Consider the following 113,285-nt stretch of genomic DNA (forward strand, 5'->3'; position numbering starts at 1 on the left):
TCTCGCTCACCTACCGCGGCGCAGCCGTCCTCAGAGCCATCACACTCTGGCTCCAAGCATTAGGAGACACGCCCTAGCCCATCAAAGGCCCACTTCTTCTTTGCTGAGAATACTCGACGTGAGACATATTGCTGGGACGCTACGCGGCCGCCCACTCCCCCGCCACTACTGGGAATCATCAACCCACGACCGAACCTTGCATGTTGTCCAGTCAAGGGATCCCTCAGCGGGAAGTCGGGGTTGAAGCTTGCACGGTGATAGCTATGGCGCTGGCGATGATTTGGGTGAGGAGCAGCCAGGGATAGGCCGCTCCGAGGTAGAGGGCGAGGAGGATCGGGACGATCGATAGGACGGTCATGTCGATACCGCGTAGGAGAGATGACATCTGATCGCGGGGGACGGAGCCAAAGGGTGTCTCTACGGGAGGTCTCGTCCAATCGGTGTGGGGGCGGGTTGCTGCGCGGACGGCTCCCGCTCCCATCCCGGCGCCGGCGATGGCCCCGAGCAGGATGAGAAGTGCAGGACCTGAGGAAACGGCGACGAGTGCTGCGGTCAAGGCACTCATCCATAGGGCCAGGGCCAGCGCGGGCATGAGCATCCGGCTGAAGCGTGAGAGCACCGGGCTGATCGGTAGGAGAGCATCGAGTTCTGGGACGACGGCGGTACGGCGGGCAACCGTCCCGGTCCCGGCAGCGGTGGCGCAGGCGGCGATGAGGACCAGGGTCAGATGGAGCAGAACGGGAAGGGCCGGGGTGATGAGAGCGGCGGCTACGCTGATTCCCAGCCATAGCAACGGGCCGATAGGGGCGGGCTGGAGGCGCAGGAATGCTACGACGTCGGCACGTATGACCGCGGTACCAGCCCACCGTGTGGGTCTCGCGTAGAAACGCGCGCCGCGCCTGCCGGTACGTGTACGCCGTTCTGCCGATAGTGCCCGGCGTAACTCGTTGACGTCGATGAGGAAGACCGACGCGGTGGCGTGCCCGGAGACCGCGCCGCCGCGCTGCAACTCGGTACCTGGAACATCACCGGCCCGGGGAAGCAGGTACGCCACGAGGATCCCGGCCACGGCCAATACCGCTACCAGTGACCAGACTGACGGTGTCAGGAACGGTAGGACGGCCACGGGTAGGAGCCCGACGAGCACTGCCGCGCGGACGACGCCTGCGGAGTCTGTGTTCAGTTGCACCATCATGGCACCGCTAACAGCCAGAAGCGCCCCGATGCCGAAGGTCACCGCTGACCCAGCATGTGCCCATGGGGATCGGTCGAGTGCGGTCAGGACGCTGAACGGGACGTAGGCCGCCGACGCTGCGACACCGGCCAGGACGAGACGACGCCGGAGCGGGGGTAAGACCATCGGGCGACGATCGACGGGCAACGGTAACCACCATGCAGCCTGGGCCCGGCTCACCATGACAGGGCCCACCCGGCGGGCAATCAGTGCGATACCGACCAACACCAGATACGTCAGGAACACCCACAGGACCTCCGCCGGCACCACCTGCCAGCGTGCCGCGGCCAGGCCTACATCGCCGAGGTACCGGTCCGTAAGCTCGGCCCGGAGTGAGACGATCAAGGACCCTGCGATCATCAGCACGCAGGCCCCGGCCAGCGCGTTTGAATACACGTCGATGAAGAGGTCCCGGACCGAGGAGCGTGCCCTGTTGTACTGCCTGGTCCTCGACTGTGTGAAGTCGACGACCTCCCGGCCCTGACGCAAAGCACTCTTGTCGGGCGAACCCCGATGGGGTGTACTCGATCCCAGGACCACCCGTGTCGCCCCGGTTGCTTCTGTCGTCTTCGTTCTGCGTGGCGTCGTGGTCGGATCAGGCCCCTGCAATGATCTGCGCTCCCCGCTGCGTATCGACCGGCTCGAGGACTTCGTCGACGAGCACGCACGTCGATGCCGTCTTCAGCAGCAGCCGTGGATCGTGGGTGACAAGGACGACCGCGGTGCCCGCCTTGGCGCGCTGCTGGATACGATCGGCGAGGGCATCGCGCATCACCGGGTCTAGGCGCTGCTCGGGTTCGTCGAGGATCAGCAGGGACGCCGGGCGAATGAACGCAGCCGCTAGCAGCAGCCGTCGTCGCTGCCCCGAGGACAAGGCCTCCGGGATGGCATGTGATCTCTGCGTGAGACCGAAAAAGTGCAGTTCCGCGTCAACCAGGGTGTCGGGAGAGTCCAAGGCGTGGCCTCGGGCGACCAGTAAGAGGTGTTCGCGGGCCGTCAGCCCGGGGAAGAACACGTCCTCGTCGAACACGGCCGCGACCTCACGGCGGAACCCTATGGCGTCGGCCATCACCGGCAGGCCGTGTACCCGCACATCACCGGACAGAGGCTCCTGCCGGCCAGCCAGAGTCCGGACGACCGTGGACTTACCGGCGCCGTTGAACCCCACCACCGCAAGGACCTCCCCGGCAGCAACCCGAAGCGACACCTCCCCACACACCGGGGTGCCCGCATACCCCACGACCAACCGCTCAACCTCAAGCACATCCCCCACCACCATTCGCCCAGCCTAAACCGACCACTCGAGCTACTCCTGACCCCCACCAGCGCCTTTACGAGCACCATTCACTGGCTGGCCGACGCGACCTGCAACATTCGAGAGCAGCGGTGTCGATCAGCTGTGCCACCATCAAGGATGTGTTGCCGCCCGGAAGGGACAAGGGTAGAAGACAGTCTTGTGATCCTTCCTGCTGCCCGCGATCCTCGCCTCGTGTCCATTCGACGCGGTGGGCACCTAACCGAGGCCGATCACCGGCTCCTGGCTTTATGGGCAGCTACTTGCGCCGAACATGTTCTAGGGCTGTTCGAGGAAACAAACCGACAGGATGGCCGCCCTCGCGCGGCGATCGAGGCCGCACGAGCCTGGACCCGGGGTGAAACGAAGATGATGGCGACCCGCGCGATCGGAGGACACGCGATGGGCGCTGCGCGTCCCCTGCGTGGCGCTCCACGATTCGCGGCCTACGCAGCCGGCCAAGCGGCCTGCGTCGCCCACGTTCCCGAACACGACCTGGGCGCGGCCGCGTACGCCATCAAGGCAGCAGCAGCTGCAGCATCCCGCGATCAAGAACGCGAAGCCGCACGTGCTGAACGCGACTGGCAACGTCACCAGATCCCCGCCCATCTCCGCCAGCTTGTACTCGAGGACCAAAGCCGCAGAAACAGGATCTGCTGGTCCGTCTTCGAGGACTGAACCCCGCAGAAGAGCCGCCCTTACCCTGTTCTTCATCCCTGACCGTAAACCGGTCAGCGAACAGGACAGCTACCGGCATGGGTGGCGCGGACTGTGGATGCTGAAGTCATGAGGTATACCTGCCTTGCCTCATGGTAGGGCGTCAATAAGCAGGGTGCGCCTACCTGATGTCTGAATTGAGCGACGGCAGCGAGGGACAATTTGCTCGCTCGCTCCCACTCTGATTCATGGACGGACAGAGCTCTTGACGCCGCGATCCGTGTAAAGCTAGCTTTGCTATGTAAAGCAACGTGTACATATTAGGGGCGTCATGACCGATCAGAGCGTACGAACAACGTGGGGTCGCACAACCTTCAGCGGAGGCCGTTTCCCGGCCATGGCGATCGCCCTGCCATGTGGAACGGTGATCGCCGCTCTCCTGGGTCTTCTAGCCGCCACGCTCCGCATCGGAGAATCGAATCCCTTCATCATCGGAGTAGTCTTCGCGGTCTGTTTCATCCCACCAGCGACGATGCTTGTCTACATCCTCATCGTCGACCGGTCGACGATGAAGGGAGCTGCCGCACGGCCGGAGGAATCCGTGGAATCCGGTTGGTACGACAAGGCAGCAGCCGGCGCCCTGACGGACATCGTGATCGTCGCCGGTATCACCGCAACGGTCCTTTCCTTCATCCCAGACAAGCTCGCTCTCGATCCGGGACTTCTGCTCGCCGGCGTTATCTGTCTAGCCTTCGTCTCTGTCGGGGTTCGCTACCTGATCCAGCAACACCGAAGCTGACATGCAGAACCTCGTCTGCGAATCACGACAGGCCCTGGCCTGGTCCCAGCAACGACTCGCCGACGAGCTCGGCGTCTCCCGTCAGACCATCATCTCCATCGAGCGCGGACGCTTCGACCCATCCCTACCCTTGGCCTTCCGCTTAGCGGCGACCTTCGGGACCACCCTTGAGAAGCTCTTCTTTCCCGAGCAGGACGCTCGGGGCGAAGAAACCCAGACTGTAGGTCAGCAGGATTAGCGCCATGATCACCCCTGATCCGACTGCCGCTCCGAGAGCACTGGCTTGGGTGCCGATGAGAAGACCCAAACCACCGAACAAAACGAGAACCCCGCCTAGCGTGTAAAACATGTGCTCTTTGAACGCCCAGGCGAAGGGAAGGAAGTGCAGACCTACGACCAAGGCGATCAATGCCGGTCGCAGCTCGAGCCGGCCCATCGTTTCGAGCCACCTGCTGCCGCCTGCTATCAGCGCGAACTCCCCAAGGACGCACAGAACGTACACCCCGACGTGCCATCCGCGAGGAGGGATAAAAGGACCCAGGAAGCGGGGGGTAACGAAAAGGAACCAGAGGGTCGCGCTGACAGCAGCGATGACGACGATGCGCGCCACAACCGACAGTGGGTCGGAGAAACCGGGTGTGTACGAGAAGACGAAAACACAGGCACCGACCAACCCGATAAGAGTCCCGGTCCGCCGCGGGTCCGCGAACCGTGGAGGTGCTCCGGTCGAAGATTGCTCACGCGTGCTGGTATCGCTCACTGATGGAGCCTCCCAGACCCCGACACCGCTGGCTAGACCCTGCCCTGAAATCCGCGCAGTAGAATGTCGCCGCAGATGAGCTGGCCACCCAGTACGCTTCGAGGTCATAGCTCTGATCAACCGACTTCGACCCGAGCAATCGTTCTACGCGACGCCGCGGTTCAGGTCCGGGCGTCGTCGCCGAGGTGGCGGTAGATCGTGCCCCGGGAGACCCCGAACGTCTCGGCGATCTGCTGCACCGTGTACATCTTCTCGTCATACATCGCCCGCGCCTGCCGGGCCCTATTCGGTGTCAGCTTCACCCGGCCCCCGCCCGTACGGCCCCGCGCCCTGGCTGCAGCCAAACCGTCCTTCGTACGTTCCACGATGAGGTCGTGCTCGAACTCCGCGATCGCGGCCAACATGTGGAAGAACAACCGCCCACCCGGAGTCGTCGTATCAATGCCCTGAGACAGGGCCTTCAACCCGACACCACGCCGCTCGAGGTCGTCGACAATCTCCTTCAGGTTCCGCACCGACCGGCCCAACCGGTCCAGCTTCGTCACCACCAGGGTGTCCCCAGACCGCAGGTACTCCAGCGCATCCTCCAGTGCCGGCCGCTTCGCCAGCACCCCCGAGGCGTGTTCGATGAACACCTTCTCGCACCCGGCAGCCTCGAGCGCGTCGGTCTGACCATCCAGATTCTGCTCCCGCGTCGACACGCGTGCATAACCCACAGCTGCCATGATCCAAACTGTACCGCCAACGTGCCTGACAGCACGTAGTTCTCGGACACGAGCCATGGAACACGACACGCCGTTCTCAGCGCTCTCCGCTGAGAGTGTCTCGTGGACGGTGCCAATCAACACCCGGTCGGACTCGGAGAGCTCGCGGGCGAGGAGGGTGCACAGGTGCCGGCCGCGGTCTAAACCTCGGGGCCAGCTCGAGATCCGCGACACGAGCGCAGCTAACGGACCCGGAAGACCGTGTCCTGCCATTCCTTATGAGCCGCGGAATCGCGGCTGATCGACACGTGCTTGATGTTCGTGTACTCCTCCAGCGAGTAGATCGACATGTCGTTGCCGAAACCTGAGGCCTTGTATCCGCCGTGCGGGAGTTCGGAGACCACGGGGATGTGGTCGTTGATCCAGACGCAACCTGCCTGGATCTCCGCGCTGGCGCGCATGGAACGGCTCACGTCCCGGGTCCAGGCCGATGCCGCCAGCCCGTACACCGTGTCGTTGGCCAGGACGATGCCCTCGTCGTCGGTGTCGAAGGGCAGCGCCACGAGCACCGGTCCGAAGATCTCGTCCTGCACCACCTCCGAGTCCTGCTGCACGCCGGTGATGAGCGTGGGTCGGTAGAAGGCGCCCTCCGCGAGGTCGCCGTCGGGCGCGTACCCTCCTGCCAGCACCGAGGCTCCGGCCGCACGCGCCCGGTCGACGAAACCCGCCACCCTGTCACGGTGGTCGCGCGTGATCAGGGACCCCAGATCGGTGTCGGGGTCGGTGGGATCGCCCACGACGACGGCGTCCATCAGTTCCGCCACCCGCGTGGTGAACGCTTGGAAGAGGGGACGCTGCACGTACGCCCGTGTGGCCGCCGTACAGTCCTGGCCGCCGTTGATGATCGCCCCAGCCACGGCACCGTGCGCGGCAGCCTCCACGTCCGCGTCGTCGAAGACCACCAGTGGTGCCTTGCCTCCCAGTTCGAGGTGGACCCGTTTTCCCGACTGCGCAGCACGTGCCATGATGTGCCGGCCGACGGCGGTGGAACCGGTGAAGGAGACCATGGCGACGTCCTGGTGGCTCACCAGGTGCTCGCCGATCTCCTCGCCGCGGCCTGTGACGATGTTGATGACTCCGGGCGGAATGCCGGCCGCGCCGGCTGCTTCGGCGAAGAGCAGGGAGGTGCCCGGAGTGTTCTCTGCCGGCTTGAGGACGATCGTGTTCCCCGCAGCGATCGCGGGCAGGATCTTCCAGGCCGCCATCTGCAGCGGATAGTTCCACGGCGCGATCGACCCGATGACCCCGACGGCCTCGCGGCGCACCATCGAGGTGCCGCCGGTGCCGTACTCGCCTGCTGCCAGCCCCGCAAGCTGACGGGCAGCGCCGGCGAAGAAGTAGATGTTGTCGATCGTCCCCGGTACATCGAACCCGCTTGCCAGGCGGATGCTCTTGCCCGTCTGCTCGGACTCAAGCGCTGCAAACTCGACAGCCCGGCGCTCGACCTCGGCCGCGAAGGCCAGCATCGCCGTCGAGCGTTCGCCAGGGGTGCGGGAGGACCACCCTGGCAGGGCCGCCCTGGCAGCGGCGACGGCGTCGTCGACATCCTCGGTGGTTGCGTAGAACTGGGTTCCGGTGACCTTGCCGGTCGCAGGATCGATGCACTTCGCCTCGGCGCCGCGGGCGCGCCGGTAGGCGCCGTCGATGAACAGGTGCTTCTCCATGATTTTCTCCTCCAGCCTGAACTGTTCCGTCACGAATCGAAGCCGATCCCGACGGCGTCGAGCAGCTTCAGCAGCGGTCCCCTCTTACCTTCGTTCTGGTCGGACTTGATCATGGCGCGGGTGGTCAGCTTGATGCCAGCCCAGGCGAGGGGTTCGGGCGGGAAGGGCAGCGGTGTCTTCTTGACCATCTGCAGCTCGGTGCGTCCGGTGGAAGCGCCGGAGAGCAGGTCGAGCATGACGTTGCCGGCGAAGCGTGTTGCCCCGACGCCCAGTCCCGTGAAGCCCGCTGTGTAGACGACCCGGCCGGAGTAGGCCGTGGTGAAGAAGGGGAAGAAGCGCGAGCAGGTGTCAACGGCACCTCCCCACTTGTGCGTGAACCGCACCGTCCCCAGCTGCGGGAAGGTCTCATGGAACTGCCGGGCCAGCGTCTCGAAGGTTTCAGGGCGCTGGTCGTACTCGCGCTTGAGGGTCCTGCCGTAGTAATACACAGCATCCCAGCCGCCCCAGAGGATCCGGTTGTCCGCCGTCAGCCGGTAGTAGTGGAAGCGGTTCGCCAGATCAGCCATACCGAATCTTTCCGACCAGCCGATCGACTCGAGCTGTGCATCGCTCAACGGCTCGGTCATCAGTGCGTAGTCGTAGACCGGGACGGTGTGCCAGCGCATGCGCCGCAGCAATGACGGGAAAGCGTTGGTGGCCAGTGCCACCTGGCCGGCGGTGACGTCTCCCCCGTCCGTGCGCAGCACCATGTGCCCGTTCCGCTGCGACAGCGAGCGGACCGGGGTGTGTTCGTGGATCTCGACGCCGAGTTCGCGGGCCACGCGTGCGAGTTCCCAGACGAGCTTCGCCGGATGGAGCATCGCGGTGGAGCGCTTGGTCCACAGCCCGGCCTTGAACGTCGGCGAAACGATGTGCTCGGCCAGTTCCGCGGCATCCATGAAGTACGCGTCGGCGTCGGGATCGTGTCCGGCCGCCAGCTCGGGGATCTGGTAGTCCTCCGTCGCCACATTCATCTCACCGGTGCGTTCGAACTCGCAGTCGAGTCCGTACCGTTCTACCGCCTCCTGGATCTCGTCCAGATTCTGCAGGCCCATGCGGGTCAGAAGCTCGTTCTCCTCGGGAAGGTGCTTCTCCCCGTTGCCCTCGCCATGGGTCAGGCTGAAGTCGCAGAAGCCACCGTTGCGTCCGGAGGCCGACCATCCGAGGCGCTGGCCCTCCAACAGCATCACGCGTCGGTCAGGTTCACGTTCCTTGGCCAGCAGGGCGGTCCAGAGCCCCGTGTACCCGCCGCCGACGATGACCAGGTCGGTTGTCGAGGATCCCGACAGGGGAGGCAGTGCTTCTGGTCGGTTCGGATCATCGAGCCAGAACGGTGTGGTGGATGCACTGGCGAGGGAGGACGTCGGATCTGTGGAGTCTTGCATGGTGTGTGTCCTTTGCAGTCGGCTCTAGGAGCCGGCCATCGTTTTGACGATCTGGGAGGAGGAATTACCCGAGCGCTTGAGCACCAGTCCCACCAGCGCCAGGGCCAGGAGGGTCAGGACCAGCATCGCCGTGGAAATGGCTGCCACTTCGGGCCGGAGTGCCACGCGGACGGCGGAGAAGATGTACACCGGCCAGGGCGTGTAGCCCGGCTGCTGGACGAAGCTGGAGAGGATGGTGTTGTCGAGGCTGAGGGTGAAGGCCATCAGGGCGCCGGCGAAGATCCCTGGCCCGGCCAGCGGCAGGGTGACATCGCGGAAACTTCGCCACTTGGTTGCGCCGAGGTCCTCAGCGGCCTCCTCGAGCGAACTGTCGATACCGGCCATGCGGGCCCTGATGATGAAGGTGACGATGGCCGTGGAGAACGCGGTATGCGCGATGACCAGGCGGAACAGTCCGTTGTTGAAGGGAGTCAGACCGGCGTCGACACCGAGCGTCACGAACCAGGGCAGCATCGCGATGCCGTCCACCACTTCCGGGGTCACCAGGGTCAGTGCCAGGAGCGCCGTGAGGAGCACGGGCCACTTCGCCCCCTTGGTGGCGCGAGCCAGGGCGATGCCTCCGAAGGTGCCGAGCACGGTGGCCAACAGCGCCGTGCCGGTGGCCGCCTTCAGCGACGTCATGACCGAGGCGATGATGACGTCGTTCTGCAGTCCGGATACGTAGGCCTGCACGCCGAGTTCATCGAAGGATGCCAGCAGCCGTCCATTGTTGAACGAGTAGAGGACGATCACCGCGATGGGCAGGAAGAGGAAGAGGAAGACCACTGCTCCCCACACCCATAGTGCGGTGTCGGTCAGCGAACGACGGCGGATGCGCTCAGGCATGTGGACCTCCTGTTGTGGTTCCGGAGACAGCAGCTTCGGCCTGCCGGACGCCGCTGCCCGCGGGCAGATCCGCGGCGGTTCCGGCGTCGGGCCCGGCGTGCTGCCCGGTTGGCAGTTCGACCCGGCCCACGTGCTTGATGATCGCTTTCACGACCAGTGCCAGCAGGGCGGTGACGACCACGACCGCGAGGGTGAAGAGCATCAGGACCACCGCCATCGCCGAACCGAGCGCCCAGTTCTGCGCATTCTGGAACTGGTTCGCCACCAGCTGGCCGATCATGGTCCCGTTGGCACCGCCGAGTACGGAGGCGGTGATGTAGTCACCGGTCAGGGGGATGAACACCAGGAGGCATCCGCTGACCACTCCGGGGGTCGCCAGCGGGAGGGTCACCTGGAAGAACGTGCGCCACTTGCCGGCACCCAGGTCGGCGCTGGCCTCGCGCAGTTGGACGCCTGCGGAGTCCATGGCCACGAACAAGGGCAGGATCATCAGCGGCAGGTAGTTGTAGATGACGCCGATCTGGACTGCGGCACGCGAATAGAGGATGTCCAGCGGTGAGCCGAGCAGTCCGATGCCCTGTAACGCCTCGGAGACGAAGCCGTCGGGAGAGAGGATGATCTGCCAGCCCAGCGTACGGACCAGGAAGTTGGTCCAGAACGGTACCAGGACCAGCGCCAGCAGCAGCCCCCTGCGACCCGGTGGCACCTTCACGGCGAGCCAGTAGGCGAACGGCACCGCGATGACGAGGCACGCGAGGGTGCCGACGATCGAGATGCGTAGTGTGGCCGTGAAGACCGACAGGAACGTCGGGCTCACAACCTCGCGGTAGCGGCCCAGGGAGAGCTGCTCCATCGAGTGCGTGGTGAACTGGTCGGGCTTGAACCCGAAGCTGTACCACATGACCAGTGCCACGGGCAGGGCGAAGAAGAACAGCATGTAGGCCCATGTGGGGAAGGAGAGCGCACTGTCCCCAAGGAATTTCCGGAACCTCGTTGTCATGCTCCGCTCCTTGCCTGAGCACTGGAGAAGATCTCCACACGCCGCTGCTGGGCCTCATTCATCTCCGAGGGAGTGAGCCGGTCGAGGACCTCCTGCGCGGGGAAGATCAGCTCCGGCAGCTCCACGCCCTCCTCCTCCGCCCGCTCTTCGAGGCCCTTGGTCCCCACCGGGTACCCGATGTAGTCCATCTGTTCGAAGGCGACCTCGGGAGAGATCATGTGGTTGATCAGTGCGTGAGCGGCGTCGGGGTGTGGCGCACCGGTCGCGATCGCCCAGTTGTCCATCCACAGATTCGCCGACGGCGTCGGGTAGACGAACTTCCATTGCTCCGGATCATCCATCTCGAGCATGCCCTGCCGCGCGTCCCCGTTGTAGGACTGCAGGAGTGCGAGACCGCCCTGGACCATCCCCGTCGACGCCGCACCGAAGTAGGCGCGCACGTGCGGAGCAAGATTGTCCAGCAGCACTCGCTCGCAGGCGTCGAGCTTCTGCTCGTCCGTGGTGTTCAAGTCCTCACCGGCAGCTCCGAGCGCGATCGAGCAGACCTCCCACGGATCCTCCAGCAACGCGGTCCGACCCGAGGCCTCGCCCATGGCTGCGTCCAGGAAGTCCTGCCAGGACGCCATGGGCCGGGTGATCGTGTACGTGTCGTACACATACCCGGTGGTCCCCCAGGCCTTGCAGATCGTGTATTTGTTTCCCGGGTCCCAGACCTGGTCGGTGAAGTTCGGGTCCATGTTGCTGAAATTAGGAATGAGATCCTTCTGCAGGGGCTGCAGTAGGCCGTGTTCGGCCATCTGCGGGATCATCAACCCGGTCGGGACGACGACGTCGTAGCCGGAGGTTCCGCGTGTGGCGGCGAGCTTGGAGATCAGCTCCTCGTTCGAGCCGAAGGAGTCGACCTGCACGGTTGCTCCCGTGGCCGCCGTGAACGAGGAGATGCTCTCCGGCGGATCGTAATCACCCCACGAGTACAGGTTGACGTTGTTCTCGATCTTCCCGTTCGGAGCCGGCGAACTGGCCATGGCACGATCGCCACCGCACCCCGCGAGTCCCAGCAGGCCGACGACGGCGGTGCCGGCGAACAGACTGCGGCGGGAGAGCTCGCGGCTCAGGGTGGTGGGGGCGAGCAGCCGGATGTCCGGTGTGCCCGTTGCCTTCCTAGGCTTCATCGCAGTACACCGCCACATCCGCGCCGTCCCACTCGATGAGCACATCCTCGTCCGTCGGCAGGGGCACGGCGTCCGAGCGGGGGACCCGGGAGAGGATCTCCGTGTCCTCACCGACCAGCAGTACGTACTGCACCACGTCTCCGAGGAAGGAGACCCCGGCGATCCGACCGAGCACTGCATTCGGTGCCGATGGCACGCCGTCGGCGAGGCGGAGCCGCAGTGTCTCCGGCCGTATGGCAACCCGCACGGTGTCACCGACCGACGGCACCGGCCGGCCCGCTGCCCCGGGATCACCAGCCGCCTTCGGCTCGGGCAGGATCGTGGTGTTGTTCACCGAGCGCAACCGCAGCGCGCCGCCGTCGTCGGACACCACGACCGCTTCCACGAAGTTCTGCTTGCCGATGAATCCGGCCACGAAGCTGTTGGACGGACGCGTGTACACCTCCTCCGCGCTACCGATCTGCTGGATACAGCCGTCATACATGACCACGATCCGGTCGCTCATGGCGAGCGCCTCCTCCTGATCGTGCGTGACGAAGATGAACGTGATACCCAGCCGCTTCTGCAGCAGCTTGAGCTCCACCTGCATCTCCTCGCGCAGCTTGCGATCCAGCGCGGACATCGGTTCGTCCAGCAGGAGGACCTTGGGTCGATTGACCAGCGCACGGGCCAGGGCAACACGCTGCTGCTGGCCTCCGGAGAGCTGTCCGGGGCTGCGGTCCGCGAACTCCCGCATCCGCACCATGGTCAAGGCCTCGTCCACCCGCTGACCGATCTCCTTCTTCGGAGTGCGCGACTGCTTGAGGCCGTAGGCCACGTTGTCGGCGACCGTCATGTGCGGGAAGAGTGCATACGCCTGGAACACGGTGTTCACCGGTCTCCTGTGCGCGGGCATCCTGGTCAGGTCCGTCGATCCGAGCTCGATGACACCGGCCGTGGGCTCCTCGAACCCGGCGATCATCCGCAGCAGCGTGGTCTTTCCGCAGCCCGAGGGGCCGAGCAGGCACAGGAACTCGCCCGCACGGATGTCCAGGTCGAGGTCCTTGATGGCCGCTACACCGCCGAACTCCTTGTGCAGACTGCGGATCGAGAGTTCCCCGGCTATGGCTGGCGAGAGAGTGGCGCTCATGCTTCTCCTTCGGTTCGGTTGCGGGCATCGTGAACGATTGCTCCGGCCACCACGGTCAGGCGGTTGGAGAGACGGTGAAGATCGGACTCAGGGACGGCGAACGGATCGCGGTCGGCCAGCGCGAGATCGGCGGGTCCGCCGATCTCGATCCGACCGCCTGCTGCGGACCGGTTCAAACGGGCGGAACCGGAGGTGTAGGCGCGCAGCGCGTCCAGCAGCCCTATGGCCTCGCCCGGGTTCAAGGGCTCCCGCAGTTCCTCCGCGCCTCCCTCCGTACGGTTGACCGCGGTGTGGATCGCCTGCCACGGATCCGGGGTGGAGACGGACCAGTCCGATCCCATCGCCAACCGTGCTCCGGCGTCGAGCAGGGACCGGAACGGGTACTGCCAGCCGGCGCGCTCCTCCCCGAGGACAGGCACCGTCAGGTCCCGCATGGAGTCGTCGTTGCAGGCCCACAGAGCCTGCAGATTCGCCGTCACATCGAGTTCTGCAAAACGCGGGACGTCCCTGGGATCCACGACCTGCAGGTGCGCGATGTGGTGACGCCCGTCGCGTCCCGGGTTGGCGCCGCGCATCGCCGCGAAGGCATCCAGTCCCTGGCTGACCGCCCGGTCCCCGATCGCGTGCAGGTGGATGTCGAATCCCGCCGCATCGATCGCCGTGAACGCTGCCGCCAGGAAGTCTGCCTCGAAATAGCTCAATCCGGACCCGGCACCGGGGCAGCCGCACGAGTGGTACGGCTCGGCCATCGCGGCCGTCCGACTCTCGACGACGCCGTCGAGCATGAACTTCACCGCCGTGGCCCGGAACCTGGTGCCGGACGAGGCGTGCCGGCGTCGTTCCCGGAAGATCCGTACCTGTTCCGGGATGTCCTGCACCTCGCGCGGCCACCAGAGGGCCCCGACGACGTCGGAGTGCAGTTCCCCGGCGGCGTCGGCCGCGCAGTAGGCGGCGTACGGGTCGGCGTGGCCGGAGTACTGACCGATGATGGCGTCCTGCCAGCCGGTGATTCCGAAGGTGTTGAGGTAGCGCTGGCCCTCGAGCAGTCCGTGGCGCAATTGCTCCTGGGTCTCCTCGGGGATGAGTCGGCTGATCAGGTCCATGGCGCCCTCGTGGAGCGTGCCTGTGGGATTGCCGGAGGCGTCGCGTTCGATACGGCCACCGGGTGGGTCAGGGGTGTCGGCCGTGATGCCCGCCAGTTCGAGGGCGTGCGTATTCACCCACGCGCTGTGGTGGTCACGGTTCACCAGGAAGGCGCCGCGGTCCGGGATGAGCTCGTCCAGCTCCACGGCTGTGGGAGTTCCGCCCGGGAAGTCGGACATGGTCCAGCCTCCGCCGGAGATCCAGCCGTCGACAGCTTCGGAGCGAGCGGCGTACGAGCTGATGGCGTCCCGGCATTCTGTCGCATTTCCTGCGTCGCTCAGGTCACAGCCGAGCCGCTCCACACCCCCGGCGACTGCATGGACGTGCGCGTCGATGAAACCGGGCGTGAGCAGACCGCCCTCGGCATCGATGATCTCGGTGTGGGGGCCGGCCGCTTGAAGCAGGTCCGAGCCCGTACCGAGCTCGACGACGCTGCCGCCGGCGATCGCCACGGCGTCAGCAGCGATGAGCTGATGCCCATCGAAGATCCGGGCATTGTGGATCAGCAGGTCGGGCATAGTTCCCCGCAGATGTGTCCGAAAGTGTGGTAGAGCTCACATAGCATGCGGCTCACACTAGGCTGCAGATCATGCTTAGTCAACGATGTTGACTATCTGCGTGCTACCTCTTGGCCTCGGCGTCCGGAGCGGCTCGTCGGGCTACCGACTCGAGCAGCAGGTCCACTGCCAGCTCGTAGGTGGGGTCTTCCTGGATGGTGGCCAACATCGGTGCCGCCTTCGCGATGAAAGGAAATTGTTCGGTGTCGAGCGCCGCGTACTCATTGCTCCACGCCGCGGTGTCCTTGGCCTGTTCCTCGCTGGGAAGGATCCGGAAGGCGGCGTCGAGCCCTGCGAAGGCCAGGTTCAGGTCGTCGATCACGCGGTAGAGCCGCGCTGCCTCCTCCGGATCGAAGCCTCCTCGGGACAGCGCTGCGAGGATTTCCTCCACGATGCGGATCTCGCCGGGACGGCGGGTGACGCGTGTGACGCCGAGGACCGCTGCCTGCGGGTGGGAGAGATAGGCGCGGCGGCCCCGGTGCATAAGGTCGCGGATGGTCCCGAGCCAGTCATCGTCGGGTTCGAAGCCGTCCAGCGCCGAAACCATGAGGCTGTCGGTGACGGCGAGGATGAGCTCATCCTTATTGCGGAAGTGCCGATACAGGGCAGTCGGGTCGACGTTGAGGGCAGCTCCCAGCTTGCGGAAGCTCAACCCTTTGACTCCGTCGCGTTCGAGGGCTTCCAGCGAAGCAGACACGATCAATTCAGGCGATAGCGAGTTGCGGGGGGCCCTCATATAGCCACCCTATGTGAGGGCCTGCTATCGGGCGGGGCTGATCCGGGCCGGGAACGGCGGGCACTCCGCGAATGTCTGGGTCTGTCCTGCGTGGCTCGTTTCCCGTCACTCAGCCGCACCTCGCACGGATTAGCGAGACAACCGAGCTCTACTGCGCCGAGCATCTTCCCTACGGCGGTCGCCGGTCCACCGTCGGCACATGAACCACCAGCCGGGCGACGTCGTCAGCGAACGCCTCGCTCGAGGTGTCGATGGGTAAGTTCTGTGCGTATGGCATCGAGTCTCGTGGCCCGGTACGGGTGATTTCGTACCAGGAGACGCCAGCGTCGGCCCGCGCTGGACAGCTCATCCTCGGGCTTGTCGTCGTCCCATGCTGCAAAGAGGCTCTCCGCGCCCTCTGGGTGCCCGTGGTGGCGGGCGGCGAAGAGATCGGCGCGTATCTCCTCGGCTCGGCTGTCCGCGAAGTAGCCGAAGAATCCTCTTACCGTGATGATTGCGCCGAAACCCGAGGTGATGTAACCGGCGGCTGGGCTGGTGTTGAAGCTCTCTGCGGTCGCGCCCATGATGATCCCACCGAGCAGCAGGATCACTCCGAGACCGATCCCCAGAACGTACAGCCAGACTCGTCGCTTCCACCAGCTGTTGTTCGCACTGTGCCAGAACTCGTGCGCGAGCAAGAACTCGAGCGCGCTGGACGGCAAATCACGCACAGCAGCCTCGGTGATCTTGATCGTGGGAACTCCGCGGAGAGTCGTGAATTTGGCGTTCGCCGCCGGCGAGCCGGATCCCAGGGTCGGGACAAGAAGCACGGCCGGCTCCGGCAGACCCGCTGCAGTACTCACCCTTGCCATATGGGCGCGGGCGACCCGATGCAGGCCCTCTTCTCCCCTGCTGCTCTGCTCATTGTCCGTCGTCGTCATCGTGCCGCCATCCTACTCAGTGCCCTGTAGAGAATGCTGCTGTCGTTGAGGGCCCGTCGAGCGACGACGGCCTTGTGGGGAAGTTGAACCTATTCTGCAGTGTCTCGGCACCTGCGGCCGACTGACGTCAACCACCAGACAGGAGGATCGTCATCAATCTCCCCTCCGACCACGTCATGTCCGATGAGTCCAAGGTTCTCCAGTTTCAGCAGAATCGAGGTCAGACCATCTCGTATGGTGGGGCCAAAGCCGGATAAAACGTGCAGATCTTCTCCGACCAGCATGATTTCGAGTTGCTCCGTCGATTCCGGAAACATCGCCAGCAGGTCCAACAGCTCGCGCTCCACCGAAGACAGTTATTGAAATACAACATGGGACTTTTGTCGTGGGTCGAAGCCCTCGCTGGCGGGACCCATCCGATGTCCTTCCGTTGCGAACTATGGACCAAGGATGCTCAACGACGGTCGCCCGATGATCGAGGTCATCAAGGAGCAGCAGGTCACGGAGGCGACGTGGTACCGGTGGGTGAACCAGTACGGGTCAGCGCTGCGCAAGGGCCGCCCGGAGACTAGCTTCGAGGAAGCCCAGCTGCGGCCCGACCTTCGCGCGGTGGAGGTGAAGCATCCGGCGTGGGGGTGGCGAAAGGCGCGCTGGCATCTGCTGGCCCAGGCTCGCTGGGACGGGGTGGCGTTGAACACGAAGCGGATCCGCCGGCTCTGGCGCCTCGAGGGGCTCACCTGTAAGCCCAAGGCGAGGAAGAAGCGCACGACCTGGCCCGGCGCCGGGGAGCAGAAGCGGTTGCGGGCCCAGTACCCGATGCACGTGGTCAGCTTCGACTTCCAATCCGCTGTGACGTCCTGCGGCCGGGCATATCCGGTTCTTCTTTCGTCTCGACGAATACACGCGTACCGCTTTGGCGATCAGCCCGCGCAGGTCATTCACCGCAGCGGATGTGGTCGCCGTATTGGAGGACGTCATCGCCGAAACCGGGATTACCCCGACCTACGTGCGCTCGGACAACGGACCCGAATTCACAGCCGCTGCCCTGACCGACTGGTGCAACACCGCCGGGGTGGGGACCGCGTTCATCGACCCCGGCTCACCGTGGCAGAACGGGTTCGCGGAGTCCTTCAACGCCCAATTCAGAAGAGAACAACTCACCGGGGAAATCCTGGACACCATGGCCGAAGCCAGCTACCTCGCCAGGAATGGAAAGACGTCTACAATCATGAACGGCCCCGCGGATCCCTCGACGGCATGACACCCTCGACATACTGGAAACGCTGGACCGCAGACAACCAACTAGCTATCGCATAGCCACTGGACTGCCAACGGGGACCCAACGAGGGCCCACACCTGTCCGTCTATGTCTCCTAGTCATGTGCTCACCAGTTGCGCGCAGCCTACCGCCACCCCAACGCCGTCGAGGGACACACGATCGCCGGAAAAATCCTCGACTCTCTTCCGACCTGTACGGTTCCTGAAATCGCCCGGCTCGGCCGCACGCTCAAACGCTGGTCGAACGCGCTCCTGGCTTACTTCGACACCAACCGGTCCAACAACGGCGGCACCGAAGCCGTGAAGCGGCTCATCGAGCTCCACCGCCGGGTCCCCTCGAGGATTCAGGAACAGCGACACGTCCCGCCTACGCATGCTCCTCATCGGCGGCGGACCCACCCACCCCCACCTCACGTAAGAAGAGCCAGTAAATCTTCGTCCACAGGCAGGTACTCGATAGAAGAAGCAGGTAGTCCTCTCGCTACTTCGATCCAAGAGCCGGGTTTAAACGGGTACCTGTTACTCGTGATCGTCGGATGAACATCGCCTGAACTGGAATCAGTTGTTCAAGTCCAGTAAGAGGGTCCTGATGGTGAAATTCACAACGTCGTACGGTTGTGTGGCCGGAAAGGTGTCACGGCGAACCGCGAGGGCGTTCTCATGAAGATCGGTCTCATTACCGAGGGGACGTACCCGGCGGTGACCGGCGGCGTCAGCACCTGGTGCGATCAGCTCGTGAGCGGTCTGTCGGAGCATCAATTTGACATCGTAGCGCTGACCGGCAGCGGAGCCGACCAGTCCGTGTGGGAAATGCCTGACAATGTGCGTTCGGTTTGCTTGATCCCGGTGTGGGGTCCTCCTGTCGCCGCCTTGCGTCCCGGGTCACGGCGTCGGAGCTTGGTCGAGTCGACGCAGCAGGCGCTCGTTCAGCTCTGGGATGCCGCCCTGGGATCCGATGATTCGGACCCTGTGGCACGCATGTCGGAAGCCCTGCAGCATCTGGTGGGCATCAGCGATGCGGTAGGTCTGGCTCGCATCCTGGCGAGCAGGGGATCCGTGGCGCCCATCCTGAATGCCTGGGAGCGTCAGACCAATGGTTCGGGTGCGCCTCGCATGTCCGTTGCTGATGCGGTGCTGGCCGCCAGCATCGTCGATCGTGCCTTGGCCGTCGTCGACCATTGCATGGCGGAGGTGGATGTCCTCCATGCCACCAGCAACGGCTCCGCGGCCCTGTTAGCACTGGCTCAGTCGTGGCGGTACGGCACCCCGATTCTCCTGACGGAGCACGGTGTCTATCTGCGCGAGCGATACCTGGCGCTCCATGGGGCCAATGTGTCGTGGCCGGTGCGTCGCGCGGTGACTGCATTCCTCCGACGCCTGTGTCAGGTGGTCCATACGCAAGCGCACATGGTTCTCCCCGTGAATCAGTTCAATGCCCGCTGGGAGCGACAACTCGGTGCTGACCCGGACCGAATCTTCACCATTCCCAATGGCGTTGACCCGGCGAAATTCACTCCCGTCACATCTGAACCGGATGTGCCAACCGTCAGTTTCGTGGGCCGTATCGATCCACTCAAGGATCTGGAAACTCTCATTACTGCCTTTGCAAGTGTTCGTGCCCGAATTCCGAACGCACAATTGCGCCTTTTCGGTCCCACGCCTACCACCAACGCGTCGTACAAAAAGCGCCTCGTCGAATTGGCGAGCACTACCGGTGTGTCCGGTGCTGTTCATTGGGAAGGGCCCAGTAAGGGCAGCCGGCCCGCGATCGAAGCGGGGCATGTGGTTGCACTGTCCAGTGTGTCCGAAGGGCTCCCCTTCACCCTGATCGAGGCGATGATGTGCGGGAGGGCCACGGTGAACACTGATGTCGGGGGTGTGGCGGAATGCCTGGACGAGCAGCAGACAACCGGCCGACTGGTTCCGGCGAAGGATCCTGAGGCCTTTGCCGATGCGTGTGTCGAGCTGCTGACCGATCACGAGTCGAGGGCCCTCATGGGTGCCGCGGCTCGACGGCGGGCTCTCTCCGAGTTCACGCTCGATCGGTGCCTCGACCGTTACCGCGCGGCCTACACGGCAACTCACGACAGACGGTTGCTCTCGCAGGCACGCAGCGCCGACGCCGAAGTTATTCCTATCGGGGCGAGACACGCCGATGAACCTGTCATGGAGCTCTCAGCATGAGCACTGACAGCGTCTCCCTGCCGGCTTCAGGAGGCTCGTCGGCGGCTTCCAGTAACGATCATCTGACCCTCGATGCCGTTGACACCTTCGAGGTCAGTGCCCGTCTCGAAGCTTCCGGCGTCAGCGACCGTACCGTGCGTCGGCAATACGGAGCCTACGACGTCTTCGATTACGCGCAGTCCCTCCCCTGGGTTCGCCAGTTATCCGAGACTCCGGAGGTGCCGGGAAGTTGGGTGGGCCGCGAAGCCCTGCTCGGGGCCGCGCGTCGCGGCATCGTCCTGATCCTGGGCGCCATTCTCGGAGGCCTGACAGCCACCGGTCTGGCCGTGGAGACCAGCAGCATTCTCATCGCCGGTGTTGGTGCGTGGGTCATAGGCCAGGCTGTGTCGGGCATGGTCTGGACACACGCAGGTGCCGGAAATCTCCAGCGCGGCATTGCACGGGGCACGGGTGCCACCGTTTTCGTCGTGTCGATCCTCGCCTGTTACACGGCGGTTTCCCTCGCGCTCCCCGGTCACGACACGACCACGGCCGCCCTCACGACCGTATGGTGCCTGTACTCCTGCGTGGTGTCGATGCTCGTGATCCTCGGACGGTCCTGGTACCTGTTGATCGTCCTCGCAAGCGCAGCCGTGGCAATGACGCTGGCACTGGTGTTGGGCCGTGATGATGCGGTGACACACGTGACTCTCGTGGCCGGCACGGTGGTCGTGGCTTTCACCCTTGCCCTTATCGCTGTACTGCGCACCATCGACGAACGGCGTGTTCCTGATCGCAAGGACTGGAAGACGGCAGTGGCGCCGGCGGCGCAGGCAGGTTTCCTGGCTGCTGCCCTGGCAACCGCATTGACCCAACTGCCCGACTGGGAGGGAACCGCGCTCATCGTGGCCACCGTTGTAGCCGCTGCTGCCACCGATCCGGCCTTGGTTCTCATGCGTCAGCGGCTGGTGTGGTCCTCCACCCACACGCCGCTCCTCAGGCGCGCGGCAGCAAACGCCTGGTTCCTCACGCTGGGGATGTCGGGGGCCATCGTGATCGTGTCCGCAGCAGTGTCCATGCTGGTTGTCCTGCTTCTGGTAGAGGATACGCGGACCACCACCGTGCTTGTTGCCGCCGCCTTCAGTTCCCTGGCGACGACGTCGACAACGCTGAATGCCTTCGGTATGCCGCGCGGCGCGGTGCTCTTCGCCGGTGCGGCGTGCTTTGCTGCTCTGGTGTGGATCATCCTGGGGAATGCGCTCGGCGCACTGCTGACCGTCGTCTTCCTGGTCGCGGGCATCGTGATGTTGCTGGCGAGGGTCTCCGATCCGCGGGCGTACGCGTGAGATCCGCCCAACTTGCGCCTCCCTGGTACGTGCATCCCGCAGCCGAGCCTCAGGAATGGGCGTGGCTCGCAAACCAGCGCCGTGAGGTCTCGTTCGCCGTCATGAACGTTCACGACGGGCCAGGTCAGGACGGTGACGCATACTATCCAGCTGCGTTGGCCGAACTGCAGAACATCCAGCTTCTGGGATATGTTCCGGTCTCCTACGGCGAGCGGTCCGTGGCGGAGGTAGCTCGCGACATCGCAGCTTGGCGAACGTTCTACGGGATGACGGGAATCATGCTCGATGAGCTGCCTACCTCGCCGCAGAGCCTGGCGCGCTGCGGCGAGTACGCTGCTGCGGCACGGGAGGCGGGAGTCTCCTTCCTTGTAGCCAACCCCGGCGTCTTCCCCACGTCGGAACATCTGGACCTCCTCGACGTGACCTGCGTCTTCGAGGGCACCGCCGCAACCTATACGGACTTCGAACACCCGGACTGGGCGCGAGATGTTCCGCCGTCCCGGCTGTGGCATCTCGTCTACGGCTGCGAACCCGAGCAGATCGACGCCGTCACTTCCGGTGCGATCGAACGAGGTGCCGGACACGTCTTCGCAACTGATCGCTCGCTGCCCAACCCCTGGCTCGGGCTTCCAAGGGTTCTCTCGGCCGAACTCCGGTTCGAGCTGCAACCAGCACAACAGTGACGACGCGGCGATGGCGGACCGAGCTCGCATCAACGCTCCTGATAGCACTGGTCGCCTGCGCTCCGGCGGGCAACGGTGCTCCTCCGTCAGCAACTCCCCCTGCCTCGCTCTGGTCGCCCTCCCCGTCCGCGACCTGGCAGTGGCAACTCAGCGGTGGCCTGGATTTGAAGGTGGACGCGGACCTCTTCGATCTGGATTATGAAACCACGACTAGCGCCGAAACGGACGAGCTGAAGCGCGATGGCCGGCACCTCATCTGTTACCTCTCCGCGGGTTCCGTGGAGGAGTATCGCGATGACGCCGACGCGTTCCCGCCCTCGGTGGTGGGGGAGGTCATGTCCGGTTGGGCGGACGAACGATGGCTCGACATCCGCCGAACGGAAGTTCTGCTGCCGATCATGGCAGCCCGTATGGACATCTGCGCCGACAAAGGCTTCGACGCCGTCGAGCCCGACAACGTTGACGGCTATGTGAACGACACCGGCTTTCCGCTGACCGCCGCTGACCAGCTCACCTACAACCGGGCGGTTGCTGATTTGGCGCATGCCCGGGGGTTGTCCGTGGCGTTGAAGAACGACGTCGACCAAATTCCCGAACTCGTTGACACCTTCGACTTCGCCGTCAACGAGGAATGCATCCGCTACGCCGAATGCGACCAGTACGAGCCCTTCGTCGACGCGGGCAAGGCCGTGTTGCATGTCGAGTACGAGGGGCCCCTCGACTTCTGCGCCGAATCAAGACGCTACGGATTGTCCTCAATGCTCAAACCGGCGGAACTCACGGCCTCCAGGCAGCCCTGCTGAGTAATTCTGCCGTCGCTCGGTCTTTTACAAGTTCCTTATGTCCGATAGATGATGCATGAGGTCCGCCGATTTCGTTAGTTGATGAGAGTGCAATTCAGTACCGCGGTTGCGGTGTCTTCGAGGCTGGTCCTATGTGCTCGGGCGTGTCGCTCAGTACCCCCGCCGCAGTCAAGGAGAGCCGGTTTGTGGGTGTGATCGGGGCTTGATGGCTGCCTGATGATGTCGATTCTGGCATGTGGAAACGACTTCGTAGCCCCTGCTACACGAAGGCGGACAGCTGGTACGAGCCCGCTGGGCCTCAGGTTCAGCCGAGGCCCAGCGCATAGGCGTTCCAGGCGCGGATGGTCGCGTGGTGCTCGGCCCATGCCTCCCACACCTGGCGGGCCCACTCCCGGACCAGCCGCTGGTGCTGGGCTGCGTCCTGCGCGGTGAGCACGTCCGCCACCGTCAACAGGTCGTACCGGTGCGGAGGCGCCAGCCAGCTGAAATCGGGGCGGGTTGCCATCATCCGCTGGTGCAGGGCCGGGCCCTCGGCCGGGTCGACACCGTCCTCGACGAACAGGCACAGGGTCATCAGGCACAGGCCGACCAGCTGCACGTCTCGACGACCGGTCAGCCCCGCGTGCTGGGCCGTATAGGCATCGACGACGAGCTGGTGCACCCTGCGGTAGTCGGCGTCGGCATAGGACCGCGCCAGCAGTTCTCCGTACAGGGACCAGCAGGCGTCGGACGCAGTGTGGCGCTCCGGCGCGGGAGCCGGCGGAGGACCTGCAGGTCGTAAGGCGGTCAGACCGCAGCCCGGGCACGTGCTGCCGAGCATGTTGTCACCGCCCTCGCCGGTCAGGGGTGGACCTCCTGCAGGACCCGGACCCACGTGCGCACCACCGCGTGATGCTCGGCCCAGGCGGCCCAGGCCGACTCGAACCAGGCTGCAGCCACCGACTCCTGCTCCGCCGTCGTCCGTACACCGTCGAGATCAGCGATGGTCACCGGGCCCTGACGGCGCGGCGGCTCCAGGTAGGGCCAGTCGCTCAGACCGACTCGCGGCAGGACGACGTCGCTGGTGCGCCCGCGGCGCGCCGCAGCCGCCTCGGGACGCTGCCCGAACTCGAGCAGTGAGCAGAGCGTGATGAGGTGGACGGCGACGGACTGGCGCTGGCGTCGGTCGTGCTGGGCGCCTCCGGCGTGCTGGACGGCGTAGGCGTCGACATGGTGCCACGGGGCCGGGCCCGCAAGAGGATCCGCGTACCAGCGTGCCACGACACCTCCGTATATCTGCCAGCAGCCGGGCGAAGCCTGCATGTAGGGATGGGCGGGCCCGGAAACGTCCGGGACGAGGCCGCCGCATCCGGCGCACGGCAGGACCGGGGAGCCCTGGCTCGGCACCGCACCCTGCTGCTCCATGGCGTCACCGTCCATCTGCATCGACACCGGCCAACTCCCTAGTTCTCCGGATCGGCGAGGAATGCTGCGGGAACCAGGTCTGCACCCACCACATCTTCCAGCATGCCCCGCTCGATAGGCATGCCGCGCCGTAGAACGCTGATCTCTCCGGTCGATTCCAGGATCACACAGGCCACTTCCGACCAACTGCGGATGCCGGCCAGGCGCAATCGCGCGGTGATCTCGTGCTCGGCGACATGGGTGCGCCGCAGGTTCGCCATCACGATGCGCTCTCCTGCCATGAGCACATACGCCCTGTTGCTGACCGCATTCAGTCCCCTCGGGAAGCGGCGCACCTGCCCTGTGACTGCCTGCAGCACCAGCAGGGTGACCACCCCCAGAGTGCCCGCCACCAGCGTCGGGGTGTAGCCGAGGATCGCGCGACCGATCACGGCTCCGAGTGCCACCGCTGCGGCGAGATCGAAACTGGACAGGCGCGCCATCGTCCGTTGCCCCATGGCCCTGATGAGGGTCAGCATGAGCAGATACAGACCGACGGTGGAGACCACGACCCGGAGGGCGTCGGCCCATGTCAGTCCCATCTCGTGCCACATGAACGCCCCTTCCTCAGGCGGTTCAGCCTAATCGACCCGTCCCGAATCGCAGCCGAGGATCGACGACGCCGCCGTACAGGGGCGTCGTCGACTGCGCCGGGTGCACGCATCCTTGGCAGGAGGACGAATGACGCGGAGCATATGCCGGCCCGCCGGCATCCGGCATACTGCGGACCTACGGTGCACGCAGGTGGGCCAGCGTCAGTCCGATGGGGATGCTCGTGAGGATCACGACGAGCAGGATCCGGTAGGTCCACAGCGCCCACGCGGGCCCCTGCCCTTCCCCCGCACGGTCCTGATCAGCAACGCGAGGGCGACCACAAGCAACGCTCCACCGGCGTCGACGATCACGCGGAACGCACTCGAGCCTGTCCATCGGAGGCGCTCAGAATCAATGCCGGTCATGCTGCGGATCTACAGCTTTTCTACGAAACGTAGAATGAGTGCGTGGCTACCATTCGAGCTGACCTGCAGGACCGCGACGACGTCGAGACCCTCCTCACCGCGTTCTACCGGCGCGCCTTCGCCGACGAGCTGCTGGGGCCGATCTTCGTGGACGTGGCCCGGATGGATCTCCAGGCGCACCTGCCGATCATCTGCGACTTCTGGGAGACCGTGCTGTTCAAGGCCGGGCTCTACCGTCGTAATGCCCTCGAACCGCATCTGAACCTTCACCGGCAGATCCCGCTGACAGCCGCGCACTTCGAGCGCTGGCTGACACTGTGGTCGGCGACGCTCGACGAGTACTACGCCGGGCCGAAGGCCGAGCTGGCCAAGGTGCAGGCCTCCCGTATCGCCCTGTCCATGCGTCGGCGGTTGCAGGGCCGCTCCGGCAGCGCGATGGAGACGATCAGTATCGGGGAGCCTCCGGCACCGGAGGGGTGACCCGAGCCGATCGGGGCCAGCGGCGAAGCACCGGCCCTAGCATGGAGGGACGCCACGGAAAGGAACACTCATCATGTCCTCAGCAATCGTCGTCCAGCAGTCCGGCGGACCCGAGGTTCTCACCCTCGCCTCCGCCGACCGGCCGGAACCGGGTCCCGGCCAGCTCCTCGTGAAGGTCGCCGCCGCCGGAGTCAACTTCATCGAGACCTACCAGCGCAGCGGCGTGTACCCCGTGGAGCACCCGTTCACCCCGGGAGCCGAGGCCGCCGGGACCGTCGAAGCCGTCGGTGAGGGCGTCACCGACTACAGCGCGGGAGACCGCGTGGCCTTCGCCGAGGGCAAGGGAACCTACGCCGAGTATGCACTCATCGACGCCGACCGCGCCCTGCCCGTGCCCGACGGCGTCGACCTCGAGACCGCGGCGGCACTGCCCCTCCAGGGCATGACCGCGCACTACCTCATCAACTCGACCTTCGAGGTGCAGCCGGACCATACGGTGCTCGTCCACGCCGGCGCCGGCGGCGTGGGGCTGCTCATCATCCAGCTCCTCAAGGCCAAGGGCGCCCGCGTGTTCACCACCGTGTCCACCCCCGAGAAGGAGGACCTGGCCCGCGGAGCCGGCGCCGACGAGGTGCTCGGCTACGAGGGCTTCGCGGATGCCGTCACGTCGCTGACCGACGGCGTGGGCGTGGACGTGGTGTACGACGGCGTGGGCAGGGCGACCTTCGACGAGTCGCTGCGCTCGCTGCGGATCCGGGGCACCATGGTGCTCTTCGGTGGGGCCTCCGGTCCCGTGCCGCCGGTCGATCCGCAGCTGCTGAACAGCAGCGGCGGGCTCTACCTCACGCGCCCGTCGATCGTGCACTACGTGCGCACCCCCGAGGAGCGCCGCTGGCGGTCCTCCGAACTCTTCGACGCCGTCCTGGCCGGGAAGCTCGACGTGCGGATCGGAGCCCGCTACGCGCTGGGCGACGCAGCCCAGGCGCACGAGGATCTCGAGGGCCGGAAGACCACGGGCAAGGTTCTGCTGGTCCCCTAGAACGCGAACATTGCCCGGACCCGGGGGCAACCCCGGGTCCGGGCGGTGATTTAACGGTGCTGCGTCAGCGCTGGACGGCCCCGAACCGCTCACCCGCGAGCGCCACCGCGGCATCGCGTGCAGCGCTGGCCTCCTCGGCCGTCAGCGTCCGGTCGGGCGCCCGGAAGCGCAGGGCGAAGGCGAGCGAGGTGCTGCCCTCGGCGATACCGGGGCCGGTGTAGACGTCGAACAGGCTGACGTCCTCGAGCAGATCGCCCGCACCCTCCCGCAGGGTCTCCAGCACGTCGCCGGCGACGACGGCGGAGTCCACCACGAGCGCCACGTCCTGCGTCGCCGTCGGATACGTGGACAGCGAGCGCGCCACGATGATGTCGGCAGCAGCGTCGAACAGGCGGTCGACGTCGATCTCGAACGCCACCGTCCGGGCCGGCAGATCGTGGGATGCGCTGACCTTCGGGTGCAGTTCCCCGGCGTGACCGAGCACCTCACCGCTGCGCAGCACGAACTCCGCGGTCCGTCCGGGGTGGAACGCCTGGTGAGTCCCCTGCCGCACCACCACGTCCACGCCGGTCACGCTTCCCATGAGCTGCACGACGTCGACGGCGTCGGCCCAGTCCCAGGCCCGCGCCTCCACTCCGGCGGACGGCGGCACCTCGAGGCCCGTGAACAGCCCGGCGATGACCTGCGGCTGGTGCGGGATCCCCTCGTACAGGGCGTCGAGGACGTCGTCGTCGGGCTTGATGCCCAGCGGCGGGATGGTCGGCGTGCCCATCTGCTCACCCGGCAGGAAGACGGACCCGGACTCGAACAGGGCGAGATCGCGGAAGCCCCGCGAGTGGTTCCGCTTGGCCACCTCGATGAGGCCGGGCAGGACGGACCGGCGCAGGTACGCGCGCTCCGCACTGAGCGGATTGGCGAGCCGGACCGCCGGTGCGGCTGCGCCCTCCTCGGACGTGCCGAAGAGCGTGTTGGCCTGCTCGCTGACGAACGGGTAGGACAGCACCTCGGTGAGCCCCGCCGCCGCGAGGGCGTTCAGGAGGCGCCGGCGCTGCTGCTGCACACGCGTCAGACCACGGCCGGGAGGCGCCACGGGAAGCGTGGACGGGATGGTGCTGTACCCCACGAGGCGGATGATCTCCTCGGTGAGGTCCTCGCGCGTCTCCAGGTCCGAGCGCCAGCTCGGCGCCGTGACGCGCCAGCCGCCGTCGACGGGCTCCACCACGGCACCGAGATCGGTGAGCGTGCCGGTGATCTGGTCCCCGGTGAACTCGCGGCCGATCAGGCGCGCCGGGAAGTCGGCGGCCAGCTCGATGACGCGCGGCTCCGGCGCCTGCCCGACGTCGGTCACGGCGTCGTCGGCCGTGCCGCCGGCGAGCTCGAGGAGGAGATCGACGGCGCGCTGGGCTGCGACGTCGGCGATCTGCCAGTCGACATCGCGCTCGAAGCGCCTCGAGGCTTCCGACGGCAGTTTGTGACGGCGCCGGGAGCGGCCGATGCTCACGGGGTCGAAGTGGGCGGACTCGATGACGATGTCGGCGGTCCTGTCCGAGACCTCGGTGGACGCACCGCCCATGACACCGGCGATGCCGATGGGCCCGGAGGCGTCGGTGATGAGCAGGTCCCCGACGTCGAGCGCGCGCTCCCTGTCGTCGAGGGTCCGCAGCGTCTCACCCTCGGCGGCGCGGCGCACCTCGATCTCACCGGAGAGCGTGTCGCGGTCGTAGAAGTGCAGGGGCTGACCGAGCTCGAGCATCACGTAGTTGGAGATGTCCACCACGAGCGAGATGGACCGGATGCCGGCCAGGCGCAGGCGCGCGGACATCCACGGCGGGGTGGGGCGGGTAGGGTCGACGCCGCGCACGGTGCGGGCCACGAACCGGTCGCAGCCGTCCACGCCGTAGATGGGAGCCTCGTCGGCGAGGCGCACCGGGTACCCCTCACCCGCGGCGGCGGGCACGACGACGGCGTCGGCCGGGTCGGTAAAGGCCGTCCCGGTGGCGTGGGCGTACTCGCGCGCCACCCCGCGGATGGAGAAGCAGTAGCCGCGATCCGGTGTCACATTGATCTCGGCGGCCTCGTCGTACAGGCCGAGGAGCTCCATGGCGTCCTCACCCACCTCGGGGTCCAGCCCGAGCGTGGAGAGCACGAGGATGCCGTCGTGGTCCTCCCCGATGCCGAGCTCCTTCACCGATGCGATCATGCCGGCCGAGACGTGGCCGTAGGTCTTGCGGGGGCTGATGCGGAAGTCACCGGGCAGGACGGCGCCGGGCAGCGTCACCACCACCTTGTCGCCCTCCTCGAAGTTGTGCGCGCCGCAGACGACGCCCTGCACGCCCGAGGGGTCGATGCCCTCGCCCGTGAGGGTCTGCTCCTCACCCTCGGGCACCACGCGGACCTGGCACCAGTTGATGGTCTTGCCGTTGGTCTGGGGCTCCGCGATCCTGCTGAGCACCTGGCCGACGACGACGGGTCCGCTGAGCTCGTCGGTGGGCCGGTGGACGTCCTCCTCCTCGAGGCCCACCTTCACGAGCTCGGCCATCACGTCTTCCGCGGTAGCGTCCGCGGGCACGGCTGCGTACTCGCGCAGCCAGGACAGTGGGATTCTCATCTAGATCTCCATCCCGAAGTGGTCGCTGAAACGGACGTCGCCCTCGATCATGTCGTGCATGTCGACGACGTCGTTGCGGAACATGAGCGCCCGCTCGATCCCCATCCCGAAGGCGAAACCGGAGTAGACCTCCGGGTCGATGCCGGTGGCCCGCAGCACGTTCGGGTTGACCATGCCGCAGCCGCCCCACTCGATCCAGCGCGCGCCGCCCTTGGCGCCCGGGTGCCAGATGTCGAGCTCGGCGCTCGGCTCGGTGAAGGGGAAGAAGTTGGGGCGCAGCCGTACCTTGGCCTCGTCGCCGAAGAGTTGCTGCGTGAAGTACTCAAGCGTTCCCACGAGATCGGCCATGGTGAGGCCCTTGTCGATCGCGAGGCCCTCGAACTGGTGGAAGACCGGGGTGTGCGTGGCGTCGAGCTCGTCGGTGCGGAACACCTTGCCCGGACACAGCACGTAGATGGGCAGCTCACGCTCGAGCATCGACCGGATCTGCACGGGCGAGGTGTGCGTGCGCAGCACGAGGTGCGCGTCGAGGGGCTCCACGAAGAAGGTGTCCTGCATCTCGCGTGCCGGGTGGTCCGGCTTGAAGTTCAGGGCGTCGAAGTTCAGCCACTCCGATTCGAGCTCGGGCCCCTCGGCGATCTCCCAGCCCATGCTGACGAAGACGTCGCTGACCCGCTCCTGCAGCGTGGAGAGTGGATGGCGCGCCCCGTGCCGCCGACGGCGGGGGGCTGCCGTCACGTCGACGGCCTCCTCGACGAGGATCCGCGCGTCGCGCTCGGCCTCGAGCTCCGCGGTCCGGGTGGTGAGCGCCTGGTTGATCCGGCCACGTGCCGGGCCGATGTTCTTGCCCGCCGCCGACTTCTGCTCCTTCGGCAGCGCCCCGATCCCCCGGTTCGCCAGACTCAGGGGCGACTTCTCGCCGGTGTGCGCGATCCGGACCGCCTTGAGCCCGTCCAGGTCTGCCGCGGCGGCGATGGCGGCCAGCGCGGTGTCGACGGCGCCCGTGACGGACGCCGGATCCAGCGGATCGGGAACCGACGCCTCGGGGCCGGTGTGCCCGGGGTTCTCTGGGGTTTCGGTCATGGAGGTGGGATACCTTGCACTCTCGGGAAGGCCGCGATGGCTCCACTGCGGGAGCCACTGCCGACGGGAACAGGAAAACGGGAAGGAACCGGTCCACGGCGGGGCCGCTCCGGCGTGTCAAGTCTAGGCGACCGGGTCGACGGCGCCGCAACCGTGGGGCGGGTCCCTCCAGGGCGCGCCCGGAGCGTCACTAGGATGAGCGCATGCAGCGACGGTTCGTTCCCCTCCTCAACTGGGTCAATCTGTCCACGCCCGTCGGCCTGGCGGTGGCCCGGCTGTCCGGCTGCCGGATCTCCTCCGGCCCGCACGGCCTGCTGCTGGCCGAGGGGTATCGCCGGAGATTGCCCAAAGCCCGGGCGTTCACGATCGGCAGCGTGGTGCTGCTCCGCGGCAGCGTTCCGCGGCGGGCACACGCCGGCTTCACCCGGCTGCTCGAGCACGAGGCGCGCCACACACACCAGTACGCCGCCTGCCTGGGCCTGCCGTTCCTTCCCGCCTATCTGCTGGCGGCCGGCTACTCAGTGCTGCGCACGGGCGACCCGGCGTCGCGCAATGCGTTCGAGCGCCGCGCGGGACTGGCCGACGGCGGCTACATGGAGCGTCCGGCGCGGCCCCTCAGCGCGGCGCTACCTGTCCTGCGCGGACGGAGGTCCCCCGTCAGTGCTCCGCGCCGGCGGTGACGCGGAGGTCACGCGTGGTGCTCGCCGTCGTCGTCGCGATGGCCACGAGCCCGGCCGCCATGGCGTCGATCGACAGGCCCGGCTGACCGTTCGCCCGCCCCTGCTCGAGGGAGTACGGCACGTGGATGAACCCGCCCCTCACCTCGGGGCGGTCCGCGAGGCGGTGCATGAGCCCGTAGAAGAGATGGTTGCAGACGTAGGTTCCCGCTGTCTGGGACACCTCGGCCGGGATGTCGAGGGCGTGCAGCGCCTGCGCACAGGCCTTGATGGGCAGCGTGGAGAAGTACGCGGCCGGCCCGCCGTCCACCACGGGATCGTCGATGGGCTGCCGGCCGGCGTTGTCCGGGATCCGCGCATCGTCCACGTTGATCGCCACGCGCTCCAGCGAGATGCGGTCCCGGCCGCCCGCCTGCCCCACGCAGAGGACCGTGTCGGGACGGTGTTCGGCGAGGGCGGCGTCCAGCACGTCGAGACCGGCTCCGAAGACGCACGGGATCTCGGTCGCGACGGCCTCGTGCCCCTGCGCCCGCAGGAGCTCGGAGGCCTGGCGCGCTGCGAGCCAGGACGGATTGGTGGCCTCTCCGCCGAAGGGTTCGAAGCCGGTCAGCAGGATCATCCGCCCAGCCTAGGACAGGCGGACAGATCCTGACAGCACACTAGAACACGTGTTCTAATAGTTTCATGCGGTGGCAGGAGCAGCAGATTTCGGACGACGGCGACGCAGCCGCCTCGCCCGCGCTGCTGCCCCTGGCCGGTCTCGTCCGCTCCGTGCGGACCCCGGAGTTCGGCGGGATCACCTTCCACGAGGTCGCCGCGAAGTCGGTGCTGAACCGGGTACCGCCCACGTCGTCCATGCCCTTCTCCTGGACCATCAACCCCTTCCGGGGGTGCTCCCACGCCTGCGTGTACTGCTTCGCCCGCAAGACGCACACCTATCTCGATCTCGACACCGGGCTCGACTTCGACGCCCAGCTCGTGGTGAAGATCAACGCCGCGGAGGTGCTCAGGCGCGAACTGGCCCGCCCGTCCTGGAAGCACGAGCACGTGGCCCTCGGCACGAACACCGACCCCTACCAGCGCGCCGAGGGCCGGTACCGGCTCATGCCGGGCATCATCACGGCACTCGCCGAGTCGGGTACCCCGTTCTCCATCCTGACGAAGGGCACCCTGCTGGCCCGCGACATCCCCCTGCTCAGCGAGGCGTCGCGATCTGTGAGCGTCGGCATGGGCATCTCCCTGGCCCTCGTGGACCCGGCCCTCGCCGAGGCGATCGAGCCCGGGACGCCCTCCCCGAAAGCGCGGCTCGGCCTGATCTCCCGACTGCGCGAGGCAGGTCTGCCGTGCAACGTCATGGCCATGCCGATTCTCCCCTGGCTGACCGACGGCGACGAGAGCCTCGACCGGTTGTTCGGTGCGCTCGTCGCGGCGGGCGCCACCGGCGTGAGCGCAGGTCCCCTCCACCTGCGCCCCGGCTCACGGGAGTGGTTCATGCAGTGGCTCGCGCGTCACTACCCGCTCCTCGTGCCCAAGTACGAGCAGCTGTACAGCGGGGGCAGCTACGCGTCCCAGGAGTACCGGGACTGGCTCACCGGGAGGATCAGGATCTTCCGGGCGAGGCACGGCCTGTCCGCCGGTGCCGGCTTCTTCCGCAACCTGTCGCCCGTCCCGGGCGGGGCGAAGGCAGCCGGGACCTCCGTGCTCCCCGCGGGCGTGCCGGTCGCACCGGCTCAGGCTTCTCTCTTCTGATCAGGCAGCGCTGCGTCCGGGCCGGGAAGCAGCGCACGGAGCGCGGTGAGGATGGGCCTGTCGGCGGGGATCCAGGGGAGATCCTCCACCGCGGTGCCCTCGGTCAGGCCCACCCACCGCAGCTCGTCGTGGTCCTGCAGCGCCGCGGGCCGGCCGTCGGTCACCTCGGCGAACCACACGCGCATCGCGGCCCTCCCGTTCAGCGGCCACCCCTGCTCGCCCGGCCCCTCGATCTCCCTGCCGAGCCGGACGGCGATGCCCAGTTCCTCGTCGAGCTCGCGGTGCAGAGCCTCCTCGCAGCTCTCGCCCGCCTCGACCTTCCCGCCCGGGAACTCCCAGAGACCGGCGAGCTGGGGCGGGGACGAGCGCCGGGCCACGAGGAGACGCGTGGGCAGCTCAAGGGAGTCGACGACGGCCGCTCCGACGATCTGGAGGAGCGGTCCTGGGACTGGGGTGGTCACCGATCGAGTCTAGCGAGGGCGGGCCGATGATCACCCGAGGGTGCTGACGGCTAGTGTTGCTCAGGACGACGACGTCCGCGTCGCCCCCTCTCCTCCGCCCACCCGGGCGTGCTCGGCGGCCGACCCACCTCCTCGACGATCCCTGCCGCTAGGACACCATGACCACTTCTGCTCCCCCGCTCCCCAGTCAGCGCCTGGCCGGTCGGCGGCTCGCCCTCGCGATCGCGGCGCTGGCCGCGGGTGGCTTCGCGATCGGGACCACCGAGTTCACCATCATGGGACTGCTCGAGGAGATGCGCGCGGATCTCGGCATCGACTACGCGCAGGGCGGCCATGTGGTCTCCTCCTATGCGCTCGGCGTGGTGATCGGCGCTCCCGTCCTGGCGACCATCGGGGCGAAGAAGCCCCAGCGGGCCGTGGCGATCGCCCTCATGCTGGTCATCGCGCTGGCGAACCTGTCGTCCTTCTTCGCCGCAGGGTTCGGCTGGATGCTCGCCTCGCGCTTCCTGTCCGGGCTCCCCCACGGCGCGTACTTCGGTGTCGCGGCCGTCATCGCCGCGACCCTGGCGGATCCTGCCCGGCGCGGACGCGCCATCGCGATGGTGATGCTCGGCCTGAGCATCGCGAACGTGGTGGGCGTGCCGTTCGCCACCTGGCTGGGCCAGCAGTTCGGCTGGCGCTCCATGTTCCTGCTGGTGGGCCTGATCGGTGGTGTGACCGTGGTGCTCATCCGGGTCTTCGTGCCGAACGTGCCCGTACGGCCGGGCGCGAGCATCCGGGCGGAGCTGAGCGTGCTCCGCCGGCCGCAGCTCTGGCTGACACTGCTCATCGGGATCGTGGGTTTCGGCGGCTTCTTCGCCGTCTACTCCTTCATCTCACCGATCATGACCGAGGTGGCCGGACTCGAGGTGTCCCTGCTGCCGCTCGTCGTGGCCCTCTACGGCGTGGGGATGGTGGTGGGGAACATCCTGGGCGGCAGGCTCGCCGACCGCTCGGTCATGGGGAGCATCTATGGGATCATGGGGACCATCACGGTGGTGCTCCTGGTCTTCCCGCTCGCGGCGACCGCCCCGTGGTCGGCGTGCCTCTTCGTCTTCCTCGTCGGGGCCAGTGGGTCCACGCTCATCCCGCCGCTGCAGGCGCGGCTCCTGGACGTCAGCCCGGGGGCGCCGTCGCTGGCCTCGTCGATGAACCACTCGGCGCTCAATGTCGCCAACGCCCTGGGAGCGGCGGTGGGCGGCGCCGTGATCACCGCCGGCTGGGGATTCACCTCCCCCGCGCTCGTGGGCGCGGGACTGGCCGTCCTCGGACTCGGCGTCGCCCTCGTCAGTGGGCGCCTGGACCGCAGGCCGGTTCAGGGTTCGCGCTGGGCGCGTGCCGAGGCATAGAGGCAGACCGTCGCGGCCGTGCCCACGTTGAGTGATTCGGCGCTGCCGTAGATGGGCACGGCGACGCGGGCGTCGGCCTCCTCGCCGAGCGTGTCGTCGAGCCCCTGCGCCTCGTTGCCGAACAGCCAGGCCGCCGGATCCTCCAGCCGCACGGTGTGCCCCGTCGGCGGGGCAAATTCCGAGTCGGGCCGCAGGGCAGTGCCCTCCGGCGTCACCCCGGTGCGGCGCGACGCACTGGCGTCCTGCAGCGCATCCAGATCGGTGGTCCCGTAGCCGTCGGCGGCGAGGACCGTCAGGCCCGCACCATGCAGCCGGTCGGTGAGGCCCTCGAGCTGGGCACCGTTGACGAGGGGCAGGTGGAACAGCGAGCCCACCGTGGAGCGGACGGTCTTCGGGTTGTAGGGATCCACGCTGGACCCCGTGAGGACCACGGCGTCGGCACCTGCGGCGTCGGCGGCGCGGATGATCGTCCCCGCGTTCCCGGGGTCCCGCACGCCGACCAGGACGGCGACGAGCCGCGGTCGCGAGGCGAGGACCTCGTCAAGGGGCGTGTCCACGAACCGGCACACGGCGATGAAGCCCTGCGGTGTCACGGTGGACGACATCGCGGCCAGGACGTCCTGGGTGACCATCCGGAGCCGGGGGGCCTCCGGCTCCGCGAGCAGGGCCGCGAGGTCGTCGTGGCGAGCCAGGGCCTCGCCCGTGGCGAAGACGTCCACGACGACGCCGTCGGCGCCGGCGTCGCGTCTGTCGAGATGGAGCCTGACGGCCTCGCGGGCGGCCTGCGGGCCCTCGGCCAGGAACTCACGGCGCCTCAACCGCGAAGGACGCCCGGCCAGGCGTGCCACCTCCTTCACCCGGTCGGCCTGGGTGTTGGTCATCAGTGGCGCCTGGGGGCGTCCGTTCACGGTCATCGTGGACAGCGGGTCGGCCGCTGGGCCGACCTTCGCTGCTGTGCCTAGGCCGAGGCCTTGACGGGTGCCGACGTGTCGGCCGGCAGGGCGGTCCGGGCGAGCTCCACCAGGGCCGCGAACGCGGGACCGTCGGTGACGGCGAGATCGGCGAGCATGCGGCGGTCCACCTGGATCTCCGCGGCCTTCAGCCCCTGGATGAGGCGGTTGTAGGTGAGGCCGTTCGCGCGGGATGCCGCGTTGATGCGCTGGATCCAGAGGCGACGGAAGTCACCCTTGCGCTTGCGGCGGTCACCGTAGCTGTAGACGAACGAGTGGAGCAGCTGCTCCTTGGCCTTGCGGTAGAGGCGCGAACGCTGCCCGCGGTAACCCTTGGCGCGCTCGAGGACGACCCGGCGCTTCTTGTGGGCATTGACTGCCCGCTTCACACGTGCCACGTGTGTACTCCTTCAATTCTTGTCGGTCACGGCCTCAGCCGCAGCGCTGCGCAGTGCGCGCAGGCGCTTTCCCGAGGGGTGGGTAGGTGGGTGGTCAGACGCCGAGCATCTTCTTGATGACCTTGGTGTCGGCCTTCGAGACGATCTGGTCGCTCGCGAGCCGGCGCGTCACCTTCGAGGACTTGTGCTCGAGGTAGTGGCGGCGGTTGGCCTGCTGGCGCTTGAGCTTGCCGCTACCGGTCAGCTTGAAGCGCTTCTTGGCGCCGCTGTGGGTCTTCATCTTCGGCATGGGAACCGATCTCCTTCTGCTAGCCGGGCGGATGCACCCGGACGTCGGCACCCCGGGGTGCCTGGTTGGTATGTGGACTGGTCCCTCGGACCAGGGCTGCTGCCCTAGTCCGTGCTGTCGGGCTTCGATCCGCCGGACGGGCTCCTTGGCGGCGTGGCGCGTCCTGCCGGCTTCGGGGTGGCCGACGGCTTCGGTGCACCCGGCTTCGGCATGGGCGTGGGCTTGCCGGTCCCTGCGGGCTTGGAAGGTGCGACGGCGTCGCCCGCGGCAGGTGCCTCGGACTTCGGCGCTGCCGAACGGCTCGCGGCGGGGCGTTCCGCCGCCGGACGCGGTGCTGCAGCCCGAGGTGCCGATGACCGGGGTTCAGACGTCCGGGGTGCGGATGTCCTGGATTCAGACGCCCTGGGTGCCGATGTCCTGGATTCAGATGTCCTGGGAGCCGAGGCCGCACGGGTCGGCGCTGCCTGCGGTGCCGCCGGAGCTGCGTTCGAGGTGGTCCCGGCGTCCTTCGCCGGCGCTGCAGGTGCCGTGGCTGAGGTCGCGGCCTCCGGCGTCGTCTCCGTGGAGGTGTTCTCCGTGGAGCCGGCTGCCGCTGCCCCCTCCGCGGGAGCGTCCTTCGCGGGCGCCTCCGGCTCGGAGGTGATCGAGTAGCCCTCGGGCAGCAGGTCCGCCAGGGACTGCGTCATGGGAGCGTTGCCCGACCCCGACGTCTGCACGCGGGGCGGCTCACCGCCGCTCTTGGCAGCCTCGTTGGCGGCCTTCGCGTCGGCCCGCTGTGTTGCACGCCGCGCCTCGGCCTTCGCCTCGGCCTTGTTCTTGGTGGGCCCGATGACCATGACCATGTTGCGGCCGTCGATGCGCGGGGTGGACTCGATGACCCCTACCTCGGAGACGTCCTCGGCGAACTTCTGCAGGAGGCGGATGCCCATCTCCGGTCGCTGCTGCTCACGTCCGCGGAACTGGATCATGGCCTTGACCTTGTCGCCGGCCCCGAGGAAGCGCAGAGCATGCCCGCGCTTCGTCTCGTAGTCGTGCGTGTCGATCTTGAGCCGGAAGCGGATCTCCTTCAGCACCGTGTTGGTCTGGTTCTTCCGCGCCTCGCGGGCCTTCACGGCCGCCTCGTACTTGTACTTGCCAAAATCCATGAGCTTCGCCACCGGAGGCTTCGCCTGCGGTGCTACCTCGACCAGATCCAGATCGGATTCGGCGGCAAGGCGGAGAGCGTCCTCGATGCGGACGATACCCACCTGTTCGCCGGCAGGTCCGACCAGCCGCACCTCGGGGACGCGGATACGATCGTTGATTCTTGGCTCGCTAATGTGTGACTCCTGTGGATTTCCGAGCGGACACCGCCTGCGGACGAAAGAAGGCCTCCCATCGCATGCGCAATCGGAGGCCTCGGGATCCGGTCCTGGGTGGCCAGCGGGAGTTCCCACTCCCGACCGCTCAACAGGTCCGACCAGGTGACCCGGCTGCCTGCAATGCGGCCGTGGGGCTGCACCAGGCAAACGCGGGTGGGAGAGGACTCCGCTTGCAGACCGGCACCTCGCGGCTCCCTCGCAGGAGCACGACGAGTAATCGTGACCGGTTGGTCTATGCCAAGCTTACCAGTATGAACATGCCACACGACAATCCGCAGCACTCCCCCGATGACGATGCGCCGGAAGCATCACGGCGCAGCTTCGCCGAGGAGCAGGAGCGGGCGGCAGGAACCCCGGACACCGCGGACGACGTGGAGCAGGGCGTCCGCCGGCAGATGCGGGACATCTCCGAGGTGGCAGCCGTCGAGGTGATCGTCACCTCCGCCGTCCATCTGATGAGCGCGGCGGCGGTGAAGTGCGGCCTGGCCCAGGAGGACGACGCCGAGCAGCTCAAGGACCTCGACGAGGCGCGGAAGCTGATCACCGCACTCGCCGGTTTCGTGACGGCCGCCGCCCCGGAGATCGGCTCCCAGCATGCCGGTCCGCTGCGCGACGGCCTGAGGTCGCTGCAGCTGGCGTTCCGCGAGGCGTCCATCATCCCCGATCCCCCCGGGAAGGGCCCCGGCGAGAAGTACACCGGCCCCGTCAACTGAGCCTCACTCCCCAGCGGCCTGCTCCCCAACGGTCTGCTCCCCAACGGTCTGCTCCCCAGCTCCGGCCGGGGCGCGACCTCAGCTCCGGCCGGGGCGCGACCTCAGGCCGACGCGCGGGTGGGCACCCGCCGCGGTTGCCGGTCACGGACGACGAGACCGACCAGGGCGATCACGGCAGCCACCGCGGCCACGGCGGTGAAACCGGCCCAGGGCCCGACGGCGTCGATGAGCACTCCCGCCACCGGAGCGCCGAGCGCCACCCCGGACGTCAGTGCGGAGCCGTACCAGCCCATCGCCTCGCCCCTGCGGTCCTCGGCCACGAGATCGGCCACCTTCTCCGATGCGGCCGAGAGCACGGGGGCAACGAGCAGGCCCGCGGGGATGGAGAGCAGCGCCAGCGACAGGGTGCTGCCGGCGAAGCCCAGGGGAAGACTCAGCAGTGCCATGCCCAGCAGGAGCAGTGCGGGCGGGACGGGGCGGTGCAGCGCGCCGTAGATCAGCCCGCCCGCCACGGAGGCTGCGCACCACGCGGCGAAGACGATGCCGAGCCGGCCCTCGGCGCCCGAGAGCTCGAGCGCGGCGACCATGCCCACCTCGGACCCCGAGAGGACGAGGCCGGCTCCCACCGCGATCACCATGACCATCACCAGCGGTACGGTCAGCCACGGCAGCGCCCTCCTGACCCCGCGGCGCAGCAGCGAACTGCGCGCCCGGAGCGGAGGGACGTCGGTCGGCAGGCCGATGAGATCGGCGGCTGCCTCCGAGACGTCGGCGGGCGCTGCCGCGGACAGCAGGGCGGCGTCGGGCAGCTGGTCCGAGCGGGTGGGCGGATTGAACCACAGGAGGAAGAGCCCCGCCGAGGCCGTCGCCAGTCCCACCAGCGTCAGGCCGAGGACAGTGGAGACCTGGGTCGCCAGCACGATGCCCACCGCCGGTCCCGCCATGAAGATGACCTCGGTGGAGATGGCGTCGAGGGTGAAGGCCGTGCGCCGTCGGTCGCCGTCCACGAGCACGCCCAGCGCCTGCCGGATCACGGAGAAGGCCGGCAGCGTGAACAGTCCGCCCACGAGCGCGGCGACCAGGAGCCACCGGTACGGCAGGTGCGGGGCGATCGACCAGATGAGCGCTTCCGCGACGATGGAGGGGACGAGCGCCCGGCGCAGGCCCACGGTGTCGATCCGCCGCCCGCGCCACGGCGCTCCGACCGCGATGCCGATGGTGACGATCGCCGCGACGGCACCGGCCTCGGCGTACCCGCGGTCGAGGGTCTGGACCACGTGCAGCGTGAGGAGCACGCCTGCGGCGGAGTGCGGGAAGCGGGCGATCATGCCGACCAGCAGGAGGGTCCTGACGGCGCGGATGCGGAGCAGGTCCCGGTATACGGCGAAGTTCACGGCCAGTCTTTCTGTGCCGACGGATGCGTCAGCGGAGGAGTTTGATGTCGAGCGAGTCCACGCGCTCCACGACGTCCGGGAGGGCGAGGAACTTCGCGCGGAGGGACGAGACGGTGTGGCGCACGGCGTCGGGTGTCAGACCGGCCCTGAGTCGGAGGTCCAGGCGGAGTTCGGGGCCGGGCCCGCCGCCGCCGGCGATGCTGCCGTCGGCGGTCCTGGTCACGACGCCGGCGGCGGGCCGGAGTCCCACCGACACGACGTCCGGCAGGGTCCGCGCGGTGGCCCCGATGAGCTCGGCCAGCCCGGCGTCCTCGTAGGAGGGCGTCCACACGCGCTGCTGCGCCAGCGCCCAGACCGCCGGACGCCGCAGGACGAACGTCAGGGCTGCCCCCGGATCGAGCACGAGCAGCTCGGCACTCTCCGACGCCGCAGCGAGGGCAGCCCGCGCCGCATAGACGGCCACGGGCCGGGCCTCCGGATGCCACCGCTGCAGCGCCGGGGTGGAGGAGAAGACCGGGAGGGCCTTGCGCCCGTCGGGTGCCGACAGGGTCACGAGGGACATGTCGGCCTCCTTGTCGGACTGCAGTCCGGTGTCGGTCCGTGCGTGACGGCTCACCTCGGCCACGATCGGGATGAACACCCGGGCGGTGGTGAGTGCTCCGAACACGGCGCGTTCACCGGGGCCGGGCTGATCGGTCGGCGCGCGGAGGCCCTCCAGGGCGTGGGTCAGTCCCGCGTCGGCCGCGCCGTCGTCGTCGTCGAAGGCGTGGAGTGGGTTGTCCGGGCCGGAGAGGTCCCTGCCGGCCCACGCCCTCCCGGCGGAGTCCGTCCTGTTCCCCCCGAGTGCTGCGGCGATGTGGGCGGGCAGCTCGCGCGTCACGCGTCGGCGCCGGGCAGCCCTGCCACGTCCAGGGCCTGCGGGAGGGTGAAGGCGCCGGCGTAGAGCGCCTTGCCGACGATCGCTCCCTCGAGACCCTGGGGCACGAGCTCGCGGAGCGCCGCGATGTCGTCCAGACTCGAGATGCCGCCCGAGGCCACCACCGGGCGCGCGGTGCGGGCGAGGACCTCCTGCAGCAGCTCCAGGTTCGGCCCCTTCAAGGTGCCGTCCTTCGTCACGTCCGTGACGACGTACCGGGCGCAGCCGGCGTCCTCCAGCCGCTGCAGGACCTCCCACAGGTCACCGCCCTCCTGCGTCCAGCCGCGCGCGGCCAGCGTGGTCCCGCGGACATCGAGCCCGACGGCGATCGCGTCGCCGTAGCGGGCGATCGCCCGTTCGGTCCACTCCGGGTTCTCCAGCGCCACCGTCCCGAGATTGACGCGCGTGGCGCCGAGCTCCAGGGCCGCTTCGAGCGACTCGTCGTCGCGGATGCCCCCGGAGAGTTCCACCTTGATGTCGAGGTGCCTCACCACCCGCTCGAGCAGATCCTTGTTGGAGCCGCGGCCGAAGGCGGCGTCGAGGTCCACGAGATGCACCCACTGCGCCCCGTCCCGCTGCCAGGCCTCGGCGGCGTCGAGCGGGTCGCCGTAGCTGGTCTCGCTACCGGCCTCGCCCTGGACGAGGCGCACGGCCTGGCCGTCGGCCACGTCGACGGCGGGGAGGAGTTCGAGGACGGGTGAATCGGTGAGGGGGCTCATGGTCTGCTTTCGTGCGGTCGGTCGGCGGGGAACCGGGCTAGTCGCCCGGGAGGGTGAACAGGTAGGCGGCGACGAGGGCGAGGCCGGCCAGGACGAGGAAGGCGATCCACACCCAGCGCGGGAACTCCTGGCCCCGCAGGGAGAACGCTCCCCCGACGAGCAGGCCCGCGACGCCCATCAGGATCAGGCTCAGCACGCGGTCACAGCGCCCCGATCCAGTTCCGCAGCAGCTCCGCCCCGGCGTCGCCGGACTTCTCCGGGTGGAACTGGGTGGCGCTGAGGGGTCCGTTCTCGACGGCGGCGACGAACGGGCCGCCGTGATCGGCCCAGGTGACCTGGGGCGGCTTCATGTCCGGCTGGGTGACGTCGAAGGACCAGTCCTGCACGCCGTAGGAGTGGACGAAGTAGAAGCGCTCGTCGGCGATCCCGTCGAACAGGACGCTCCGGGCGGGCGGCTGCACCGTGTTCCAGCCCATGTGCGGGACGACGTCTGCCTTGAGCCGCTCCACCGTACCGGGCCACTCCCCCATGCCCGGCGTCCGGACGCCGTGCTCCACGCCCTCGTCGAACAGGATCTGCAGACCCACGCAGATGCCGAGCACGGGCCGGCCTCCGGCGACCCTGCGCCCGATCATGCGCAGCGCATCGACGCTCCTGAGTCCGTCCATGACCGCCGCGAAGGCGCCCACGCCGGGGACCAGCAGCCCGTCGGCGTTCAGGACGTCGTCGGGCTTCGCGCTCAGGACCACCTCCGCACCGACGTGTTCCAGGGCCCGCACCACGGACCGGACGTTGCCGGAGCCGTAGTCGAGCACGGTGACGGTCCGCGCGCTCACAGCGCGCCCTTCGTCGAGGGGATGCCCTCCACGCGCGGATCCGGTTCGACGGCCGTCCGCAGGGCGCGGGCGAGGGCCTTGAACTGGGCTTCGGCGATGTGGTGGGGGTCCCGCCCGGCGATCAGCGTGACGTGCAGGCAGATGTGGGCGTGCAGCGCAATCGCCTCCAGGACGTGCCGCGTGAGCGATCCGGTGAAGTGCCCGCCGATCAGGTGGTATTCCTGTCCCGCGGGCTCTCCCCCGTGCACCAGGAACGGACGTCCGGAGATGTCCACCACCGCCATGGCCAGTGCCTCGTCGAGCGGGACCGTCGCCTCGCCGAAACGGCGGATACCCGCTTTGGTTCCCAGCGCCGTCCGGAGTGCCTCGCCGATGGCGATGGCGGTGTCCTCGACCGTGTGGTGGACGTCGATGTGCGTGTCTCCCGAGGACTCGATCCGCAGGTCGATTAGGGAGTGCTTGGACAGGGCGGTCAGCATGTGGTCGAAGAACGGCACGGTGGTGCTGATCGAGGACTCTCCGGTGCCGTCGAGATCGAGCTCCACGACCACGCTGGACTCGCTCGTGGTCCGCTCGATGCGTGCCGTGCGTCCGCGGGCGTCATCAACTGTCATGGCATTCCTTCTGTGCGCCGGGAACCGTCCGGGCGCGCATCGATGGGTCGTGGATCGACGGGTGGTGGTCGACTGGTGGGTCGACCGGCTAGGGATCGAGAGGTCCGTACGGGCGGGAGCCTGCGGGCCCGAGGAGGCGCTTCAGCGCCGTGAGGAACGCCGTCGTCTCCTGTTCGGTCCCTGCGGTGACCCGCAGTGAGCCCGGGATGCCCACGTCGCGGATCAGGACGCCGGCCTCGAGCAGTCCCTCCCAGACCCGGCGGGGATCCTCGAGCCCGGAGAAGAACACGAAGTTGGCGTCCGAGGGTGCCGGGGTCAGGCCGAGCGCTCCGAGCTCCCGGACGATCCTGTCCCGCTGCACCTTGATTGCCTCGACATTGGACAACAGGGTGGCCGCGTGGGTCAGGGCCGCGTTCGCCGTGGCCTGGGTGATCGCCGACAGATGGTAGGGCAGGCGCACCAGCCGGAGGGCGTCGGCCACCTCGGGAGCGGCGGCCAGATAGCCGATCCGCGCCCCGGCCAGTGCGAACGCCTTGCTCATGGTGCGGGACACCAGCAGGCGGGGTCTGCCGGGCAGCAGGGACAGGGCACTCTCGGTTCCCTCCTGGGTGAACTCGCCGTACGCCTCGTCGACGATGATGATCGCGCGGGCGTCCTCGCCCGCCGCGTAGGCGGCCTCGATGACCTCGAGGTCGAGTGCCGTACCGGTCGGGTTGTTCGGCGAGCACAGGAAAACGATGTTCGCCCCTGAATCGCGGACGGCCCGCGCCGTCCCCTCCGGCGTCATCGCGTAGGCGCCCTCCCGCTCGGCGGTGATGTAGCGCGTGCCGGTCCCGCTCGAGAGGAGCGGGTACATGGAGTACGTGGGAGGGAAGCCGAGCGCCGTCCGGCCCGGACCGCCGAAGGCCTGCAGGATCTGCTGCAGCACCTCGTTGGACCCGTTGCCCGCCCACAGCTGATCCGCGGTGAGCCCATGGCCGAGATAGGCGGCGAGATTCGTCCGCAGCTCCGTGAACTCCCGGTCGGGATAGCGGTGCAGGCCCCGGGTCGCGTCCTCGACCGCCCGCACGATGGCGGCGTGCACGTCCGGCGGGACGCCGTGGGTGTTCTCGTTCACGTTCAGCAGGATCGGGACGTCCAGCTGCGGGGCCCCGTACGGGTGGAGCCCGACGAGGTCCTCACGCAGGGGGAGATTCGCTAGGGACTCGACAGAGGACGGCACCTTCCGAGTTTAAGCGATGCGACCGCCGGCCCCTAACCGGGCCTCGCGCTGACCGCGGGGCGTCGGCCCGTGTGGCGCCGGCCCGTATGCCCCCGGCCCGTGTAGTTCCGGCGCAAGGGCAGCAGCTCAGGCTCCTGCGGGAAGGAGCTATCCGACGGGAATGGCGATGGGCTGTCCCGCCTGGACCACCGAGCTGCGCAGTTCGTTCAGCTCCACCATCTCGGCGACGACATCCCGCGGATCGCGCTCGGGCGCGTACTGCACGGCGAGGCCCCACAGGGTCTCCCCCGAGGAGACCGCCACCTCGACCGTCTCGGTCACGTCCGGCTCCTCGCTCCCGGCCCGCGCCACGGAGGTGAGGAAGGCCCCGAGGAGGATCAGGGCGGCCACACCCAGGGCCAGCGGCAGACCGACGAGCAGGAACCGGCCCCGACGGGTGAGGGTGAGCGGCCGCTCGGCGTAGTGCTGGGCGGTCACATCGCGCAGCGCCGTGCTGCCGTTCAGTACGGGTACTTCAGCCATCATGTGTCCTCTTTCCCTTCGACCGTCCGACGCCTGCTCCAGCCATGTCACTCGAGCCTTGTTCGAACATGCGTTCTATTTCCACTGGGTCCATTCCTAGCACCTGCACCGGCACGCTGTCGAGACTCACTCGAACATATGTTTGAAATCCGCCAGCCTCTGTCCTAACGTGATGAGAACAGGACGACGATGGTTCGGAGACGACGCCGTTCGGACAGGTTCAGCGGCCGGGCCCGGTCAGCGGACCGTCGGCGTTCTTCGAGACAATCACCCACCACCGACAATCCGGCCCCCACCGGAGGCACGGTGCGGAGGATCACAGCGTGCATCAGGGCGCAGGATCCCAGGCGAAAGGCACCACAGTGGCGGACCCCACACCGGCGGAATCCATCCCGACGGACCGGAGCGCGGAGGACCCGCAGGAACGCGACGCCGACGGTTCCGGCGCTGCCGTCCCCCTGACCGCGGGACGTGGCCGTCCCCGCGGACGGTCCTCCTCGAAGGGGCTCTCGGCGCGCCAGCTGACCATCCTCGAGACGATCCAGCGCTCCATCGCCGACAACGGGTACCCTCCCTCGATGCGGGAGATCGGCGACACGGTGGGACTGGCGAGCCTGTCCAGCGTGACCCACCAGCTGTCGCAGCTCGAACGCCTCGGCTACCTGCGGAGAGACCCGAAACGTCCCCGCGCCATGGAGGTGCTCCTGCCGCTCATCCTGGCCCCGGAGACCGGCTCCGGCACGGACGGGGACGACGCCGACGGCAAACCCGCGGAACGCCAGATCGCCGTCGACACCGCGCTCGTCCCGCTCGTGGGCCGCATCGCCGCGGGTGGTCCGATCCTGGCCGACCAGGTGGTGGAGGACATCATGCCCCTCCCGCGCCAACTGGTGGGCCACGGCGATCTCTTCATGCTCCGGGTCTCGGGCGACTCCATGGTGGACGCCGCCATCTGCGACGGCGACTGGGTGGTCGTCCGGCGTCAGCAGAGCGCCCAGAACGGCGACATCGTGGCCGCGCTGCTCGACGAGGAGGCCACGGTCAAGACGTTCCGGCAGCGCGACGGCCACACCTGGCTGCTACCGCAGAACACCCGCTACGAACCCATCCTCGGGGACCACGCGAGCATCATGGGCAAGGTCGTCTCAGTGATGCGGGCCCTCTGACGCCACCTCTTCCACCCGAGTCCGACCCCCCACGAACCGGTCGGGTAGGTCAGCGGGCGGACAGTAGGTCAGCGGGCGGAGAGCCGCTCCAGGATGCCCGTGGCGGTGGCTCGGTCGGTGGTGGACCAGAAGGGCGGCAGGGCGGCGCGGAGGAAGCCGCCGTACCGGGCGGTGGCGAGACGGCTGTCCAGCACGGCGACGACGCCGCGATCGCCGGTCGCACGGATGAGCCGGCCGGCGCCCTGCGCCAGGCGCACCGCCGCGTGGGTCGCTGAGACACTCATGAAACCGTTGCCGCCGTTGCGGGCCACGGCCCTCGTCCTGGCCGTCATGAGGGGATCGTCCGGCCGCGGGAACGGGATGCGGTCGATGGTGACCAGCCTGCACGCCGAGCCCGGCACGTCGACACCCTGCCACAGCGACATGGTGCCGAACAGGCAGGTGTCCGGTTCGTCGGCGAATCTCTCCACCAGGGCGTTGAGCGAGGAGTCACCCTGGCAGAGGATCTCGAAGTCCACCTCGGGCCGCAACGCTTCCGCAGCCTCCTCGGCTGCCCGCTTGGAGGAGAAGAGACCCAGCGCGCCTCCCCGGGAGGCCTGCAGGAGCACGAGCAGTTCCGCCAGCTGGGCCTCGGATGTCCCGCGCTCGGGCCTCGGCAGGTCCTTCGCCACGTACAGCACGCCCTGGCGCGGATAGTCGAACGGACTGCCGACGTCCACTCCGCTCCAGGTCGGTGCTCCGGGGCCGTTGAGGCCCAGTGAACCCGCCACCGGTCCGAACTCGGAGCCGATGGCGAGCGTCGCGGAGGTGAGGATCACCGTGTGGTCCTCGAACAGTCCCTCGCGCAGCCGCTGGGCCACGGAGAGCGGGGCCACGTTGAGCAGCGCGGGCGAGTCCTCCTCCGGCCGGCCGAAGCCCGATCCCGGGGAGAAGGTGCTCGGCCGGGACGCCCAGACCACCTCGTCCAGGGTGGAGGCGGCGAGCAGGCGTTCGGAGAGCTCGAAGACGGCCGTGACGCGCGAGCGGGCAACCTGCCGACCGCCGTCGGCGTCCGCCTCGGTCTTGCCCTCCGTCTTCGAGTCGGACAGCGCAGCGCGCGCGGCGTCGCGCACCTGCCCGAGCGCCTGCTCCAGCTCCTCGGGGAGGCCTCCGGGCAGCAGTCCCGCGGCGATCGTCGCGGTCGCCGCCTCGAGCGCCTCAGCCGCGCTCTCCAGGGCCGCCGTCCCGATGGAGGCGTGGCGCCGCATGGCCGTCGCAGCGGTGCTGACCATCGCCGCCGAGAGTTGCCCGGACACGGCGCCGGTCACCCGGTCGTGGAGTTCGTGGGCCTCGTCGATCACGACGACGTCGTACTCCGGCAGCACGGCGAGGCCCTCGAACGCACTGATCGCGAGCATGGCGTGGTTGGTCACCACGATGTCGGCCTCGGCCGCCGCCGCGCGGGCCTTCTCGCTGAAGCACTCCTGCGCGACGGGACACCGGGCCGCGCCGAGGCAGTCCATGCTGGAGACCGAGACCTGGCGCCAGGCGCGGTCGCTCACCCCGGGGACGAGGTCGTCGCGGTCGCCCGTCGCGGATCCCTCGGCCCAGGCCCGCAGCCGCACCACCTCCGCGCCGAGCGCCGAGCCCGGGGCCCCGGTGGGCTCCGCCGGCGCGGGGTGCGGCGCGGCGTCCGGCAGGCTGAACAGGGTGCCCGGGGCGTCCTCCTCCGGGAAGCCGCCGCCGGTCTTGTGCAGGCACACGTAATTGGAGCGCCCCTTGAGCAGGGCGACGTCCACCGGGCGGTCGAGTGCCGGGCCCACGGCCTCGAGGAGGCGGGGCAGGTCCCGGGTGATGATCTGCGCCTGCAGTGCCAGGGTCGCCGTGGAGACGACCGACGGGCGCCCGCTGCCCATGGCGTGGGCGAGCAGCGGGACCAGGTAGGCCAGGGACTTCCCCGTGCCGGTCCCGGCCTGGACGAGCAGGTGTTCGCGGGCGCCGATGGCCTCGCTGACGTGACGCACCATCTCGTGCTGCCCGGGACGGGGCTGGCCGTCCATCGCCGCCACGGCGGTGTCGAGCAGTCCGAGGGACTGCCGGGCGAGGGCCGATCGGGGCGCGGTGCCCGGCGTCCCGTCGGCGCCGGACCGCGTGCGCTCACTCATGCCGGAGATACGGCTCCAGCTCCGCTGCCAGGCCCTCGCGGACCATCACCTCGAGCCGGGTCCCCTCGCTCTCGTGCTCCAGGCCGAGGATCTCCGCGTCCTCCTCGTGCAGCCGACTCACGATCTCCCCGTGGTCGTAGGGCACCATCAGATCGAGCTTCACGCCGGGACGCGGGATGCCCGCGCTGATGAGCTCACGGAGCTCGGTCAGGCCGGCGCCGGTGCGGGCGGAGACGACGACGGAGCGCGGCTCCCGCTGGCGCAGGCGTTCGACCACGAAGGGATCCGCGGCGTCGGCCTTGTTCAGGACGATGATCTCCGGGACCGTCCGGGCGTCCACCTCGCTCAGGACCGAGCGGACCGCCCTGATCTGTCCCTCGGGGTCCGGATGGGACGCGTCGACCACGTGCAGGATCAGATCGGCGTCGGCCACCTCCTCGAGGGTGGAGCGGAAAGCCTCGATGAGCTGCGTGGGGAGGGAGCGCACGAACCCGACGGTGTCGGCCAGGGTGTAGCCGATGCCGTCGGGGGTCTCCGCCCGTCGCACCGTGGGGTCCAGAGTGGCGAAGAGGGCGTTCTCCACGAGGACGCCCGCGTCGGTGAGCCGGTTCAGCAGCGACGACTTGCCCGCGTTGGTGTAGCCGGCAATCGCCACGGACGGCACCTGGTGACGACGGCGGTTGGACCGCTTGGTCTCGCGCGCCGGCTTCATCCCGGAGATCTCGCGGCGCAGCTTGGCCATGCGCGTGCGGATCTTCCGGCGGTCGAGTTCGATCTTCGTCTCGCCCGGTCCACGCGAACCCATGCCCGCGCTCGCGCTGCCCACCTGGCCGCCGGCCTGCCGGGACATCGATTCGCCCCAGCCACGCAGTCTCGGCAGCAGGTACTCGAGTTGCGCGAGTTCCACCTGCGCCTTGCCCTCGCGGCTCTTGGCGTGCTGGGCGAAGATGTCGAGGATCAGTGCGGTGCGGTCGATGACCTTGACCTTGACGATGTCCTCCAGCCCGCGCCGCTGCGACGGGGAGAGCTCACTGTCGATGATCACCGTGTCGGCGCCGGTCGCCTGCACGATCGCCTTCAGTTCCTGGGCCTTGCCCGACCCGAGGAAGGTGGCGGGGTCCGGCTTGAGCCGACGCTGCACGATTCCGTCGAGCACCTCGGACCCTGCCGTCTCGGCGAGGGCGGCGAGCTCCTGCAACGAGTTCTCGGCGTCCTGGGCGGTGCCCTCGCTGCGCAGACCAGCGAGCACGACCCGCTCGAGCCGCAGCTGCCGGTACTCGACCTCGGTGACGTCCTCGAGTTCCGTGGAGAGTCCGGCGACACGCCGCAGGGCATGGCGCTCCGAGAGTTCCTCCTGGTCGCCGTCGGCGTCCGAGACCGGGTTCTCGCCGGACAGCGCCAGGGCCCGGGACCGCCACGTGGACTCCTCGGGGGCCGCGGGCCGCTCCGGCTTCGTCGCCGCGCTCCGGGTCCGTGCCGCGACTGCCGTGTCGTTGTCGAGGATGCGGTCGATGACGGCCTGGATCTCGTCCGGGCTCATGTCGGCGCCGTCGGAGGATGCGTTGTTCTCGGTCATAGTCTCCCTAGCTGGATGTCATTAGAGTCTACGTCCGCCCACCCACCCGGGCACGGCCACTTCTCCCAGCGCTGAACCGGGCCGGCCCCGGACAGTGGTCGGGAGGCCACTAGGCTTTCACCATGGAGTCCCAGCACTATTTCAGCGCGCAACCCGCCGGACCCGACACGCGCCGGCCCCTGTCCGTCGTGCTGGCGGGAGAACGCCGGGAGCTCGTGACGGCGCCGGGTCTGTTCAGCCCGGACGGCATCGACAAGGGGACGGCGATCCTCCTGGACCACGTCCCCCCGCCGAGCGGGACGCACCTGCTGGACATCGGCTGCGGCTGGGGACCGCTCGCCCTCAGCATGGCGCTGGCGTCCGGGGATGCCGCGGTCCACGCGATCGACGTCAACGAACGGTGCCTGGCCCTGACCACCGAGAACGCGCGGCGCCTGGGCCTGGACCGTGTCGTGGCGACCACGCCCGACGCCGTGGACGGAGACCTCGAGTTCGACACCATCTGGTCCAATCCACCGATCCGGATCGGCAAGCAGGAGCTGCACGCGCTGCTGCTGCGCTGGGTGCCGCGCCTCGCCCCGGACGGTCGGGCCTGGCTCGTCGTGCAGAAGAATCTCGGTGCCGACTCGCTGCAGCGCTGGCTCGGCGAGACCCTCCCCGGGCAGTTCACCGTGCGCCGCGCACACACCGCGAAGTCCTTCCGCGTCCTCGAGATCCACCGGGCGCCGTAGCCCGGGCGAAACGGGTGCTGCCGGGGTACTGCCGAGGTACTGCCGCTCATCGCTCCATGAGCAACGTCCCCTCCGCGACCAGTTCCGCGGGGCCGCTGAGCTCCACGTGCTCCCGCCCGTCGGGGCCGGGAAGGAAGCGCACACCCACCACTCCGCCCGGGACCTCCACGAGCCAGCGGTCCGGTGCGCCCGTCCCGGCCCAGAACCGGGTCGCCACCGCTGCCGCGCACGCGCCCGAGCCGCAGGACTGGGTCTCCCCCACCCCGCGCTCGTGCACCCGCATGGTCAGGCGTCCCACGCCGTCGTCGCCGACGAGCGGCTCGGCCGGGACCACCACCTCCACATTGGTCCCCTCCGGCGGTCGCGGCTGGACCGCGGGAGCCCGGTGGAGTTCGGCCGCGTGCAGTTCGGCGAGCTCGGCGAGTGCCACCACCGTATGGGGGTTGCCCATGCTCACGGACAGCGCCGGACGGTCCACGTCCAGCCCGGAGATCTCCACGAGCGAGTCCATGCCCCGCGCCACGGCCGCGTCGGGGAAGATGAACTCCCACGGGCCCATGTCCACCGCGTACCCGTCCCCCGCGCGTGTCACGCGCTTGACGCCGCTCCGCGTGCCGACCGCGAGCTCACCGCCGTCCTGCAGCTCGACGGCGCCCTGGTCGAGGAGGAAGTGTACGAAGACACGGACGCCGTTCCCGCACATCTGCGCCACCGAGCCGTCCCCGTTCCGATAGTCCATGAACCATTCGGCCTCCGGGTCGCTCTGGAGGAGTGCCTGGCCCTCGGGGAGTGACGACGACCGGACGGCCCTGATGAAACCGTCCGCCCCGATCCCGCGGTGCCGGTCGCAGAGGCCGGCGACGAAGGCGGCGTCCGTGCGGCCCACGGCCTCCGGATCGAGGGTGAGGACGAAGTCGTTGCCCGTGCCATGACCCTTGGTGAAGGCCAGCCCGGAGGGTTGCCGGTCGGCTCCGGGGACGGCGGTGTCAGTGGCGGCGGCAGGGACGGCGGGGTAGGAGGTCACCCCCCTAGGATAGGTCGCCCTGCTCGCGGAGATGCTCGACGGCCCGGTCCACGAGGGCCGGGGACCCACCGTCGAGCCAGGTGACGCGCGGGTCGCCGCGGAACCAGGTGAGCTGCCGCCGGGCGAGGCGTCGGGTCGCGGCGATGGTCTCGGTGATTGCCTCGCTCTCGGTGAGGTCGCCGTCGAGCACCTGCAGGAACTGCCCGTAGCCGAGGGCGCGGGACGCGGTGCGGCCCTCCCTCAGGCCCCGGTCGGCGAGTCGCCGCACCTCCTCCCCCAGACCTTCCCGGACCATCGTGTGGACCCGGACGGCGAGCCGCTCGCGCAGCAGCTCCCGGTCCACGCCGAGCCCGAGCTGCACGGCCGGCTGATGGTACTCCCGGCGGGGCATGAAGGCGCTGAAGGGACGGCCGCTGATCTCGTGGACCTCCAGCGCCCGGACGAGGCGGCGGTCATCCTGGATGCGGTCGGCCGAGACGGGGTCCACGGCGCGGAGGCGCTCGCGGAGACCCAGCGCTCCGTGCGCCGCGAGATCGGCCTCGAGCCGGGCTCGTACCGCGGGATCCGTGGGCGGGAAGTCGAGCCGGTCGAGGGCGGCGCGAACGTAGAGCCCGGACCCCCCGACCAGGATGGGCACACGTCCCCGCGCACGCACCGCGTCGATGGCGTGCCGCGCGTCCACCTGGTAGGCCGCGACACTGGCCTCCTCCCGGAGGTCGAGGACATCCAGCAGGTGGTGCTGCACACCGCCGCGGTCGTGGACCGGGAGCTTCGCCGTCCCGATGTCCATCCCCCGGTAGAACTGGAGGGCGTCGGCGTTGACGACCTCCCCGTCGAGGCGCTGTGCGAGAGCGACGCCGAGCTGCGACTTGCCGGAGCCCGTGGGCCCCACCACCGCCAGGACCGGCAGGGTCAAGGGGCCGTGGACCGTGCGGGCAGGGAGGGCATCCCGAGCACGACCGAGCCCGGCCGAGTGGCGCCCGGGGCCGGGGCACCGCATGACTCGGCGAGGCTCCTGTCCCAGGCGTCCCCGGCCCGGGAGCGCCGCAGCGAGTACTCCGACGCGAGCGGGTCCGAGACGAGGTGGAACGACGCGGCCTCCGTGACGGGCAGTGTCACGAAGTCCCCGGGCCGCGGGACGTCCGCGCCCTCGGGCACGGTGAAGTGGACGAGGCGCTGATCCCGGGCGCGCCCGGTCAGGCGGTGCGTCCGGTCGTCCTTGCGGCCCTGCTGGTCCGTGACGAGCACCTCGACGGTCCGCCCCACCTGCGCCGCGTTCTCCTCCGCCGCGATCCTGTCCTGCAGGGCGGTGAGCCGTTCGAAGCGTTCCTGCACCACGGCCTTCGGCAGCTGGTCCGGGAGATCGGCGGCGGGCGTCCCGGGCCGCTTCGAGTACTGGAACGTGAAGGCGGTGGCGAAGCGGGACCGTTCGACGACGTCGAGCGTGGCCCGGAAGTCCTCCTCGGTCTCACCCGGGAAGCCCACGATGATGTCGGTGGAGATGGCGGCGTGCGGCATCCGGTCCCGGACCCGTTCGAGGATCCCGAGGAAGCGGGTGGACCGGTAGGACCGTCGCATGGCCCGCAGGATCCGATCGGAGCCGGACTGCAGGGGCATGTGCAGTTGCGGGGAGACGTTCGGCGTCTCGGCCATCGCGTCGATGACGTCGTCGGTGAAGGCCGCCGGGTGGGGGCTCGTGAAACGCACGCGCTCGAGCCCCTCGATCGTCCCGCAGGCGCGCAGCAGCTTGGCGAAGGCTCCGCGATCGCCGAACTCGCTCCCGTAGGAGTTCACGTTCTGGCCCAGGAGTGTGACCTCCACCGCGCCGTCGGCCACGAGCGCCTCGATCTCCGCGAGGATCTCCCCGGGGCGTCTGTCGCGTTCCTTGCCCCGCAGGGACGGGACGATGCAGAACGTGCAGGTGTTGTTGCAGCCGACGGAGATCGAGACCCAGCCCGCGTAGACGGACTCTCGTCGCGTGGGCAGGGTCGAGGGGAAGACGTCGAGCGATTCGAGGATCTCGAGCTGCGCCTCCGCGTTGTGCCGGGCGCGCTCCAGCAGGGCGGGCAGCGCCCCGATGTTGTGGGTGCCGAAGACGGCGTCCACCCAGGGCGCCTTCCGCAGGATCGTCTCGCGATCCTTCTGCGCCAGGCATCCGCCGACGGCGATCTGCAGGTCCGGCCGGGCGTCCTTGACGGCCTTGAGCATCCCGAGATTCCCGTAGAGCTTGTTGTCGGCGTTCTCCCGTACGGCGCACGTGTTGAAGACCACCACGTCGGCCTCGGTCCCCTCGGCCCGGTCCAGACCGGCGGCCTCGAGCAGTCCGGAGATGCGTTCCGAGTCGTGGACGTTCATCTGGCAGCCGTAGGTGCGTACCTCGTAGGTGCGCCGGACCGCGACCGCATCCGCGGGTTGCCGGGCGTCGAGGCCGGGAAGTGTCATGCTCACGGGCCCAAGCCTACGGCGGGGGACGGCGACGGCGGCAATCGCGGGCCGATGATTCACCCGGCCGCCTGCGCCTCCGCCACGACGTCCTTGACGACGGCGAACGCCGCTCCGGGGCTGTAGCCCTTGCGTGCGAGCATGCCGACGAGACGGCGCACCTCCCGGTCCCGCTCCGCCCGATCCGTCAGATCGGCGCTGCCGCGGAGTCGGCGCCGCACCAGGTCGTGGGCCTGCTCGCGCTCGTCGTCGTCGGTGACCTGGAGCAGGGCGTCCTCGGCGAGCTCGGGGTCGATGCCCTTGTCCGCCAGCTCGCCCCGCAGCGCGGCTCGCGACAGGGCCTTCAGGGCGGTGCGGCTGCGGACCCACATCATGGCGAACTCGGCGTCGTCGATCAGCTGCACCTCCTCGAATCTGTCGAGGAGAGCGGACACGACGGCGGACGGCACCTCGCGCTCGGAGAGCTTGCGCTGGAGCTGGTAGCGGCTCCGGGGGCCCAGGGCGAGTTGGCGCAGCAGGACGGAGCGACCCAGGGAGGTCCACTCGTCGGTGGTGCGGACCACCTCGGTGTCGTCCTGCCCGTTCGGGCCGTCGCTGCCCGGGGCGGCGGACCGCGCTCGATCGTCACAGGTGGCGCTTCTCCGCCCTGATCGACGTGCTGCCGTGTCGCTGCTGCCCGCCCGGCCGCTCCGCCCCGCTCCGGACGCCGTCGCCCATTCCGCCCTCGAGTCCGGTGCGGATCCTGAGCTACCCGACTCTGCCGCAGCGGTGTCCGCTGTGGCTGCTGTGTCCGGTGCGTCCGCCGAGGAGCCGACGACGGGGCCGAACGGGTCAACGTAGGAGCGTCCCGCAGCGGACCGCGCCCCTGCTCCCGGTCGTCCGCTGGAGCCGCGCTGTGGGGTCCCGTTCCGTCCGGACGTCAGCTTCCCCAGCGACTGCTTCCCCAGCGACTGCTTGCCCCACGACTGCTTCCCTGACGACTCCTTTCCCGACGAGCGGCCGGACGCCCACTGAGCGCGGTCCGAACGCCGTGCGGACCGCGCGCCCCGGGGCGAGCCCGGATCAGCACGCCCATGATCGGTGCCAGCACGATCAGCACCAGCACGATCAGCACCAGCACGATCAGGACCGCCCCGACCCGCAGCACCCGCCCCGGAACCCGATGCCGCCCCATGGTCGGTGTCCCCTGCGGAGCTGTCCCTGCCGAACGTCCCGAACGAGGTTCCCCAGTCGATCGGCTCCGATCCCGTGCCGGACGGCATCGGCTACTCGCCGCTGACGGCCTTGAGCGTGGGGGTGTCCTCTTCCTCCGGCTGCACCCCGATGCCCAGCTTCACGCGGATCTTCTGCTCCAGCTCGTCGGCCAGGTCAGGATTGTCGATGAGGAACTTGCGGGCGTTCTCCTTGCCCTGGCCCAGCTGGTCGCCGTCGTAGGTGAACCAGGCGCCGGACTTCTTGACGAGGGCGTTCTCCACGCCCACGTCGATCAGGCCGCCCTCGCGGGAGATGCCGTGCCCGTACAGGATGTCGAACTCGGCCTGCTTGAAGGGCGGGGCCATCTTGTTCTTCACGATCTTGGCGCGCGTGCGGTTTCCCACCGGGTTGACGCCTTCCTTCAGCGTCTCGATGCGCCGCACGTCGATACGGACCGAGGCGTAGAACTTCAGTGCCTTGCCGCCCGTGGTGGTCTCGGGGCTTCCGAAGAAGACACCGATCTTCTCGCGCAACTGATTGATGAAGATGGCCGTGGTCTTGGTCTGGCTCAGGCGGCCGGTGATCTTCCGGAGGGCCTGGCTCATCAGCCGGGCCTGCAGACCGACATGGCTGTCGCCCATCTCGCCCTCGATCTCGGCCCGTGGGACCAGTGCGGCGACGGAGTCGATGACCACGATGTCGATGGACCCGGAGCCCACCAGCATGTCCATGATCTCCAGCGCCTGCTCACCAGTGTCGGGCTGGGAGACGAGGAGGGCATCGGTGTCCACGCCCAGCCGCTTGGCGTACTCGGGATCGAGGGCGTGCTCTGCGTCGATGAAGGCGGCGATCCCCCCGTTGCGCTGCGCACTGGCGACGGCGTGGAGGGCCACGGTGGTCTTGCCGGAGGACTCCGGTCCGTAGATCTCGACGACCCTGCCCCGGGGGAGGCCCCCTATGCCGAGGGCGGCGTCGAGCGCGATGGAACTCGTGGAGATGGTCTCGATCGGCGCCCTGATCTCGTCACCCAGGCGCATGACCGAGCCCTTGCCGTACTGCTTGTCGATCTGGGCGAGAGCTGCTTCGAGGGCTTTCTCGCGGTCTGGAGCGGCCATTCTTCACCTCGGTTGTTGGTGGCCGTGAGGCCTGTGTTCGTATTCTGCTGGACTGTGGGAATCCGCACCGTGGGGTGTGGACCGTCGATGCCGACCGTGTCGGTCCGGAATCCGTTGCTCAGGAATCTAGTAGCCCGCGCCGACACTTTGAGGTGCGGCTGCGTCCATGTGCACAAGAGCGCCACCGCCGTCATCAGTCTAGCGCGGTACGAACAGATATTCGATTGTTCGCCCGGCTCCCGAGCGTGTCCGCGGCGCCGGATCCCGAGGAGCCGCGACGGACGCTGACTCAGGCGCGGGGCGCGATGTCCCGTCCGAGCCAGCGCTCCCGCGGGACGTCCTGGGCCGCGCAGATCGCCTGCCAGACGGTCTTCGGATCCGCACCGGCCGCGAGTGCCTCCGCCGCACTCCGGTCGCCCAGCCGGTCCACCACCAGCTCCCGGGCGAGGGTCCGCGAGTACGCCTCCCCGAACTCGTCGTCCATCAGTCGCCAGAAATCGCTCACGCGCATCGATCATCCTTGCCGTCGTCGTTCCAGGGTGCCGCTCGGTCGACCTCCGGGGACCATTCTGCCCGCCCGGTCCTCCCCCGCGCACCGTCTCCAGCGCCGTCGGCCGCCCGTCTACCGGCCCGCCGGTACTCGCCGTCATGGCGGGGAAGCGCCCCGGTGCCGCCCTGACCCTACAATTGCCCCATGGACGCGAAGCCCAACACCCCCGACCCCGGCCGTGCCGTCGAGCCCGGGGACGACGCCGTCGCCGATGCCGCCGTCGAGGCCCTGGAGCAGCAGCTGAGCATGCTGTGGAGACGCGCGCGCTCGAACTCTTACAAGGTGGCACGCCGCGTCCATCCCGACATGGAGCCTGCGGCCTACGGCCTCCTCGTCATCCTCCAGCGCGAGGGATCAATGCGTTTGACGGACATCGCAGCGAGTGTCGGAGTGGGCAAGCCGTCGGTGAGCCGCCAGATCGCGATGCTCGAGCAGCTCGGGCTCGTGCAGAAGGAGGCCGACCCGCTGGACGGGCGCGCCCAGTCGATCTCCCTGACCGATGCGGGGAGCCGGCAGCTCGTCGCGGCCCAGACGGCGCGGAAGCAGGCATTCCACGAGCTCATGGAGGACTGGGACGTCGAGGATCTCACCCGCCTCGGCACGCTGATCGCCCAGCTCAACGAGACGTACATCAAGGACAGCTGGTAGCGGACAGCAGAAAGGCCCACCCCGGACGGGGCAGGCCTTTCCTGTCGCGACTAGCGGTTCGTCGTCGCGAGTCCCCGACCGAAGTCGTCGGTCAGGTCGTCCCCGAACTCCCGCGCGAACTCCTGCGGGACGGTGTCGGGGATGGATACGCCTTCTGCTTCTGCCAGGCGGTCGCTGACTTCCCGCAGCATCGAGGAGAGAGGCACCTCGAGAGCGCTGCAGATCGATGAGAGGAGTTCAGAGGATGCTTCCTTCTGGCCACGCTCAACCTCACTGAGGTATCCGAGGGAGACCCTTGCACTATGAGACACCTCACGCAGGGTTCGCCCCTGGCGCTGGCGGACGTCGCGGAGGACATCGCCGATCTCATGGCGAAGGACGACCATCTTGCGCTCCTTGGGCTTGCGCTGGGCATCATCTGCCAACCCCACATCACGCCAACGGACCACGCCGTTTACGGACACGGGCTGCTTTACCATCTGTATCGCCTTGCTCCCTCATGAAGGGGGCACCGCCCGCTGCTGGACGAGTGCCCGTGATGACCGACCCCGTCGTCCGGGACCCGTCGCGCCAACCTTATCAAGGCAGCTATGTCTATAACTGACCCGATTCCCCGTTTGTTCCCCTGGACAATTTGTCGAACAGCTCGGTCAGTGCGGCGTCGCAGGCCGCCTGCCGGATCGCGGCGCGGTCCCCGGAGAAGTGGTGCTCGAAGGTCGTCGTGGACGTCGCGGTGGAGATGGCCGTGAAGACCGTCCCCACGGGCTTGCCCCCGTGCGCGGACGGTCCCGCCACACCGGTGGTGGCAACACCGAGGTCGGCGTCGAGGGCGGTCCGTGCACCGTCGGCCATGGCCGCCGCGACACGTGGGTCGACGGCCCCGGCGCGGGCGAGCAGCTCCGCGTCGACGCCCAGGAGATGCTGCTTGGCGGAGAGCTGGTACGCGACGATCCCGCCCTGCAGCACCGTGGAGGCGCCCGGGACACCGGCGAGGGTCGAGGCGACCAGTCCCGCCGTGAGCGACTCGGCGGTGGCCACGGTGCGGCCGAGGCGTCCGGCCTCGGCCACGACGCCGGCTGCTGCGTCGGCTGTGGCATCGGTCACCGGCGGGCTCCCGCCCGGAGCCGCGCGGCCTGCACGAGATAGTCGACGCCGGTCACGACCGTGATGAGGACGGCCACCGCCATCACGACTGCGGCGATCCACCACGCCCAGTCACCGAGGAGCGACTGCAGCGGGAGAAGGAACAGGAGGATGGCGACCGTCTGCACGACCGTCTTGAGCTTCCCGCCGCGCGAGGCCGGCATCACGCCGTAGCGGATGACGGCGAAGCGCAGCACCGTGATGCCGAGCTCGCGGACCAGGATGACGATGGTCACCCACCACCACAGTTCGCCGAGCACGGAGAGCAGCACGAGCGCCGACCCGATGAGCAGCTTGTCCGCGATCGGGTCGGCGATCTTGCCGAAGTCCGTGATGAGCCCCCTGCTGCGCGCGAGGTCGCCGTCGAGCTTGTCGGTGTAGATCGCCACGGCGAAGGTGAGGACGGCGAGCCAGCGGAACAGCTCGCCGCGCGCGTCGTCGAGCAGGAGGAACCAGATGAAGAAGGGCACCAGCAGGATCCGCACGACCGTCAGGACGTTCGCGATGTTCAGGACCGGCACCGCCGGGGTCGGGGACGTGTTCATGATGCCCTCCTATCTCCCGGTCAGGTTCCAGGCGTCGTCCGAGCCGTCATCGGCCCCGTCGCCCTCACCGCTGTCGGCGCCGTCGTGGTACTCCACCGCCTGGGTCCGGGAGGCGAGATCGTCGGCCACGAGATCGACGGGTTCCCGCGGGGCCGCGGACGGTGCGGACGGTGCGGCGGGCTCGTCGCCGCGCATGGCGGCCAGCACGGGCGCGAGATCATCGGGTTTGACCAGCACGTCGCGCGCCTTCGAGCCCTCCGAGGGTCCGACGACGCCGCGCGACTCCAGCAGGTCCATGAGCCGGCCGGCCTTGGCGAACCCGACCCGGAGCTTGCGCTGGAGCATCGAGGTGGAGCCGAACTGGGTCGTGACGACGAGCTCGGTGGCCTGGAGCAGCACGTCGAGATCGTCCCCGATGTCGTCGTCGATCTGCTTCTTCGGCGCCTCCACGGCGACGTCCTCGCGGTACACGGCCTGCAGCTGGCCCTTGACGTGCTCCACGACGCGGTGGATCTCGGACTCGGTGACCCAGGCGCCCTGCACGCGGATGGTCTTGGAGGCGCCCATCGGCAGGAACAGGGCGTCGCCCTGTCCGATCAGCTTCTCGGCTCCCGGCTGGTCGAGCACCACCCGGGAGTCGGTGACCGACGACGTCGCGAAGGCCATGCGGGAGGGGACGTTCGCCTTGATCAGGCCCGTGACCACGTCCACCGAGGGGCGCTGCGTCGCGAGGACCAGGTGGATCCCGGCCGCCCGGGCGAGCTGCGTGATGCGCACGATCGAGTCCTCGACGTCGCGGGGGGCCACCATCATCAGGTCCGCGAGCTCGTCCACGATGACCAGCAGGTACGGGTAGGGCCGCACCACGCGCCTGGAGCCCTCCGGCGGGACCACCTTGCCGTTGCGGACGGCCTTGTTGAAGTCGTCGATGTGCTTGTACCCGTAGTTGGCCAGGTCGTCGTAGCGCGTGTCCATCTCGCGGACCACCCACTGCAGCGCCTCGGCGGCCTTCTTCGGGCTCGTGATGATCGGCGTGATCAGGTGCGGCACGCCCTCGTAGGCCGTCAGCTCGACGCGCTTGGGATCCACCATGACCATGCGCACCTCGTCGGGGGTGGAGCGCATGAGGATGGAGGTGATCATCGAGTTGACGAAGGACGACTTGCCCGCCCCGGTGGCACCGGCCACGAGCAGGTGGGGCATCTTGGCCAGGTTCGCGACGACGAAGCCGCCCTCCACGTCCTTGCCGACACCCATGACCATCGGGTGGTCCGTCTTGCGGGCATTGCCCGAGCGCAGGACGTCGCCGAGCGAGACCGTCTCGCGATCGGTGTTCGGGATCTCGATGCCGATCGCGGACTTGCCCGGGATGGGCGAGAGGATGCGCACGTCCGAGCTCGCGACGGCGTAGGAGATGTTCTTCGACAGCGCGGTCACCCGCTCCACCTTGGTGCCCGGGGCCAGTTCGATCTCGTAGCGCGTGACCGTCGGACCGCGGGAGAAGCCGGTCACCCGGGCGTCCACGTTGAACTGGTCCAGCGTGTGTGTCAGGGCGGCCACGACGGCGTCGTTCGCCTCCGAGCGTTCCTTCGGCGGTGTGCCGGCGGGGAGGTAGTCCGAGGGCGGCAGCGTGTAGGCGACGTCGCCGGCGAGCTGCAGCTGCTCGGTGCGCTGCGGGATCGGCGACGGCGGCACCTGCGGCTGGACGGGGGTCGAGGGGACCAGCAGCGCCTTCGCGGACGGGACGATGTCGATCGCCTCGGTGCTGCCCTCCGGGGCCTTCTGCGGCGGGCGTCCCGGGACGGCTGGGGCGTCCTCGGGTGCGTCCGGGACGCCGATGCCCTGCGCCCGCTTGAGTTCCTCGGCGGCGCGCTCCTGCCGGGTGGGACGGCGGACCCCCGGCGGCACCGCGGCACCGCTCTCACCGACAGTGCTCCTACCGGCACCAGTCTCTCCGACACTGTTCTCACCGGCACTGCTCTCGCGGGCGCGGCGCTCCTCGTCCTCCACGACGGCCCGCTCGAAGGCCTCGTCGCCCACGAAGCCGGTGTCGTCGTCGTCCTGTGCGGGCCGGTCCTCCGGCCGGCCCTTGCCGAACAGGCGCCTGCGCCGCCTGGTCCTGGGCGTGGCCGTTGAGCCGTGGCCGGCGTAGAGATAGCTCTGGTCGTGCTCCTCGGTGCGCTCCGGGTCGTCGCCGGAGCCGTGCGCGTCCGCGAGGTCCTGGCCCATGAGGTGTTCGTACAGCGCCCGCAGCCGGGAGGGGATGTGCCGGAAGGGTGTCGCCGTGATGATGAGTACACCGAGGAAGACGACGACGGAGAGCAGGATCCCCACCGGCCAGGCGGTCAGGAGTGCGGTGAGGGGTCCGGCCACGAGGAAACCGACCACTCCCCCGGCCCGCCACAGGGCGTCGAGTCCCTCGGAGAGCGTGGGCTGTCCGCCCACGAGGTGGGCGATCCCGGATCCGGCGAACAGGATGAACAGCTCACCGATGGCGATGCGGTTGTTGGCGCGCTGGCGCTCCGGGTAGCGGAAGAGGCGGACGGCGCCGATGCCGAGCATGAAGGGCACCAGCAGGGCCATCCAGCCGAAGGTCCCCCCGGCGGCGGCGTGCACGCTGTCGGCGACGATCCCGGTGAGGGCCCACCACTCGACGGCGGCGACGGCCAGCGCGAGGAGGAGCAGGAAGAATCCCGACCCGTCACGCCGCAGCTCGCGCTCGGGATGCACGTCGTGACCGAACTTCCGGACGCCCGAGCCCGTGAGGCGGGCCAGGGACATCCAGGCGGCGCGGATCACCCGCAGCGGGAGGGCCGGACGGTCGTCCTGCCGCGGCTCGGGTGTCGCCTCCGACGGACGCGTCGAGGAGGTGGTGCGCCCCTGGCCCTTCGGGGAACCGCTCGCCCTGGCGGGTCGCGTGGCGGCGGTCTTGCCGCGGGGCGCCGCCGTCGAGCCCTTCGCCGTCGCGCCCTTGCTGCGGGTGCGCTGCTGGCCGCGGGGAGCGGGGGACGTTCGAGTTGCCATGGTCATCACGGTACCCGACGAGGCCCGCGATCCAGCAGCTCCGGAGCGTGCGGATCAGGCCTCGAGGACCACGGGGATGATCATGGGGCGCCTGCGGTAGCGGCGGTTGACCCAGGTGCCGATGATGCGCCGGACCACCTGCTGCAGCTGGTGGACGGTGTGGTCGGCGTTGGCCGTCACGGCCTCCTCGAGGCCCGCGCCGATCGCGGGCTTGATCTCGTCGAAGACCGCGTCGTCCTCGGCGAAACCGCGTGCGTGGATGTCGGGGCCCGAGACGATCTTGCCGGTGGTCCGGTTCACCACCGTGATGATCGAGATGAAGCCCTCCTCGCCCAGGATCCTCCGGTCGAGCAGATCCGCGTCGGTGATCTCACCGACGCTCGCCCCGTCCACGTAGACGTACCCGCACTCCACGGCGCCGACGATCCTGGCCGTGCCGTCCACCAGGTCGATCACGGAGCCGTCGTCGGTGAGCAGCACGTTCGACGCCGGTACGCCGGTCTGCTGCGCGAGCCTCCCGTTGGCGATGAGGTGGCGGGTCTCCCCGTGCACCGGCATGACGTGCCTCGGTCGGAGGATGTTGTAGCAGTAGAGCAGCTCGCTGGCCGCCGCGTGCCCTGACACGTGCACCTTCGCGTTGCCCTTGTGGATCAGGTCGGCGCCGAGCTTCAGCAGCCCGTTAATGACGCGGTAGACCGCGTTCTCGTTCCCCGGGATCAGCGACGAGGCGAGGATCACGGTGTCCCCCTTGCCCACGGTGATGCGGTGCTCACCGGCGGCCATGCGCGAGAGCGCTGCCATCGGTTCGCCCTGCGACCCGGTGGACATGAGGACCACGCGGTCGTCCGGAAGCTCGTCCACGTTCCTGATGTCCACCAGGATGCCGTCCGGGACGTTCAGGTAGCCCAGCTTCGCGGCGATGGCCATGTTCCGCACCATCGACCGTCCCGCGAAGCACACGAAGCGCTCGTGGGCGGCGGCGGCGTCGAGGACCTGCTGGACCCGGTGCACGTGCGAGGAGAAGGACGCGACGATGATCCGCTTGCGGACCTGCCCGAACAGGGATTCGAGGACCGGGCCGATCTCGCGTTCGCCGGTGGTGAAGCCGGGCACGTCGGCGTTCGTCGAGTCGACCATGAGCAGATCCACCCCCTCCTCGCCGAGGCGCGCGAACGCCCGCAGGTCGGTGATGCGGCCGTCCAGGGGCAGCTGGTCCATCTTGAAGTCGCCCGTGTGGAGCACGGTGCCGGCCCGGGTGCGGATGAAGACCGCCAGGGCGTCGGGGATGGAGTGGTTGACCGCCACGAACTCGCACTCGAAGGGCCCGAACTGCTCGATCTGGCCCTCCGTCACGGTGAGGGTGTAGGGCTTGATGCGGTGCTCCTGGAGCTTCGCCTCGACGAGCGCGAGGGTCAGCTGGGAGCCGACGACGGGGAGGTCGGGCCGGTGCCGGAGGAGATAGGGCACCGCACCGATGTGGTCCTCGTGACCGTGCGTGAGGACCAGCCCCACGACGTCGTCCATCCGGTCCTCGATGAAGGAGAAGTCGGGCAGGATCAGATCCACCCCGGGCTGGGTCTCCTCGGGGAAGAGGACGCCGCAGTCGACGATCAGCAGTCTGCCGTCGATCTCGAAGACCGCCATGTTGCGCCCGATCTCCCCGAGGCCGCCCAGGGGGACGATCCGCAGGGTGCCGGGCGCGAGCTCCGGGGGCGGTCCGGCCGGCAGGGACGCGCGGGCGTCCGTGCGGCTCACGCGCGCCGTCCCGTGCCGGCGAGGTCCCAGCCGGCCTCCGCCAGGTCCGCGAGCACCGGTACCAGTTCGGCCTCCGTGGCTTCCACGAGGGGCAGGCGTACGACGGCGTTCGGCAGCACCCCCGTCAGCTGCAGGATCCGCTTCGTCGAGACGGCTCCGGGGATGTGGGTCATGACGGCGCGCACCACCGGGTCGAGCTCGAAGTGGATCCGCCGGGCCTCCGCCATGTCGCCGCGGGTTGCGGCGTCGACGAGGGAGCGGAAGGCGGCGGTCGCCACGTGTGCGCTGACGCTGACCACACCGACGGCACCCGCGGCCATCCAGGGGAGGGTGAGTCCGTCGTCGCCCGAGTACACGTGGAGATCGGTGGAGGCGAGGACGCGGGTGACGGCCGCGAAGTCCGCCTTGGCGTCCTTGAGCGCCCCGATCCTCGGATTCTCGGCCAGCCGCAGCATGGTCTCGGTGGCGATCGGGATCGCCGACCGGCCGGGGATGTCGTAGATCATGATCGGCAGCTCGGTCGCCTCGGCGATCGCCTCGAAATGGGCCACGACACCGGACTGGGAGGGCTTGTTGTAGTACGGCGTCACGACGAGCTGCGCGTGCGCCCCGGCGCGCTCGGCACGCCGTGCCATCTCGACCGAGTGCGAGGTGTGGTTGGTCCCCGTCCCGGCGATGACCCGCGCGCGGTCCCCCACCGTCTCCACGACCACGCGGTAGAGGTCCTCCTTCTCGGAGTCCTCGAGCGTGGAGGTCTCCCCCGTGGTCCCCGACACCACCAGCGCGTCGCACCCGTCGTCGACGAGCTTCGCGGCCAGGGCCGCCGTGGTGTCGAGGTCCACGGCGCCGTCGGCGGTGAACGGGGTGACCATGGCGGTCACGAGTGAGCCGAACGGCAGGGAACGCGAGGGGGTGTCAGCCATGAGGACGAGATTACCCGTTCGGACCCCGACGACGGCGACGGCGGCGGCACCATCGGTCGCGCGCGCGTCGGACCGGGCGCGCAGGCCCCTGTGGGACCATGGCTGGATGCAGATCTTGGCTGGATGCACACGATGCCCGCGTCCCGGCGGCTGACCGGGATCGATGCTGCCCGCGGGGTGGCGCTCTTCGGCATGATGAGCACGCACGTGCTTCCCCTGTACGTCCCGGGGACCGCCGAGGCGACCTGGACCGCCCTGCTGTTCGCGGGCCGCGCCTCGGCCCTCTTCGCCGTCGTCGCCGGGATCGGCCTGGCACTGCTCACCGGCGGCAGCACCCCCCACCGCGACCGGACCCTGTCCGCGGACCGGAGGGGCATCCTCGTCCGCGCCGTGATCATCGCCTGCATCGGTCTCGCACTCGGCGGCCTCGAGACGAACATCGCGATCATCCTCTTCCACTACGGGGTCCTGTTCCTGGTGGCCCTGCCCTTCGTCGGGCTGCGGGCCGGGGCGCTCGCCGGGTGGGCGGCGGCCTGGTTGCTCCTGTCACCGGTGGTGGCGTACCTGCTGCGGCCCCCGGTGACCGCCGCCGTCGACCCGCCCTCCCTCGGCGACAACCCGGTCTTCGAGCATTTCCTCGTCCCGCGGACGCTGGCCGCCGACATCTTCCTCACCGGGTACTACCCGGTGCTGCAGTGGCTCGGGCTGGTCCTCGTGGGCCTGATGATCGGGCGGCTCGAGCTGGCCCGCCCGGGTGTCCAGCTGGCGCTCGTGGGAGGCGGCGTCGCCGCTGCCGTCGGCGCGAAGCTCGTCAGCGCGCAGCTGCTCGGACCGGGCGGAGGGCTCGCGGCGCTGCTGCAGACGCCGGACGGGAGCAGGTACCCGCTGGAGGCGATGCTCGACGTGGGACTCGGCGGTGTGGACCAGTCGGACTCCTGGTGGTGGCTCGCGGTCAGCGCACCCCACGCAGGGACGATGCCGGATCTGGTTCACGTGGCGGGGTGCGCGGCCGCCGTCGTGGGTCTGTGCCTCCTGCTGACCCGCGGCTTCCCGCAGGCCCTGCTGCCCCTGTCGGCGCCGGGTGCCATGACGCTGACCCTCTACAGCCTGCACGTCGCCGCCATGAGCGTCGCCGACCAGCTGGAGCCGCTGCCCGATCCGCTGCTGCTGCTCTGGGTGCAGATCGCCGTCGCGATCGGCGTCGGCATCCTCTTCCGCCGCCTGAACTCGCGTGGACCGCTGGAGCTGCTGACCTCGGGAGCGGCGGGCGCCGCGCGCCAGGGCGTCATCGAGCGGCAGCGTTAGGGCCGGTGCCGGTCGCGCGGCGGGCTCAGGCCGCGGATCCCGCCCCGTGCTCCCGGTACAGCCGAGCGGCGTCGCGCATGGCCTGCCGGGCACGCTTGCGGTCCCCCGCGACGTCGTAGGCGCACGAGAGCCGGAAACGGCCGCGCCAGCTCTCGGGGTCGGCCTCGACCTCCGCCTGGTACGCGGGGAACGCCGCATCAGCGGCGGAGCGGACGATCCGCCCGGCCGGCGTCCTCGGCAGGTCGTCGACGGGCAGGCCGCCCTCGCTCTCGAGCTGCCGCGCCATGCGCTGCGTCCGGGCGCCGAACAGCAGTTCACGGATCATGGCCCAGGCGCCGATGCAGGGCAGCAGCAGATAGCCCGCACCGAGCGCCTTCGCGACGGGCTCCGGATCGCCGAGCAGCAGGAAGCTGCGCTGGAAGGCGATGACGAGCCAGAAGACGAGCAGCGCGGTCACGAGCAGCACACCGAGCTTCACGCTGTGCTCCCGGTAGAACTCCAGGAGTCTCACGTGGCACCGCCGGTCTGCAGGTCCAGGTAGCCGTCGAGCCCCACCGTGAGCCCGGGATGCTCCGCCACGGAGCGGACACCGAGCAGCACGCCGGGCATGAAGGAGGCGTGGTCGAAGGAATCGTGGCGGAGCGTGAGCAGCTCGCCGGGACTGCCGAGCAGCACCTCCTGGTGCGCCGTGAGTCCGCGCAGCCGCACGGAGTGCACCGGGACGCCGTCGATCGTGGCCCCGCGTGCTCCGTCGATCCCGTCCCGGGTGGCGTCGGACGCCTCGGGCACCCCGGCTGCGCTGCGTGCCGCGGCGACGAGCCGTGCAGTGCGTGCCGCCGTGCCGGAGGGTGCGTCGATCTTGTCGGGGTGGTGCAGCTCCACAATCTCCACGGACTCGAAGTACCGCGCCGCCGTCGCCGCGAAGGCCGTGGCGAGCACGGAGCCGAGGGCGAAGTTCGGGGCGATGAGCACCCCGGTGCCGGGCGCTTCGGCGAGGACCGCGGAGAGCTGCTCCAGCCGCTCCGGCGTCCATCCGGTGGTCCCCACGACGGCGTGCATCCCGTGCCGGACGGCGAACACCACGTTGTCGTAGGTGGCGTCCGGGACCGTCAGATCCACGACCACACGGGCTCCTGCGGCCACCAGCGAGTCGAGCGGGTCACTGCTGCCGAGCGCCGCGACGAGTTCCAGTCCGGGTGCCTCCCGGATCGCGGAGACGGCGGCGGTGCCCATGCGCCCGCGTGCACCCAGCACGCCGACGGGCATCAGTTCGGTCATGCCTCCAGCCTACTGTCCGATACCCACCCATTCGACGGTGCCGTCCGTGAAGAACTGCTCCTTCCAGACGGGCACGCGCTCCTTGACCAGGTCCACGAGATCGGAGCAGGCCCTGAAGGCCTCCCCGCGGTGGGCCGCCCCGACCGCGGCGACCAGCGCCTGGTCCCCGATGGCCAGCGGTCCCACCCGGTGGGCCACCCAGATCCGGATCCCGTCGTGCCTGCTCGCGATCTCCTCGGCCACCTCGCGGATGACCCGTTCGGCGCTCGGGTGCGCGGAGTAGCTGAGCGACGTCACGCCGCGGCCGCCGTCGTGGTCCCGGACCACGCCGCTGAAGCCCACGATGGCGCCGCAGTGCGGGGAGTCGACGCCGGCGTGCGCCTCCTCGGGGGTGATCGCCGTGGCGGCGACGGCGGCGTGGACGACTTCACCGGTGGTCATTGTGGCCCTCCAGCTGGGAGCAGATGTGGTCGATGAGGGGTGAGAGCACGGCGAGCCCGTCGCGCACTCCACCCGGGGAGCCGGGCAGATTGATGACGAACGTGGACCCCGCGCTGCCGGCCAGGCCTCGGCTGAGGACGGCGGTGGGGACCTTCCCGGCTCCGGCTCCGCGGACGGCCTCCATGACCCCGGGCAGGCTGCGCGTCAGGTACGGCGAGGTCTGCTCCGGGGTCGTGTCGTCGGGACTGAGGCCGGTACCCCCGCTGGTGATCAGCACGGCGGGACGGTCCTCGAGTGCGGCGCCGATCGCGGTGCCCACGGCGTCGCCGTCGGGAACCACGACGGCGGTGCCGACGGCGAAGTCATGCTCGTAGAGCCAGGCCGCGATGAGCGGGCCGCACTCGTCCTGATAGGTGCCGGCGGCCGCGCGGGTGGACGCGATGACCACGGCTGCGGGTCGAAGGGGTGTCATACGGCCCAGTCCCCGCTCTTGCCGCCGGACTTCGCGACGACCCGCGTGCCGGTGATCACGGCACGCTTGTCCACCGCCTTGATCATGTCGTAAAGCGTCAGTGCGGCCACCGAGGCGGCCGTCAGCGCTTCCATCTCCACACCGGTCAGCGCCGTGGTCTTGACCAGCGCGACCACGCGGATGCTGCCACCGCCGGGTTCGAAGTCCACGGTGACCCTGGACAGCGGCAGCGGGTGGCACAGCGGGATCAGCGTGGAGGTCTGCTTGGCCGCCATGATGCCGGCCACCCGGGCCACGGCGAGGGCATCGCCCTTGGGCAGCTGCCCGTCGGCTATGAGCGCGACGACCTCGGCGGTGGTCTCGAGCGTCGCCTCGGCGACGGCCTCCCGGGTGGTCGCCTGCTTCCCGGAGACATCCACCATGTGGGCCGTGCCGTCGGCGCGGACATGGGACAACCCCTCGACGGAGGGTGGGGATTCACTCATGGCATCCTTCTCTGCAGTCCTGGTCGATCGATGACGTTCGCGCGGCGCTCAGCGCGTGCCCGCGCTCTCGGTGACGAGGACGTCGACCACGGCGAAGGGATCACCCGGCACGGGGCCGATCAGGGTGATCTCCACCCGCTCCCCCTCCCGCACGGCGGAGACGCCCTCGGGCAGGTGCACGAGGCAGTTCGACCTGGAGAGCGCGTGGAGCAGGTGCGAGTCGGGGCCACCGACCAGGGCCACCCTGCCGTCGCGGTAGAGGCCTCGCCGCAGCTGGTGCTTGGCCTCCGGGCTGCGGACGTCCTCCACGAGGACCGCTTCCAGGACGGGCCGCGGCGCGGGGAGACCGGTCACCTGGTGCAGGGCGGGGCGGAGGAACATCTCGAAGGAGACGATGGCACTGACCGGGTTGCCGGGGAAGCCGAGGAAGGGGATGCCCGAGATGGTGCCGTGGGCCTGGGGGCCGCCGGGCTGCATGGCGACGGAGGAGAATTCCACGCTGCTGTCGGCCAGCGCCTGCTTGACCACCTCGTACGCACCCTGGCTGATGCCTCCGGTGCTCAGCACCAGGTGGGTGCTGCCCGCGGTGATGGCCGCGAAGGCGTCCCGCAGGACGGCGGGGTCGTCGCCGAGCAGCCGGTGGCGCGTGACGTCGGCGCCGGCTTCCACCAGCGCCGACTCGAGCAGTGTACTGTTGGCGTCGTAGATCCGGCCAGGGAGGAGCGCCACGCCCGGTTCGGCGACCTCGTCGCCGGTGGACAGCAGCAGCACGCGGAACCGCGGGCGCACGGGGACGGCGTCCACCCCGCAGGCCGCGAGCAGTCCCAGCTGCGAAGGTCCGAGGAGTGTCCCGGCCTCCAGCGCGATCTCCCCCGCCGCGATGTCGCTGCCCGCGCGCCGCACGTACTGCCCGTCCGGGATGCCTCCGGGGAGCTGCACCTGCGCCTGCCCGTCGGCCAGCTCTGCCGCGGAGTGGAACTGCGCGGGGACGGCGCGCTCGATCGGGACGACGGCGGCGGCCCCGTCCGGCAGCATGGCCCCGGTCATGATCGGGGCCGCGGTTCCGGCCTCGAGGCGTGAGGGTCCGGATCCCGCGGCGATGGCATCCATCACGGTCAGCGTGGCGGGCTCCGCGAGATCCTCCGCACGCACGGCGTAGCCGTCCATCTGCGAGTTGTCGAAGGGCGGCAGGCTCACCGGCGCCCGGACGTCCTCGGCGAGTGCGCGCCCGAGCGCTCCTCCGAGCGGGAGGACCTCCGGCGCGTCGTCGCGGTACCCGCTGCTCCACCGGAGGAGCCCGGCGATGGCGGCACGGTGTTCCACGACTGTCCTTCTCATCACTGCCTCTCCTGCGGGGTCTGCGGACGCCGTCCTGCAGGACGCCGGTCGCGGGGGTCTAGGTCACCGTGAACGATACCGTGTGCAGGCCCTCGGACCCGTTGGGCGCGGGCGCGACGTCGGCGGCCGACTGGACGCCACCGTCCCGGTCGGTCGCCCGCGACTGCACCGTGTGGGAGCCTGCCTGCAGTGGCAGCGTGGCCCTGTACTGCACCCAGGTGTCCGCGGAGACGGGCGCGGCGAGGGACGCCTCGTGCCAGGGGCCGTCGTCCACCCTCACCTCGACGCGCCCGATCCCGGTGTGCTGGGCCCAGGCGACGCCGGCCACCACGACGTCGCCCGCCGGGACCTGTCGCCCGGACCGGGGCACGTCGATGCGCGAGGACGTCTTCACCGGTCCGCGCGTCGACCAGCCGCGCGTGGACCAGTACGCGGAGGCGTCGGCGAAGCGCGTGACCTCCAGCCCGGTGACCCACTTGGTCGCGGAGACGAAGCCGTAGAGCCCGGGGACCACCAGGCGGACGGGGAAGCCGTGCTCCACCGGCAGTGGTTCGCCGTTCATGCCGACGGCCAGCAGGGCGTCGCGGTCGTCGGTCAGCGCATCGAGCGGTGTGCCGGCGGTGAAGCCGTCCACGCTGCGCGAGAGGACCATGTCGGCGCCCGGTCGGACACCGGCCCGGGCGAGGAGTTCCCTGACCGGCCAGCCCAGCCATCGTGCTGTGCCCGTGAGATCCCCGCCCACGGGGTTGGAGACGCACGCGAGGGTGACGTGGCGTTCGATCAGCGGCAGCGCGAGCAGGTCGTCGAAGGTGAGCTCCACCTCGCGGTCCACGAGGCCGGTGACCCTCAGCGACCACCCGGCGGCGTCGACCACGGGCACCACGAGGGCGGTGTCGATGCGGTAGAAGTCGTCGTTGGGTGTCACGAGCCGGCTGATGCCCTCGACGTCGAGGGCGGCGCCGTCGGGCACGAAGGAGCCCTCCGCCGGCGGTGTGGAGCCGACCGGCGCCGGGAGGGTGATCGCGGAGCGCTGCCGGGTCACCGTCGACTGGCCGGAGCGCACCACCGTGGCCGCGGCACCCGTGGCCAAGGCCACGACGGCGGCACCTCCGGCACCCTGGAGGAAGCGCCGTCGTGCGGGGGCCGCGCCCATCTGGCCGCTCCGGGGGCCACCGGTCCACGCGTGCAGGGACCGGACGAGTGCGCGGAGCACGAGGATCGCTACGAGGGCGGCGGTGACAGGTGCAACGAAGGACACGAGCGAGGCCTGGGGCCGGGATGCGACGGCGAGGGCCCCGAGCACACCGAAGGCCAGGATCACCGCACTCCCGGCGAGGGACCGCCGGTGTTCGAGCACGCCCGCGGCGAGGGCCAGCACACAGATCAGCACGCCGATGGTGAGAAGGAACACGGTCTTGTCCGCCGTCCCGAACCAGGCGATGGCCCAGTCCTTCACCCCGGGGGGCAGCACGTCGATCACGAAGGACCCCACGGCACTCACGGGTGACACCGACGGACTCAGCGCGGCCGCGGCCAGCTCTCCCCCGATCACGCCCAGCGCGACGGCGAGAGCGCCGGAGGCGGCTGCCCAGGTGGTGGTCCGCATCATCCGCGCCTTCCCGGCCGCACCCCCGGCCACGACCCGTCGTCGCAGCTCGCGGAGAACGACCCGAGCCTTACACGAGCGCCGGGGGCAGGGCGTTCCGTGGTCCGTCCCACAGGCTCCTCCGCCGCAGCCTGGTGCGCCCTCCCCGGGCCCGAGGGCGTAGGCTCGATGCATGGGAACACACCTGGGAATGCCGAGTGTTGCCGGCCGATCCGCCACGACGGGCCTGCTGGACACCCACGGCCGACAGGCCACCGACATGCGCCTGTCCCTCACCGACAAATGCAATCTCCGCTGCACCTACTGCATGCCCGCCGAGGGCCTGAACTGGCTGCAGAAGGACGCCGTGCTGTCCCGTGAGGAGATCGTGCGCCTGGTCCGCATCGGCGTCGACGAGCTGGGCATCCGGGAGCTGAGGCTCACCGGTGGCGAACCGCTCGTCCGCGCGGACCTGCTGGACATCATCCGCGACATCCGTGGCAACCATCCCGAGCTGCCCATCTCCATGACCACGAACGCGCTGGGGCTGGACCGCCGTGCCGTGCAGCTGAAGGAGGCGGGGCTCACGCGGATCAACGTGTCCATGGACTCGCTGCACCCAGAGACCTTCGCCCAGCTCACCCGGCGCCCCTTCCTGGACCGGGTGCTGAAGGGCATCGAGGCGGCGGCCGCGGCCGGACTGGGACTGGTCAAGATCAACGCCGTCCTCATGCGCGGCATCAACGATCACGAGGCACCCGATCTCGTGGAGTGGGCCGTGGCGCGCGGCTTCGAGCTGCGCTTCATCGAGCAGATGCCCCTCGACGCCGATCACGGCTGGACGAAGGAGGGCATGGTGACGGCCGCCGAGATGCGCGCCCTGGTCGAGACCCGCTTCGTCCTCACCCCGGACCCCCGCACCCGTGACGGCGCCCCCGCCGAGCGCTGGGAGGTCCGCTCGAAGGAGGCGCCCGACGTCGTCCTCGGCACGGTGGGCATCATCGCCTCGGTCACGGAGCCCTTCTGCGCCGACTGCCGTCGCACGCGCGTCACGGCGGAGGGCAAGATCATGAGCTGCCTGTTCTCCCGGGAGGAGACGGACCTGCGGGACCTGCTGCGGTCGGAGGCGGGCGACGACGCCGTGGCGCAGCGCTGGCGCGACGCGATGTGGCTGAAGCCGAAGGCCCACGGCATGGATCACACCGGCCTCGGAGCGGCCGACTTCGTGCAGCCCGACCGATCGATGAGTGCCATCGGTGGCTGAGGTGCTGGTGAGGTATTTCGGGGCGGCCCGTGCCGCCTCCGGGGTCGACGAGGAACGCGTTCCCGCCGGTCGCGAGCTGGGGGCCGTGCTCGACGACCTGCGGAGCAGGACGGCCGTCGCAGGGCTACCGCCGCTGGGCAAGGTCCTGGACCGGAGCAGCTTCCTGCTCAACGAGGTGGCCCTGCGGGACAATGCGACCGTGCTGCAGGCCGACGACGTCCTCGACATCCTCCCGCCCTTCGCCGGAGGATAGCCGGCCCGAGCCCGTACCTCAGGGCCGTGCTGCTGAGCGAGAAGGGAGACCGATGTGTGGATCGGCTTCGTGGAGTTCGACCTCCTGCTCGGTGACGTCCACTCGCTGAAGGGCAAGCGGTCGGTGGTTCGTCCGCTGGTGTCGGATCTGCGCCGGACGTTCGACATCTCGGTCGCCGAGGTGGGCCATCAGGAGCTGCACCGCCGGGCCGTCGTCGGAGCGGGTCTGGTCGGATCGGACCGGCAGCACGTGGTGGACGTCCTGGACCGTGTGGAGCGCCATGTCGCAGCGCGTCCCGAACTGGAGCTGCTCAGTGCCCGGCCGCGCGTCCTCCACAGCGAGGACCGACAGAGCGAGGACCGACACAGCCAGGTCTGATTCGGCCAGGACTGACTCGGCGAGGACTGCTCCGGCCGGATCTGGGCCAGGCCCTCCGCCCCTCCCCGGCGACAGGCGGGCCCCGGTTGCGGTACAAAGCACTATGACACCTGCGTCGAAAGCCGAGATCTGGGCCGCGGTCCACGCCGAACACCAGGCCCTGATCGACGACCTCGCGGTCCTCGACGTGGCTCAGTGGAAGACGTCCTCGCTGTGCCCCGGCTGGGACGTCCACGATGTCCTCGCGCACCTCGTCGATTCGGCCAGGACCACCCGATGGGGTTTCCTGCGTGGGATGGTGGCGGCGCGATTCGACTTCGACCGGGCCAATGCCGATGGGATCCTCCGTGCGAGGGCATCGCGCCCGGCCGACACGCTGGACGCCTTCAGGGCAGTCCGCCGCCACACCACCACGCCCCCGGCGGCCCTGGCCACGAGACTGGTGGAAGCCTTCGTGCATGGTGAGGACATCCGACGACCCCTCGGCATCGCTCGCCCATACCCACCCGGCCTCGTCGCGGCTGCGCTCGCCTATCAGCTGAGAACGAGCGTCAGGATCGGCGGTGGCAGGGAACTTGCACACGGGTATCATTTGATCGCGACCGATACCGCCTTCGACCACGGCGACGGATCCGAGGTGCGCGGCCCCGCTATCGCTCTTCTCCTCGCCGCATCGGGCAGACCGGTCGGGACCGGCGAGATCGCCGGGCCCGGAGTCCTCGGGCTCCTGCGCAGGCACGGCTCCTGACGTGCACCCCTAGGCGTCGTCGGCGAAGTCCTCGGCCGAATCGAACGGTCCGACGACGACGGTGGTCCTGGGCGCCGCTGCGAGCTCACGCGCGAGAGACTGCACGTCCTCCGCCGTGACCGCGCGGATGCGCTCCAGGGAGACGTCCATGTCGGCGAATTCGCCGGAGACGAGCTCCGACCGCCCCAGACGCGACATCCGCGAACTACTGTCCTCGAGCGCCATGACGAGACCTCCGGAGAGCTGGCCCACGGCCTTGCGCAGCTCCTCCGCGTCGATGCCGTCCGCTGCCAGGCGGTCCAGCTCGCTGCCCAGCAGCTCGATCACCTGACCGGTCTTAGCAGGCGAGCACCCGGCGTACATGCCGAAGTAGCCCGTGTCGGCGTAGGCGGCCGAGAACGAATAGGTGGCGTAGACCAGGCCGCGCTTCTCCCGGATCTCCTGGAACAGTCGTGAGGACATCCCCCCACCGAGGACGGCGTTGAGCACGCTCATCGCGAATCGGCGCTCGTCCGTCGCGGTCAGTGACGGGCACCCGACGAGGATGTTCGACTGCTCCACGGCCCTGCGGATCACGTGCGTGCCGGGTACGCCGTGGACCGCGACCGGTTGCGCGGGCCGACGCCGGACGGGCACGGCACCGTCCTCGAGCGCCCACCCCGCGCTCTCGAGGGCGCCCTGTACCAGCCGGCAGACCACGTCGTGGTCCAGGCCGCCCGCGGCCGTGACGACCAGTTCCCCGGGCTTGTAGTAGCGCCGGTAGTGCGCCAGCACGGCCTCCCGGGGCACGGCCTGGATGGCCTCGGGGGTGCCCCCGATCGGCCGGCCGAGACTGTGGTCGCCCAGGACGAGCTCCACGAACTTCTCGTGCGCAACGTCCGCGGGGTCGTCGCTGTCCATCGCGATCTCCTCGAGGATGACGTCGCGCTCCTGCTCGAGTTCCTCGGGGTCGAGCACGGCCGAGGTGACCATGTCAGCGATGACGTCGATGGCCATCGGCAGATCGGTGTCCAGTACCCGGGCGTAGTAGCAGGTGTTCTCCTTCGCGGTGGCCGCGTTGGACTCTCCCCCCACCTCGTCGAAGGCGGACGCGATGTCCATGGCGCTGCGCCGCGACGTGCCCTTGAACAGCAGGTGCTCGAGGAAGTGGGTGGAGCCGTGCTCCCCCTCGGCCTCGTCGCGCGAGCCCACCCCCACCCAGAATCCGATGGTGGCCGAGCGCTGGCCGGGCATGGCCTCGGTGAGCACCCTCACGCCCCCGGGCAGGACGCTGCGCCGCACCACGTTGCCGCTCGGGTCACCGGCGACGAACGTGGGGTCGCTGCCGTCACCGCTCGGGCGTGGCGTGGGTTGCAGGGGCAGGGAGACGACCGAGGACAGGGACATGCCGCTCTTTCTTGACGGTTCGGGAAAAGGCGGACGGCCCCGGCGCGATCCCGAGGGACCGGTGCGCGCCGGGGCCGTCCAGTGCTCGGCAGGAGCGGTGGGGCTGCGCTCAGCTCTCCGCGCCGACGGCTTCGGGCAGCTCGGTGCCGGCCTCGTCGTCGTCCACGTCCGCCACGACGGGCGAGAGGGAGAGCTTTCCGCGGTCGTCGACCTTGGTGATCTCCACCTGGACCTTCTGGCCCACGGAGACGACCTCGTCCACGTTGTCGACCCGCTTGCCACCGGCCAGCTTGCGCAGCTCGGAGATGTGCAGCAGGCCGTCCTTGCCCGGGGTCAGGGAGACGAAGGCGCCGAAGGTCGTGGTCTTGACGACCGTGCCCAGGTAGCGCTCACCGATCTCGGGGACCTGCGGGTTGGCGATCGCGTTGACGGCGGCGCGCGCGGCTTCTGCCGACTCGCCGTTCGTCGCGCCGATCAGCACGGTGCCGTCGTCCTCGATGGAGATGTCCGCTCCGGTGTCCTCCTGGATCTGGTTGATCATCTTGCCCTTCGGGCCGATGACCTCGCCGATCTTGTCCACGGGGATGCGCACCGAGATGATCCTCGGCGCGAACTCGGAGAGCTCGTCCGGGGTGTCGATCGCGGCCTGCAGGACGCCGAGGATGTGCAGACGGGCCTCACGGGCCTGCTTCAGCGCCGCTGCGAGCACCGAGGCGGGAATGCCGTCGAGCTTGGTGTCCAGCTGGATGGCCGTGACGAACTCGGACGTCCCGGCGACCTTGAAGTCCATGTCGCCGAAGGCGTCCTCGGCACCGAGGATGTCCGTCAGCGCCGCGTAGCGTGTCTGGCCGTCCACGACGTCGGACACGAGGCCCATCGCGATGCCCGCAACGGGCGCGCGGAGCGGCACGCCGGCGTTGAGCAGCGACAGCGTCGAGGCGCAGACCGAGCCCATCGAGGTGGAGCCGTTGGAGCTCAGCGCCTCGGACACCTGGCGGATCGCGTAGGGGAACTCCTCGCGCGTCGGCAGGACGGGCACGAGGGCGCGCTCGGCCAGTGCTCCGTGGCCGATCTCACGGCGCTTCGGCGAACCGACGCGGCCGGTCTCACCGGTGGAGTAGGGCGGGAAGTTGTAGTTGTGCATGTAGCGCTTGCGCGTGACGGGCGACAGCGAGTCGATCTGCTGCTCCATCTTGAGCATGTTCAGCGTGGTGACACCCATGATCTGGGTCTCGCCGCGCTCGAAGATCGCCGACCCGTGGACGCGGGGCAGCACCTCGACCTCGGCCGTGAGCTGGCGGATGTCGCTCAGGCCGCGCCCGTCGATCCGGACCTGGTCCTTGAGGATGCGGTGGCGGACCACGGCCTTGGTGAGCGAGCGGAAAGCTGCTGACAGTTCCTTCTCGCGTCCCTCGAACTGGCCGCCGAGGCTCTCCAGGAGCTCGGCCTTCAGCGCGTCGGAGGCACTCTCGCGCTCCTGCTTGTCGGCGATCTGGAAGACCTGGGTGAGCTTGTCGGAGCCGGCGGACTCGACCGCCGCGTAGACGTCGTCCTGGTAGTCGAGGAACACGGGGAACTCGACCGTGGGCTTGGCTGCGCGTCCCGCCAGATCCGACTGCGCATCACACAGTGCGCGGATGAAGGGCTTGGCCGCCTCGAGGCCGTCCGCCACGATCTCCTCGGTGGGAGCGGTGGCGCCGTTCTCCTTGATGAGGTTCCAGGAGTTGTCGGTGGCCTCGGCCTCGACCATCATGATGGCGACGTCGTCCCCGGTGACGCGTCCGGCCACCACCATGTCGAACACGGAGTTCTCGAGCTCGGAGTGCTTCGGGAAGGCGATCCACTGATCGTTGCCGCTGCCGTCGGAGACGAGGGCCACGCGGACGCCGCCGATGGGCCCGGAGAAGGGCAGACCGGAGAGCTGCGTGGACATGGACGCCGCGTTGATGGCGACGACGTCGTAGCGCACGTCGGGGTTGATGGCGAGGATGGTCACCACGACCTGGACCTCGTTGCGCAGCCCCTTCACGAAGGCGGGGCGCAGCGGGCGGTCCATGAGGCGGCAGGCCAGGATGGCCTCCGTGGAGGGACGGCCCTCGCGGCGGAAGAACGAGCCAGGGATGCGCCCTGCGGCGTACATGCGCTCCTCGACGTCGACCGTCAGCGGGAAGAAGTCGAAGCCCTCGCGCGGGTGCTTGCCGGCCGTGGTGGCGGAGAGCAGCGCTGTGTCCTCGTCGATGTAGACCATGGCGGAGCCGGCGGCCTGCTGGGCGAGACGCCCTGCTTCGAAGCGGATGGTGCGTGTTCCGAAGCGACCGTTGTCGATCACTGCTTCGGCGAACTGGATTTCGGGACCCTCCATGAGAGTCACCTCCGTTTCTGCGGTAGCGGAGGCAATCGGCACCCGTCGTGACGGGCCCCTCATGGACCCACCACTGCACCTGGTCTTCGATGGAGATCCACGGAGCTCCCTCTGCGGGGCTCCGGGGACCACTACCGAGGACCGCGGATGCGCGGTGCCGGCTGGCTCCTGTTGTGCGGTACGGACCTGCTCGGGCAGGTCCTTCGATGCGTGACAGAAGGCGGCTCCCCGTCGGGGACGCCGCCTTCGGGTGTCAGCTAGCGGCGCAGGCCGAGGCGCTCGATGAGCGTACGGTAGCGCGTGATGTCGGTGTCGCGCAGGTAGTCCAGCAGACGACGACGGCGCCCGACCAGGAGCAGCAGGCCACGACGCGTGTGGTGGTCGTGCTTGTGCATCTTCAGATGCTCGGTCAGGTCGAGGATGCGGCGGGACAGCATGGCGATCTGTACCTCGGGCGATCCGGTGTCGCCTTCGGCGAGGGCGTACTGCTTGATGATGTCCTGCTTGATGGCGGCGTCAAGGGCCACGAGTAACTCCTGGGGTTGTACCGTGAGCATGAACCGTGCAGCGCCTGTGTGCGTGCACGAAAAGATCCAGCCACCACGGACTGCAGCCGGATCAACCCTCAGTTTAGCCTTCGGCTCGCTGTTCTGTCGAAAGCAGGGTGCGGGGCCCCGTGGAGAGCAGCGCGCGGGCCTGGCCCACGTCGAGCTTCATCTGCTCGATCAGTGCCTCGGGTCCCCGGTAGGCCACCTGGCCGCGCAGCCGGTGCAGGAACTCGACGACGACGGACTGCCCGTACAGATCGAAGTCCTGGACGCGCTCGGGCGGGCGGTTGATGACATGGGCCTCGACCTGGCGTGAGACGCCCTCGAAGGTGGGATTGGAGCCGACGGAGATGGCTGCCGGCCAGCGGACCCCGGATTCGTCGATGAGCCATCCCGCGTAGATGCCGTCCGCCGGGATGAAACCCTGCGAGGAGGGGGCGAGATTCGCCGTCGGATAGCCGAGCTCGCGGCCCCGCGCCGCACCGTGCACCACCTCACCGCGCATGCGGTGCTCGCGGCCGAGGACCCGACCGGCGGTCTCGACGTCGCCGTCCTCCAGGGCCTCCCGCACCCAGGTGGACGAGCAGCGCCGGTCCCCGTCGGCCTCCGTGGAGTGCAGCGGGTAGCTCGCCCCGAAGTCCTCGATCGCGATGACCTCGAACCCGAGCTTCGCGCCGAGCTCGCGCATCGTGTCGAGGTCCCCGCTGTTCCCCCGCCCGAAGCGGACGTCGTGGCCCACCACCACGGCCTTGGCCCCCAGCGCGCGGACGAAGACCTGCTCCACGAAGTCCTCCGGCGAGTTCGCCGCCAACTCGAGCGTGTAGTGCATCATGAGCAGGGCGTCGATCCCGGCCTCGGCGAGCAGCTCCACGCGGTCCTCGAGCCCCATGATCAGCTCCGGCGCGGACTCGGGGCGGTGCACCTGGGCCGGGTGCGGGTCGAAGGAGACCACGACGGAGGCGGCGGAGCGCTCGCGTGCCGCATCGAGGACCTGCTGCAGCACCTGCTGGTGCCCGCGGTGCACGCCGTCGAAGTTACCGAGGGTCAGGACGGACGGCCCGAAGTCCTCGGGCACCTCGCCCAGATCTCTCCAGTAGTACACACAGCTCCTTCAGGATCGGTCGACGACGCCTTCCGCGCGGTCGCCGCTCCCATTATGGCGGAAAGGCACCACGTCGCGGTCACCGGTGCAACCCGCGCGAGCGGTGCCCGCGGGCCACCACCGGGGGCTACGACCGGGGAGTCATCGACGGGGCGATGCTCAGGCGCGCTCGTCGAACTCGCGGCGGAGCTCGCTGGTCTTGGCGATGAACTTGTGCCACACCAGGAGGGCGGGCGGGAAGGCCAGTTCCACGACCATCAGGATGATCATGATGTAGTTCGGGGTGCCCGAGAAGGCCCAGGACAGCACCCGGCCGATACCACCGATGAACACCATGAGGCAGACGAGCCACAGCATGTTGGCCCACTGGAACTTCACCGCGATGGTGATGAACGCCGCACCGACGCCGATCATCATCGCCGAGAAGAAGCGGAACTGGCTCTCGAGCGTGGGGTTCACCACGCCGGTCCCGGTGTCGGGCAGACCCGCCGAACCGAGGATCAGGTAGTACGCGCCGAAGCCTGCGAGGACGAGCCCGACGAGGATCACGACGGTGCGGAAGACACTCCAGTCGCTCCCCCGGTCCTTGGACCCGACCTTGCCGGTCCTGCGGTCGCCGGGGGTGCCGGTGGCGTCCACCCCCGCCTGCTTCCGGTCGGTGCCGGCGCTCCGTCCCGTGTCCTTGCCCGCCTTCCTGCCGGTGGCCGGTGGGGTGCCGGGTGTCGCGCTGCCGGGTGTCGCGCTCCCTGCGCTGCGGCCGGCTCCGCTGCCGGATCCCGTGGCCGCCGGGCGACCGGCCGGGGAGGGATCGTGGTTCTCGGGGCTCGTGCTCGTCATGTCGCTCCAAAGGGGCCGGACGGATGGGGTTCCAGCGTCATACTCTCACGCGCCGCGGCCGGGTACGACGCAGCCACAGCAGCCCCAGAACGGGCAGGACCAGGGGCACGAAGCCGTACCCCCGGCCGAAGGCGGACCACACCGTGTCGCTGGGGAACGCCTGCGCGTCGAAGATGCTCAGGGCGCCCACGGTGAGGACGCCCACGAGCTCGAGGGTCACGGCAATCAGGGACACGGCGTAGGCGCGCGCACCCGGTCGGGCGAGGGAGACCGTGGCGACGACGTAGACGACGGCCGCGAGGGCGGAGAGGAGATAGGCCACGGGCGCCTCGGCGAACTTGGTGGCGATCTGGAAACCCGCCCGCGCCGTCGTGGCGAGGGCGAAGATCCCGTAGACCGCGATCAGCAGGCGTCCGGGGCCCGTGGCGCGGCTCGAGGGCCGCTCGTCGAGGCCGATCTCCGCGGAGCCGGACCGGTGCGCGCTGTCGGTGTGCCTCCTCCTGCTCACAGGCCGGCCACCCCTTCCCATATCTGTTCCATCCTGACGAGCATCACGAAGACCGTCAGACCGGCCGCCGCGAGGACGATGTTGCTCCACCGCGTCCTGTCGAGGATCGACCACCAGAACGCGGCGACGGGGACCACGAACGCCGTCAGCAGATAGCCCCAGAACTCCCAGGGCTCCCCGAGCACGGGCTCGCCGGTGAGCTGCCGGATCACGGCGCCGACGGCGTATGCCACCAGGAACAGCTCCACCGCGGCGACGGAGAGGATCGTGATGTCGTTGGGGGGCTTGCGCAGCAGCGCGGCGCCGAGGCAGAGGACGGCGGACAGCACGCAGACCAGGACGCCGATGACGAAGAACGGGTCCACGCTCACCCTCCGCCGGGCGCGAAGACGAGCACGGTCCGCGCGGCGTCGGCACGGTTCTCCAGCAGCGCCACGAGCGTGCCGTCCGGTGCGTAGGCCGCCACGGGGTCGGGGGCGTCGCTCGGGCCGATCCTGCGCCCGTGCGAGACGTCGGCGGCCTCCCCGTCGGTGAGTTCCCGGACGGGGAACAGGGCGCGCCCGGCGTCGTCGAGCGGGAGGAGGTCGAGGGACTCCGCCAGCTGGTCGAGCGTGCGTGCCTGGTCGATCGCATAGGGTCCCACCCGGGTGCGGCGCAGGGCTGTCAGGTGGCCGCCGACGCCGAGGGCCTCGCCGAGATCGCGGGCCAGGGCCCGGACGTAGGTCCCGGAACTGCACTCCACGGTGACCTCGACGTCCTGCATCCGGCCGTTGCCGACGCGCCGGATCGCGTGGATCTCGAAACGGTGCACCGTGACGGGGCGTGCAGGGAGATCCACGTCCTGGCCCGAGCGGACCCGGGCATAGGATCTCTCCCCCTTGACCTTGATGGCGCTGACGCTGCTCGGCACCTGCTGGATGTCGCCGGTCAGTGCGGCGGCGGCCGTATGGATCTCCTGCTCCGTCACGGCCGCGGCGATGCTCCCGCCGGTGACCTCGCCCTCGGCGTCGTCGGTGAGGGTGGACTGGCCGAGCCGGATCGTCGCCGTGTAGGTCTTGGACGTGCCGACGATGAAGGTCAGGAGCCGGGTGGCACGATTGACACCGATCACGAGGACGCCGGTGGCCATCGGATCGAGGGTCCCCGCGTGTCCCACCTTGCGGGTGCCGGCGAGCCGACGCAACCTGCCCACCACGTCGTGGCTGGTCCAGCCCTGGGGCTTGTCCACGATGATCAGTCCTGAGTGGACCTGCCCGGAATTCACGCTTCCCAGTATATGGTCCGCAACCGCCGGCCCCGCGCCGTCCGGTGCCACCCGGACGGCGTCCGCGCGGGCGCCTGCGCGATACGATCTCGGCTATGCCCTCCGCTCCAGCCCACGTGGTGAATGTCCCCGTCAACCAGATCCGCGAGATCACGCAGGCCGCCTGGGCCCTGCCCGACTCCATCGTGCTCAGCATCGGTGAGCCCGCGTTCCCCGTGGCCCGGCACGTGCTCGAGGCCGGTATCGCCGCGCTCGACCGGGACGACACCAACTACACGCCGAACGCGGGGATCGCGGAGGTCAGGGCCGCCTTCGCCGCCCGCTTCTCGCAGCTCTCGGGAGTGGCGGAGGAACCCCACCGCGCCTTCGTCGTCGCCGGCGCGCAGCAGGGCCTGCACCTGGCGCTGAGCACCCTCATCGCCGCCGGCGACGAGGTCCTCGTCCCGGATCCCGGGTATCCCACCTTCGCCATGACCGTCGGACTGCTCAACGGTGTACCCGTGCCGTACGCGCTCTCCCCGGAGCACGGTTTCCAGCCGCGGATCGAGGAACTGCAGCAGCTCGTCACACCCCGCACCCGGGTGCTGATGCTCAATTCGCCGTCGAATCCGCTCGGTTCGGTCTTCGACCACGACCTCACCCGGGACCTCGTGAGGTTCGCGCACGAGAACGATCTCTGGGTCGTCTCCGACGAGTGCTACGAGGCCTTCACCTACGACGTCCCGCACGTGAGCCCCGCACGGTTCGACGCCGGTGGTCCCGAGGCCGTCGACGAGGCCGCCGAGGCCCGGGTGATCACGTCGCTGACGCTCTCCAAGACCTACGGTCTGACGGGGCTGCGGATCGGCGCCCTCATCACGCCGCCCGGCATGGAGACCCTGCTCGCCAACATCATGGAGGCGACGGTCTCGTGCGTCTCGGCGGCGTCGCAGTACGCGGGTCTGGCCGCCCTGCGCGGACCCCAGGACTATGTCTCGGAAGCCCTGGCGCACTACCGCCGCAACCGTGACGCCGCGACGGCGGTGCTCGACGGCCTCGGGATCGCCTACCTCGACGCGAAGGGGGCCTTCTACCTGTGGGCCGATCTCTCGCATGCCACGGGCGGGGACGTGCGGACCTGGACCGGGTCCTTCCTCGCCGAGCGCGGCGTCGCCCTCGCCCCGGGGACCGCCTTCGGCGCGATGGGCGAGGGGTGGGTCAGGATCGCGCTCTGCGGCAGGACCGAGGATCTCGTCGAGGGACTCTCGCGGCTGCCGGGGACCCCCCAGCGGTCCTGAGAAGCACGGGGACAGACACAGGGGCAGCGGACCGTCCGGTCCGCTGCCCCTGTGCTCCCGGGTGTGCTGTCCGCTTCCCTAGCGGTCCGCCTCGTCGGCGGTCCGGTACGGATCGGCGTCCCCCGCGAAGTCTGCACCCTGGGCGATCTCCGCCACTTCGGCGTCGCGCTCACGGGCCCGCTGGAGCAGTTCCTCCAGGTGACTCGCATTGACCGGCACCTCGTCCGGGACGAACTCGAGCGTCGGCGTCAGCCGCGCCGTGATGTTCCTGCCCACCTCGGACCGCAGCACACCGCGCGCGGATTCGAGGGCCATCCTCGTGGCCTGCTGCTCGGCAGGGTCACCCAGCACCGTGTAGTAGAGGGTGGCGTGCTGCAGGTCGTTGGTCACGCGGGAGTCCGTGATGGTCACGGCTTCCAGTCGTGGATCCTTCACACGGCGCCGCAGTGCTTCGGCGACGATGACTTTGATGCGCTGCGCGAGCCGCGCGGCGCGGGCCGGATCTGCCATGGCTCTTTCTCCTACTGACACGAAGATGATCGGACCCCGCTGGGGTCCGGGGGTCCGACAGGACCAGGCGCCCCGTGTCCCGGGGCGCCTGGTCCGACCGAGGTGCTACGCGCGGGGCTTCTCCCGCATCTCGAAGGTCTCGATGGTGTCGCCTTCCTTGACGTCGTTGAACGAGCCCAGGCCGATACCGCACTCGAAGTCCGTGCGGACCTCGGTGGCGTCGTCCTTGAAGCGCTTGAGCGAGTCGACGGAGAGATTGTCCCCGACCACCTTGCCGTCGCGCAGGACACGGGCCCTGGAATTGCGCCGGATGATCCCGGAGCGGACGATCGAGCCTGCGATGTTGCCGACCTTCGAGGACCGGAACACCTCGCGGACCTCTGCGGTACCGAGCTGCACCTCCTCGTACTCCGGCTTGAGCATGCCCTTGAGAGCGAGCTCGATGTCGTCGATCGCGGCGTAGATGACCGAGTAGAAGCGCATGTCCACGCCCTCGCGCTCGGCGAGATCCGCCACGCGCTCGGCCGGCTTCACGTTGAAGCCGATGATGATCGCGTTGTCGACCGTCGCCAGGTTGACGTCGTTCTGCGTGATCGCCCCGACCCCGCGGTGGATGACGCGCAGCTGCACGCCCTCCCCCACGTCGATCTTGAGGAGCGAGTCCTCGAGCGCCTCGACGGCACCGGAGACGTCACCCTTGAGGATGAGGTTGAGGGTGTCCACCTTGCCATCGGCGACGGCCTGGTCGAAGTCCTCGAGACTGATGCGCTTGCGGCGCTTGGCGAGAGCCGCGTTGCGGTCCGCCGCCTCGCGCTTCTCGGCGATCTGGCGACCGGTGCGCTCGTCGTCGGTGACGAAGAACGTATCGCCGGCACGGGGGACGTTGGACAGACCCAGCACCTGGACGGGACGCGAGGGCTCCGCCGTGGTGACGACGTCGCCGTTCTCGTCGAACATCGCACGCACACGCCCGTGGGCCGTACCCGCGACGATGGTGTCCCCGACATTGAGCGTTCCGGACTGGACGAGCACCGTGGCCACGGCGCCGCGCCCGCGGTCGAGGTTGGCCTCGATCGCGATGCCGCGGGCATCCTTGTTCGGGTTCGCCCGCATGTCCAGCGCTGCATCGGCGGTGAGCAGGACGGCCTCGAGGAGTTCGTCGATACCCATCCCCTGGAGTGCGGAGACGTGCACGAACATCGTGTCGCCGCCGTACTCCTCGGGCACCAGGCCGTACTCGGTGAGCTGGCCCTTGACCTTGTCCGGGTTCGCGCCTTCCTTGTCCATCTTGTTGACGGCGACGACGATCGGCACGTTGGCGGCCTGGGCGTGGTTCAGGGCCTCGACCGTCTGCGGCATGACGCCGTCGTCGGCGGCCACCACGAGCACCGCGATGTCCGTGACCTTCGCACCACGGGCACGCATGGCGGTGAACGCCTCGTGGCCCGGGGTGTCGATGAAGGTGATGGCGCGCGTGGCGTCCTCGTGGACGTGCTGGATCTGGTAGGCACCGATGTGCTGGGTGATGCCACCGTGCTCGCCCTCGACCACCTTGGTGTTGCGCACGGCGTCGAGCAGACGCGTCTTGCCGTGGTCCACGTGGCCCATGACCGTGACCACCGGCGGACGGGCCTCGAGCTGATCGTCGCCCTCGGCCTCGAGCTCGGCGTCGAAGTCGATGTCGAAGCTGCTCAGGAGCTCGCGCTCCTCGTCCTCGGGCGAGACCACCTGGATCTTGTACCCGAGTTCGGTACCGAGCACCTCGAACGTCTCCTCGTCCAGCGACTGGGTCGCGGTGGCCATCTCACCGAGGTGGAACAGCACGGTGACGAGCGCGGCCGGGTTCGCCTCGATCTTGTCGGCGAAGTCCGTGATGGACGATCCGCGGCGCAGGCGCACCGTCGAGGTGCCGTCTCCGCGGGGTACGCTCACGCCACCCAGCGACGGAGCCGACATCTGCTCCAGTTCCTGCCGCTTCGCCCGCTTCGACTTGCGCTGCTTGCCGCGACCGGCGCCGCCCTTGCCGAAGGCTCCGGCGGTACCGCCGCGACCGCGGCCGCCCTTGCCGAAGCCGCCACCGGCGGGTGCGCCGCTGGGGCTGTTGGGTGCTCCGCCGGGTCCGCGGCGCGGGCCGGCTCCTGCACCGGGCGCTCCGCGGCCCGGGGCCGCCGGGCGTTCGGTGCGATTCGGCATCATGCCGGGAGTGGGACGCGAGCCGGGTGTACCGGGGCGCGGGGCCCCGGGACGGGGTGCGCCGGGGCGCGGTCCACCCGCACCTGCGGCCGGACGGGGTCCACCCGCTCCGGCGGCGGCGGGGCGCTGCTGCGTGTCGTCGCGTCGTCCGGGTCGGGGCATGCCCTGCGACGGTGCGAACGGGTTGTTCCCCGGGCGCGGTGGGCGCTCGGCACCGCGGTCGGCACCACGATCGGTGTCCCCGCGGCGGGAACCCATGCCCTGCGAGGGCGCGAAGGGGTTGTTCCCCGGACGCGGCGCACCACCGGGGCGGGCGCCCGAGGGACGGGTCGCTGCCGACGGTGCGGCCGGTGGCGGGGTGGCCGGACGGGGTCCGGGCCGGCTGCCCGTCTCCTGCTCGCCCTGCGCCTGCGGGGCGGGCGTCTGGGCGGCCGGCGTCTCGGCGGCAGGCGCTTGTGCACCCGTTCCACCGGAGAAGGGCGAGCTCTGGGGCGTCGCCTCGGCCGGCGTCGAGGGTGCTGCCGGAGCCGGTGCCGCCGGTGAAGGTACCGAGGGTGCCTCCGCAGCAGGTGCTGCCGCAGCGGGTGCCTCCGGGGTGGCCTGGGCGGCGCCGGGCTTCGGCCCCGAGGGTGCCGGGGCGGCCGGTCGCGCCGGAGCGGTGGCGGGCTTGGCCACGGCATCGGGGAATGCGCCGCGAAGCTTCTTCACGACGGGGGCCTCGATGGTGGATGAGGCTGAACGGACGAATTCGCCCAGTTCCTGCAGTTTCGCAACTGCGTCTTTCGAGGTTATACCGAGCTCTTTGGCGAGTTCATGTACGCGGACCTTGGCCACATTTCTCCTGTCTCGGTCCGCACCGAGTCAGGCACGAACCGTCTATTTCCTACTGCTGGTCCCGGCCGCCGGGGCGGTCGGTACATCGAGTGCAGAGCGCAACGGATTGATCATCGTTGCGCACTCATCGCTGGGTGCTCATCGGATTTCCATGAGGGTGCTGACCCGCTTTCGGGGAGGGCGATGGTGGGTCGGAGCGTCCGTCTCGACGCTCCAGGTATGCGCGGAAGTCCACCGCGAACTGCGCGGTGTCCACCGGCCCGCGGAAGGCCCTGTTGAAGGCTCTCCGTTTGACGGCCGTGTCCAGGCATGCCGGGTCGGGGTGCAGCCAGGCTCCCCGTCCGGACAGTCGGCGCCGCTCGTCGATGACGGCGGCAAGCTGTCCGTCGATCGATCGTGCGACGATCCGTATCACGTGTGACTGGCGGTCACGCAGGCGACACCCGACACACGTGCGTCGTGGCTGGGTGTCCTCCTGACGGCGCCCGTGTTCCTCCGGGCACAACTCGACAGCAGTCGGTTCCATTCTACCCCTTACATTCCCGGACGCAGACCCGACCGCGCGTGTCAGGCCTCCGCCGCCTGCGTCGGCCTGGCCGCGTCGGAGACGATGTCGATCCGCCATCCGGTGAGCTTCGCCGCCAGGCGGGCGTTCTGACCCTCCTTGCCGATGGCCAGGGAGAGCTGGTAGTCCGGGACGACGACACGGGCCGACCTGGTCGCCTCGTCGGTGATGGTCACCGAGGTCACGCGCGACGGCGAGAGGGCGCTCGCGATGAAGGCGGCGGCGTCGTCGTTGTAGTCGACGATGTCGATCTTCTCGTCGTTCAGTTCGCTCATGACGGCACGGACCCTGCTGCCCATCTCGCCGATGCACGCACCCTTCGCGTTGACGCCCGGCAGGTTCGCCTTCACGGCGATCTTGGTCCGGTGCCCTGCCTCCCGCGCCAGGGCGACGATCTCCACGGTCCTGTCCGCGATCTCCGGCACCTCGAGTTCGAAGAGCTTCCGGACGAGCCCCGGATGGGAGCGCGAGAGGGTGATGGACGGGCCCTTCATGCCGCGATGCACGTCGACGACGAATGCCCGGAGGCGCGACCCGTGCAGGTACTTCTCGCCCGGGACCTGCTCGGGAGGTGGCAGGACGGCTTCCACGGTGCCGAGGTTGACCTGCACCATGTGCGGGTTGTTGCCCTGCTGGATCATGCCGGCGACGAGCTCGCCCTCCTTGCCGCGGAACTCGCCCAGGATGTTCTCGTCCTCCGCGTCGCGCAGGCGCTGCAGGATGACCTGCCGCGCGGTGCTCGAGGCGATGCGCCCGAAGCCCGTGGGCGTGTCGTCGAACTCGCCGACGTTCTCTCCGTTCTCGTCCGTCTCGATGGCCCAGATGACCACGTGGCCGTTCCGCCGGTCCAGCTCCGCCCGGGCCTTCTCGTGGGCGCCGGGCGTGCGGTGGTAGGCGATGAGCAGGGCCTGCTCGATCGTGGGGATCAGCCGGTCCAGCGGGATCTCCCGTTCCCGTTCCAGCAGTCTCAGCGCACTCATGTCAATGTCCATGTGGGTCTCCTTGCCCGTGGTGCACGTCGCCGGAGGTCTCCGGATCGGTCCCCTCGGAGTGTTCGTGGTGTTCGTCGTCGGCGTGGGCGAATTCGACCTGGACCGTTCCCCTGCTGATCCTGCCGAAGGGCAGCAGCTGCGGGTCGCCCTGCTTGGGTTTCATGCCCTTCTTGACCGGCAGCTGCGGGAGGATCCGGACGCCGTCGTCGGTGACCTCCTGCAGGCGGCCGAGCACCAGGTCACCGTTCACCTGCTTGACCTCGATCATCCGTCCCACGTTGCGGCGCCAGTGCCGTGGTTCGGTGAGGGGACGGGAGACACCGGGCGAGGAGATCTCCAGGCTGTACGGGCGGTCGTCGTCCTCCGGGGAGGCGTCCATGGCTGCGGAGAGATCGCCGGAGATCGCTGAGATCACATCGAGGCCCACGCTTCCGGAGGCGCCCTCGGGCAGGTCGACGACCACGTTCACGGTCCGGTGGGAGCCTGCCACCTTGATGTCCACGTCCTCCAGATAGAGGTTGTGCTGCTCGACGACGGGCTGCAGTCTGGTGCGCACGCGCTGCGCTTCGACCCGGAGTTCGGCCTCGAGGGTGCTTCTGCGGATCGAGGCCTGCTGATCGTTCCCGGACCGGACTGCCATGGCTGCCTCCCACTCGATGATGTTGTCCTCCAAGAGTACCGATATTCCGCAGCACCGCGTGTGGACGGGACGGCACGGGGCCGCCCGTGGGAGCATCGTGACCTGTGACCGGGCGAGGGTGGGTGGAGGAGGAGCACGTCGACCCTGCGTCCGCGCCCGGCCGGCCACGCTCCGCGGGCCCGTGGCTCCTCCGGGTCGCCGCCGGGTTCGTCCTGGTGCTCGTCCTGCTCACGCTCGGGCTGGGCGGTGGGACTGCCGACGGGCACCGCATCGTGTCATCCGCTGCGCAGCAGGCCCAGCTCGACGCCGAGGGTCGCTTCAGGACGCTCGCCGAGCAGGCGCGGGCGGCGACCGGGACGGATCCCGCGCTCGCCGCCCGGCTGGCTCCCCTCGCCGCTGATCTCGACGTGCAGGCCGCCGCCGTCGCGCTGCCGCGCCCTCCCGGCGGCGGAACCGCTCCCGCACTCTCGGTGCCACCGCTCACCCCTGCCGCGACCCCGGGGTCCGCTGCCGACCTGCTCCCGGCCCTGCGGGAGAGTGCGCTCCGCAGCCTGCGGGACGCCGTGACGGCCGACCCCGGCCCCGGTCGGGTCCTCGCGGCGGCCGGCGCGAACCAGTGGCGCCACGCCGTCCTGCTCGGGGAGGCACTCGGCGTCGAACCCGGCCTCCCGTCGCCCGACGCCACGGTGACCGCCGCTGTGACCGCAGGCGAGCCCGCCGTCGGGCAGGAGCCGGGCCAGGCGGAGGGTCAGGAGCCGGGCCAGGCCGGGGCGTGCGCCGGCACACCGCTGGGCCCGGAGGCCGACAGGGTGGCGCTGCAGTCCGCCCGGAGTGCGGAGGAGCAGGCCGGGTATGGGTACGAGGTCGCCGCAGGCCTCCTGGACGACCCCGCGCCGGCGCTCGTCCGCGCGCGGCTCCACGCGGATCTCGCCGCCGCCGCGGCGGCGAGACTCGCCGAGCTGTGCGTGACCGTTCCGCCCGCGCCCCTCGCCTACACGATCGACGCGGCGTTCCGTGCCGATCCCGTGGCAGCACTCCGCGACGTCGACCAGGAGCGGGCCGAGCTCTACGCGGGTCTGCTGCCCACGGTCGGTCCGGGGGGCCGCGCCTGGATCGTCGCGTCCTTCAACGCAGCGGCCCAGCGCAGTCTCGCGGCCGGGACGCCGCTGGACGCCCTGCCCGGCCTGGTGGTCGATGCGCCGTGACGTCGGTCAGGAACCGGAGACGAGGGGGCGGAGATTCTCGACCCACACGTCGTAGCCGAGTTTCAGGATCAGAGCGCCGACGACGGCCAGGAACACCACCCGCACGAAGGTGCTGCCCCTGCTGACGGCCATCCGCGAGCCGAGGTACCCGCCGGCCATGTTCGCCGCCCCGAGCAGCAGACCCAGCCCCCACAGGATGGACCCGTTGGGCAGGAAGAACATGAGCGCACCGAAGTTGGTCGCCATGTTGACGATCTTCGCCTTCGCGCTGGCCCCGAGGAAGCTGTACCCGAGCAGGGTCACCATCGCGATGATCAGGAAGGATCCGGTGCCGGGGCCGATCAGGCCGTCGTAGAAGCCGATCACCAGACCGATCCCCGCAGCCGTCCCGTGGTGCCGGGCACCCCGGTGCTTCAGCCTCGTCAATGTTCCCACCGTGGGCTTCAGCGCCGTGAACACCGCGACCGCGACGAGGGCGGCCACGATGACGGGCTTGAACACCGACGACGGCAGGGACGCCGCGAGGATCGCCCCGCCGAAGCTGCCCACCAGGGCCACCCCGGCCATGGGGAGCGCCGTGCGGAGATCCGGGTGCACCCGTCGGTAGTAGGTGACGGCACTCGTGGTGGTCCCGAGGATGGAGCCGAGCTTGTTCGTCGCCAGCGCCTGCACGGGGCTGATGCCGGGGACCAGCAGGAGCGCCGGGAGCTGCAGCAGTCCCCCGCCGCCCACGACGGCGTCCACCCAGCCCGCCGAGAAGCCGGCCACGAGGACCAGCACGATTGTGGCGAGGTGGATCTCCTCGAGCCCGGAGACCACGTCCTAGTGTGCCGTGAGCCGGCGCAGGAACGCCGCCGTCTCGTCCACGGGAACGTTCTGGGCCTCACCCGTCCGGCGGTCCCTGACCTCGATGACGCCCTCGGCGAACCCCCGGCCCACGACGACGATGGTGGGTACGCCGATGAGCTCGGCGTCGCCGAACTTCACGCCCGGCGAGACCTTGGGACGGTCGTCGTAGAGCACGGTCAGACCGTCGGACTCGAGCTCCGCGGCGAGCTTCTCCGCCGCCTCGTACACCTCGGTCCCCTTGCCCGTGGCCACGAGGTGCACATCGGCCGGGGCCACGTTGCGGGGCCAGATGATCCCGCGGTCGTCGTGGTTCGATTCCGCCAGGGCGGCGATGGCGCGCGTCACGCCGACGCCGTAGGAGCCCATGGTCACGGTGGCGAGCTTGCCGTTGCGGTCCAGGACCTTGAGCCCGAGTGCCTCCGCGTACTTCCGGCCGAGCTGGAAGATGTGGCCCATCTCGATGCCGCGGGCCGCGATGAGGGGCCCGGAGCCGTCGGGGGCCTCGTCGCCCTCCCGGACCTCGACCGCCTCGATGGTGCCGTCCCAGCCGAAGTCGCGCCCGGCGATCAGCCCGAACACGTGCCGGCCGGGCTCGTTGGCGCCCGTGATCCAGGCCGTGCCGCTGACCACGCGGGGGTCCACGAGATACCGCAGGCCCGTCCTGGCGTCCGCGCCGAGCACGGGGTCGTCGAGGGACAGACCGGGGCCGATGTAGCCCTTGACGAGGCCGGGGTGCTTCGCCAGGTCCTCCTCGGTGGCGGTCTCCACGGCCACCTCCCCGCCGGAGCCGAGGTGCCCGGCGATGGTGGCCTCGATGCGCTTGAGGTCCACGGCGCGGTCCCCGGGGACGCCGACCACGAGGATCTCCCGTTCGCCCGTGGGAAGCCGCGCGGCCAGGACCACGTTCTTCAGGGTGTCGGCGGCGGTCCACGCGCGGTCGTCCCGCGGTGCCGACGCGTTGGCGTGGTCCACGAGCGTGCTGATGGTCGGAGTGTCCGGTGTGTCGTGGACCTCCGCCGCCGGCGCCGCCGTGAAGTCGATGGCGTCGGGCACCACGGTGGTGACGGCCTCGACATTGGCCGTGTAGCCGCCGGCGGAGCGCACGAAGGTGTCCTCCCCGACCGGCGTGGGGTGCAGGAACTCCTCACTCCTGGATCCACCCATGGCCCCGGCCGTCGCCGTGACCGGGATGACCTCGAGGCCGAGCCGCTCGAAGATCCGCACGTATGCGGCGCGGTGCAGCCGGTAGCTCTCCTCCAGCGCCTCGTCGTCGATGTCGAACGAGTAGGAGTCCTTCATGATGAACTCGCGGCCGCGGAGCAGGCCGGCACGGGGGCGGGCCTCGTCGCGGTACTTGGTCTGGATCTGGAAGAGCCGTACCGGCAGGTCCTTGTACGAGGTGTAGAGGTCCTTCACGAGCAGCGTGAACATCTCCTCGTGCGTGGGTGCCAGGAGATAGTCCGCACCCCTGCGGTCCTGCAGCCGGAAGATACCGTCGCCGTACTCGGTCCAGCGGTTCGTGGCCTCGTAGGGTTCCTTGGGCAGCAGGGCAGGGAAGTGCACCTCCTGCGCACCGATCTCCTCCATCTCCTCGCGGATGACGGCCTCCACCCGCGCCAGCACCTTCAGTCCCAGCGGCAGCCAGCTGTAGATGCCCGGTGCCGCGCGGCGGATGTAGCCCGCGCGCACCAGGAGGCGATGGCTGGCCACCTCGGCCTCGGCGGGGTCGTCGCGCAGCGTGCGCAGGAAAAGGGTCGAGAGTCGTAAGACCACGCGGGAATCCGTTCGTATGTATCGGGCACTGCCATCCGCCGTCCCGCCGGGCGGCGGGAGACAACAGGTATCAATCTAGCCGGTCCGCCGTCGTGCCCCTCAGAACAGGATGGTCGCGAAGGTGTCCTGCTGCTCGAAGCCCACGCGCTTGTAGGCGGCGATGGCGCGGGCGTTGTAGGAGTTCACGTAGAGGCTCACGGTCGGCGCCAGGGAACGGGCCGCGACGACGACGCCGGCAATGTAGGCGGCGCTCAGCCCCTTGCCGCGGTGGTCCGGGTTCATCCAGACACCCTGGATCTGGGCCACCTGCGAGGAGACGGTTCCCAGCTCGGCCTTGAAGACCACCTCACCGTCGTCCCCGGTGGCGACGAGCGAGTGCCGCTTGCCGATCAGGGTTGCCACGCGCCGCCGGTAGTGCTCCGAGCCGCCGATGAACGGCGAGTAGCCCACCTCCTCCTCGAACATCGCCGCGCAGGCGGGGAGGAGCAGGTCGAGCTCGTCGGAGCGTGTGAGGCGCAGATCGGGCGCCGCGTCGATCAGCGGTTCCGAGTCGATGACCAGCAGGGGCTGGCTGGGCCGCACGTCGAACGGCTCTCCCCCGTAGTCCTCGAGGGTGGACCAGAGATCCATCACACCCTCGGAGAGCCCGAAGATGGACGAGAACGATCGCCCGGACCGCCCCAGATGGTCGCCGAAGATGGCACCCGTCTCGTCCATCACGCCGATCGGCACGAGATTGACCCCTGCCCAGCAGGCGGCCCGGAGCACGCCGTGACGGAACATGCCCACGATCTCGCCGCCGGCCGGTGAGGGCGCTGCGGTGCGCATCGCCTCGAGGTGCGCCGCGATGAAGACATTGGCCACGGGGTCGGTGTTGACGATGGACCACAGGTCCCTCGTGTCGTCCGCGCCCAGGACGCGGAAGGACCAGGGCCCCTCCGGATCGGCGACGGGCTTAGCTAACGGTAACCATGGGGCCACCCGGGCCAGCAGTCTCGCCATCAGCCTCACCCATCTCCTCCGCGAGCCGCATGGCTTCCTCGATGAGCGTCTCGACGATCTGGTCCTCGGGAACGGTCTTGATGACCTCTCCCTTCACGAAGATCTGCCCCTTGCCGTTGCCGGAGGCGACACCCAGGTCGGCTTCGCGGGCCTCGCCCGGTCCGTTGACCACGCAGCCCATGACGGCCACGCGCAGCGGGACCTCCATACCCTCGAGGCCGGCCGTGACCTCCTCGGCGAGGGTGTACACGTCGACCTGTGCCCGGCCGCACGAGGGGCAGGACACGATCTCGAGCTTGCGCGGGCGCAGGTTCAGGGACTGGAGGATCTGGTTGCCCACCTTGATCTCCTCCACCGGCGGGGCCGACAGCGAGACGCGGATGGTGTCACCGATGCCCTGGGAGAGCAGGGCGCCGAAGGCCGTCGCCGACTTGATGGTGCCCTGGAACGCGGGGCCGGCCTCCGTGACGCCGAGGTGGAGGGGCCAGTCACCGCGTTCGGCCAGCAGCTCGTACGCGCGCACCATGACCACGGGGTCGTTGTGCTTGACGGAGATCTTGAAATCGTGGAAGTCGTGTTCCTCGAACAGGGACGCCTCCCAGACGGCGGACTCCACGAGGGCCTCGGGCGTCGCCTTGCCGTACTTCTCCATGAGCCGGGGATCCAGGGAACCGGCGTTGACGCCGATCCGGATCGAGGTGCCGGCGGCCTTCGCTGCGGCGGCGATCTCCTTGACCTGGTCGTCGAACTTCCGGATGTTCCCGGGGTTCACGCGGACCGCGGCGCATCCGGCGTCGATCGCCGCGAAGACGTACTTCGGCTGGAAGTGGATGTCGGCGATCACGGGGATCTGGGACTTCTTCGCGATGATCGGCAGTGCCGCGGCGTCATCCGGCGAGGGGCAGGCCACGCGGACGATGTCGCACCCGGTCGCGGTCAGCTCGGCGATCTGCTGCAGCGTGGCGTTGATGTCGGTGGTCGGTGTGGTCGTCATCGACTGGATGCTGATCGGCGAGTCCGAGCCGACGCCCACCGCACCGACCTTGATCTGCCGGGTCTTGCGCCGGGGTGCGAGAACGGGCGGTGGTGCTTCTGGCATTCCTAGGTTGACCGAGGTCAAGACATCCTCCATGCTGGCGGCCGTGGCCGCGAATCAGACGAACTTCCTGTGTCCATTATCCACCCGGGCCGCGCCCGCGGACGCCGCTTCGAGCCGGCTCACACGAGGTCCTTGAACACACCGATCACAGGATTCCAGGCGGTGGTCTTGACGGCCGAGATGACACCCTCCCGCGCGAAGGGGTCCTGGCCCACGAGCTCGTTGAGGTGGGACTCGGTGTCGGAGGAGAAGACGAGGAGGGCCCCGCTGCCATCGGCGAACGGTCCGGACGCGAGAACGCGACCCTGCTCCACGAGCCCCTCCAGCCAGACCCTGTGCTCGGGGCGGTGCTCGGCCCGGAGGTCCTCCTGGTCGGGGTCGTACACGTACTCGACGGCGAAGATACTCATGCTCCTCACCCTACGTGACTCCCAGCAGGTAGACCTTGACGAGCGTGGCCACGCCCGCTGCCCACAAGAGCGACGTCAGCGTGCCGATGATGAAGCGCTCCGAGGCCGCCGGGGACTCCCTGAGCTCGGAGTAGCGGCCGAGGGCCTTGACCGCGACGACATAGGCGATGGCGACCGGCTGGCCGCCGAGGATGGCGACCGTCACGGCGAGCCGCTCGAGGATCCCGATGACCAGCCCGCCACGCAGCACACCGGGTGGCACCGCGCTGACCTCGATGCTCGGTGGCTCCGCCGGTGGAGCGGGCAGGTCGAGCTGTGGCTGGTCCGCCGGTTCGGGTGGGTCGTCCCGGCGTCGCTGCGCCGAGTCCACCGATCGCGCCAGACGCAGGACGAGCGTGGTCACGGGTGAGCCGAGGGCCCCTGCCACGAGCAGTGCCACCACGATCCACAGTGCGTCCATCACCCCTCCTGTTCTCTGCTGGTCCCTCTGTCTGCTGGTCCCTGTCTACCGCACGGCACCCCCCTTCACCGCGCGTCGTCCCTCCCTGCCGCCGAGATCGCAGATACCACCGTTCTGCGGGCGCCCGGACGGTCGTTCCTGCTGGTTCGGCCGCTCAGACCTGCTGTGGCTCCACGCCGTCGTCGGCCCAGGCGAGCAATCGTGCGACGGCGGGACGGACGGCGAGCTCCTCCTGCCAGGCGGCGCGGGCGGCAGCCTTGCTGACGGCCTGCGGGCTGATGCCGAGTGTGCGTGCGACGGCGGTCTGCGTCCCGCGCGTGTCGGGCTGCAGCAGATCGAGGATCCGCCACTCCGCCTCGGAGCGGGCCATGATGTGGCGACCGAGGAGGGCGAGCACGCCTTCCGCCTCGGCGGAACCCTCCGGTCCCTCCACGGCCACCGGCGCCCTGTCCCCCGTCTTCTTCGCGCGCTCCACGGCCGTCCTGGCCGACACGAAGGCCGAGCCGCGTCCCTCGCGGGAGGATTCCGGGAAGGGCTGCTCCACCTCCCCGATACCGATCCCCACGTACCATCCACCGTCGCGCAGGCAGGCGAGGACGGCCTCGACGACGTCGGGCGCGTGGGCCACGACCCCCTGCGCCTCGTCGCCGACCGAGCGCTCCCACGGGAGGATGGTCGGGACGTGCCGGAGGAGGCCGAGCAGCTCCGGGATACGGTCGGTGGAGGAGCGGCTTCCCTGCTGATCGATCGTCAGGACGAACATACATCAACCGTATTCGGTTGAATTGCAAATTACAACCGATCAGCCGAAGAGATCGACCGGCTTCACGATATCCGCATAGATCAGCAGCACGCCCATCCCCATGAAGAGGATGGCCACGGCATAGGTCAGCGGTAGGAGTCTCGCCATGTCGAACGGCCCGGGGTCGGGGCGCTTGAGCAGACGCGCGACGCCGCGGCGCAGTCCCTCCCAGAGAGCACCGGCCACGTGCCCGCCGTCGAGCGGCAGGAGCGGGATCAGGTTGAACACGAACAGGGCCAGATTGACGCCGGCCACGAGGCCTACCAGTGTCGCGGCACGGGAGACCACCGGGATCTCCTCCATCGCCGAGATCTCCCCCGCGATGCGCCCCACACCGACCACGCTGATGGGCCCCTCGGGGTCGCGCGGGGCGTCCGAGAAGGCCGCCTGCCCCACCTCGACCACGCGCTGCGGCAGGTGCAGCACCACGCCCGCCACACTGCTGAGCGAATCACCGACGGCGGGCAGCACCTCACTCGCGGGCTGCGGCACCAGTTCCTCCAGGGAGCCGACGCCGATGAAACCCACCTCCTGCATCACGGCCACGCCGTCGTCGTCGACCAGCGCCGTTCCGTCGTCGGCCGCAACCGGCCGCTCGGTGAGCAGGGGCCTGATGGTGGCGTCGATGCGCCCTCCGTCGCGCACGTAGGTGATGCCGACGTCGCGTCCTGCTGCCTCCCGGATCCAGCCGGAGAGTTCGTTCCAGTCGTTGACCTCGCGGCCGTCGAACGCGACCACGCGATCGCCGGGGAGGAGGCCCGCCTGGTAGGCCGGCGCGGCGGGGTCGTCGGGCGTGCACTCCGTCTGGGCGGTGGCGGCCTGCCGGCTCGCGGGGACGACGCACTCGGACACCGAGGAGATGGTGGTGGTGGGCTGCGCGGTGCCGAAGCCCATGATGAGGACGGCGAAGAGCACCGTCCCGATCAGGAGATTCATCAGCGGGCCGCCCAGCATGATGATGATGCGCTTCCAGATGGGCAGGCGGTAGAAGACGCGGTCCTCGTCGCCGGGCTGCAACTGCTCCGCCGCGACCTGCCGGGCGTCGCTGGCGAGCTGCTGGAACACTCCGGTGCTGGACTGGCGCACCGCACCGGTCTCCGATGACGGGGGCGGGAACATGCCCACCATCGACACGTACCCGCCGGCGGGGATCGCCTTGATCCCGTACTCGGTCTCGCCGCGCCGCCTCGACCAGAGGGTGGGGCCGAAGCCCACCATGTACTGCGTCACACGGACCTTGAACAGCTTCGCCGGCACCAGGTGGCCCACCTCGTGCAGCGCGATCGATGCGGCGACACCGACCACGACGACGAGCACCCCGACGACGAACAGGAGAACGGTCACGAGTCTTCCTTCTGGCCTGGCGAGCCTGCTGCCGCACCCTGCGGCGATACCTCCATACCACAACGGATCCGCGCCCTCGTCCGTGCCCAGCGCTCGGCCTCGAGGACGGCGTCGAGCGTCAGGTCCTCCTCCCTGCTTCCGGGGTCCAGGGCGCGCTGGTCCTCGACGACGGCGGCGACCGTGTCGACGATGTCGGTGAACCCGATCAGTCCGTCGTGGAAGGCGTCCACGGCCTCCTCGTTCGCGGCGTTGTAGGCGGCCATGCGCGTGCCACCCTCGGCAGCTGCCCGTTTGGCCAGGGTGATCGCAGGGAAGGCGTCCTCGTCCAGGGGCTCGAAGTGCCAGGCGGCGGGCCGGGACCAGTCGCAGGCCCTCGCGGATCCGGGGACGCGGAACGGCCAGCCGATGCCGAGGGCGATGGGCAGACGCATGTCGGGCGGTGAGGCCTGCGCCAGCGTGGACCCGTCCACGAACTGCACCATCGAGTGGATCACGGACTGCGGATGGACGACGACGTCGATACGCTCCAGCGGGATGTCGAACAGCAGGTGCGCCTCGATGACCTCGAGCGCCTTGTTGACCATGGACGCCGAGTTGGTGCTGATGACCCGGCCCATGTCCCAGGTGGGGTGCGCCACGGCCTGCGCCGGGGAGACGTGCCGGAGCTGGGCCCGCGTCATGCCGCGGAACGGGCCGCCCGAGGCCGTCAGGACCAATCGGTCCACCTCGTCCGCCGTGCCGCCGCGCAGCGCCTGGGCGAGGGCCGAGTGCTCCGAGTCCACGGGCACGAGCTGTCCGGGAGCGGCAGCAGCGCGGACCAGGGCTCCCCCTGCGATCAGCGACTCCTTGTTGGCCAGGGCCAGCAGGTGTCCGGCTGCGAGCGCCGCGAGGGTGGGCTCCAGTCCGATCGATCCGGTGATCCCGTTGAGCACGACGTCGGCGTCGGGCCAGGCCGCGATGCGGGCAGCGGCGCCGGGCCCGGTGAAGAGCTCCGGAGCGTACCCGCTGATCCCGGCGGCATCCGCAGCCGTGCCGATGGCCCGCTCGAGGTCGGTCTCCGAGCCCTGGGCCACCCCGACCGCCGGGGCACGGACGGCCACGGCCTGCCGGGCGAGGAGATCCAGCTGACGTCCCCCTGCGCTGAGTCCTGCGACGCTGAACCGATTCCGTGCGGCGGCGATGACGTCGAGGGCCTGCGTGCCGATCGAGCCCGTGGATCCGAGGATGGAGACGCGTCGGTGCTCACGGGTGGGGTTGCTGAAATCCATGTCCCCAGTATCCCGCAGTCCCCTGGTGCGCACGCCTCTGGCTACGCCTCAACCGCCACCCACTGTCCAGGAGAAATCTGTTCATGAGTGGGCCTCGGTGAGCCCTTGGATGGCGGCTATTCTGTCGGTGCCGGGTGATCGAATGGAGTATGTCCACCGGATCGGCAACGCTGCCCATCGAAGACGCCTACCACGAGGCGAGCTGGGGATGGCCCGCGGATTCGTACGAGGCAGCTTTGGAGTCCGCGTACCGGGAAGTGACCGACGATGCCCGGCCCGATGCTCTTGGTGTCGGCGCCCAGTGGGCAGGTATGGCCTGGTCCGAGGCTGCAGGGTCCTATGCTGCAGGGTCCGAGGCTGCAGGGTCCGCTGATTCTCGGTTACAGGAATCGGGTTGCGACGCCGCGAGTTCCGACGAGCACGCTCGTGCCCGGGTCGAGGAAGCGTCTGCCGCTGGACTCGTGGGCCTGCTGCAGGAGGCCGTCGCAAGTAATCCACCCAGTCTCGCGACCACTCTGGATCTGCTGCGAGCAACGGATCGGCTGGCATCCTGGGCCGCTGCTCAGCGAGCACGCCTGATCGCGAAGGTCCATTCCTTCAGTCGCTCCGAGCACCATTCCTGGTCCGGCGCATCCTCGTCCCTGGCACTGACGGAGACGGTCGCGGAGACCGCAGCACTGCTCAAGCTGTCGGAGGGTGCCGCTGCCCGCGTCGTCTCGGAGTCACTCACCCTGACCGGTGAGCTGACGAACACTCTGGTGGCTTTGGAGCAGGGGACCATTTGCGCTGCGCGGGCCTCGGTGATCGTCGAGCAGTCCCGCACCCTGCCGGACGACGCCGTGCACGCCTTCGAGTCCGAGATCCTGCAGGTGGCGGGAGACCTCAACCGGCCTCGGCTCACGGCGCGGTGCCGACGTCTTCGCGAGAAGCTCCACCCGGAGACGCTGATCGCGCGGCGGGTCAGGGCGGAGTCGGACAGGTGCGTGGTCTTCGAGCCGGATCGCGACGGGATGGCGTGGCTGAGCGCCTATCTGCCCGCCGAGCAGGCACTGGCGATCCATACCTCGCTCGATGCGGTCGCCCACAGTCTTCGGGTGCCGGACGAGCCGCGCATGCTGGCGCAGCTAAGGGCCGATGTCCTGGCTGACATGCTCCTCGACCCGCGTGGCTCGGCACGCAGCGAGGGCAGCAGACCTGGCCAGGTATCCCGGTCGCAGTCGGCGAAGATCGTCGTCACCGTCCCGGTGTTCTCCCTCATGGGTCTCACCGATGAGCCGGCGGAACTCGAGGGCTACGGCCCGATCCCCGCCGACGCCGCCCGGAAGCTGGCCGCGGACGCCACCTCGTGGCTGCGTTTACTCACCCATCCCTACACGGGAGCGGTCCTCGGTCTGGATCGCACACGATACCGGCCGAGCGAGGACCTGCGGACGTGGGTCCAGGTGCGGGAGAAGACCTGCAGCTTCTACGGGTGTTCCCGCCCGGCCAGTCAGTGCGATCTCGATCATCTGCTGGCCTGGGCCCACGACGGCTCGACCAGTGCGGAGAATCTCTACCCCGCCTGCAAACGGCACCACATGCTCAAGCACCAGACGGACTGGACCCCGACGCCGAATACTGAGGGTGCGCTGACCTGGCTTTCACCGGGTGGCCGCACCTACACGACGCCGCCCGAGCCACCACCGGCAGAACCCGGGTTGTCTGCCACGGCGCGCGTCCTGCAGGATCTGGACCTTGCGATACGCCCCGAGCCGATCCGTCAAGTCGACTCGCCTCCGCCCTTCTGAGGAGCGCCTCAACTCAGAAAACCGAAACTCGGAATGTGATTCGGACGGCGTGCATCGGGTGGCACGACGAGACGCCGGACAACACTGTGCTGGCAGTCTTCGAGACGCACGCCGAGGCGGCAGCACCGGCTGAGGAGATCCAGGATCGATTCGAGGGTGGCGTCATCTTCTCCAGCCGGCTGGTCGATACACGATACGTCGAGGGCACGCGTCACATCTCGTGAAGCGATCCGGTGACCGCCGGCCGAACGACGTCCTCTCGAGTGTCCACCCGCAGAACGGGTCGAGGAAGTACTCGTCTCAGACGTCGACGTTCTCCCAGGTGTCCTGATAAGTAGGACGACGCCACTGCCGCCGACCGCCCTCCCACTCCCGTGCGGAGTCCGTCAGCCAGATCGTCGTGGCGTGCTCCCGGCCCAGCGAATCCTCGATCAGGCCCAGACCGAGCGGTATGCTCCCGATCGACTGGAGGGCGCCTTGCGGGAAGGACCACCACGTTCCCGACAAGAGTGCTGTGGGGTCACGCGGTCTTTCCTTCTGGGCACGGACCTCCTCGACTCGTGCGGCGCGCGCCCAGGTCGAGAGCAACTGGGCTGGGTTTCTCCCCAGCGGTGCAGGGTCGTCGGGTGATCGCCAGTCGATCGCCCACTGCTCGACCTGCCTGCCCTGCGACCACCACTGTGTGGACGGCAACGCCGCCACGTACCGGGCGACAGGGGCAAGTGCGGTCCTGACCTCGGGAAGGCCCGCGAGGACGTCCTCCCCGTCCGGCTCCTGCCACGGATGGGACGTGTCAACCGCCTGGGCCAGCGCCCGGTCGAGGAGCTCGCCATCCACCCCCGCCACGTCGAGCGAGCCCACGGCGGTCACGAAGTCCGCGGTGGACGGTATCGGCAGCGGATCCTCTGCGGCGTCGGGGACCGCGGTCAGGATCACCCGGGACGTACCCTTCCCCGGGTCCAGATCGTGCGCGAGCCAGAACGCGGCAGACCTGATCTCGGAACTCATCTCCATGACCAGTTCCAGGCACAACCGCCGTCCGCGGGGTCCTGCCAGAAGCATCTCGGAGTCCGGGACCATCTGCTCACCCTATCGTCGTCGGCGGGAAGCCCGGATGCGCCCTGGTCCGCTCAGGTGTCGGTCGGTTTCTGGAGCCGCAGGACCATGGTCGATGAGCCCCCGACTCCCCCGACCGTGCGGAAGCCCACCCGCTCGTACAGACGCCTGGCGTGGTTGTCCGGCTCCACGCTCAGGCTCAGGCACGGCAGCCCGTGTCCGCGTGCCTCACTGATCAGCGCATCGAGCAGCCGCGACCCGATCCCGCGTCCCCGCCGGGCCCGAACGACGCCGATCGACAATTCGGGCGTGGCCTCGTCCACGAAGCCGTAGCCGGGATCACGCTCGGGAAAGAACCGGAGCCACGCGGCTCCGACGCGCTGCTGTCCCTCCAGCGCGACGACGCCGAGGTCAGCACCGAGACCACCGGTACGAGGCCAGTCCGCGATGTAGTGCGCGAGCTCCGGCCGGCTCAGGACCTCCGCAACGCTCCCGCTCGGACCGTCGGGACGCCAGAACGCGGCGGCGACGAGCATCTCGGCGAGGAAGGCAGCATCAGAGGAATCGGCAGGACGCAATCGCCAGAGATCGAGCTGCCCGGGCGCCCTCGAATCGCTCAAGCACCGGCCCTGGCGATCACACTGCGGGCATGCCGGAGGATCGGCTCGTCGACCATCCTGCCCTCGTAGGTGAACACTCCACGCTCGTGCTCCGCCGCAGCAAGCAGGGCCCGGGCATGCTCCACCTCGTCGTCGGTGGGCGCGAAGGCCGCACGGATGGTTGCGACCTGACCGGGATGAATACAGGCCTTCGACCCGAAGCCCGACGCGACGGCGTCGTCGGCCTCCTCCTTGAGCCCTGCCGTGTCCGCGATGTCCACGTACACCGCATCCATCGCGAGGACACCGGCAGCACCGGCCGCGAGCAGCACCTGCGAGCGCGCCTGCAGCGCCACCGCACGATAGGTACCCGACGCCGTGCGACTGGAGGTTCCACCGAGCGAGGCCACGAGATCCTCCGCACCCCACATGAGCGCGACGACGCCCTCCGCCCGGGCGATCGACACGGCCTCGACGACGCCCCTTGCCGTCTCGCACAGCGCGATGACCGAGACATCTCCGAGGACCTCACGGAGCGCTGCGACATCGTCCGCCGACTCCGTCTTGGCGAGCATGATCGTGCGGTAGACGGTGCCGCGCACGGCCTCGCAGTCGAGCGCGAAGTCCGGGGTCCCCACGCCGTTGACCCGCACGACGGTCCGTGAGGGGTCCAGCGGAGACTCCTCCAGCGCCGAGTCCGCGAGCGCCTGCCGCGCGGCGGCCTTGGCAGCGGGAGCGACGGCGTCCTCGAGATCGAGGATCACGGTATCGGCCCGGTCGGCCGCCTTGGCGTAGCGCTCGGGCCGGTCCGCAGGGCAGAAGAGCAGGGCCGGGCCCAGCACGCCGGCACTCACGACGCGCCGTCCCGCTGCTCCGCGGAGGACCACATGAGCACCGAGCGCGTGGCGGTCGCCACGACGTCGCCGTGCTGGTTCCGACCGGTGTGCGCCATGGAGACGATGCCCTGGCCAGGGCGCGACGACGACGGCCGCACCCCGGTGATCTCCGTCTGGGTGTACAGCGTGTCGCCGTGGAACAGCGGCTTCGGGAACGCCACGTCGGTGAGCCCGAGTTGCGCCACGATGGTGCCCTGCGTGAGCTGCGCGACCGACTGCCCCACGAGCGTCGCCAGGGTCAGCATGGAGTTCACGAGTCGCTGCCCGAACGGCTGCTCGGCGGACCACGCGGCGTCGAGGTGCAGCGCCTGCGTGTTCATGGTGAGCGTGGTGAACAGGACGTTGTCGGCCTCGGTCAGCGTGCGCCCGGGCCGGTGCGCGTACACGGCGCCGACCACGAGCTCGTCGACGTACAGTCCGCGCTGCACGATGACGTCCCGGGTGGATCCAGTCCTTCGGGTGTCCTGTCCAGGAGCGTCGCTCACGCCTCGAGCTCGATCCGCAAGGGCGCTCCCGTGGCGGCGACGACGTCGTCCGTGGAGACATCGGGTGCTGTCTCACGCAGCACGAGGCCGTCCGGTCCGACGTCGATCACGGCGAGATCGGTGACGATCCTGTCCACGCAGCCCTTGCCGGTCAGCGGCAGCGAGCAGGCCTCGACGATCTTGGGACGTCCGGAGCGGTCCACGTGCTCCATCATCACGATCACGCGCTTGGCCCCGAACACCAGGTCCATGGCCCCGCCCATGCCCTTGACCATCTTGCCGGGCACCATCCAGTTGGCCAGATCACCGTTCTGCGCCACCTCCATGGCACCGAGGACGGCGACGTCCACGTGCCCTCCCCGGATCATGCCGAAGGACGCGGCCGAGTCGAAGAACGCCGCCCCGGCATTGGCGGTGACGGTCTCCTTGCCGGCGTTGATCAGATCCGGGTCCAGCTCCTCCTCCGTGGGGTAGGGCCCCACGCCGAGGATGCCGTTCTCCGAGTGCAGCACCACCTCCACGCCGTCGGGGATGTAGTTCGGGATCAGCGTGGGCATGCCGATGCCCAGATTGACGTACTGGCCGTTCTTCAGCTCCTGCGCCACCCTGGCGGCGAGTTCGTTGCGCGTCAGTGCCATGCTCATGCTCCTTCGGGTGCGTTCAGGCCGGCCTGCGGATCGGGCGCGCCGTGCAGGGAGACCGTCCGCTTCTCGATGCGCTTCTCCACGTCGGGGGCGAGGACGACGCGCTGCACGAAGATGCCCGGTGTGTGGACCTCGGCGGGATCGAGCTCCCCCGGCTCCACGAGCTCCTCGACCTCGGCGATCGTGATCCTCCCGGCCTGGGCACACAGCGGATTGAAGTTCATCGCCGTCGCGTGGAACACCAGATTGCCGTGCCGGTCGCCCTTCCAGGCATGGACCAGCGCGTAGTCCGGGCGCACCGATTCCTCGAGCACGTAGTCCATGCCGTCGAACGAGCGCACCTCCTTCGGCTTCGAGGCGACGGCGATCCCGCCCTCGGCGTCGTACCGCTGCGGCAGCCCGCCCTCGCTCACCTGGGTGCCGACACCCGCCGTCGTGTAGAAGGCGGGGATCCCGGCCCCGCCCGCCCGGAGCTTCTCGGCGAGCGTGCCCTGCGGGGTGAGCTCCACCTCGAGCTCACCGGAGAGGTACTGGCGGGCGAACTCCTTGTTCTCCCCCACGTAGGAGCTGATGGTCCGGCGGATCCGGTGATCGGAGAGCAGCCTCCCGAGGCCCCAGCCGTCCACACCGCAGTTGTTGCTGATCGTCTCCAGCTCCGACGTCCCCCGCGCATGCAGGGCGTCGATGAGCGCCACGGGGATGCCGCAGAGCCCGAAGCCTCCGACCGCCAGGGACGCGCCGTCGGGGATGTCCGCGACGGCCTCCTCCGCACTGTCGAGCACCTTGTTGATCACTGCGTCTCCTTCGCTGCTGTCCGATACGCCTGTGAGAATGTCGGCTCGAAGGCCTACAGACCGAGCTCCCGCGCGATGAGCATGAGCTGGACCTCCGTGGTCCCCTCTCCGATCTCGAGGATCTTCGAGTCACGATAGTGCCTCGCGACCGGGAACTCGTTGATGTACCCGTACCCGCCGAAGATCTGCGTGGCATCGCGAGCGTTGTCCATGGCGGCTTCCCCGGCCACGAGCTTGGCGATCGAGGCCTGCGTCTTGAAGGGCTTGCCCGCGAGCATCCGCGACGCGGCGTCGTAGTAGGCCAGGCGGGCCGTGTCGGCACGGACCTTCATGCGCGCGATCTTGAACTGGACGGACTGGTAGGAGCCGATGTTGCTGCCGAACGCCATGCGCTCGCCGGCGTACTTGATCGACTCCTCCACGCAGCCCTGCGCGGCACCCGTGGCGAGCGCGGCGATGGCGATCCGGCCCTCGTCGAGGATCTGCAGGAAGTTGGCGTAGCCGCGGCCCCGCTCACCGAGCAGATTCGCCTCGGGGACGCGGACGTCCTTGAGGGTCAGCGGGTGCGTGTCGGAGGCGTTCCAGCCCACCTTGTCGTACGCCTTCTCCGCGGTGAAGCCCGGCGTGTCCGAGGGCACCAGGATGGTGGAGATCTCCTTCTTCACCGTGCCGTCCGGGCGCTCCGACGTCCCGGTGACGGCCGTGACGGTGACGAGCGAGGTGATGTCGGTGCCGGAGTTCGTGATGAACTCCTTCGTGCCGTTGATCACCCACTCGGAGCCGTTCGCACCCTCCTCGAGCTTCGCCGTCGTCTTCGTCCCTGAGGCGTCGGACCCGGCCTCGGACTCCGTCAGGCCGAAGCCACCGAGGGCCGTACCCGCGGCGAGCGAGGGCAGCCACTGCTGCTTCTGCTCCTCGGTGCCGAACCGGTACACCGGCATGGCGCCGAGGGACACCCCTGCCTCGAGGGTGATCGCCACGGACTGGTCCACGCGGGCCAGCTGCTCGAGCGCGAGGCAGAGCGCGAAGTAGTCGCCGCCCATTCCGCCGTACTCCTCCGGGAACGGCAGGCCGAATAGGCCCATGTCGGCCATCTGCTTGACCACCTCGTAGGGGAAGCTGTGCTCGGCGTCGTGCTTGGCCGAGACCGGGGCCACCACCTCGTCGGCGAACTCGCGGACCGTGTCGACGAGATCCTGGTATTCCTCGCTCAATTCGAAGTTCATGCTGCGCTGCCTTCCGTGGGACTGGCTGTGGGACTGTCGGGTGTGTGTGCGTGACTCTCGATGGTGGCGACGATCTGCTGGGCCCTGACCAGATCGCCGGGCTTCAGCGACAGGCGGACGATTCCGGAGAGGCCGGCGGTGAGCTGGTGCTCCATCTTCATGGCCTCGACGGCGACGAGCACGTCCCCCGCCTCGACGAGTGCGCCGTCCTCGACCGCGACCGAGACGACGGTGCCCGGCATGGGGCTGCGGACCGCCGGATCGGCCGAGCCCTCCTCGCGCTCGATCCGCGACAGGACGACGTCGAGCAGCTCCCTGCGGCCGAGCCGCCTGATGCGCGCGGAGAAACCTGCGTCGCCCAGCCAGACCGTGTCACCGTCGACGGTGTGCTGCCGCCGCGACCGGAGGCCGTCGACGGCCGTGCCTCCGGTGCTGACCGAGATCGTGCGGTCGTCGATCGTGGCACTCCACCCGGTCGCCTCCTGCCGGAGACCGACCACGGTGGTGCCGCCGGCGTGCTCCAGGTCGATCGTGCGGGGCCGGGGTGCCCCGAGCCGGAAGCCGTCCCCGCGCCGCCACGGGGAGGACGCGCTCGTCGGCGCGTCCGCCTCGACGAGCAGCACCGCAGCGAGCGCGAGCTCCTCCGGGCTCAGCGTCCGGAACGCGAGATCGGGGAGCTTCCGCTCGATCATGGTGGTGTCGAGCCTTGCGGCCCGCACGTCGTCGTCGTTCACGAGCAGGCGGAGGTACTCGATGTTCGTGTCCACCCCCAGCACCACGGTGTCGGCGAGCGCCGCATCGAGCCGGTCCAGCGCCTGCCTCCGGTCCGTCCCCCAGGCGATCACCTTGGCCAGCATGGGATCGTACGACGACGAGACGGTGCCTCCGAGCAGGAGCGAGCTGTCCACCCTGACGCCCTCCCCCGCGGCCTCGGCGAGCGCGACGACGGTGCCCGTGGACGGCAGGAACCCGGCTTCGGGATTCTCGGCGTACACGCGGGCCTCCACCGCGTGGCCGGTGAGGACGACGTCGTCCTGCACCATGGGCAGGCGCTCCCCCGCGGCGATGCGGATCTGCCACTCCACCAGATCCACCCCGGTGACGAGCTCCGTGACCGGGTGCTCCACCTGCAGGCGGGTGTTCATCTCCATGAAGAAGAACTCGTCGGGCGCGGCGTCGGAGACGAGGAACTCGACCGTCCCGGCGCCGGTGTAGTCGACGCTGCGTGCGGCGTTGCAGGCGGCCTCGCCGATCCGTTCCCGCGTCGCCTCGTCGAGCAGGGCCGACGGTGCTTCCTCGATCACCTTCTGGTGGCGCCGCTGCAGGGAGCACTCGCGCTCACCCAGGTGGATCACGGAGCCGTGCTGGTCGGCCACGACCTGCACCTCGATGTGCCGGGGACGCTCGATGAGCCGCTCCAGGAAGAGGGTGTCGTCGCCGAACGCGCGTGCGGCGACGCGCCGGGCCGTGAGCAGTACCTCCGGCAGCTCGTCGGTGCGCCGGACGTCATGCATGCCCTTGCCTCCACCGCCGGCCGAGGGCTTGATGAGCAGGGGGAAGCCGACGTCGTCCGCTGCCCGGAGGAGCTCCTCGTCGGAGAGCCCGGGTTCGGCGATGCCCGGCACCACGGGCACGTCGAAGCCGGCCACGTGGTTCTTGGACCGGATCTTGTCACCCATCACGTTCAGTGCGTGGACCGACGGCCCGATGAACACGATCCCCGCGTCCTCGAGCGCCTCCGCGAACGCGGCGTTCTCGCTGAGGAAGCCGTAGCCGGGGTGCACCGCGCCGGCACCCGTGCGCCGGCAGGCCTCCAGGACGGCGGGGATGGACAGATAGCTCTCCGACGGCGCGGCAGCACCGATGCGCACCGCGAGATCGGCGTCGCGGACATGGCGTGCATCGGCGTCGGCATCGCTGTACACCGCGACGGAGCGCAGGCCGAGCGCGCGGACGGAACGGATCACGCGGCTGGCGATCTCCCCCCGGTTCGCGACGAGGACGGTGTCGAAGGGCCAGGTGGACGTGTCCGGGCTGGAGAAGGTCGGGCTGGAGAAGGTCGGGCTGGAGAAGGTCGGGCTGGAGCTCATCTGGTCACATCCTGAAGAGGCCGAAGGAGGTATCGGGCAGCGGCGCGCCGGCGCAGACCTCCAGGGCGAGGCCGAGGACGGTGCGGGTGTCCGCCGGGTCGATCACGCCGTCGTCCCACAGCCGCGCCGTCGAGTAGTAGGGGTTGCCCTGGGCCTCGTACTGCTCGCGGATGGGCGCCCGGAACGCCTCCTCGTCCTCGCCGGACCAGTCCTCGCCGCGCGCCTCGAGCTGATCGCGCTTCACGGTCGCGAGGACGGACGAGGCCTGGTTGCCGCCCATCACCGAGATGCGGCCGGCCGGCCACATCCACAGGAAGCGCGGGGAGAACGCGCGCCCGCACATGGAGTAGTTGCCGGCGCCGAACGAGCCGCCGACGACGACGGTGAGCTTCGGGACCCGGCACGTGGCGACGGCGGTGACCATCTTCGCGCCGTTCTTGGCGATCCCCCCGGCCTCGTAGTCCCTGCCGACCATGAAGCCGGAGAGATTCTGCAGGAACACGAGCGGGATGCCGCGCTGGTCGCACAGCTCGATGAAGTGGGCGCCCTTGAGTGCGGATTCGCTGAACAGCACGCCGTTGTTGGCGACGATCCCCACCTGGTGGCCGTGGATGCTCGCGAAGCCCGTGACGAGCGTGGTGCCGTACTCGCGCTTGAACTCGTGGAACAGGGAGCCGTCCACGAGCCGGGCGATGATCTCGCGAGCATCGTAGGAGGCGTTGACGTCGGTCGGCACGGCCCCGTAGAGCTCGTCCATCGGGACCGCGGGATCGAGCACATCGTCCCGCTCCGCCGCCGCAGGCGGGGTCCCGTCCGCCGGAGGCAGGGTGGAGATGATGTCGCGGACGATCTCGAGGGCGTGCTGGTCGTTCTCCGCGAGATGGTCCGTGACGCCCGAGATCCTCGAGTGCACCTCGCCGCCCCCGAGCTCCTCGGCCGTGACCACCTCGCCGATCGCGGCCTTCACCAGCGGGGGCCCGCCGAGGAAGATGGTGCCCTGGTTGCGGACGATCACCGTCTCGTCGCTCATGGCCGGCACGTACGCCCCACCGGCGGTGCAGCTTCCCATGACGGCGGCGATCTGCGGGATCTTCCGCGCGGACATGGTGGCCTGGTTGTAGAAGATCCGGCCGAAGTGGTTGCGATCGGGGAAGACCTCGTCCTGCCGGGGCAGGAAGGCCCCGCCGGAGTCCACCAGGTAGACGCAGGGCAGATTGTTCTCCAGCGCGATCTCCTGCGCCCGCAGGTGCTTCTTGACCGTCATGGGGTAGTACGTGCCGCCCTTGACGGTCGCGTCGTTGGAGATGACGAGCACATGGCGCCCGTGCACCAGACCGATCCCGGCGATAACGCCCGCACCCGGGGACTCGCCGTCGTACATCCCGTCCGCGGCGAGCGGGGCGATCTCGAGGAAGGGGCTGCCGTCGTCGAGCAGCTGATCGACGCGCTCGCGCGGCAGCAGCTTGCCGCGGGCCACGTGACGCTCGCGGGAACGCTCCGGACCGCCCAGCGCTGCCGTGGCGAGGCGGTCGCGCAGCTCCGCCACGAGTTTCGACTGCGCCGCCTCATTGGCCCGGAACGACGCCGAGAGCGGATCGACCTGCGATCTGAGAGTCTCCATCGACTGCTTCCTCGAGGTATTCAGTTAGCAAATGCTAACCGGAATTCAGGGTAGTGGTCATCACTGCCCGTGTCCACCACAATGAGGGAGGCAATCACCGTTCCGACGACAAGGATCCGCATGGAGGCACTGCCCACGGAAGACCGGGTCACCGGTCGCAGTATCGCCAAGGCCACCCGCCGGGCCGCCCTCCTCGACTCCGCCGCCAGGCTCTTCGCGGAGCGCGGCTACAACGGCGTGTCGATCGAGGATCTGGGCGCGGCAGCCGGCGTCAGCGGCCCCGCCGTGTACCGGCACTTCGCCGGCAAGCCCTCCGTCCTGTCGGCGCTGCTGACCGGTGTCAGCGAGGAACTCCTCGAGGGAGCGCGGGCCGTGGTCGCCCGCTCCACCTCGGCGGAGCGGGCCCTCAGGGATCTCATCGGCTTCCAAGTGGAGTTCGCCCTGACCAACTCCGATGTCATCCGGGTCCAGGACCGGGATCTCGGCTCGCTCGCGCCCGACGACGAGCACACCGTCCGCTCCCTGCAGCGCAGCTACGTGCAGGTGTGGGTGGACCAGCTCACCGCCTATCGACCGGACACGGACCGCTCCCTGCAGCGGCGGCGGGTCCACGCGGTCTTCGGCCTCATCAACTCCACACCGCACACGGCCCACGGCACGGGATCGGGACCGGAGCGGGACCTGCTGCGGAACCTGCTCGAGGACATGGCGTGGGCGGCCCTCACCGTGTGAGCCGCGCGTCGCTCCGCTGTACGCTGAAGCACGAGACGCCCCCGGCCGAGCTGACCAGCCGGCCACTCCACCGACCGGGAGACCTGCTGTGACCACGTTACGTGCCGTTGAAGCCACCGACCTCGACGAGTTCTTCTCGCACCAGCTGGACCCCCGCGCCAATCACATGGCCGCGTTCGGCGCCAAGAACCCGTCGGACCGCGGTGTCTTCGACCACCACTGGCAGGACATCCTCAACGATCCGAGGACCACGGTGCGGACCATCCTCTCCGACGGCGAGGTGGTGGGCAGCATCCTCGCCTACAACGACGGCGACGCTCCGGAGATCAGCTACTGGATCGACCGCTCGCACTGGGGCGAGGGCATCACGACGGCGGCGGTGGGGCAGTTCCTCGACGAGGTGACGGAGCGGCCCATCCGCGCGCACGCCGTGGCCGACAACGTCAGCTCCATCCGCATCCTCGAGCGCTGGGGCTTCACGGAGATCGGCCGGACGCAGGGCTTCGCACCGGCCCGTGGCGCCGTGGTGGAGGAGATCATCCTCGAGCTGCGGTAGCGCGGGTCGGGCGGCAGGTCCGTCGAGATGGCAGAAGACACCACGACATCCGGCCGTACGCGGTCATATCTGCCATCTCGGTCCGGCTGACCGCTACACCATGGTCAGGACCATCGCCGGATTCCGCAGGATCATCCCGATGTCGGCGAGGAACCGCGAGCCCTGCTCGCCGTCGACCAGCCGGTGGTCGAAGGACAGACTGAGCGTCATGACGGATCGGAGCGCGACGGCGCCCTGGTACTCCCACGGCATGCTGCGGACCGCTCCGACGGCCAAGATGGCTGCCTCGCCCGGATTCAGGATCGGCGTACCGGCGTCGATGCCGAACACACCGATGTTCGTGATCGAGATGGTGCCCCCGGTCAGATCCGCAGGAGGGGTCTTCCCGGCACGGGCGGTCTCGGTCAGCGTGCCCAGGGACCGCGCCAGGTCGACGAGCGGCAGCGTCTGCGCGGCCTTGATGTTCGGTACCAGGAGCCCCCGTGGGGTGGCGGCGGCGATGCCGAGATGGACGTCCGCGTACTGCACGATCTCCTGCGCCTCCTCGTCCCACGACGAGTTGACGGTCGGGTTCCGCGCCGCGGCGATGCACAGCGCCTTGGCGACGATGGTCAGGGGCGTGACCCGGGTCCCCTCGAAGGCACGGCTCGCCTTGAGTTCGGTGAGCAGCTCCATGGTCGGTGTGACGTCGACGGTCAGGAACTCCGTGACGTGGGGCGCGGTGAAGGCACTGGCCACCATCGCGGCGGCGGTGTGCTTGCGCATCCCGCGGATGGGTGTGCGCGTCTGCCCGGCGGAGGGGTCGCCCGTCGGCTCCGCGGTGTCAGGTCCCGCTGGGGATGGGTGCAGGACCGGGGGGTGCAGGGCCGGGAGCTCTGCCGAGCTTCCCCCGACGGCGGCCAGGACGTCGTCCCGCACGATCAGGCCACCCGGTCCGGTACCGGTCACCGTCTCGAGGGAGATCCCGAGATCACGCGCCAGCTTGCGCACGGGAGGCGTGGACCGTGGACGCTCGGCGGGAGCCTGCGCGGCAGCCTCGGCAGCCGGTGGTCCTGCAGGTGTCGCGGGTGTCATGGCAGGCGCAGCTGCCTCGCGCGCGCTCACCGATCGGGCGCGACTGCGGCGCTGGGGTCGTCCGCTCTTCTCGACGGCAGCGCCGTACCCGACGAGATTCGGCTCGCGCTTCGCCGGAACGGCGTCGGTGACGGAATCCCTGGCGGCGTCGGTGCCGGGAGCGGCATGCTCGTCGGACGCGGTGGTGGGCGCCGACGCAGGCGGCACGGAGGGGGTGGTGGTCGGGGTCTCCTCCGACTCCCCCGCCACCTCGAAGGAGACGATCGGCGCCCCGACGTCGACCACTGTGCCCGCCGCCTCGTGCAGGCGGAGCACCGTTCCCGCGTAGGGAGAGGGCAGTTCCACCACGGCCTTGGCGGTCTCGACGTCGGCGATGATCTGGTTCAGCTCCACGGTGTCGCCCTCGGCGACGTGCCACTGGACGATCTCGGACTCGGTCAGGCCCTCCCCCAGATCCGGCAGGCGGAACTCCTTCACCCGGGCGGGCGTGGTGGTGGTCACTGGGAAACTCCTTCGGTGGTCGGCCCGCTGAGCGAGTTGTGCCGGCGCATGACACGGTCCACGCCGTCGAGGATCCTGTCCAGGTCCGGCAGATGGTGGAACTCGAGCTTGGAGTAGGGGTACGGGATGTCGAAGCCCGTGACGCGCACGGGCGCGTGCTCGAGGACGTCGAAGCACCGCTCGGTGATGCTCGCCGCGATCTCCGCGCCGAGGCCGCCCGACTGCGCTGCCTCGT

The 113,285-nt window shown here is 69.3% G+C and carries 115 protein-coding genes and 1 pseudogene (1 of these 116 running past the window's edge); 29 read left to right on the plus strand and 87 right to left on the minus strand.

Features of this window, described 5'->3' with window-relative positions; translation table 11 throughout:
- Window positions 1–223: 223 nt before the first annotated feature.
- Complete coding sequence (locus tag Q0747_RS07145) at window positions 224–1,723, minus strand: DUF6297 family protein (protein ID WP_298253082.1); 1,500 nt, start codon at window positions 1,721–1,723, stop codon at window positions 224–226.
- A gap of 106 nt (window positions 1,724–1,829) precedes the next feature.
- Entirely contained in the window at window positions 1,830–2,513 is a 684-nt protein-coding gene (locus Q0747_RS07150) for an ABC transporter ATP-binding protein (protein WP_298253084.1), read from the minus strand.
- 135 nt (window positions 2,514–2,648) lie between these two features.
- Between Q0747_RS07150 and Q0747_RS07155 the strand changes: the two genes are divergently transcribed.
- The 3 genes from Q0747_RS07155 (at window position 2,649) to Q0747_RS07165 (ending at window position 4,222) form a co-directional block, all read left to right on the plus strand.
- On the plus strand, window positions 2,649–3,206 hold the full coding sequence (locus tag Q0747_RS07155) for a putative immunity protein (protein ID WP_367277695.1): 558 nt from the start codon (window positions 2,649–2,651) through the stop codon (window positions 3,204–3,206).
- 310 nt (window positions 3,207–3,516) lie between these two features.
- Entirely contained in the window at window positions 3,517–3,984 is a 468-nt protein-coding gene (locus Q0747_RS07160) for a hypothetical protein (RefSeq protein ID WP_298253088.1), read from the plus strand.
- 1 nt (window position 3,985) lies between these two features.
- Complete coding sequence (locus Q0747_RS07165) at window positions 3,986–4,222, plus strand: helix-turn-helix transcriptional regulator (protein ID WP_298253090.1); 237 nt, start codon at window positions 3,986–3,988, stop codon at window positions 4,220–4,222.
- Here Q0747_RS07165 and Q0747_RS07170 read toward each other — a convergent pair.
- From Q0747_RS07170 to Q0747_RS07225, 12 genes are all read right to left on the minus strand, one after another.
- Window positions 4,127–4,744, minus strand: coding sequence for a DUF7010 family protein (locus Q0747_RS07170; protein ID WP_298253782.1), 618 nt, complete (start codon window positions 4,742–4,744; stop codon window positions 4,127–4,129). The two genes, Q0747_RS07165 and Q0747_RS07170, sit on opposite strands and share 96 nt — an antisense overlap.
- A gap of 161 nt (window positions 4,745–4,905) precedes the next feature.
- Window positions 4,906–5,469 (minus strand): recombinase family protein, encoded by a 564-nt coding sequence (locus tag Q0747_RS07175; RefSeq protein WP_298253092.1) that lies wholly within the window; start codon window positions 5,467–5,469, stop codon window positions 4,906–4,908.
- Between the two features lie 221 nt (window positions 5,470–5,690).
- Entirely contained in the window at window positions 5,691–7,172 is a 1,482-nt protein-coding gene (locus tag Q0747_RS07180; protein ID WP_298253094.1) for an aminobutyraldehyde dehydrogenase, read from the minus strand.
- A 29-nt stretch (window positions 7,173–7,201) separates the two neighbouring features.
- Complete coding sequence (locus tag Q0747_RS07185) at window positions 7,202–8,596, minus strand: FAD-binding oxidoreductase (protein ID WP_298253096.1); 1,395 nt, start codon at window positions 8,594–8,596, stop codon at window positions 7,202–7,204.
- Between the two features lie 24 nt (window positions 8,597–8,620).
- On the minus strand, window positions 8,621–9,481 hold the full coding sequence (locus Q0747_RS07190; RefSeq protein WP_298253098.1) for an ABC transporter permease: 861 nt from the start codon (window positions 9,479–9,481) through the stop codon (window positions 8,621–8,623).
- Window positions 9,474–10,481, minus strand: a complete 1,008-nt coding sequence (locus Q0747_RS07195) for an ABC transporter permease (protein WP_298253100.1) — start codon at window positions 10,479–10,481, stop codon at window positions 9,474–9,476. Before Q0747_RS07195 ends, Q0747_RS07190 begins: the two co-directional genes overlap by 8 nt.
- Window positions 10,478–11,653 carry a spermidine/putrescine ABC transporter substrate-binding protein gene (locus Q0747_RS07200; RefSeq protein WP_298253102.1) on the minus strand — a complete coding sequence of 392 codons (1,176 nt, stop codon included), beginning with the start codon at window positions 11,651–11,653 and terminating at the stop codon, window positions 10,478–10,480. The genes Q0747_RS07195 and Q0747_RS07200 overlap by 4 nt, the downstream gene beginning before the upstream one ends.
- A complete protein-coding gene (locus Q0747_RS07205; RefSeq protein WP_298253104.1) occupies window positions 11,643–12,782 on the minus strand; it encodes an ABC transporter ATP-binding protein in 1,140 nt (379 codons plus the stop codon). The genes Q0747_RS07200 and Q0747_RS07205 overlap by 11 nt, the downstream gene beginning before the upstream one ends.
- Window positions 12,779–14,443 carry an amidohydrolase gene (locus Q0747_RS07210; protein WP_298253106.1) on the minus strand — a complete coding sequence of 555 codons (1,665 nt, stop codon included), beginning with the start codon at window positions 14,441–14,443 and terminating at the stop codon, window positions 12,779–12,781. The genes Q0747_RS07205 and Q0747_RS07210 overlap by 4 nt, the downstream gene beginning before the upstream one ends.
- A 103-nt stretch (window positions 14,444–14,546) precedes the next feature.
- Window positions 14,547–15,218 (minus strand): TetR/AcrR family transcriptional regulator, encoded by a 672-nt coding sequence (locus tag Q0747_RS07215; protein WP_298253108.1) that lies wholly within the window; start codon window positions 15,216–15,218, stop codon window positions 14,547–14,549.
- A gap of 224 nt (window positions 15,219–15,442) precedes the next feature.
- Entirely contained in the window at window positions 15,443–16,138 is a 696-nt protein-coding gene (locus tag Q0747_RS07220; RefSeq protein ID WP_298253110.1) for a M48 family metalloprotease, read from the minus strand.
- Window positions 16,139–16,227: 89 nt separating this feature from the next.
- Window positions 16,228–16,485 (minus strand): hypothetical protein, encoded by a 258-nt coding sequence (locus Q0747_RS07225; protein ID WP_298253112.1) that lies wholly within the window; start codon window positions 16,483–16,485, stop codon window positions 16,228–16,230.
- Window positions 16,486–16,588: 103 nt separating this feature from the next.
- Between Q0747_RS07225 and Q0747_RS07230 the strand changes: the two are divergent.
- The 6 genes and pseudogenes from Q0747_RS07230 (at window position 16,589) to Q0747_RS07255 (ending at window position 22,411) form a co-directional block, all read left to right on the plus strand.
- Window positions 16,589–17,455, plus strand: a pseudogene (locus tag Q0747_RS07230) (IS3 family transposase).
- Window positions 17,456–17,530: 75 nt separating this feature from the next.
- Window positions 17,531–17,956: a transposase gene (locus Q0747_RS07235; RefSeq protein WP_298253114.1), complete on the plus strand. Its 426-nt coding sequence runs from the start codon at window positions 17,531–17,533 to the stop codon at window positions 17,954–17,956.
- Between the two features lie 120 nt (window positions 17,957–18,076).
- Window positions 18,077–19,600, plus strand: a complete 1,524-nt coding sequence (gene pelF, locus Q0747_RS07240; protein WP_298253116.1) for a GT4 family glycosyltransferase PelF — start codon at window positions 18,077–18,079, stop codon at window positions 19,598–19,600.
- Window positions 19,597–20,925 (plus strand): hypothetical protein, encoded by a 1,329-nt coding sequence (locus Q0747_RS07245; RefSeq protein ID WP_298253117.1) that lies wholly within the window; start codon window positions 19,597–19,599, stop codon window positions 20,923–20,925. Before pelF ends, Q0747_RS07245 begins: the two co-directional genes overlap by 4 nt.
- A gap of 29 nt (window positions 20,926–20,954) precedes the next feature.
- Window positions 20,955–21,608 carry a spherulation-specific family 4 protein gene (locus Q0747_RS07250; protein ID WP_298253729.1) on the plus strand — a complete coding sequence of 218 codons (654 nt, stop codon included), beginning with the start codon at window positions 20,955–20,957 and terminating at the stop codon, window positions 21,606–21,608.
- Window positions 21,605–22,411, plus strand: a complete 807-nt coding sequence (locus Q0747_RS07255; protein WP_298253119.1) for an endo alpha-1,4 polygalactosaminidase — start codon at window positions 21,605–21,607, stop codon at window positions 22,409–22,411. Before Q0747_RS07250 ends, Q0747_RS07255 begins: the two co-directional genes overlap by 4 nt.
- Window positions 22,412–22,715: 304 nt before the next feature.
- Here the strand turns inward: Q0747_RS07255 and Q0747_RS07260 are convergent, their stop codons facing one another.
- Genes Q0747_RS07260 through Q0747_RS07270 form a run of 3 tightly spaced genes read right to left on the minus strand, consistent with a single transcriptional unit; the run spans window position 22,716 to window position 24,363 of the window.
- Complete coding sequence (locus Q0747_RS07260) at window positions 22,716–23,231, minus strand: DUF5946 family protein (protein ID WP_298253121.1); 516 nt, start codon at window positions 23,229–23,231, stop codon at window positions 22,716–22,718.
- Between the two features lie 20 nt (window positions 23,232–23,251).
- Window positions 23,252–23,836 carry a DUF5946 family protein gene (locus Q0747_RS07265; RefSeq protein WP_298253731.1) on the minus strand — a complete coding sequence of 195 codons (585 nt, stop codon included), beginning with the start codon at window positions 23,834–23,836 and terminating at the stop codon, window positions 23,252–23,254.
- Between the two features lie 17 nt (window positions 23,837–23,853).
- Complete coding sequence (locus Q0747_RS07270) at window positions 23,854–24,363, minus strand: DUF421 domain-containing protein (RefSeq protein ID WP_298253123.1); 510 nt, start codon at window positions 24,361–24,363, stop codon at window positions 23,854–23,856.
- Window positions 24,364–24,855: 492 nt separating this feature from the next.
- On the opposite strand from Q0747_RS07270, the gene Q0747_RS07275 reads away from it, so the two are divergent.
- Both Q0747_RS07275 and Q0747_RS07280 read left to right on the plus strand, forming a co-directional pair.
- A complete protein-coding gene (locus tag Q0747_RS07275; protein ID WP_298253125.1) occupies window positions 24,856–25,293 on the plus strand; it encodes a group III truncated hemoglobin in 438 nt (145 codons plus the stop codon).
- A gap of 73 nt (window positions 25,294–25,366) precedes the next feature.
- Entirely contained in the window at window positions 25,367–26,332 is a 966-nt protein-coding gene (locus Q0747_RS07280; RefSeq protein ID WP_298253128.1) for a quinone oxidoreductase, read from the plus strand.
- Between the two features lie 64 nt (window positions 26,333–26,396).
- Here Q0747_RS07280 and pheT read toward each other — a convergent pair whose 3' ends face one another.
- Window positions 26,397–28,940, minus strand: a complete 2,544-nt coding sequence (pheT, locus tag Q0747_RS07285) for a phenylalanine--tRNA ligase subunit beta (protein ID WP_298253130.1) — start codon at window positions 28,938–28,940, stop codon at window positions 26,397–26,399.
- On the minus strand, window positions 28,941–30,023 hold the full coding sequence (gene pheS, locus Q0747_RS07290; protein WP_298253131.1) for a phenylalanine--tRNA ligase subunit alpha: 1,083 nt from the start codon (window positions 30,021–30,023) through the stop codon (window positions 28,941–28,943). It abuts the gene before it with no gap.
- A gap of 203 nt (window positions 30,024–30,226) precedes the next feature.
- Here pheS and Q0747_RS07295 point away from each other — a divergent pair, with 203 nt between their 5' ends.
- Window positions 30,227–30,703, plus strand: a complete 477-nt coding sequence (locus tag Q0747_RS07295; protein WP_298253133.1) for a DUF4157 domain-containing protein — start codon at window positions 30,227–30,229, stop codon at window positions 30,701–30,703.
- On the opposite strand, the gene pcp is transcribed toward Q0747_RS07295, so the two are convergent.
- A complete protein-coding gene (gene pcp / locus Q0747_RS07300) occupies window positions 30,681–31,319 on the minus strand; it encodes a pyroglutamyl-peptidase I (RefSeq protein WP_298253135.1) in 639 nt (212 codons plus the stop codon). The two genes, Q0747_RS07295 and pcp, sit on opposite strands and share 23 nt — an antisense overlap.
- 65 nt (window positions 31,320–31,384) lie before the next feature.
- On the opposite strand from pcp, the gene Q0747_RS07305 reads away from it, so the two are divergent.
- Window positions 31,385–32,449, plus strand: coding sequence for an Rv2578c family radical SAM protein (locus Q0747_RS07305; RefSeq protein ID WP_298253137.1), 1,065 nt, complete (start codon window positions 31,385–31,387; stop codon window positions 32,447–32,449).
- Here Q0747_RS07305 and Q0747_RS07310 read toward each other — a convergent pair.
- Window positions 32,431–32,910 (minus strand): (deoxy)nucleoside triphosphate pyrophosphohydrolase, encoded by a 480-nt coding sequence (locus Q0747_RS07310; protein ID WP_298253139.1) that lies wholly within the window; start codon window positions 32,908–32,910, stop codon window positions 32,431–32,433. The two genes, Q0747_RS07305 and Q0747_RS07310, sit on opposite strands and share 19 nt — an antisense overlap.
- A 158-nt stretch (window positions 32,911–33,068) precedes the next feature.
- Between Q0747_RS07310 and Q0747_RS07315 the strand changes: the two genes are divergently transcribed.
- Window positions 33,069–34,298, plus strand: coding sequence for an MFS transporter (locus tag Q0747_RS07315; protein ID WP_298253141.1), 1,230 nt, complete (start codon window positions 33,069–33,071; stop codon window positions 34,296–34,298).
- On the opposite strand, the gene Q0747_RS07320 is transcribed toward Q0747_RS07315, so the two are convergent.
- The 4 genes from Q0747_RS07320 to infC all read right to left on the minus strand — a co-directional run bounded on the left by Q0747_RS07320 (window position 34,265) and on the right by infC (window position 37,254).
- Window positions 34,265–35,212 (minus strand): RNA methyltransferase, encoded by a 948-nt coding sequence (locus tag Q0747_RS07320; protein WP_298253143.1) that lies wholly within the window; start codon window positions 35,210–35,212, stop codon window positions 34,265–34,267. The genes Q0747_RS07315 and Q0747_RS07320 overlap by 34 nt on opposite strands.
- Before the next feature lie 44 nt (window positions 35,213–35,256).
- Window positions 35,257–35,646, minus strand: a complete 390-nt coding sequence (rplT, locus tag Q0747_RS07325) for a 50S ribosomal protein L20 (RefSeq protein WP_148600922.1) — start codon at window positions 35,644–35,646, stop codon at window positions 35,257–35,259.
- Window positions 35,647–35,740: 94 nt separating this feature from the next.
- Window positions 35,741–35,935: a 50S ribosomal protein L35 gene (gene rpmI, locus Q0747_RS07330; protein WP_298253147.1), complete on the minus strand. Its 195-nt coding sequence runs from the start codon at window positions 35,933–35,935 to the stop codon at window positions 35,741–35,743.
- A 104-nt stretch (window positions 35,936–36,039) separates the two neighbouring features.
- Complete coding sequence (gene infC / locus Q0747_RS07335; RefSeq protein WP_298253733.1) at window positions 36,040–37,254, minus strand: translation initiation factor IF-3; 1,215 nt, start codon at window positions 37,252–37,254, stop codon at window positions 36,040–36,042.
- A 293-nt stretch (window positions 37,255–37,547) separates the two neighbouring features.
- Between infC and Q0747_RS07340 the strand changes: the two genes are divergently transcribed.
- Entirely contained in the window at window positions 37,548–38,009 is a 462-nt protein-coding gene (locus tag Q0747_RS07340; protein WP_298253149.1) for a DUF1844 domain-containing protein, read from the plus strand.
- 101 nt (window positions 38,010–38,110) lie between these two features.
- Here the strand turns inward: Q0747_RS07340 and Q0747_RS07345 are convergent, their stop codons facing one another.
- The 8 genes from Q0747_RS07345 to Q0747_RS07380 form a co-directional block, all read right to left on the minus strand.
- Entirely contained in the window at window positions 38,111–39,403 is a 1,293-nt protein-coding gene (locus Q0747_RS07345; RefSeq protein ID WP_298253151.1) for an MFS transporter, read from the minus strand.
- Between the two features lie 28 nt (window positions 39,404–39,431).
- Window positions 39,432–40,283 carry an SseB family protein gene (locus Q0747_RS07350; RefSeq protein ID WP_298253153.1) on the minus strand — a complete coding sequence of 284 codons (852 nt, stop codon included), beginning with the start codon at window positions 40,281–40,283 and terminating at the stop codon, window positions 39,432–39,434.
- Window positions 40,280–41,038 (minus strand): bifunctional 1-(5-phosphoribosyl)-5-((5-phosphoribosylamino)methylideneamino)imidazole-4-carboxamide isomerase/phosphoribosylanthranilate isomerase PriA, encoded by a 759-nt coding sequence (gene priA / locus Q0747_RS07355; protein WP_148600918.1) that lies wholly within the window; start codon window positions 41,036–41,038, stop codon window positions 40,280–40,282. The genes Q0747_RS07350 and priA overlap by 4 nt, the downstream gene beginning before the upstream one ends.
- A gap of 37 nt (window positions 41,039–41,075) precedes the next feature.
- On the minus strand, window positions 41,076–41,234 hold the full coding sequence (locus Q0747_RS07360) for a hypothetical protein (RefSeq protein ID WP_298253156.1): 159 nt from the start codon (window positions 41,232–41,234) through the stop codon (window positions 41,076–41,078).
- Between the two features lie 4 nt (window positions 41,235–41,238).
- Entirely contained in the window at window positions 41,239–41,874 is a 636-nt protein-coding gene (gene hisH, locus Q0747_RS07365) for an imidazole glycerol phosphate synthase subunit HisH (protein WP_298253158.1), read from the minus strand.
- A complete protein-coding gene (gene hisB / locus Q0747_RS07370; RefSeq protein WP_298253160.1) occupies window positions 41,871–42,488 on the minus strand; it encodes an imidazoleglycerol-phosphate dehydratase HisB in 618 nt (205 codons plus the stop codon). The genes hisH and hisB overlap by 4 nt, the downstream gene beginning before the upstream one ends.
- Window positions 42,489–42,576: 88 nt before the next feature.
- Complete coding sequence (locus tag Q0747_RS07375; RefSeq protein ID WP_298253162.1) at window positions 42,577–43,710, minus strand: histidinol-phosphate transaminase; 1,134 nt, start codon at window positions 43,708–43,710, stop codon at window positions 42,577–42,579.
- A gap of 147 nt (window positions 43,711–43,857) precedes the next feature.
- The gene (locus Q0747_RS07380; RefSeq protein ID WP_298253164.1) at window positions 43,858–44,235 is read right to left on the minus strand and encodes a LysM peptidoglycan-binding domain-containing protein; all 378 of its coding nucleotides are present in this window, start codon (window positions 44,233–44,235) and stop codon (window positions 43,858–43,860) included.
- Between the two features lie 455 nt (window positions 44,236–44,690).
- On the opposite strand from Q0747_RS07380, the gene lexA reads away from it, so the two are divergent.
- A complete protein-coding gene (lexA, locus tag Q0747_RS07385; protein ID WP_298253735.1) occupies window positions 44,691–45,398 on the plus strand; it encodes a transcriptional repressor LexA in 708 nt (235 codons plus the stop codon).
- Window positions 45,399–45,466: 68 nt separating this feature from the next.
- On the opposite strand, the gene Q0747_RS07390 is transcribed toward lexA, so the two are convergent.
- Together Q0747_RS07390 and hflX are read right to left on the minus strand one after the other, a co-directional pair.
- Window positions 45,467–47,542: an ATP-dependent DNA helicase gene (locus Q0747_RS07390; RefSeq protein ID WP_298253166.1), complete on the minus strand. Its 2,076-nt coding sequence runs from the start codon at window positions 47,540–47,542 to the stop codon at window positions 45,467–45,469.
- Window positions 47,535–49,118 (minus strand): GTPase HflX, encoded by a 1,584-nt coding sequence (gene hflX / locus Q0747_RS07395; RefSeq protein ID WP_298253168.1) that lies wholly within the window; start codon window positions 49,116–49,118, stop codon window positions 47,535–47,537. Before hflX ends, Q0747_RS07390 begins: the two co-directional genes overlap by 8 nt.
- 122 nt (window positions 49,119–49,240) lie before the next feature.
- Here hflX and Q0747_RS07400 point away from each other — a divergent pair, with 122 nt between their 5' ends.
- On the plus strand, window positions 49,241–49,849 hold the full coding sequence (locus tag Q0747_RS07400; protein ID WP_298253169.1) for a class I SAM-dependent methyltransferase: 609 nt from the start codon (window positions 49,241–49,243) through the stop codon (window positions 49,847–49,849).
- A gap of 46 nt (window positions 49,850–49,895) precedes the next feature.
- Here Q0747_RS07400 and dapF read toward each other — a convergent pair whose 3' ends face one another.
- The 6 genes from dapF to Q0747_RS07430 all read right to left on the minus strand — a co-directional run bounded on the left by dapF (window position 49,896) and on the right by Q0747_RS07430 (window position 56,135).
- On the minus strand, window positions 49,896–50,798 hold the full coding sequence (gene dapF, locus Q0747_RS07405) for a diaminopimelate epimerase (protein ID WP_298253737.1): 903 nt from the start codon (window positions 50,796–50,798) through the stop codon (window positions 49,896–49,898).
- A gap of 79 nt (window positions 50,799–50,877) precedes the next feature.
- Window positions 50,878–51,789 carry a tRNA (adenosine(37)-N6)-dimethylallyltransferase MiaA gene (miaA, locus tag Q0747_RS07410; protein ID WP_298253171.1) on the minus strand — a complete coding sequence of 304 codons (912 nt, stop codon included), beginning with the start codon at window positions 51,787–51,789 and terminating at the stop codon, window positions 50,878–50,880.
- A complete protein-coding gene (gene miaB, locus Q0747_RS07415; protein WP_298253739.1) occupies window positions 51,786–53,315 on the minus strand; it encodes a tRNA (N6-isopentenyl adenosine(37)-C2)-methylthiotransferase MiaB in 1,530 nt (509 codons plus the stop codon). The genes miaA and miaB overlap by 4 nt, the downstream gene beginning before the upstream one ends.
- A 59-nt stretch (window positions 53,316–53,374) precedes the next feature.
- Entirely contained in the window at window positions 53,375–53,878 is a 504-nt protein-coding gene (locus tag Q0747_RS07420; RefSeq protein WP_298253173.1) for a regulatory protein RecX, read from the minus strand.
- 702 nt (window positions 53,879–54,580) lie between these two features.
- Window positions 54,581–55,624 carry a recombinase RecA gene (gene recA / locus Q0747_RS07425; protein ID WP_298253175.1) on the minus strand — a complete coding sequence of 348 codons (1,044 nt, stop codon included), beginning with the start codon at window positions 55,622–55,624 and terminating at the stop codon, window positions 54,581–54,583.
- A gap of 289 nt (window positions 55,625–55,913) precedes the next feature.
- Window positions 55,914–56,135, minus strand: coding sequence for a DUF3046 domain-containing protein (locus Q0747_RS07430; RefSeq protein WP_298253178.1), 222 nt, complete (start codon window positions 56,133–56,135; stop codon window positions 55,914–55,916).
- Between the two features lie 183 nt (window positions 56,136–56,318).
- Here Q0747_RS07430 and Q0747_RS07435 point away from each other — a divergent pair, with 183 nt between their 5' ends.
- A complete protein-coding gene (locus Q0747_RS07435; RefSeq protein WP_298253180.1) occupies window positions 56,319–56,822 on the plus strand; it encodes a MarR family winged helix-turn-helix transcriptional regulator in 504 nt (167 codons plus the stop codon).
- 50 nt (window positions 56,823–56,872) lie between these two features.
- Here Q0747_RS07435 and Q0747_RS07440 read toward each other — a convergent pair whose 3' ends face one another.
- The 6 genes from Q0747_RS07440 to dapA form a co-directional block, all read right to left on the minus strand.
- Window positions 56,873–57,301 carry a helix-turn-helix domain-containing protein gene (locus tag Q0747_RS07440; RefSeq protein WP_148600904.1) on the minus strand — a complete coding sequence of 143 codons (429 nt, stop codon included), beginning with the start codon at window positions 57,299–57,301 and terminating at the stop codon, window positions 56,873–56,875.
- Between the two features lie 115 nt (window positions 57,302–57,416).
- Window positions 57,417–57,926 carry a CinA family protein gene (locus Q0747_RS07445; RefSeq protein ID WP_298253182.1) on the minus strand — a complete coding sequence of 170 codons (510 nt, stop codon included), beginning with the start codon at window positions 57,924–57,926 and terminating at the stop codon, window positions 57,417–57,419.
- Complete coding sequence (gene pgsA / locus Q0747_RS07450) at window positions 57,923–58,510, minus strand: CDP-diacylglycerol--glycerol-3-phosphate 3-phosphatidyltransferase (RefSeq protein WP_298253184.1); 588 nt, start codon at window positions 58,508–58,510, stop codon at window positions 57,923–57,925. The genes Q0747_RS07445 and pgsA overlap by 4 nt, the downstream gene beginning before the upstream one ends.
- A gap of 9 nt (window positions 58,511–58,519) precedes the next feature.
- Window positions 58,520–61,534, minus strand: a complete 3,015-nt coding sequence (locus tag Q0747_RS07455; RefSeq protein WP_298253186.1) for a DNA translocase FtsK — start codon at window positions 61,532–61,534, stop codon at window positions 58,520–58,522.
- Between the two features lie 54 nt (window positions 61,535–61,588).
- A complete protein-coding gene (locus tag Q0747_RS07460; protein ID WP_298253188.1) occupies window positions 61,589–63,289 on the minus strand; it encodes a ribonuclease J in 1,701 nt (566 codons plus the stop codon).
- Window positions 63,286–64,212 carry a 4-hydroxy-tetrahydrodipicolinate synthase gene (dapA, locus tag Q0747_RS07465; protein WP_298253741.1) on the minus strand — a complete coding sequence of 309 codons (927 nt, stop codon included), beginning with the start codon at window positions 64,210–64,212 and terminating at the stop codon, window positions 63,286–63,288. The genes Q0747_RS07460 and dapA overlap by 4 nt, the downstream gene beginning before the upstream one ends.
- 123 nt (window positions 64,213–64,335) lie before the next feature.
- Between dapA and Q0747_RS07470 the strand changes: the two genes are divergently transcribed.
- Entirely contained in the window at window positions 64,336–65,517 is a 1,182-nt protein-coding gene (locus Q0747_RS07470; protein ID WP_298253190.1) for a heparan-alpha-glucosaminide N-acetyltransferase domain-containing protein, read from the plus strand.
- 25 nt (window positions 65,518–65,542) lie between these two features.
- Here the strand turns inward: Q0747_RS07470 and Q0747_RS07475 are convergent, their stop codons facing one another.
- The 7 genes from Q0747_RS07475 to Q0747_RS07505 are packed head-to-tail and all read right to left on the minus strand — an operon-like array spanning window position 65,543 to window position 71,137.
- Window positions 65,543–66,028, minus strand: coding sequence for a hypothetical protein (locus tag Q0747_RS07475; RefSeq protein WP_298253192.1), 486 nt, complete (start codon window positions 66,026–66,028; stop codon window positions 65,543–65,545).
- On the minus strand, window positions 66,025–66,795 hold the full coding sequence (gene dapB, locus Q0747_RS07480) for a 4-hydroxy-tetrahydrodipicolinate reductase (protein ID WP_298253194.1): 771 nt from the start codon (window positions 66,793–66,795) through the stop codon (window positions 66,025–66,027). Before dapB ends, Q0747_RS07475 begins: the two co-directional genes overlap by 4 nt.
- Window positions 66,796–66,804: 9 nt before the next feature.
- Window positions 66,805–67,236, minus strand: a complete 432-nt coding sequence (locus Q0747_RS07485) for a molybdenum cofactor biosynthesis protein MoaE (protein ID WP_298253196.1) — start codon at window positions 67,234–67,236, stop codon at window positions 66,805–66,807.
- Window positions 67,223–67,708: a molybdenum cofactor biosynthesis protein B gene (locus Q0747_RS07490; RefSeq protein WP_298253198.1), complete on the minus strand. Its 486-nt coding sequence runs from the start codon at window positions 67,706–67,708 to the stop codon at window positions 67,223–67,225. Before Q0747_RS07490 ends, Q0747_RS07485 begins: the two co-directional genes overlap by 14 nt.
- Window positions 67,705–68,193, minus strand: coding sequence for a cyclic pyranopterin monophosphate synthase MoaC (gene moaC, locus Q0747_RS07495; RefSeq protein WP_298253200.1), 489 nt, complete (start codon window positions 68,191–68,193; stop codon window positions 67,705–67,707). The genes Q0747_RS07490 and moaC overlap by 4 nt, the downstream gene beginning before the upstream one ends.
- Before the next feature lie 48 nt (window positions 68,194–68,241).
- Window positions 68,242–69,531: a gephyrin-like molybdotransferase Glp gene (gene glp / locus Q0747_RS07500; RefSeq protein WP_298253203.1), complete on the minus strand. Its 1,290-nt coding sequence runs from the start codon at window positions 69,529–69,531 to the stop codon at window positions 68,242–68,244.
- A 58-nt stretch (window positions 69,532–69,589) separates the two neighbouring features.
- On the minus strand, window positions 69,590–71,137 hold the full coding sequence (locus tag Q0747_RS07505) for a molybdopterin-dependent oxidoreductase (RefSeq protein ID WP_298253743.1): 1,548 nt from the start codon (window positions 71,135–71,137) through the stop codon (window positions 69,590–69,592).
- A 172-nt stretch (window positions 71,138–71,309) separates the two neighbouring features.
- Between Q0747_RS07505 and moaA the strand changes: the two genes are divergently transcribed.
- The 4 genes from moaA (at window position 71,310) to Q0747_RS07525 (ending at window position 73,759) form a co-directional block, all read left to right on the plus strand.
- Window positions 71,310–72,380 (plus strand): GTP 3',8-cyclase MoaA, encoded by a 1,071-nt coding sequence (moaA, locus tag Q0747_RS07510; protein WP_298253205.1) that lies wholly within the window; start codon window positions 71,310–71,312, stop codon window positions 72,378–72,380.
- A gap of 1 nt (window position 72,381) precedes the next feature.
- On the plus strand, window positions 72,382–72,633 hold the full coding sequence (locus tag Q0747_RS07515; protein WP_298253745.1) for a MoaD/ThiS family protein: 252 nt from the start codon (window positions 72,382–72,384) through the stop codon (window positions 72,631–72,633).
- Between the two features lie 54 nt (window positions 72,634–72,687).
- Entirely contained in the window at window positions 72,688–73,011 is a 324-nt protein-coding gene (locus Q0747_RS07520; RefSeq protein WP_298253207.1) for a DUF503 domain-containing protein, read from the plus strand.
- 103 nt (window positions 73,012–73,114) lie between these two features.
- Entirely contained in the window at window positions 73,115–73,759 is a 645-nt protein-coding gene (locus tag Q0747_RS07525) for a maleylpyruvate isomerase family mycothiol-dependent enzyme (protein WP_298253209.1), read from the plus strand.
- Window positions 73,760–73,768: 9 nt separating this feature from the next.
- On the opposite strand, the gene Q0747_RS07530 is transcribed toward Q0747_RS07525, so the two are convergent.
- The 8 genes from Q0747_RS07530 to truB all read right to left on the minus strand — a co-directional run bounded on the left by Q0747_RS07530 (window position 73,769) and on the right by truB (window position 81,766).
- Entirely contained in the window at window positions 73,769–75,145 is a 1,377-nt protein-coding gene (locus Q0747_RS07530; protein WP_298253211.1) for a pitrilysin family protein, read from the minus strand.
- Between the two features lie 109 nt (window positions 75,146–75,254).
- Window positions 75,255–77,507, minus strand: a complete 2,253-nt coding sequence (locus tag Q0747_RS07535) for a polyribonucleotide nucleotidyltransferase (RefSeq protein WP_298253212.1) — start codon at window positions 77,505–77,507, stop codon at window positions 75,255–75,257.
- 257 nt (window positions 77,508–77,764) lie between these two features.
- Window positions 77,765–78,034, minus strand: a complete 270-nt coding sequence (gene rpsO / locus Q0747_RS07540) for a 30S ribosomal protein S15 (protein ID WP_136452925.1) — start codon at window positions 78,032–78,034, stop codon at window positions 77,765–77,767.
- A 103-nt stretch (window positions 78,035–78,137) separates the two neighbouring features.
- Window positions 78,138–79,157, minus strand: coding sequence for a bifunctional riboflavin kinase/FAD synthetase (locus Q0747_RS07545; protein WP_298253217.1), 1,020 nt, complete (start codon window positions 79,155–79,157; stop codon window positions 78,138–78,140).
- Window positions 79,158–79,316: 159 nt separating this feature from the next.
- Window positions 79,317–79,994 carry a DUF4345 domain-containing protein gene (locus Q0747_RS07550; RefSeq protein WP_298253219.1) on the minus strand — a complete coding sequence of 226 codons (678 nt, stop codon included), beginning with the start codon at window positions 79,992–79,994 and terminating at the stop codon, window positions 79,317–79,319.
- Window positions 79,995–80,031: 37 nt separating this feature from the next.
- Window positions 80,032–80,451 (minus strand): hypothetical protein, encoded by a 420-nt coding sequence (locus Q0747_RS07555; protein WP_298253747.1) that lies wholly within the window; start codon window positions 80,449–80,451, stop codon window positions 80,032–80,034.
- A gap of 47 nt (window positions 80,452–80,498) precedes the next feature.
- Entirely contained in the window at window positions 80,499–80,867 is a 369-nt protein-coding gene (locus Q0747_RS07560; RefSeq protein ID WP_298253221.1) for a hypothetical protein, read from the minus strand.
- 2 nt (window positions 80,868–80,869) lie between these two features.
- On the minus strand, window positions 80,870–81,766 hold the full coding sequence (gene truB / locus Q0747_RS07565) for a tRNA pseudouridine(55) synthase TruB (RefSeq protein WP_298253223.1): 897 nt from the start codon (window positions 81,764–81,766) through the stop codon (window positions 80,870–80,872).
- A gap of 95 nt (window positions 81,767–81,861) precedes the next feature.
- Here truB and Q0747_RS07570 point away from each other — a divergent pair, with 95 nt between their 5' ends.
- Window positions 81,862–83,043 carry a pyridoxal phosphate-dependent aminotransferase gene (locus Q0747_RS07570; RefSeq protein WP_298253225.1) on the plus strand — a complete coding sequence of 394 codons (1,182 nt, stop codon included), beginning with the start codon at window positions 81,862–81,864 and terminating at the stop codon, window positions 83,041–83,043.
- 78 nt (window positions 83,044–83,121) lie between these two features.
- Here Q0747_RS07570 and rbfA read toward each other — a convergent pair whose 3' ends face one another.
- The 5 genes from rbfA to rimP form a co-directional block, all read right to left on the minus strand.
- Window positions 83,122–83,553, minus strand: a complete 432-nt coding sequence (gene rbfA, locus Q0747_RS07575; protein ID WP_148600883.1) for a 30S ribosome-binding factor RbfA — start codon at window positions 83,551–83,553, stop codon at window positions 83,122–83,124.
- A gap of 105 nt (window positions 83,554–83,658) precedes the next feature.
- Window positions 83,659–86,580: a translation initiation factor IF-2 gene (gene infB, locus Q0747_RS07580; RefSeq protein WP_298253229.1), complete on the minus strand. Its 2,922-nt coding sequence runs from the start codon at window positions 86,578–86,580 to the stop codon at window positions 83,659–83,661.
- 124 nt (window positions 86,581–86,704) lie between these two features.
- Window positions 86,705–87,205: a YlxR family protein gene (locus Q0747_RS07585; protein ID WP_367277686.1), complete on the minus strand. Its 501-nt coding sequence runs from the start codon at window positions 87,203–87,205 to the stop codon at window positions 86,705–86,707.
- Window positions 87,148–88,137 carry a transcription termination factor NusA gene (gene nusA / locus Q0747_RS07590; protein WP_298253233.1) on the minus strand — a complete coding sequence of 330 codons (990 nt, stop codon included), beginning with the start codon at window positions 88,135–88,137 and terminating at the stop codon, window positions 87,148–87,150. Before nusA ends, Q0747_RS07585 begins: the two co-directional genes overlap by 58 nt.
- Window positions 88,127–88,777: a ribosome maturation factor RimP gene (gene rimP / locus Q0747_RS07595; RefSeq protein WP_298253235.1), complete on the minus strand. Its 651-nt coding sequence runs from the start codon at window positions 88,775–88,777 to the stop codon at window positions 88,127–88,129. The genes nusA and rimP overlap by 11 nt, the downstream gene beginning before the upstream one ends.
- A gap of 104 nt (window positions 88,778–88,881) precedes the next feature.
- Between rimP and Q0747_RS07600 the strand changes: the two genes are divergently transcribed.
- Complete coding sequence (locus tag Q0747_RS07600; protein ID WP_298253237.1) at window positions 88,882–89,982, plus strand: DUF4439 domain-containing protein; 1,101 nt, start codon at window positions 88,882–88,884, stop codon at window positions 89,980–89,982.
- 6 nt (window positions 89,983–89,988) lie between these two features.
- On the opposite strand, the gene Q0747_RS07605 is transcribed toward Q0747_RS07600, so the two are convergent.
- The 9 genes from Q0747_RS07605 to dxr all read right to left on the minus strand — a co-directional run bounded on the left by Q0747_RS07605 (window position 89,989) and on the right by dxr (window position 98,989).
- Window positions 89,989–90,801: a TSUP family transporter gene (locus tag Q0747_RS07605; protein WP_298253239.1), complete on the minus strand. Its 813-nt coding sequence runs from the start codon at window positions 90,799–90,801 to the stop codon at window positions 89,989–89,991.
- A gap of 3 nt (window positions 90,802–90,804) precedes the next feature.
- Window positions 90,805–92,604 (minus strand): proline--tRNA ligase, encoded by a 1,800-nt coding sequence (locus Q0747_RS07610; protein WP_298253241.1) that lies wholly within the window; start codon window positions 92,602–92,604, stop codon window positions 90,805–90,807.
- A gap of 99 nt (window positions 92,605–92,703) precedes the next feature.
- Window positions 92,704–93,606, minus strand: coding sequence for a GNAT family N-acetyltransferase (locus Q0747_RS07615; protein WP_298253243.1), 903 nt, complete (start codon window positions 93,604–93,606; stop codon window positions 92,704–92,706).
- Window positions 93,560–94,726: a flavodoxin-dependent (E)-4-hydroxy-3-methylbut-2-enyl-diphosphate synthase gene (ispG, locus tag Q0747_RS07620; RefSeq protein ID WP_298253245.1), complete on the minus strand. Its 1,167-nt coding sequence runs from the start codon at window positions 94,724–94,726 to the stop codon at window positions 93,560–93,562. The genes Q0747_RS07615 and ispG overlap by 47 nt, the downstream gene beginning before the upstream one ends.
- Before the next feature lie 98 nt (window positions 94,727–94,824).
- Complete coding sequence (locus tag Q0747_RS07625) at window positions 94,825–95,115, minus strand: YciI family protein (RefSeq protein WP_298253247.1); 291 nt, start codon at window positions 95,113–95,115, stop codon at window positions 94,825–94,827.
- A 10-nt stretch (window positions 95,116–95,125) separates the two neighbouring features.
- Window positions 95,126–95,575 (minus strand): hypothetical protein, encoded by a 450-nt coding sequence (locus Q0747_RS07630; RefSeq protein WP_298253249.1) that lies wholly within the window; start codon window positions 95,573–95,575, stop codon window positions 95,126–95,128.
- A gap of 154 nt (window positions 95,576–95,729) precedes the next feature.
- Window positions 95,730–96,338 (minus strand): AsnC family protein, encoded by a 609-nt coding sequence (locus Q0747_RS07635; RefSeq protein ID WP_298253251.1) that lies wholly within the window; start codon window positions 96,336–96,338, stop codon window positions 95,730–95,732.
- 39 nt (window positions 96,339–96,377) lie between these two features.
- Window positions 96,378–97,721, minus strand: coding sequence for an RIP metalloprotease (locus tag Q0747_RS07640; protein ID WP_298253253.1), 1,344 nt, complete (start codon window positions 97,719–97,721; stop codon window positions 96,378–96,380).
- On the minus strand, window positions 97,718–98,989 hold the full coding sequence (gene dxr, locus Q0747_RS07645) for a 1-deoxy-D-xylulose-5-phosphate reductoisomerase (protein ID WP_298253255.1): 1,272 nt from the start codon (window positions 98,987–98,989) through the stop codon (window positions 97,718–97,720). Before dxr ends, Q0747_RS07640 begins: the two co-directional genes overlap by 4 nt.
- Window positions 98,990–99,138: 149 nt before the next feature.
- Between dxr and Q0747_RS07650 the strand changes: the two genes are divergently transcribed.
- A complete protein-coding gene (locus Q0747_RS07650; RefSeq protein ID WP_298253257.1) occupies window positions 99,139–100,776 on the plus strand; it encodes an HNH endonuclease signature motif containing protein in 1,638 nt (545 codons plus the stop codon).
- Window positions 100,777–100,811: 35 nt separating this feature from the next.
- Window positions 100,812–101,000: a hypothetical protein gene (locus tag Q0747_RS07655; protein ID WP_298253259.1), complete on the plus strand. Its 189-nt coding sequence runs from the start codon at window positions 100,812–100,814 to the stop codon at window positions 100,998–101,000.
- Between the two features lie 76 nt (window positions 101,001–101,076).
- On the opposite strand, the gene Q0747_RS07660 is transcribed toward Q0747_RS07655, so the two are convergent.
- Genes Q0747_RS07660 through Q0747_RS07700 form a run of 9 tightly spaced genes read right to left on the minus strand, consistent with a single transcriptional unit; the run spans window position 101,077 to window position 110,187 of the window.
- The gene (locus tag Q0747_RS07660; RefSeq protein WP_298253261.1) at window positions 101,077–101,856 is read right to left on the minus strand and encodes a hypothetical protein; all 780 of its coding nucleotides are present in this window, start codon (window positions 101,854–101,856) and stop codon (window positions 101,077–101,079) included.
- Window positions 101,857–101,906: 50 nt separating this feature from the next.
- A complete protein-coding gene (locus Q0747_RS07665) occupies window positions 101,907–102,452 on the minus strand; it encodes a GNAT family N-acetyltransferase (RefSeq protein ID WP_298253263.1) in 546 nt (181 codons plus the stop codon).
- Window positions 102,449–103,285 (minus strand): CoA ester lyase, encoded by an 837-nt coding sequence (locus tag Q0747_RS07670; RefSeq protein WP_298253265.1) that lies wholly within the window; start codon window positions 103,283–103,285, stop codon window positions 102,449–102,451. The genes Q0747_RS07665 and Q0747_RS07670 overlap by 4 nt, the downstream gene beginning before the upstream one ends.
- Window positions 103,282–103,812 (minus strand): MaoC family dehydratase, encoded by a 531-nt coding sequence (locus tag Q0747_RS07675; protein WP_298253267.1) that lies wholly within the window; start codon window positions 103,810–103,812, stop codon window positions 103,282–103,284. The genes Q0747_RS07670 and Q0747_RS07675 overlap by 4 nt, the downstream gene beginning before the upstream one ends.
- Window positions 103,809–104,450 (minus strand): CoA transferase subunit B, encoded by a 642-nt coding sequence (locus Q0747_RS07680; RefSeq protein ID WP_298253269.1) that lies wholly within the window; start codon window positions 104,448–104,450, stop codon window positions 103,809–103,811. The genes Q0747_RS07675 and Q0747_RS07680 overlap by 4 nt, the downstream gene beginning before the upstream one ends.
- Before the next feature lie 2 nt (window positions 104,451–104,452).
- Window positions 104,453–105,250: a CoA transferase subunit A gene (locus tag Q0747_RS07685; protein ID WP_298253271.1), complete on the minus strand. Its 798-nt coding sequence runs from the start codon at window positions 105,248–105,250 to the stop codon at window positions 104,453–104,455.
- A 53-nt stretch (window positions 105,251–105,303) separates the two neighbouring features.
- The gene (locus Q0747_RS07690; RefSeq protein WP_298253273.1) at window positions 105,304–106,476 is read right to left on the minus strand and encodes an acyl-CoA dehydrogenase family protein; all 1,173 of its coding nucleotides are present in this window, start codon (window positions 106,474–106,476) and stop codon (window positions 105,304–105,306) included.
- A complete protein-coding gene (locus tag Q0747_RS07695; RefSeq protein WP_298253275.1) occupies window positions 106,473–108,566 on the minus strand; it encodes a biotin carboxylase N-terminal domain-containing protein in 2,094 nt (697 codons plus the stop codon). Before Q0747_RS07695 ends, Q0747_RS07690 begins: the two co-directional genes overlap by 4 nt.
- Before the next feature lie 4 nt (window positions 108,567–108,570).
- Window positions 108,571–110,187: a carboxyl transferase domain-containing protein gene (locus Q0747_RS07700; protein ID WP_298253277.1), complete on the minus strand. Its 1,617-nt coding sequence runs from the start codon at window positions 110,185–110,187 to the stop codon at window positions 108,571–108,573.
- A 120-nt stretch (window positions 110,188–110,307) separates the two neighbouring features.
- On the opposite strand from Q0747_RS07700, the gene Q0747_RS07705 reads away from it, so the two are divergent.
- Window positions 110,308–110,919, plus strand: a complete 612-nt coding sequence (locus Q0747_RS07705) for a TetR/AcrR family transcriptional regulator (RefSeq protein WP_298253279.1) — start codon at window positions 110,308–110,310, stop codon at window positions 110,917–110,919.
- An 88-nt stretch (window positions 110,920–111,007) separates the two neighbouring features.
- The gene (locus Q0747_RS07710; protein WP_298253281.1) at window positions 111,008–111,475 is read left to right on the plus strand and encodes a GNAT family N-acetyltransferase; all 468 of its coding nucleotides are present in this window, start codon (window positions 111,008–111,010) and stop codon (window positions 111,473–111,475) included.
- A 93-nt stretch (window positions 111,476–111,568) separates the two neighbouring features.
- Here Q0747_RS07710 and Q0747_RS07715 read toward each other — a convergent pair whose 3' ends face one another.
- Together Q0747_RS07715 and Q0747_RS07720 are read right to left on the minus strand one after the other, a co-directional pair.
- Entirely contained in the window at window positions 111,569–113,050 is a 1,482-nt protein-coding gene (locus Q0747_RS07715) for a dihydrolipoamide acetyltransferase family protein (protein ID WP_298253283.1), read from the minus strand.
- Window positions 113,047–113,285 carry the end of an alpha-ketoacid dehydrogenase subunit beta gene (locus Q0747_RS07720; RefSeq protein ID WP_298253285.1) on the minus strand. 784 nt of this gene lie beyond the right edge of the window, so only the last 239 of its 1,023 coding nucleotides appear in the window; its start codon lies off the right edge, out of view — the gene reads right to left on this strand; its stop codon occupies window positions 113,047–113,049. The genes Q0747_RS07715 and Q0747_RS07720 overlap by 4 nt, the downstream gene beginning before the upstream one ends.

The sequence above is a fragment of the uncultured Arthrobacter sp. genome (assembly GCF_947493765.1).
Taxonomy (GTDB): Bacteria; Actinomycetota; Actinomycetes; order Actinomycetales; family Micrococcaceae; genus Arthrobacter_D.

Coding starts and splice junctions, on each gene's coding strand:
- pheT (WP_298253130.1), bottom strand. CDS start 28,940: ATGAGAATCCCACTGTCCTGGCTGCGCGAGTACGCAGCCGTGCCCGCG.
- Q0747_RS07625 (WP_298253247.1), bottom strand. CDS start 95,115: ATGAGTATCTTCGCCGTCGAGTACGTGTACGACCCCGACCAGGAGGAC.
- Q0747_RS07615 (WP_298253243.1), bottom strand. CDS start 93,606: ATGGCGAGACTGCTGGCCCGGGTGGCCCCATGGTTACCGTTAGCTAAG.
- Q0747_RS07435 (WP_298253180.1), top strand. CDS start 56,319: ATGGACGCGAAGCCCAACACCCCCGACCCCGGCCGTGCCGTCGAGCCC.
- Q0747_RS07200 (WP_298253102.1), bottom strand. CDS start 11,653: ATGAAGCCTAGGAAGGCAACGGGCACACCGGACATCCGGCTGCTCGCC.
- moaC (WP_298253200.1), bottom strand. CDS start 68,193: ATGAGTGAATCCCCACCCTCCGTCGAGGGGTTGTCCCATGTCCGCGCC.
- Q0747_RS07485 (WP_298253196.1), bottom strand. CDS start 67,236: ATGACCACCGGTGAAGTCGTCCACGCCGCCGTCGCCGCCACGGCGATC.
- Q0747_RS07150 (WP_298253084.1), bottom strand. CDS start 2,513: ATGGTGGTGGGGGATGTGCTTGAGGTTGAGCGGTTGGTCGTGGGGTAT.
- moaA (WP_298253205.1), top strand. CDS start 71,310: ATGGGAACACACCTGGGAATGCCGAGTGTTGCCGGCCGATCCGCCACG.
- Q0747_RS07690 (WP_298253273.1), bottom strand. CDS start 106,476: ATGAACTTCGAATTGAGCGAGGAATACCAGGATCTCGTCGACACGGTC.
- dapB (WP_298253194.1), bottom strand. CDS start 66,795: ATGACCGAACTGATGCCCGTCGGCGTGCTGGGTGCACGCGGGCGCATG.
- Q0747_RS07160 (WP_298253088.1), top strand. CDS start 3,517: ATGACCGATCAGAGCGTACGAACAACGTGGGGTCGCACAACCTTCAGC.
- Q0747_RS07205 (WP_298253104.1), bottom strand. CDS start 12,782: ATGAGCGCCACTCTCTCGCCAGCCATAGCCGGGGAACTCTCGATCCGC.
- Q0747_RS07245 (WP_298253117.1), top strand. CDS start 19,597: ATGAGCACTGACAGCGTCTCCCTGCCGGCTTCAGGAGGCTCGTCGGCG.
- Q0747_RS07175 (WP_298253092.1), bottom strand. CDS start 5,469: ATGGCAGCTGTGGGTTATGCACGCGTGTCGACGCGGGAGCAGAATCTG.
- Q0747_RS07535 (WP_298253212.1), bottom strand. CDS start 77,507: ATGGAGGGTCCCGAAATCCAGTTCGCCGAAGCAGTGATCGACAACGGT.
- Q0747_RS07430 (WP_298253178.1), bottom strand. CDS start 56,135: ATGCGCGTGAGCGATTTCTGGCGACTGATGGACGACGAGTTCGGGGAG.
- pheS (WP_298253131.1), bottom strand. CDS start 30,023: ATGACCGAAACCCCAGAGAACCCCGGGCACACCGGCCCCGAGGCGTCG.
- Q0747_RS07660 (WP_298253261.1), bottom strand. CDS start 101,856: ATGGTCCCGGACTCCGAGATGCTTCTGGCAGGACCCCGCGGACGGCGG.
- hisB (WP_298253160.1), bottom strand. CDS start 42,488: ATGACAGTTGATGACGCCCGCGGACGCACGGCACGCATCGAGCGGACC.
- Q0747_RS07635 (WP_298253251.1), bottom strand. CDS start 96,338: ATGTTCGTCCTGACGATCGATCAGCAGGGAAGCCGCTCCTCCACCGAC.
- rpmI (WP_298253147.1), bottom strand. CDS start 35,935: ATGCCGAAGATGAAGACCCACAGCGGCGCCAAGAAGCGCTTCAAGCTG.
- Q0747_RS07265 (WP_298253731.1), bottom strand. CDS start 23,836: ATGCAGATGGACGGTGACGCCATGGAGCAGCAGGGTGCGGTGCCGAGC.
- dxr (WP_298253255.1), bottom strand. CDS start 98,989: ATGGATTTCAGCAACCCCACCCGTGAGCACCGACGCGTCTCCATCCTC.
- priA (WP_148600918.1), bottom strand. CDS start 41,038: ATGAGCCCCCTCACCGATTCACCCGTCCTCGAACTCCTCCCCGCCGTC.
- Q0747_RS07185 (WP_298253096.1), bottom strand. CDS start 8,596: ATGCAAGACTCCACAGATCCGACGTCCTCCCTCGCCAGTGCATCCACC.
- Q0747_RS07190 (WP_298253098.1), bottom strand. CDS start 9,481: ATGCCTGAGCGCATCCGCCGTCGTTCGCTGACCGACACCGCACTATGG.
- Q0747_RS07180 (WP_298253094.1), bottom strand. CDS start 7,172: ATGGAGAAGCACCTGTTCATCGACGGCGCCTACCGGCGCGCCCGCGGC.
- Q0747_RS07320 (WP_298253143.1), bottom strand. CDS start 35,212: ATGACCGTGAACGGACGCCCCCAGGCGCCACTGATGACCAACACCCAG.
- Q0747_RS07305 (WP_298253137.1), top strand. CDS start 31,385: ATGCGGTGGCAGGAGCAGCAGATTTCGGACGACGGCGACGCAGCCGCC.
- Q0747_RS07220 (WP_298253110.1), bottom strand. CDS start 16,138: ATGACGACGACGGACAATGAGCAGAGCAGCAGGGGAGAAGAGGGCCTG.
- Q0747_RS07340 (WP_298253149.1), top strand. CDS start 37,548: ATGAACATGCCACACGACAATCCGCAGCACTCCCCCGATGACGATGCG.
- Q0747_RS07155 (WP_367277695.1), top strand. CDS start 2,649: ATGTGTTGCCGCCCGGAAGGGACAAGGGTAGAAGACAGTCTTGTGATC.
- Q0747_RS07705 (WP_298253279.1), top strand. CDS start 110,308: ATGGAGGCACTGCCCACGGAAGACCGGGTCACCGGTCGCAGTATCGCC.
- Q0747_RS07390 (WP_298253166.1), bottom strand. CDS start 47,542: ATGAGTGAGCGCACGCGGTCCGGCGCCGACGGGACGCCGGGCACCGCG.
- Q0747_RS07650 (WP_298253257.1), top strand. CDS start 99,139: ATGTCCACCGGATCGGCAACGCTGCCCATCGAAGACGCCTACCACGAG.
- pcp (WP_298253135.1), bottom strand. CDS start 31,319: ATGATCCTGCTGACCGGCTTCGAACCCTTCGGCGGAGAGGCCACCAAT.
- Q0747_RS07530 (WP_298253211.1), bottom strand. CDS start 75,145: ATGTCCCTGTCCTCGGTCGTCTCCCTGCCCCTGCAACCCACGCCACGC.
- Q0747_RS07165 (WP_298253090.1), top strand. CDS start 3,986: ATGCAGAACCTCGTCTGCGAATCACGACAGGCCCTGGCCTGGTCCCAG.
- Q0747_RS07505 (WP_298253743.1), bottom strand. CDS start 71,137: ATGCGGACCACCACCTGGGCAGCCGCCTCCGGCGCTCTCGCCGTCGCG.
- recA (WP_298253175.1), bottom strand. CDS start 55,624: ATGGCCGCTCCAGACCGCGAGAAAGCCCTCGAAGCAGCTCTCGCCCAG.
- Q0747_RS07315 (WP_298253141.1), top strand. CDS start 33,069: ATGACCACTTCTGCTCCCCCGCTCCCCAGTCAGCGCCTGGCCGGTCGG.
- Q0747_RS07695 (WP_298253275.1), bottom strand. CDS start 108,566: ATGAGCTCCAGCCCGACCTTCTCCAGCCCGACCTTCTCCAGCCCGACC.
- Q0747_RS07195 (WP_298253100.1), bottom strand. CDS start 10,481: ATGACAACGAGGTTCCGGAAATTCCTTGGGGACAGTGCGCTCTCCTTC.
- Q0747_RS07470 (WP_298253190.1), top strand. CDS start 64,336: ATGCACACGATGCCCGCGTCCCGGCGGCTGACCGGGATCGATGCTGCC.
- Q0747_RS07490 (WP_298253198.1), bottom strand. CDS start 67,708: ATGACACCCCTTCGACCCGCAGCCGTGGTCATCGCGTCCACCCGCGCG.
- rimP (WP_298253235.1), bottom strand. CDS start 88,777: ATGGCAGTCCGGTCCGGGAACGATCAGCAGGCCTCGATCCGCAGAAGC.
- Q0747_RS07380 (WP_298253164.1), bottom strand. CDS start 44,235: ATGATGGCTGAAGTACCCGTACTGAACGGCAGCACGGCGCTGCGCGAT.
- pelF (WP_298253116.1), top strand. CDS start 18,077: ATGAAGATCGGTCTCATTACCGAGGGGACGTACCCGGCGGTGACCGGC.
- Q0747_RS07440 (WP_148600904.1), bottom strand. CDS start 57,301: ATGGTAAAGCAGCCCGTGTCCGTAAACGGCGTGGTCCGTTGGCGTGAT.
- Q0747_RS07700 (WP_298253277.1), bottom strand. CDS start 110,187: ATGGAGACTCTCAGATCGCAGGTCGATCCGCTCTCGGCGTCGTTCCGG.
- Q0747_RS07210 (WP_298253106.1), bottom strand. CDS start 14,443: ATGCCCGACCTGCTGATCCACAATGCCCGGATCTTCGATGGGCATCAG.
- Q0747_RS07550 (WP_298253219.1), bottom strand. CDS start 79,994: ATGACGAGCACGAGCCCCGAGAACCACGATCCCTCCCCGGCCGGTCGC.
- Q0747_RS07680 (WP_298253269.1), bottom strand. CDS start 104,450: ATGGCACTGACGCGCAACGAACTCGCCGCCAGGGTGGCGCAGGAGCTG.
- Q0747_RS07260 (WP_298253121.1), bottom strand. CDS start 23,231: ATGCTCGGCAGCACGTGCCCGGGCTGCGGTCTGACCGCCTTACGACCT.
- Q0747_RS07295 (WP_298253133.1), top strand. CDS start 30,227: ATGCAGCGACGGTTCGTTCCCCTCCTCAACTGGGTCAATCTGTCCACG.
- Q0747_RS07585 (WP_367277686.1), bottom strand. CDS start 87,205: ATGGCGGATCGACATCGTCTCCGACGCGGCCAGGCCGACGCAGGCGGC.
- miaB (WP_298253739.1), bottom strand. CDS start 53,315: ATGACACTTCCCGGCCTCGACGCCCGGCAACCCGCGGATGCGGTCGCG.
- Q0747_RS07280 (WP_298253128.1), top strand. CDS start 25,367: ATGTCCTCAGCAATCGTCGTCCAGCAGTCCGGCGGACCCGAGGTTCTC.
- glp (WP_298253203.1), bottom strand. CDS start 69,531: ATGAGAAGGACAGTCGTGGAACACCGTGCCGCCATCGCCGGGCTCCTC.
- hflX (WP_298253168.1), bottom strand. CDS start 49,118: ATGACCGAGAACAACGCATCCTCCGACGGCGCCGACATGAGCCCGGAC.
- pgsA (WP_298253184.1), bottom strand. CDS start 58,510: ATGAACACGTCCCCGACCCCGGCGGTGCCGGTCCTGAACATCGCGAAC.
- rbfA (WP_148600883.1), bottom strand. CDS start 83,553: ATGGCAGATCCGGCCCGCGCCGCGCGGCTCGCGCAGCGCATCAAAGTC.
- Q0747_RS07570 (WP_298253225.1), top strand. CDS start 81,862: ATGCCCTCCGCTCCAGCCCACGTGGTGAATGTCCCCGTCAACCAGATC.
- Q0747_RS07455 (WP_298253186.1), bottom strand. CDS start 61,534: ATGGCAACTCGAACGTCCCCCGCTCCCCGCGGCCAGCAGCGCACCCGC.
- Q0747_RS07215 (WP_298253108.1), bottom strand. CDS start 15,218: ATGAGGGCCCCCCGCAACTCGCTATCGCCTGAATTGATCGTGTCTGCT.
- Q0747_RS07525 (WP_298253209.1), top strand. CDS start 73,115: ATGACACCTGCGTCGAAAGCCGAGATCTGGGCCGCGGTCCACGCCGAA.
- nusA (WP_298253233.1), bottom strand. CDS start 88,137: ATGGACATTGACATGAGTGCGCTGAGACTGCTGGAACGGGAACGGGAG.
- dapA (WP_298253741.1), bottom strand. CDS start 64,212: ATGGCTGACACCCCCTCGCGTTCCCTGCCGTTCGGCTCACTCGTGACC.
- Q0747_RS07400 (WP_298253169.1), top strand. CDS start 49,241: ATGGAGTCCCAGCACTATTTCAGCGCGCAACCCGCCGGACCCGACACG.
- Q0747_RS07630 (WP_298253249.1), bottom strand. CDS start 95,575: ATGGACGCACTGTGGATCGTGGTGGCACTGCTCGTGGCAGGGGCCCTC.